The sequence below is a fragment of the Rhodococcus sp. RCBS9 genome (assembly GCF_029457415.1).
In the GTDB taxonomy this organism is placed as follows: domain Bacteria; phylum Actinomycetota; class Actinomycetes; order Mycobacteriales; family Mycobacteriaceae; genus Rhodococcus_F; species Rhodococcus_F qingshengii.
In genome coordinates this window covers 5,213,836-5,327,994 of the sequence record NZ_CP120422.1, presented here as the reverse complement: position 1 = coordinate 5,327,994, position 114,159 = coordinate 5,213,836, and the positions used below count along the sequence as shown (strand labels likewise).

Here is a 114,159-nt window from a genome sequence, read left to right as displayed (position 1 = left end):
GTCGAGCCGAAACCGGTTCACGAAAGAGCGCCCAGGCGAACAGCACACCCGAAATACTCTGGCCCACCAGATTCGCAACAGCTGATCCTTCGAGTTCCAGACGCGGAGCACCGAGCAAGCCGTGCACCAGAATCGGACACAACACCGCCGAAATACCCAGGCCGACAAGGACGAACCGCAGCGGTCGCACCGTGTTCTGAACCCCGCGCATCCAGCCGTTGCCGGCCAGGGCCACCAGGATGAGTGGAACACCCAACACCGCTATCCGGAGCCAACTTTCCGCAGCCGCGGCGATGTCGGGAGTCCCGGCCACCGCCGAAGTCAGCGGGCCGGCGATCACCTGCACGATCACGACCAAGGCCAGGCCGATCGCGGCCGCCAGCCAGGTCGCCTGAACACCCTCACCCACCGCGTCGCGCTCGCGGCCCGCCCCGTGAAGCCGTGCGGCCCGCGCCGTGGTGCCGTACGACAAGAAGGTCAGCTGCGTACTCACCAACGACAGGATCAGACCACCGACTGCCAATCCGGCCAGCGGAAGCGCCCCGAGTCGGCCGACCACGGCGATGTCGAACAACAGATAGAGGGGTTCGGCCGCCAGTACCCCGAGCGCCGGAAACGCCAGGGAAAAGATTCGACGCCCAGTGACGTCGAAATCAGCTGCCGAAGATCCCGCCGAGGTGGCGTCAGATTCGCTCAATGCCGCGGATTCAGCCGAGTGCCGCGACGAGCGCGGCAACAATCTCGTCGCTGGAAGTGGTCGACGTATATCCGGCCGACAGCCGGTGCCCGCCGCCACCAAGACTTTCAGCGACCGCCGACACGTCGATCGCCGACTTTGCACGCAACGAGATCGACCAGCTTCCGGAAACCGACTCTTTGAGTACGGCGGCAACTTCGGCTTCCGAAGTGGTCCGCACGATATCGACGACGCTCTCGATCTCCTCGGAGCGAAGATCGCCGATGTCACTGCGTCGGATCACCGCGTACACCAGCCCACGGCCGTCCGCAGCTTCCGGAACCAGCACCGCGGACCCGAGTACAGCGCCCAGCATCGGCAACCACCCGAACGGATGGGTGTCGAGCAGCTTTCGCGCAATCGCGTCGCCGTCGATGCCGGTCGCCAGCAAACGCGCGGCGAGCACGTGCGGAAGCGGACCTCCCCACCGGAAGGAGCCGGTGTCGGTGACCAGTCCGGCATAGAGACAGTGCGCGATATCGCGATCGATCGCGACTCCCCACGCATCGAAGAATCGTGCGATGAGTGCCGTCGTCGAGGCCGCGGTTTCGTCGACGACGTTGATGCTTCCGAATTCGGAATTGGAGCGATGGTGATCAAGGACGATCGTGCGATTCGCGCCGGCGAGTCGACTCGACAACTCACCGAGACGGCCCTCGCTGCCGACATCCACCGTCACCAGTACATCGACACTTTCCCGAACATCAGTGGGCGCCACGAGCAAGTGGAGACCGGGGAAATCGCGCATCGACTCGGGCAGCGCCGACGGCCGACTGAACGCGACCTGCACCGAAATGCCCCGACGCTCGAGAACGAGACCGAGCGCAAGTCCGCTGCCGATCGTGTCCGCATCCGGCTGCACATGGCAGAGAATTGTCACCGTGTGTGCCGATTCGAGAACCTCGGCCACCTGAGCGAACTTCGCCTCGCAGGGGTCGACGTCCGAAAGTGCGGTGATCGTCATTCTCGGTGCGCGTCAGTCGACTTCACGAACATCTGGCGACGCCTCGTCTTCGTCCGAAGCCACTCGCGGCTCCTTGTACGGATCTGCATCTCCGGCCGGCTGTGCATTCTCACGCGCCTTGGCGACCTCGTCGTCGGCGGCCTTGGCACGGGCCAGCAGTTCTTCCATATGACGCGCGGTGTCGGGAACGGTATCGGCGACAAACGTCAGAGTCGGTGTGAAGCGAACTCCGGTTCCGGCACCGACCTTCGAGCGCAGAACACCCTTGGCCTTCTCGAGACCTGCGGCGGCGGCTTCCACATCGGGTGCGGAATCGACCTTCTCGCCCATGACTGTGTAGTACACCGTCGCGTCGTGCAGATCGTTGGTGACCTTGGTGTCCGTGATGGTCACGAATGCGAGTCGCGGATCCTTGATCTCGTGATCGATCGCGGTCGCGACGATGGTTCCGATACGCTTTGCCAACTTGCGTGCCCGGGCTGGATCTACCATGACTGTCAGTCTCCTCTACCTGGCCACTCGAATCGAGGTGACTCGATCGATCAAAGTTCTGGTTAACAAGAATTATTACCGACAACAGTCTCGTCCATCGGCTACCCGGCAACCAAATCACCATCGGTAGAGGTCTTCGACCACGAGCCACCGCCGCCAGGGCCGTCGTCGAACTCCACAGTTGTCGCATGTGTCGAGCGTGAGCACAAACACCGCCACAGTTGGACCCGAAGCCACCGAATCCCTTGCCGACGAACTCGATTCGTTACGGCGTCTGGAAGAGTGGCTAAGCGACACAGATCGGTGACGCTCAGTCTTCCGGGCCGAAAATTCGCCTTCGCACAGCCAGCAACTGAATCTCCGGACGGTCGGCGACCGCCCGCTCACAATGATCGAGAACGTCGTGCAGGTGATCGACGGACGAACTGACCACACCGACGCCCACGAGCGCACGACGCAGGCGTCCCTGCTCCCCCGCCTCCGCTGCACTCACACCGAATCGACGGAGTTCCGCCAGGATCGGCGACAGCATCGAACGCTTTTCCTTGAGTGAGTGGACATCGCCGAAAAGGATGTCGAACTCCAGTGCCCCTACAAACATTTTCCCCCTATACAGAGCCGAATGGACTCTCTCGGACTTGTATGTTCAAGTCCGAGAGAGTCCATGTCAGCTAGTACTCACGTGCGTCCGCCCCAACGCCCGTGTCGACATAATCAGTCGCGCGGCTTCTCGCGAAGCTCGTAGCACTCGAGAACGTCACCGATCTTGATATCGGAATAGGTTACGGTCAAACCACATTCGTAGCCTTCGCGAACCTCGGTAGCGTCTTCCTTCTCCCGCTTGAGCGAGGAGATGGTGACCGTCTCGGCGATGACCTTGCTGTCGCGGATGAGACGTGCCTTGGCGTTGCGACGGATGCTGCCCGACGTGACCAAGCAACCGGCAATGTTGCCGATCTTGGACGAACGGAACATGGCGCGGATCTCTGCCTTGCCCAGCTCGACCTCTTCGTACACCGGCTTGAGCAGACCCTTGAGTGCCTTTTCGACCTCGTCGATGGCCTGGTAGATCACCGAGTAGTAGCGAATGTCGACGCCCTCGCGGTTCGCCAGCTCCGTTGCCTTGCCTTCGGCGCGGACGTTGAAGCCGATGATGATCGCGTTGGACGCAGCAGCCAGGTTGACGTTGGTCTCCGTGATGCCACCGACACCGCGGTCGATGACGCGCAACTGCACCTCGTCGTCGATCGGAATTCCGAGGAGAGCCTCTTCGAGGGCCTCCACGGTTCCCGAGTTGTCACCCTTGAGGATCAAGTTCAGCTGTGAATGTTCCTTCAGAGCTGCATCGAGATCGTCGAGGCTGATGCGCTTACGACTCTTCGCTGCAAGCGCGTTGCGCTTACGTGCGTTGCGACGGTCCGCGATCTGACGAGCGATACGGTCCTCGTCGACCACGAGCAGGTTGTCGCCTGCACCGGGGACCGACGTGAAGCCGATGACCTGGACCGGACGTGAAGGCAGTGCCTCGTGGACGTCCTGACCGTGCTCGTCCACCATGCGGCGGACGCGGCCGTAAGCATCGCCGGCAACGATCGAGTCGCCGACCCGCAGCGTTCCGCGCTGAATGAGCACGGTAGCGACGGGGCCGCGGCCACGGTCGAGGTGCGCCTCGATGGCAACACCCTGAGCGTCCATGTCCGGGTTGGCGCGCAGATCCAGGGAAGCGTCGGCCGTCAACAGCACTGCTTCGAGCAGTGCGTCGATGTTGAGACCCTGCTTCGCCGAGATGTCGACGAACATGGTGTCTCCGCCGTACTCCTCGGCCACCAGTCCGTACTCGGTGAGCTGCTGCCGGATCTTGTCCGGGTTCGCGCCTTCCTTGTCGATCTTGTTCACCGCGACCACGATCGGCACGTCGGCCGCCTGGGCGTGGTTGATCGCTTCCACCGTCTGCGGCATGACGCCGTCGTCGGCTGCGACAACAAGGATCGCGAGGTCGGTGGCCTTGGCACCACGAGCACGCATGGCCGTGAAGGCCTCGTGACCGGGGGTGTCGATGAACGTCACGAGACGCTCGTTGCCCTCGAGCTCGGTCAGCACCTGGTAGGCACCGATGTGCTGCGTGATGCCGCCGGCTTCGCCCTCACGGACATTCGCCTTACGGATCACGTCGAGCAGACGGGTCTTACCGTGGTCGACGTGGCCCATGACGGTGACCACAGGCGGACGGGACTCGAGGTCCTCTTCTCCGCCGGCGTCCTCGCCGTAGGTGAGGTCGAAGCTGTCGAGCAGCTCGCGATCCTCGTCCTCCGGGCTGACGACCTGCACGACGTAGTTCATTTCGCCGCCGAGCAGCTCCAGCGTCTCGTCGTTGACCGACTGAGTTGCCGTGACCATCTCACCGAGGTTGAACAACGCCTGCACGAGTGCTGCGGGGTTCGCGTCGATCTTGTCCGCGAAGTCCGACAGAGATGCGCCGCGAGCGAGACGGATGGTCTCGCCGTTGCCGCGTGGCAGCCTGACGCCGCCGACTGCGGGAGCCTGCATGCTTTCGTACTCGGCGCGCTTCGCCCGCTTCGACTTACGTCCACGGCGAACTGCTCCGCCGGGACGACCGAATGCACCTGCCGCTGCGCCGCGCTGACCGGGACGGCCACCGCCGCCGGGACGACCGCGGAATCCACCGGCCGGAGCTGCTCCACCGGGAGCACCTGCACCAGCACCGGCGCCGGGAGCGCCGCCACCGCGGTATCCACCGCCGCCGCCACCCGGACGACCACCGGGAGCGCCACCGGGACGACCCGGACGTCCGCCGCCACCGGGCGCGGGACGAGCGGAACGAGCAGGCATTGCACCCGGGTTCGGGCGAGGAGGCATGGAGCCGGGGCTGGGACGGGGTCCGCCCTGACCTGCAGGCGGACGGGGTCCACCCTGGCCGGGAGCCGGACGGGGACCGCCCTGACCCGGAGCCGGACGAGGTCCACCCTGACCGGGAGCCGGACGGGGACCGCCCTGACCCGGAGCCGGACGAGAACCGCCCTGACCTGCGCCCGGACGCGGTGCGCCGGGAGCCGGACGAGGTGCCGGACGCTCGGCGGGTGCCGAGGAGTACGGGTTGTTACCGACGCGAGGTGCCTTCGGTCCCGGACGCGGTCCGCCGGGCTTTGCGCCGGTGGACGGTGCGGCCGGAGCCGCGGGGGCTGCCGGTGCCGACGCTGCGGGAGCAGCCGGAGCCGGACGTGCCGGCTGTGCTGGTTTCGGAGCGTTGAACGTCGGTGTGGGGACCGGCGCTGACGGTGCTGCCGGAGCAGCGGCTGCGGGAGCCGCGGGGGCTGCCGGGGCCGGAGCTGCGGGAGCAGCCGGTGCGGGTGCGGCCGGCTTGGGGCCGGGACGCGGTGCGCCAGGCTTTGCAGCCGACGGCGACGGTGCGCCGGGCTTTGCCGCGGGGCGAGCCGCCGGAGCGGCTGCGCCGGTCTCGGACTTGGTTTCTGCTCCGCCTGCCGACGGGAATGACTCCCGCAGACGACGGGCGACGGGCGCCTCCACTGTGGATGACGCAGACTTCACGAACTCGCCTTGCTCCTTGAGCGTTGCGAGTAGTTCCTTGCTGGTGACACCGAGTTCTTTAGCCAACTCGTGCACGCGGGCCTTGCCTGCCACTGCTCTCCTCACTGATGAGGTCGAGCAGGAGGCATCCCACAGATGTGGGTCCCGCACGACCTCGGGTTATCGCCGATGGACGTTCATCGTTGGTGCTTCACGGTGTGCTCATGAGTGCTTGTGCCTGTTCTTCTCGAGAGGTACTGCTTTTGTGTGAACTGCGTCGACCAGCTGGTCGACAGCGGACGTGTCCAGATTTCCGGACACTCGCAGTGCTCTGCTGAATGCTCGGCGCCGCTCTGCCAGGCTCAGACAACTCGGATCCAGGTGCAGCCATGCACCTCGACCGGGGAGTCTTCGCGATACGTCGGGGACGAGCGGGGAACCCTCCGGCCCCTGCTCACCAACCACGACCCTCAACAGATCGACAGCCGACCCTTGTTCCCTGCATCCCACACACGTTCTGACCGGCGAACCGGGTTTCACGCGCGCAGAATCCGAGGACTCACGTCGAACCATTGTCCACTCTACCGCCGAACCGTCTCGATCACTGCATTCCACCGTTATCCGTTGGACGTGGCGGGCCGGTCGGACGCGTCGCCAACGGGTGCCGCATCGCTACGAATGTCGATACGCCAACCCGTCAACCGCGCAGCCAGGCGGGCATTTTGACCCTCTTTTCCGATGGCCAACGAAAGCTGGAAATCGGGCACGATGACACGGGCCGCACGAGCCTCGGGATCGACGACAGTGACGGAGACCACTTTCGACGGGGAAAGTGCGTTGCCCACAAACGTCGCGGGATCTTCGTCGAAGTCGATGATGTCGATCTTCTCCCCCGCGAGTTCGCTCATGACGTTGCGGACGCGCTGACCCATCGGGCCGATGCATGCACCCTTTGCGTTGAGCCCCTGCACACGTGAGGCGACGGCGATCTTGGAACGATGCCCCGCTTCGCGCGCGACGTTGATGATCTCGACGCTGCCGTCCGCAATCTCTGGAACCTCGAGTGCGAACAACTTGCGAACCAGGTTCGGGTGGGTCCGCGAGAGGGTGATCTGTGGGCCGCGGGCTCCGCGAGCAACTCCGACGACGTAGCACTTGATGCGCTCACCGTGCTCGTAGTTCTCGCCGGGAACCTGTTCTGCAGGCGGCAACAATCCTTCGGCGCCATTGGATTCGCTGCCGATTCGGACGACGACCATTCCGCGGGAATTCGCACGCGTGTCACGCTGAATGACACCGCCGACGATTTCACCCTCATGGGTCGAGAACTCACCGAAACTGCGCTCGTGCTCGGCGTCGCGCAGACGCTGCAGGATGACCTGGCGTGCGGTGGTCGCCGCGATGCGTCCGAATCCCTCGGGAGTGTCGTCCCACTCCTCCCCGATCATGTTGCCGTCGGCATCGGTGTCGTGCGCCATCACTCGCACCGAACCGGTCTTGATGTTGACATCGATCCGAGCGTTCTGCTTGTGCCCCTCGGTGTGGCGGTACGCCGTCAGCAGTGCGGTCTGGATCGTGGCGATCACAGTTTCGATCGAGACACCTTTTTCGGCTTCGATCGCTCGCAACGCTGCAATGTCGATATTCACTTGTCGAACCCTTCTTCGTTTTCTACGTCTTCTAATTCTGCTTCGTCGTCTTCGACACTGTCCACGCCCGAGTCCTCGGTGAGGTCAACCGCATCCGAAGGAACTGCGCGCCCCTCCGGGATGCCGCCCGCGAGTTCCAACTCCGCCTCACTGGGCTTCGAGAATTCCACCTGTACTACAGCCTTCTGAACGTCGCCCAGTGCAATCTCGCGCACGGTCAGTCCGCCACGGCCACCGATGACAACCGCCACGGAATCGTCGTTCATCGTTCCGATTCGGCCCACCACGGTCTCGCCGGCCAGATCGATTCGCGCTTTACGTCCGCGAGCCCGACGCCAGTGACGATCGAGCGTCAGTGGGCGGTCAATTCCCGGGGAGGTCACCTCGAGGGTGTACGGCGTTTCACCGATTTCCTCGAGGGTGTCGAAAAGTTCCGAAACGAGTCTGCTGATCTCCGCGGCGGCATCGAGCTCGATCCCGGCATCGCTGTCGACCATGATGCGCACCGCGCTGTGCTTGCCCGCACTGGTCACGACAACGTCTTCGACGTCATAACCCTGGGCGTGCACGAGTTCGGAGATCAGCTCGATCACCCTCTCCCTGGATGGCACCGGCATCTCGCGAACTCCTCATTTCAGTTGTCGTCGATTGTCCGACTTGTGTCGACTGTCGACGTGGGCGGCTGCGAGCATGAAAAGACACCAGGTGCCACATGCTGCAAGCATCCAAGAGTACCGCTCATTGCGCGTCTCCGTGACCAGAGTGCCCGACGCACGTCACACTTGAACACGTGCCGCGGATTCGAACGATCGGCCGACCACCTGGCACGATGGACTGGTGCTGACGCCCATGACTACTACCCCACTCTCCCGGCGGAGTGCGCTCAAGATGACGGGAACAGCAGCGTTGGGCGCTGCTGCCTTCTCGTTGTCCGCCTGCACCGACAACGGCACAGCGGAGGCGGCTGCAGAAGTCGACCAGCTGACGGCTCAGGCCGGTCGAGCCCGCTCCGACGCGGCAGCCGCAACCGCCGCCATCGCACTCGCACCGGACAAGTCGGCATCACTGACCACGATCAGCGCCGAACGCACAGCGCATGCACTCGAACTCGACGCCGAGATTGCGCGAGCAGCGGGCAGCGGCGCCTCTGCGACCACAGCGCCCCCGTCGACCTCGGTCGCAAACGCTCCTACGGGCGTCGAAACCTTGAGTACCTCGCTGGCCGATTCGGCGCGCAGTGCCGCGGATCTCGCTCGGACGATGTCCGGCTATCGCGCGGGCCTGCTCGGTTCGATCAGCGCGTCGTGCTCGACTCAGGTTGCGGTGTTGCTTCCGTGATCACTTCGCACACCCGTCGATCCGAGAGTTCTGCCTTGCTGACCGCAATCGAATCAGAGAATGCCGCGATCTTCGCTTACGGAGTGGTTGCCGCGTTTTCGAATCCTGCCCGTGTCAACGAGGTTGCCACGCACACAGCAGCGCACCGCGCACGACGTGATGCGCTGGTTGCCCTGTCGACCGACGCGGGCGTGACCCCGCCGACAGCCGCGGCAGCCTACGAAGTCCCGTTTCCGGTGACGGACGCCGTTTCCGCGGCACAGCTGGCAGCACAGATCGAATCCGACACCGCCGTGACCTACCGGGCATTCGTCGAACAGGTCGATACCGACCAACTCCGCACATTCGGAATCGACGGCCTGACCGATGCGGCTATCCGCGGTGCCGGATGGCGGTCCGCGCTGGGAACCGCTCCGGCCACCTCAGCGTTCCCGGGGGACCCGGCTTCGTAACTGCTGTGCGCCTTTATTAACCCCCGGCGGTTAATAAAGGCGCACAGCAGTGCTCAGGCCTTGCGATGCGAGGGCACGAACCACGCCGCGACAACCGCAACCAATACGAAGCAACCGCCGACGCGCAGTGCAGGTGTCAGCGCATCTCCGTAACCGAGTGGCGTGAGGGCACCGCCGGCGGCAAGGAAGACCGCAGTGAGAACCGCGATTCCCAGTGCAACACCGATCTCGCGAAGCGTCGAGTTGGTCGAACTGGCCGTTCCGTGATCAGGCTCGTCCATGTCGACGAGTACCGCCGTCGAGCTCGGCGCGAAGGTCAAGCCCATGCCGATTCCCGCCATCAGTAGAGCCGGAACCAGCGACTCGTACGTCACGTCGGGACCGATCAACGCTGCCAACCAGAACAATGCTCCGGCCTGGAGCAACAGACCGGTCAGCAGAAGCGAACGGAGCCCGACCTTCGGCGCCAGAAAACCGGCGAGAGGCGCGAAGATCATCGGCGCTGCCGTCCACGGAAGCGTCCGCAGGCCTGCTTGGAACGGGCTGTAGCCCATCACGATCTGGAGGTACTGCGAGAGCAGGAACACCGCCCCGAAGATTCCGATCGAGAAGGTCAAGCCGATGACGTTCGCCATCGAGAAGCTGCGTGAACGGAACAGACGTAGGGGCATCACCGGATGCGAGGTCTTCATCTCGCGAAGAACGAACAGTGCCAACGCGACTGCGGACCCGACCAACGACGCAACTACTCCAAGCGATCCCCAGCCGTCGTCGTTGCCGTGAACGATCCCCCACACCGCCAGGAACACACCGAGTCCGGCGAGTGCGACACCGGGAAGGTCGAGAGGCTGTGTGCGACCGGTCGATTCGCGCAGCGCGTACAACGCGAGAGGAACAGCGACGATCGCAACCGGCACGTTTATCCAGAAGATGCCCTGCCATGAGAACCCGTCGACTACTGCTCCACCGACAACCGGACCCATCGCGATTCCCAGCCCGGAGACTCCACCCCACACGCCGATTGCCATGGCGCGCTTGGCTTCCGGTACCGCTGCCACGAGGAGAGTGAGTGAGAGCGGCATGATCGCGGCAGCGCCGGCGCCCTGAAAAGCTCGGGCCGCGATCAGCAGGCTCGGTGTCGTCGACAACGCCGAAGCAATCGACGCCGCCGTGAACAGCCCGATCCCGAATACGAACATCTTGCGGCGCCCCCACCGATCGCCGAGCGTCGTCGCCGAAAGCATCAGCGTCGCAAAGCAGAGCGTGTACGCATTCATGAACCACTGAAGTTGCCCGACGGACGCATTCAGCTCCTTCTCGATCACCGGCAGCGCGCTCGTCATCACGAGGTTGTCGAGGGTGGCCATGAACATGGGCAGAGAGGCAGCAACCATCGCTATCGCGATCGGAACCTTACGTCCTCCACTGCTTTCCGACCCGGATGCGGCGTCCGATCCGGACTTCGTCAAAACGGTCATCGTGATTCCTCGAGTGAAGGTGCCTTAAGGCATCGAATGATTACTTAGGTCGAAACTAAGCTATCCGGTGATAACGTGTCAACATGTCGATCGGTGCAGCTGAACCACGTACCCGCAGGATGAGCGCACCGGAACGTCGCGCGTTGGTCCTTGCCGCGGCAACGCGAGCATTCGCAAAGGGTGGATACTCGGGGACCAGTACGGACGCCGTCGCCAAGGAAGCCGGTGTCTCGCAGCCCTACGTCGTGCGCATGTTCGGAACCAAGGCAGATTTGTTCCACGCAGTGTTCACGCGCGCGCTCGACGAAATCGTCCGCACCTTCAACGACAAATTGGATACGGTCACGATCGATCCGAGCAATCCGCAGTTCTGGGCCGAACTCGGATCCGCCTACGGCGAGCTGGTTCTCGACCGAGATCTACTGCTTGTCATGTTGCACGGCTTCGCCACCAGCACCGATGATGTCGCCGCCGTCTCCCGGAACGCCATGTCCGGCATCTACACCTTGCTGCGCGAGCGCACCGGTTGCACACCCGAGCAAGCGCGTTTGTTCATCGCGAACGGGATGCTGATCAACAATCTGCTCGCAATGATGGCGCCCGAACACGCCGAAGAAGATCCAGCCCTCGGCGAGCTCTGGGGCAGCGTCTTCAGCGACTCGACTGCGATCACGCTCACCGGCGACGAATCCTCGAGCGAAACCGACACCGATTCCTGACCGGTCACTGGGAAAAACTACACACATGTGACTGAGGACACCCTACAGTCGATCCGACATGTCTCCGGGAAACCCAGACGAAAAGGACCGACGTTGGATCTCGCACAACGCCTCGACGCGCTCGAACAGATCGAGGAAATCAAGAAGCTCAAGCACGGCTACTGGCGAGCATGTGATGCCAAGGATCCAGTTGGGTTCCGCAACAGCTTCATCCGTTCCGGAGCGTCGATCGACTACGGCCGCCTCGGCGCCTTCGACGACGCGGGGCCGATGGCGGACATCTTCGAGAAGATCGCTCTTCGCAAGGTCGACGGCCGGTACGCGGTCCTCGACATGCATCACGGATTGCATCCCGACATCACACTGACCTCGGAGACGTCGGCGGTGGGGCGATGGGCTCTGCAGTTCCGCCAGATCGACACCGTCGGGCGCACCGAGAAGTTGATGACCGGCGAATACGACGACAAGTACGTGATCGAGGACGGTATGTGGAAAATGAGTCAATGCCATTTCACGGAGACGTGGTCGATCACCACTCCCCTTTCCCCGGACGCTGACATCGCCGAGGGTTCGTTGGGTGGGCCGCGATGACGACGAACGGAAAAGTTGCGCTCGTAACCGGTGCCAGCCGGAGCGTCGGCAAGGGCATTGCCCTCGCGCTGGGAAGCGACGGATGGACGGTGTACGTGACGGCCCGAGGGACCGTCGGCGACGACGGCCCACTCGATCGCACCGCAGCCGAGATCACCGAGCGCGGTGGTCACGGCATTGCCGTGCAGTGCGATCACGCCGACGATCAACAGATCGTCGACCTGTTTGCACGCATCGCCGAGGAACAGTCAGGCCGCCTCGATCTTCTGGTCAACAACGTCTGGGCAAACCCGGCGGGTTATGCAGGCTTCGCCGATCCGTTCTGGAAGAGGCCGATCGACGATTGGGATTCGCTGATCGGAATCGGACTGCGCGCCCACTACGTTGCTTCGGTGGAAGCGGCGAAGTTGATGGTTCCCCGGGGCAGTGGAGTGATCGGCAACATCTCGTCGTTCGGCACCCGCGGGTACCTGCACTCTGTGCTGTACGGGATGTCGAAGGCAGGTTTGGACAAGATGGCCGCGGACATGGCTGTCGAATTGAAGGGGACCGGCGTCACCGCACTTTCCTTCTGGCTCGGGTTGATCCGCAACGAGCGGATGGAGGCGAGTGGGATCGAGAGCTTCGAAGGCTTCTCACTGGCCGAGGCCGAAACCCCGGAATTCGTCGGCCAAGTCATCACTGCATTGGCCAACGATCCAGAAGTGAACGCGCGCAGCGGTCACACACTGATCACCGCCGAGACGGCCGTCGAGTACGGAATCACCGACGCCAACGGGAAACAACCGGCGTCACACCGCAGTGCCTTCGGTGGCGGCCCGCTTTTCTGATTCATCAGTAGCAGTGGTCGCGTCGCGTGCCGGCACAGCACGCGGCGCTGCCACTCGCGCCTTCAGGGCAAGCCAGGCACACCCGATGACGACGACACCGCCGGCCACGATCGAGGGTGACAACGTCTCACCGAGTATCAGCGCCGACCAGGCAATGCTGAGCACCGGTTGAACCAACTGTGTTTGGCTCACAGTGGAAATGGGACCGATCGCCAGACCCCGGTACCAAGGAAAGAACCCGAGAAACATACTCACGCATCCCAGGTAGGCAAACGAAAGCCACGAATTCACATCGGCAGAGACCGGAGCCTGGGCCATGGACGCCACCGTCAACGCAATCGTGACCGGCAGTCCGAGAATCAATGCCCAGGCAATCGTCTGCCACGACCCGATCTCGCGGGCTAGCAACGCACCTTCCGAATATGCCAGCGCTGCACACACCACCGCGGCGAACAGAAGAAGATCAGCGAGATGAAACGAGCCGAGTCCGCCGTTTGCAATCGCCACGAACCCTACGACCGATACCGCGCCGGCGGCGCTTGCCCACCAGAATCCCTTACTGGGACGCTCTTTTCCTCGGACGACGGCAAATACCGCGGTCGCAGCGGGGAGTAGCCCGATCACGACTGCCGCGTGACTCGCCGGCGATGTCTGCAACGCAAACGTGGTGAACAGTGAAAACCCCAGTACCGCACCAACAGTCACGAGTGCGATGCGAAACCACTGCCGAAGCGTCGGAAGCGTCGCGCGAGTAACCGACAGCATCACAATCGCAAGGGCCCCGGCAACGACAGCGCGGCCCGCACCGACGAACAGGGGGTCGAGATCCGCGACGGCGACCCTCGTGAGCGGAACGGTGAACGAGAACGCCAGCACACCGAGCAAGCCCCACCACAAACCGGATCGAGACGATGGCATCGGTAGCGGTTCCTGCGGCGCGACGATAGCGCTACTCTTCATACTCATGTTTTACGATAGCAGTAGCACGCCAACCAGCGAAACTGGTATTTCAGATGCGCACCCGTGTGCAGGAGATCGAAATTGCTCCGAGCAGTCCGACGAGCGCGAAAGCGTAGAAGCCCCACGGCACGGCGTAACCCGCACCCAGGAGGACTCCGCCCAGGATCGGGCCACAGATCGCACCGACCCGGCCGACACCTGCCGACCATCCGAGCGCGGTCGCGCGAATCTGAGGTGGGTGATTGGCGCTCGTGAAGGCGTAGACCAGTACCTGCGCACTGAATACGAAGCATCCGGCGAGGAAGACCATCACGTAGATTCCGAACGACACCTTCACACTCAGAAGCGCCAGGAACAGTGCAGCTCCGGCGAACCACACGATGGCTGCAGTCCGCGGGCCGATCTTGTTCGCGACGCCCCCGGCGATCAACAGCCCGACGACGGCGCCGGCATTGAGGATCAGAAGGAACGTCAACGACGCCCCGAGGTTGTAACCGGCCTCACGCATGATCGTCGGAAGCCACGTGTTCAATCCGTAGACGAGCAGCAAGCCCATGAAACTGGTGATCCAGATGGCGATGCTGTTGCGCAGGAACTTCGAAGAGAACAGTGCGCGAACGGGATTGGCGGCTTCGGCGCGCTCAACTTCGGACGTGGGCGCAATCTCGAGTTCGACTCCGTAACGGGCAGCGATTTCCTCGGCTTCGGCACGCTTTCCGTGAGCGAGAAGGTACGACGGGGATTCCGGCAGATACCGCAACATGAGTGGAATCAGGGCGACGGCAGGAAGTGCGCCGACAACGAACATCGCTCGCCAACCGAAAGGTTCGATCACGACGAGCGCCAGCGCTGCGGTGGCAACGGCGCCGACGTGGTAGCCGGTCATCAGCATGGTCGACGCAGATCCACCGCCTTGTTTCTTCGAGAATTCGTTGACCAGAGCCAATGCCGTCGGTAGGGCGCCACCCAGCCCCACACCGGCAAAGAAGCGCAGCAGCCCGAAGATGAACGGATTGGGCGCAATTGCGCACAACAGAGTCAGAATCGAGAATGCGGCAACGGCGTACAGCAGCGCGCGGCGTCGACCGATGACGTCGGTGAGAGTGCCGATGACGAGGGCGCCGATGGTCATGCCGATGAGCCCGAAGGTCGAGATCATCGTAATCGTGCCGGTACTCAAACCCCACGCGTCGTAGTCGAGAAGCGAAGGAATGACCGCGCCGAGTACGACCAGGTCGAATCCGTCCAGAAGCACAGCGATCCAACACAACGGTGCTACCCACATTGCGGCACGCGCCCCAGGCGAACCGGTGATTGAACTCGACTGCGTATGTGCGGTCATCGGATCCTCGACATTCACTGCTTGTGGGCGTTCGCGACCGGTTGGGATCCAGTAGTTCGGATCGAAACGTGTTCGCATTGCGAACGCCTGTTCATAATGAGCACATCGATTGTGTACGGAGTCACAACGCCATGTCAAACGTCGCGGTAATCTCGAGGAATGGCACTCTCCGAAAATGAGCGTGAACAGTTCCTGGCCGAACCCCACATCGGGGCGCTGTCCGTGGCGGACGGCACCGAGCGCGGTCCGTTGACCGTCCCGATCTGGTACCTGTACTCACCCGGTGGCAAACCATGGATCCTCACGGGCAAGGATTCGCGAAAGGCACGACTCATCGAGTCGGCCGGGCATTTCTCGTTGATGGCCGAAAGGCTCGATCCGACAATCCGTTACGTCAGCGTCAGCGGATCCGTCGACAAGATCGTTCCGGGCACCGACGAGATGCTGGTCGAAGTCTCGCGGCGTTACCTGGCTCCGGACAAGGTCGACGGGTATCTCGAATTCGCGCGATCGCAGTTGGGCGAACAGGTAGCGATCTACATGAATCCGCAGCACTGGCTGTCTGCGGATCTCGGGGCGATCTGACAATTCTCAGAAAAGCGAAGGCTCGGCGCGCCGGAGTGGCGCGCCGAGCCTGACCTGCATGTGGAGGGCTCTATGTCAGCTCTCGGTGAAGAAACGCACCCGATTGAGTCGATGACCGCTCGCCTCGAAGCCGAACAATGCGATGGCCGGTTCCCCGCACACGATGACGCTCGCCGTCACGGTGCGACCGGCAACCAGCATCTTGCTCTTCGTCACGCCGGTGAGCAGAGCGTTGACATCAGCGTTGGACAACTGCGTCCCCGCCGGAAGCTCGACGGGTACCGGCGGCGTTCGGCCGACAGCGGCCGCATCGAGGAACCGCGACGCTGCCTTCTTGCCTTTGTCTCCGACGCCGAAGATGCCGCGCGAGAACCCGAGCGCCCCGCCGATCCCCTGGTTCGAGAGCAACTGCGGCGTCAACTTCGCGGCCGCCTTCACCCCCGCCACACCAGCAGTCGCGAGCTGGCTCAACATCGTCGCCAATTCCCAATGCGCGTAGAGGGTTCCGATCCGCAAGGAATCGGGCTCCCCCACCAAGTCGTAGCGCAAGTGCATCGGAACGTCGAGAACGACTCCGGTCGACATCTCGGTAGCGAGGCTCAGATCGCGCCACACCGTCCGGCCGCACACGATGTCGCGCTCGACATGGAAGGTGATCGAATTGGGGGCGATGAACGTGTCGTAGAAACTCTCGATCGCCGCCTGACCGTTGTGCGGACGTGAACCTACAGGGTCGTTGACCTGTCCGTCGCCGGCAAACAGGGCCACCCAGGTCGAGCGGTCATGCGCGCCGACGGCTTTCGGGGATCCCTCCACGACGGCCATCAACTGCTCGCGCGTCACCGGCGCGGTCATGCGCGCATCTCGTATGCACCGTCGTACGCCTTGACCTGCTGCCACACCCGGTCGAAGCGTTCACTGTCGACAACAGGCTTCCGCACCGCGGCCAGGGCCCACTTCTGCTGCTCGGGTGTCGACGACGGCTTTCCGTGCAGCGCGATCGCGTATCCCGAGAAGTCACGAATCTGGAAGTCGAAGATCTGATCGACAACGTCGGCGTCGAGCCCGCTGATCTCGGCCTGTTCGAGAATCAGATGACCGTAGACGACGAGAGAGAACAGGTGCCCGACGTTGAGCATGAAATCGAGATCCTTCTGCTGCTGCGCGTCCGGCGCTGCAGCAGTGAGCAATTCGGTGAGCGCGATCGCCTGCTCGTAAAAACGGGCGACGTTCGGAATCGAAGAGTGCTTCTCGTAGACGGGCTTCCACTCGTGGAACTGAATCTTCGCAGCCCCGCGGGTAGGCCCCTGGTTCCAGAAGAACTCGTCGTCGGCGGCGTCGTCGCGCGTGACGATCTCCGGGAACTGCGCCGAGTTGAACAGATAGTTCGGCAAGAACTTGAGAATCAGGCCGACGTTGACGTGGACGGTGCCCTCGAGCTTGGGCAGCGTGCCGATCATCTGCGCTGCCTCGCGGAAGTACGTTGACTTCTCGTATCCCTTGGCTGCGATCACATCGTGCAGCAACCCGACCACCTTCTCACCTTCGGAGGTGACCTTGGCCTTGGTCATGGGATTGAACAGCAGGTAGCGACGGTCCTCGAGGCTGGCGCTGCGGAAGTAGTCGACCGCCCGCGCACTGAACTGCTTCATCGCGATCAGACGTGAGTACGCGTCGACGAAGGCGGCGCGAACGTGGGCAAAATCCGTGACGGGATTGCCGTACAGAATTCGATTCTGCGCGTGAGTTATTGCCTCGAAGAACGCATGCTCGGTGATGCCGATGGAGCCGGTGCAGAGGTTGAACTTTCCGACGTTGACCGTGTTGAGCGCGGCCTCGAATGCGGCGACGCCGGTGTGCAGAATGTCTTCCTCGCGCACCGGGTAATCGTCGAGGCGGAAATTGCTGACATACATCTGCCCGCGCAGGACGTTGTCCACGAGCTGATAGTTCGGATGTGCACTGTCGGCGACAAAGAACACGTAGCCTTCGGGGCCCTCGACGTCGGTACGACGCCCGAACACAGACACCATTCCGGCTACGTTGCCGTTTCCGATGTAGTACTTCTCGCCGCTCGCGCGGAAGGCGACGTCGCCGTCGGTGGGAGTGAGGAGCATGTCGGTGGAGTACACGTCGGCGCCGTGGTCGCGCTCGGACAGCCCGAACGCCATGACACCACCGTCGGCAAGTTCCTGCGCTGCACGCTTCTTCGCAGCGTCGTTGTCACTCATCCAGATCGGTCCGAGTCCGAGGATCGTGACCTGCCAGGCGTACCAGTAAGCGAGTCCGTAAAAACCGAAGATCTCACTCAAGGCCGCGTTGCGGGCACCGTCCCAACGACGGTTCTCGTCACCGTCGGCGAATGCCGCCGGAGTCTGGAACGTCGCGAACAACTTCTCCTTGCCGACGAATTCGAGAAAGTCGGAGACCCACACGGCGTCGAGGTCGTCCTGAAGCAGTTGCTTCTTACCGCGGCTCTCGAACCATTCGATGGTGGCTCGCAGCAAACGGCGGGTCTCCGGATCGAACTGAGCGGGGTCGTAAGTATGGGGGTTGAAGAGCAATCCATCGGTGCCAGACACGTCATTACCTTTCGTCGATGACGCTAAACTACCAGCGGGTAACTTTCCGCGGTGCGATTCATGGAAGACCTGCGATTCTTCGCGAATGCCACAGGTCCATCGGATTCCACGTGCCCGCCCGAGCACGCGTGATCGGGTAGCACGCCAACCCGAGCAACAACGCAGACATGTGGCCGATGGCGGTGAAATTGGTGGCGAAAATCAGAGGTACACCATAGAAGAGCAGCAACCCCGCGAGATAGACGTATCGCCACGGATCGACGATGCGGTACACCAGAATCCCCATGATGCCGGCCAGACCGTAGCTCACACCCACGTCGAGAGTGTTGACCGCCGACTCCGCCACGTATCCGTGCCGAATACCTTCGTACAGAACACCTTCGCTGATGTACGTGGCTCCGACGTGGGCGATGACGACAACACACAGCCACCGCCACGTCCCGAGCCAACGCTCAGCCGTTGCATGAAAGATGGTGAAGAGAACCAGGTATCCCAACCAACCGCCACCTTCGAGCCAGAAGGCACTCGAGAACAGGACTCGCAGCGGGTCTTCGGCCAGGTGATGCAGATTGGTCGAGCGCTTGCCGAGAAAACGCTCCTCGACATTGTCGGGCAGATGCCGAAGGAAGAGCGTGGTGAACAGCAGGGCCAGCAACCAGACGTAGGTACCGGGAGCACTGCGCACCCATCGCCATGCCGCCTTTGCTGCCCCCAGCATCCTCACCGCTTCGAGTCTGCGCTCACTCGTTCACTACTGCAACGGCAAACCCGTCCCATCCCTTCGAACCCACGGTTTGAATGGCGGTGCCGTCGAGTTTCGGCTCGGCCGCGATCATCTCCAACACCGCTCGACTCGCTTTGACGCGCTCGTCGTCGATATCCGGGTTGGACACATGTCCCCCACGCACCACGTTGTCCACGATGATGACGGTTCCGGGATGCGAAAGGGCCAACGCCCACCGCACGTACTCGGTGTTGTTCTCCTTGTCGGCGTCGATGAAGACCAAGTCGAAAGGTCCCAACTCTTCCTTCGCGATCGACGGGAGGCTGTCGAGCGCGGCCCCGACGCGGATGTCGACACGGTCAGCCAGTTCGGCGCGATCGATATTTGCCCGAGCGACATCCGCATGGGTGGGATCGAATTCCAGCGTGATGACCTGGCCCGAGGGACCGACCGCGCGAGCGAGCCAGATCGTGCTGTATCCGCCGAGCGTTCCGATCTCGAGAACATTGCGCGCCAAGCACATTCGCGCCAGAAGGTTGAGGAGCTTGCCCTGGTTCGGCGCCACGTCGATGGGCGGGAGACCTGCCTCGGAATTGGCGGCGAGTGCCGCGTCGAGAACCGGATCTTCACCTACCAACGTGGAAACGAGATAGCCGTCGACTTCTGCCCAATCCGGTTCGCGTTCCATAGCCACGATTGTGGCAGAAAAGAAGGGCCGCCGCAGACACCTCGGAAGGTGACTGCGGCGGCCCGGACAGCTATTCGAATCAGCCGCGAACTGCGCTGATGATCTCCTCGATCGCCGAGTCGGCGTCGATCTCACGGCTCTCGCCAGTGAAGCGGTCGCGAATTTCGACCTTGCCGTCGGCCCAACCGCGTCCGACGACAACGATCAGCGGAACGCCGATCAGCTCGGAGTCCTTGAACTTCACGCCCGGCGATGCCTTGCGGTCGTCGAGGATTACTTCGAGTCCGGCACGGTCGAGTTGCGCGGCGAGGCCTTCGGCGCCTTCGCGCGCGGTCTCGTCCTTGTTCGCGATGACGAGGTAGACGTCGGCCGGTGAAACCTCGGCAGGCCAGCGCAGGCCCTTTTCGTCGTGATGCTGCTCGGCAATGACGGCCACCAGACGCGAGACGCCGACGCCGTACGACCCCATGGTCGGGCGGACGGGCTTGCCGTTCTCGGCGAGGACATCGACGGTGAAGACGTCGGTGTACTTACGGCCGAGCTGGAAGACGTGCCCGATCTCGATACCGCGAGCCGAGACCAGCGTGCCGGCTCCATCCGGAGAGGCGTCACCGTCACGAACCTCGGCGGCTTCGATGGTTCCGTCGGGGGTGAAGTCCCGACCGGCAACGAGGCCGACCACGTGCTTGCCGTCTTCGTCGGCGCCGGTGATCCAGCTGGTGCCGTCGACGACACGCGGGTCGACAAGGTAGCGAACGCCGTTGGCCTGCAGCGCCTTCGGGCCGATATAACCCTTGGCCAGGAACGGGTTGTTCTTGAAGTCGGTCTCGGTGATCATCACGAACTCGGCCGGCTCCAGCGAAGCCTCGAGGCGCTTTTCGTCGACCTCACGGTCGCCGGGGATGCCGATACCGAGCAGTTCCCACTCGCCGCCGGGCAGGCGGGTCTTGACCATGATGTTCTTGAGAGTGTCGGCGGCGGTGACGGTACGGCCGAGATCAGCGCGGTTCGCCCAGTCCACCAGGGTGTCGATGGTGGGTGTGTTCGCGGTGTCGTACACCTTGGCTTCGGGCAGCCCGTCGAACGGAATCGAATCGGGAACAACAGTCTTGACGGCCTCGACGTTGGCGGCGTAGCCGGATTCGAGGCAGCGGACGTAGGTGTCTTCGCCGATCTCGCTCTCGGCAAGGAACTCCTCGGACGCGCTGCCGCCCATCGCACCGGAGGTGGCCGAGACGATGACGTACTTGACGCCCAGACGCGTGAAGATCTTCTCGTAGGCGCCGCGATGCGCCTGGTACGACTCCGTCAGGCCTTCGTCGGTCAGGTCGAAGGAGTAGGAATCCTTCATGAGGAACTCGCGGCCACGCAGAATGCCGGCACGCGGACGCTCTTCGTCGCGGTACTTGGTCTGCACCTGGTACAGGGTGACCGGGAAGTCCTTGTAGGAGTTGTACTCACCCTTGACCGTCAGAGCAAAGAGCTCCTCGTGGGTCGGGCCGAGCATGTAGTCGTTGCCCTTGCGGTCCTTGAGGCGGAACAGGTTGGGGCCGTACTCGGTCCAGCGGTTCGACGCTTCGTAGGGATCGCGCGGGAGCAGCGCAGGCAGCAGGATTTCCTGTCCGCCAATTGCATTCATTTCTTCACGAACGACACGCTCTACCTCGCGCAGCACCCGCAATCCCAGCGGCAACCACGAGTAGACGCCTGGAGCGATACGACGCACGTAGCCGGCACGAACCAGCAGTTTGTGGCTGGCAACTTCGGCGTCCGAGGGATCGTCACGCAGGGTACGCAGGAACAGGTGGGACAGACGGGTAATCACGAGGTGTAAGGATAGTCGCCGCAGTCGGCCGAGCGGGCCTCGGTACGGTTACAGCGTGCTTGTACTGCTGCCTCCCTCAGAAACCAAGTCCGACGGCGGCAAGGATGCGCCCCTCGATCTGGCCGAACTGTCGATGCCCCAGTTGACCGAAACGCGCGAATTGCTGGTTCAGACGCTGGTCGATCTGGCCGCTGACGTCGAGGCGTCATGCGAAGCGCTCGGGCTCGGCCCGACGCAAGCAGACGAAGTGGAGCGCAATGCCAAGCTGTGGGTGTCCGCGACGCGGCCCGCACTGCAGCGCTACACCGGCGTGCTCTTCGACGCCCTCGACGCAAAGTCGTTCACCCGCGCCCAGAAGGCCAAGGCTCTCGATCGGATCGCGATCGGCTCCGCTCTGTTCGGTGCAGTCCGTGCGGGAGATCTGATCCCCGCCTACCGCCTTTCCGGCGGGTCCAAGCTGCCCGGGATGGGCACGCTCCGCTCACTGTGGAAGCCGGAGTTGCCGAAGGCCTTGGCGGCCGAAGCCGACGGCCTTGTCATCGATCTACGGTCCGGCACCTACCAAGACCTCGGACCGGTTCCAGACGCACTGATCGCAACGGTCCTCACCGAGAAGCCGGACGGCACCCGCACTGTCGTCAGTCACTTCAACAAGCACCACAAGGGTCTGCTCGCCCGTGCGCTGGTGGTCTCGCGTGCCGAACCGACCGACATCAAGGGTGTCGCGCGGGTGGCGTCGAAGGCCGGCCTGCGGGTGGAAATCGCGTCGGAGCGTGAACTGATCATCCTGACGGATTGATGGCTTCGTCTGTCAAGTGCCGCAGAAGGTTTGGAACGTCTCGCTGAAAGACCGCGGAGCCGCCTCGGTGTAGTCAGCCCACTCGTCGCGTCGGTCGAATGGATGCGTGACAACCTCCAGCAGCTTCTCGAATGGAGCGAGGTCGCCGTCGGTCGCGGCGCGCAGGGCAGCGTCGAGCCGATGATTACGCGGAATGTACAGCGGGTTGACGCGATCCATCGCGCTCGCGGTCTCCGCGGCCCCTTGTCCGTTTTCGGTCAGGGCTCCCTGCCACCGCTGCAACCAGGGCGCGATGTGCTCCCGTGGCACGAGTTGGTCGAGAGGCGCCGAATTTCCGCGCAATTCGTCTGCGAGTGCGCGGAAACTGCCTGTCCAATCAGCTCCGTGTTCCGCCAACAACGTCAGCAGATCGTCGACGAGCGCCCGATCGACAAACGGCTGGGCCAGACCGATCTTTGCCGCGAGACCGGCCGCATAGTGTCCCTCGTAGCGCTCGTCGAAGGTCTCGAGAACTGCCGACGCCGCGGAAATCGCATTGTCGGGTGCGGAATCGATCAGCGGCAACAGTGTTTCTGCCAAGCGCGCCAGATTCCACTTCAGTACAGCGGGCTGATTGCCGAACGCATAGCGGCCCCCGTGGTCGATCGAGCTGAACACTGCCGCCGGATCGAATGCGTCGAGGAAGGCGCACGGACCGTAATCGATGGTCTCTCCCGAAATTGTGGTGTTGTCGGTGTTCATGACCCCGTGCACGAAACCGATGAGCATCCACCTCGCCACCAGTGACGCCTGCGCCTCGACGACCGCCTCGAGGAACCTCAGATAGCGATTGTGTGTACCCGTTGACGGAAGTTCGGTCAGCTCCGGGTAGTGCCGGGCGATCGCGTAGTCGGTGAGCGGCTGCAAGACCTCGCCCTGCCGGGCCGCGAACTCGAAGGTCCCAACGCGTAGGTGACTCGACGCGATCCGTGCAAGCACGGCACCGGGTTCTGCGCCGTTGCGGCGAACGTCCCGTCCCGTCGCCACGACCGACAGCGCGCGTGTAGTGGGGACACCGAGGGCATACATCGCCTCACTGACCAGATATTCGCGCAGCATCGGCCCGACAACCGCATACCCGTCACCGCCCCGAGAGAACGGCGTGCGCCCCGAGCCTTTGAGATGCAGATCCACTCGCCGACCGTCACCGGTCAACAGTTCACCGAGTAGCAACGCCCGACCGTCCCCGAGAATTGGTGCATACCCACCGAACTGATGACCCGCATACGCCATCGCCACCGGTGTGGCCCCGACCGGCACCGTCGACCCGGACAGTACGCCGATCCCGTCCACACTTCGCAGCGCTGCTACGTCCAATCTCAACGACGCAGCCAACTGCTCGTTCAGCACGAGCAACTGCGGGTCGGGCGCGGCAGCACCTTGCCACGGCACCGTCAGAGCGCCGAGTTCGTCGGCGAACGTGCTCTCGAGGCCAGCCACGATGGTGACCGTGTCTGCTGTGGATTCCTGGAATGCGGCCATCACACGAGAGTAGTCACCGTGCGACAACCTATCGATCAGCCCTGATCGATGTACGACTCGAGCTGATCGCGTTCGCTCTTGAGCTCGTCGATGCGGCTCTTCACCACGTCACCGATACTGACGATGCCGAGGAGGTTGCCGTCCTCGATCACCGGCAGATGCCGGATTCGACGCTCGGTCATGATCGCGGCAATGCTGTCCACCGCGTCTGCCGGAACGCACGTGTACATCAGAGCGGTCATGACCTCGGAAACCTGGATCCCGAGAAGGTCCGGGCCACGCTCGTGCAGGCGTCGAACGACATCGCGTTCGGAGATGATGCCGACCACCGCGTCGTCGTCGACCACCACCATGGCTCCGATGTTGTGGCGGGCAAGATCGCACAGCAGCCCGTTGACCGTCGTGTGGGCGTCGATCGTGACGATGCTGTTGCCCTTGTTTCGCAATATGTCCGCGATCCGCATCACGGCACCCCGATCCGTCGAGACTCTCGGCACGTCCTGCAACGATCGTATCGGCTAGCGAAGCGGAAAAACAGGACTGATCAGGCGATTCCCTGAGCGGCCTTCTCCGCAGCCTGTGCCTGGGCTACCTGAGAAGGTGTGAACCTGATGCACAGCGCGGCGATACCGGCGAACACCGCGCAGACCGCGCAGCCCACGAGCGCGAAGGTGTATCCCTCTCCGAGTGCGATCAATTGCGCCGGATTCATGTCCGCTGCCTTGCCCGAAGTGCCGCCGAGAGAGAGTGTCTTCGACGTCGCCATCGCACCGATCACCGACAGTGCCAGTGGTCCACCGAGCGTCTGGGCAACCTGAGCGATGGCCGTCAGCGGGCCGATCTCGGTCTCCGGGACACCGGCGATCGCGCACAGTGGCAAGGGCACCATCGCGAGGCCGATACCGAATCCGATCCCGATCACGGGCACGAACAAGTTGGCCAGGTAGGTGGAGTCGGAATCGAGAGTAGAGCCGTATAACAGTCCGACGATCATGATCACGACGCCGGTGAGGACCAGCCAACGGGGTTGAACCTTCACGGCGAGCTTGGAAGCAACCGACGCGGCGGCGCCCAATCCGAACGCGAACGGAATGAACGCGATACCGGCACGCAACGGCGAATACTGCATGATGTCCTGCACGAACAGTGCGACGAAGGCCGTCATGCTGAACATCGCGCCACCGACGAAGAAGATGGCGAGGAACGTCGCGACACGGTTGCGATCGGCGAACAACGAGAAGGGCAAGAGCGGGTTGTCCGCAGTTCGCTCGACGAAGAGGAAGGCGGCGAGGGCGACCAATCCGGCCGCCAATGCACCGATGACGGCGATACTCCCCCATCCCATTTCCGGGCCTTCGGTGAGAGCAAAAACAACACCAGTACAACCGAGGGTCGCGAGGATCGCGCCGGGGACATCCAAAGCCAGACGCGTCTGATTCGTCTCGCGAAGGGCGCGGAACGCCATGCCGACGAGCGCGATGCCGATCGGGACGTTGATGAGGAAGATCAGTCGCCATGACACCTCGGTCAATGCGCCGCCGATGATCAGACCGGCGATCGATCCGACGCCCGTCATGGCGGCAAAAATCGCGATGGCCTGATTACGAGCCGGACCCGCGGCGAAAGTCGTGGCAACAAGGGCGAAGGCGGTGGGCGACGCCACGGCTGCGCCGACACCTTGAAGCGCCCGCGCTGCGATCAACATGCCCTCGTTCAGGGCGAGTCCACAGAGCAACGACGCCACCGTGAACAGCGAGACTCCCACGATGAACATCTTCTTGCGTCCGAAAGCGTCGCCGAGCCGACCACCGAGGAGCATGAGCCCACCAAACGCCAGCGCGTAGGAGGTCAACACCCAGTTGCGGCCGCTGTCGCTCAGCCCGAGGTCGGCCTGCAATGGCGCCAGCGCGAGGTTCGCGACGGTGCCGTCGAGCACCACCATCATCTGCAAACCACTCAGGACGATGATGGCAAGCCCGATGACTCGAGTCGCTACCGGGGCATTCGCCGAAGCGGTTTCAGATGTTGGGGAATCAGACACAAGACTTCACGTTACCCAGCGTCGACGGAAAAGCCCGCGACCGGCCCGATCACGATGATCGCCGGAGGCTTGATCTCCTCGTCCTTGACGCGCTGAGCAACGGTCGCCAGATCGGCCCGAAGTTCACGCTGGGTGCGCAGAGTGCCCTCTTGGATCACGGTGACCGGCGTGGTTGACGGGCGTCCACCGTCGACGAGTGCCTTCGCGAACTGATCGATGCGCTCGACCGCCATGAGCAGCACGATCGTGCCGCGCAACTTGGCCAGTGCCGACCAGTCGACCAGCGAATCCGGATGATCCGGAGCCACGTGCCCACTGACGACGACGAACTCGTGGGTGACGCCGCGGTGGGTGACCGGGATGCCTGCGGCCGACGGGACCGAGATCGCGCTCGTGATTCCGGGCACTACGGTCACCGGAACGCCGGCAGCGGCACACGCTTCGAGTTCTTCGTATCCCCGTCCGAAGACGTACGGGTCCCCGCCCTTGAGGCGGACCACGAACTTGCCTGCCTTCGCGTTGTCGATCAGCGCGGCGTTGATGGCCTCCTGAGCCATGGCACGGCCGTACGGGATCTTCGCGGCGTCGATCACCTCTACGTCCGGACCCAGTTCGGCGAGCAACTCCGGCGGAGCCAATCGGTCGGCCACGACGACGTCGGCGCGGGCGAGCAAACGGCGTCCGCGCACGGTGATCAGATCGGGATCACCGGGGCCACCACCGACGAGAGCAACACCCGCAGCGGCAGGCTCGGCCGTATCGGCGAGCACGCCCGACTGAAGACCTTCGACGACGGCGGTGCGGACTGCTGCCGAACGACGGTGATCGCCGCCCGCCAGAATTCCGATGCTCATACCGTCGTACTCGGCGCTGGCGGGAGTGACGGCGGTGCCGTGCTTCGCGTTGTCGGCGCGCACGCAGAAGATGTGGCGACGCTCCGCTTCGGCGACGATCGCCGCATTGGTTTCCGGCTCGTCGGTCGAGGCGATGGCGTACCACGCACCTTCGAGGTCGCCGTCGGCGTACGGGCGCTCTTCGACCGTGATCTGACCGGCAGTGGCCATACCTTCGACGGCTGGAGTGAACGCGCGACTGATGACGTGAACGCGGGCACCAGAGGCGACCAGCAGTCCGAGTCGGCGCTGAGCCACAGTGCCGCCACCGAACACGACCACGCGTCGATCGGTCAGGTTGAGGCCGACCAGGTAGTTGGTCTCGTCTGCGGTGGACTCGCTCACTCGCACTCCGTTTCGTTGTCAGAATTGGTCAAGCTGGAGGGAACTTTACGGGCCGCGGCCACGGTCACTCCATCCCTGGCAGTCTTGGCCAGCACAAGTCGGCCGCCCCCGGACGCGAGGATCGCAGCCGCTTCCGCGACGCTTGCCGTTCCGACGGCGTTCTCGACGCGAGGCGATGGTGACGGAACTTGAACTCGCGCAAGTACGTCCGGGGCGAAACTCACAATCGGGACGTTCAGTTCATGGGCCGCTGTCAGAAGAGCCGAAGACTCAGCTTTTGCCGCCACAGTGGCGAGTACCACGATCTTCCCTTGCGCCGCGGGCACAGCCTTCACCGCAGCGACGATGTTCTTCGCGGTGACACTCGTCGTGAATCCCACGCCGATACAGAGGTCATCCCCGTGCGGCATCGACGAACTTCGCGATCGATTCGGGCTGCCCTACCGGATGAGTGTGGAGATACGACGCGTGGACGCCGCCGCGAACAAATCCTTCGCGGACACTGCCGCCGTCCCAGGGCCGCCACCCCCACGCACTTCCGCAACCGTCCGCGTCTGCCGAGACGAGAGACGTTCGGTGGAACTCGTGACCGGTGACGCGGGAGCCTGCTTCGAAGAGGCTGGAGTCGCTGATCGCCACTGCTTCGCGGTACCCGAGGGTCAGGCGTTTCCCGAACGTCGCATCCACTCCGACCACACCGGCCATGCTGTGACCGTCCAAGCTGCGAGCGAGGTAGAGCAGACCGGCACACTCGGCGTGGATCGGTGCGCCGCCGTCCGCCAGGTCACGAACCTGCTGCAGCAGAACGGTATTGGCCGCGAGGTCTACCGCGTGTTCTTCCGGGAAGCCACCGGGAAGGACCAGAGCGGCAGTTCCCGCAGGAAGCTCGTCCCGCAACGGGTCGAACACCTGCACGTCCGCGCCGGCGGCAGTCAACAGCTCCCGGTGCTCGGCATAGCCGAAGGTGAAGGCCGGGCCACCCGCCATGGCAACCACAGGCCGAGACTCTGCGTGTGCGCCGACCTCGGCAACCGGATCCCATGCAGCTGCACTCACGTTCGAGGCGGCCAGTGCGCGAACAGCACCCAGATCGACGTGCGAGGCAATCAAGTCGGACATCGCGTCCACTGCGGCCACAGCGGCGGCGCCGTGCTCGGCCGCCGGAATCAGGCCGAGGTGCCGGGAGGGAACTTCGAGTTCGGTCAACCGTGGCACAACTCCGAGCACTGCGACGCCGACCTTGTCGCACGCATGACGCAACACCTGCTCGTGACGAGCGCTCCCGACGCGATTGAGAATGACGCCGCCGATGCGCACACCTGCGTCGTAGGTCGCGAAGCCGTGGAGTACGGCGGCCAGACTCTGACTGTGCCCACGGGCGTCGATCACGAGGACTACCGGCGAACCGAGGATCGACGCGACCTGCGCCGTCGATCCCTCCGCCGACGGCTGCGAGTTTGCCTCGTCGATCTTCCCGTCGAACAGACCCATGACGCCTTCGACCACGGCGATGTCGCAACCAGCGGTTCCATGCCGGTAGAGCGGTCCGATGCGATCCGGGCCCACCAGAACAGTGTCGAGGTTGCGTCCGGGCCGCCCTGCCGCGAGTCCGTGATAACCCGGGTCGATGTAGTCCGGCCCCACCTTGAAGGGTGCAACGCTGCTACCGGACCGTCGCAGCGCGCCGATCAATCCCGTTGCCACCGTGGTCTTTCCGCTACCCGAGGCAGGAGCAGCGATCACCACGGCCGGAGTGGAAGGACTTACCATTCGATGCCCCGTTGGCCCTTTCGGCCGGCATCCATCGGGTGCTTGATCTTGGTCATCTCGGTCACGAGGTCGGCGGCGTCGATCAACGCCTGCGGGGCGTCGCGTCCCGTGATGACAACGTGCTGGTTGCCCGGACGATCGCGCAGTGTCTGCACGACCTCGTCGACGTCGACCCAGCCCCACTTGAGCGGATAGGTGAACTCGTCGAGGACATAGAATCGATGTTCCTCGCTCGCAAGCCTTCTCGCGATCTCCTGCCAACCCTCCGCAGCGGCAGCAGCATGATCTTCCTCGCTACCGGCCTTGCGTGTCCATGACCAACCTTCGCCCATCTTGTGCCACTGCACCGGCCCACCGACGCCGGTTTCGTCGTGCAGGTTTCCGAGCGCGCGGAACGCGGCTTCCTCTCCGACCTTCCACTTGGCACTCTTCACGAACTGGAACACGCCGATGTCGAACCCCTGATTCCAGGCACGCAGCGCCATGCCGAAAGCGGCGGTGGACTTACCCTTTCCCGGGCCGGTGTGCACGGCAAGTACCGGCGCGTTACGACGCTGACGCGTGGTCAGACCGTCGTCGGGAACTGTCTCGGGAACACCCTTGGGCATCGTGAACTCCTGAGCTGGGATCTAGGCTGCGGCGCGGACGACACCCGCGACCTGCTGCGCTGACAATTCGGCGAGGCGGACGTATCCGCCACGTAGTTCTCGCGCCAACTCGGCCGCCAGCCCCAGACGCACGAGGCCGGTCTCGCAGTCGACGACGATGGACGCGACGGACGCGTCGGCGAGAAGATGCGCGGCGACGCGGGCGCGGTGCAGCGCGTCCTTGCCGCCGGTTGCCCGGCCGTCGGTGAGTGTGACGACGAGGGCGCGACGCTGCGGGTCACGAAGTCGTTCACGCAGAACCACTTCGCGAGCACGCAGGAATCCCTCTGCGAGTGGGGATTTGCCGCCGGTACGCATCGACTGCAAGCGACGGACAGCGATGTCCACCGAAGATGTCGGCGGCAGTACGAGCTCCGCTTCACGACCACGGACGGTGATGACGGCGACCTTGTCGCGGCGCTGATAGGCGTCGCGGAGCAACGAGACAACCGCACCGGTGACCGCGGAGAGGCGGTCGCGTGCTGCCATCGACCCCGACGCGTCGACAACGAAGACGATCAGATTGCCTTCTCGCCCTTCACGTATCGCGCCGCGGAGATCAGCGGGTGCCAGCCGCAACCGTCCAGCAGTGCGACCACGGGCAACTTGAGACTCGGCTGCGGCAAAGACCGTGCTCGTCAGATGCAATCCGTGCCCACGCTCCCGCGTGGACCGCACAACTCGTCCACGGGACGACATGGACCGCGAGCGTCGTCCCGGTGCACCTTCACCGACTCCCGGAACTTCGAGGAGCTTGGCCTTGAATTCGCCGGCCGGTGGAGCCGAGGGGCGATCGGTGGCGCGTACTCCCCCACCAGGTCCGTCAGGGTCGTCCGGGCCGTCGTCGTCAGGCCCGTCGTCGTCCGGCCCTTCGTGTCCGGGACCGCCGTCATCGGAGCCGCCATCTTCCGGGCCACGGTCTTCGTGATTTTCGGGAGGTTCGGGCTCTCCGTCGCGCGCGTCGTCCTCTACCTGCGACTGAGCATCCTGGTCGGCCTGCTCGAGCGCATCGTCCAACTGCTGCTGATCCAAGCCGGGCTCGTCGAACGGATCGCGGCGGCGGCGATGCGGCAGCGTCAGTTCCGCCGCTACTCGTACGTCCTCCGCAGTGACTTCACTGTCGCCGCGCCAGGCAGCGTGGGCCGTCGCGGTGCGCGCCAGCACCAAGTCCGCGCGCATACCGTCGACGTCGAACGACGCACACAGCGAGGCGATACGACGCAGTTCGCGGTTGTTCAGCTCGACCGAGTCCAATTTCTCACGCGCCGTGAGGATTTCGGACGCCAACTCCTCATCGGCGGATACGTACCGAGCGACAAATGCCTCGGGGTCACGCTCGTAGTCGAGTCGGCGACGCACCACTTCCATGCGAATGTCGACGTCGCGGGAAGCGGCGACGTCGACAGCCAGACCGAAACGGTCCAGAAGTTGCGGACGCAGTTCTCCCTCTTCGGGATTCATCGTGCCGACGAGTACGAACTTGGCCGGATGCGAATGGGAGATGCCGTCACGCTCGATGTGAACCCGGCCCATCGCCGCGGCGTCGAGAAGCACGTCGACCAGGTGGTCGTGAAGCAGATTCACCTCGTCGACGTACAGAACACCCTGGTGAGCGGTGGCGAGCAGTCCAGGTTGGAATGCGCGCTCACCGTCACGCAGAACCTTCTCCAAGTCGATCGAACCGATCACCCGGTCTTCGGTCGCGCCCACGGGCAGTTCGACCAAGCGGGCCGGTCGTGTCGTTCCGGCGTCGTCGACCGCGGGCAGCAGCGCAGTCAGCGCGCGCACGACCGTCGACTTGGCAGTTCCCTTCTCACCGCGGACCAGGACCCCGCCGATCCCTGGATGCACCGCACACAGGATCAGCGCCAATCGCAATTGATCCTGGCCGACCACAGCACTGAACGGGAAGCCCGCCACTGGTCGATCTTCTTCACTTCGCACGTCGATATCCCTCCACCTCTCGGTTTCCTCGCCGAGAATTTGGCTGCACTCGAATGTCGCGGCAACCTGGCTGAGATCTCCCGGTTTATCGGTAGAGGAGAGATCTTTCACAGTGGCGGGACCGCGCCTGGATCGAACAGGACTTCCCCGCGAACATTCGGTATCGAAAAAACCCTAGTCGGCTCGCTTTCCCACGAGCCGACCAGGGTCAATTCTCCGACAAACTAGCTGACGGCCACGAAAGGCTCTCCCCCACCACGACGCATCGGGGTGTGCGGGATGCCGTCTTCGATGAACTCTTCGCCGTCAGCCTTGAATCCGTGCTTGGCGTACATCTCGACCAAGTAGGTCTGGGCGTTGATCCGACACGGCGCTTCGCCGACCTCGGCCAGTGCGGCCTGCAGGAGGCGGGTCGTGTGGCCCTGGCCGCGAGCCTGACGCGACGTGCACAGGCGTCCGATTCGGAAGCTCTTGTTTCCGTCGTCGTGCTCTTCGAGCAGCCGGAGCGTGCACACCACCTGGCCGTCCTGCTCGAGCCAGAAGTGGCGTGTTTCCGTCAGCAGGTCCCGCCCGTCCAACTCGGGATACGGGCAAGCCTGCTCGACGACAAAGACCTCCACTCGAAGCTTCAACAACTCGTAGAACGTCTTGTTGTCGAGATCGAGTGCCCATGAACGCTTCAAAGCTGCTGTTGCCGTCATGGGTTGGACTATCACACAGTCGCGGCGGTATCCGCGACCGGAGCCGATTCGGAAGCACCGGCGGAATCGAGCTCGAGAACCTTCGAGGACCAATCCCAGACCTGGTTGAACAGGCCTTCGTTGTCGGTGAGCTTGACGCCGATGGACGGAACCATCTCGCGGAGCTTGCCCTTCCAACCCTGGAACTCGGTCGGGAAGCAGCGCTCGAGTACGTCCAGCATCGCCGGGACGGCCGTGGACGCACCGGGCGAAGCACCGAGCAGGCCGGCGATGGAACCGTCCTCAGCGGCGACCACAGCGGTACCGAATTCGAGGACACCACCCTTGCCCTTGGCACGGCGGATCACCTGGACGCGCTGGCCCGCGGTGATGAGTTCCCAGTCCTGGGCCTGCGCCTTGGGCGCGAACTCACGCAGATCCCAGATGCGACCGGCTTCGTTCTTGGCAAGCTCGCTGACCAGGTACTTGACCAGGCCGAGCTCGCTGACACCGACACCGAGCATCGAGAGGATGTTGTTCGGCTTGACCGAGCCGGGCAGGTCGGTGACGCGACCCTGCTTGAGGAACTTCGGCGACCAACCAGCGTAGGGACCGAACAGCAGACCCGGCTTGTTGCCGATGACACGGGTGTCCAGGTGAGGCACCGACATGGGCGGGGCGCCGACGGCAGCCTTGCCGTAGACCTTGGCGCTGTGCTGGTCGATGAGTTCGGGGTTGGTGCATCGCAGGAAGGCACCGCTGACCGGGAAGCCTCCGAAGCCCTTGGCTTCCTTGATGCCCGACTTCTGCAGCAGGTGCAGGGCGCCGCCACCGGCACCGACGAACACGAAGCGCGAGCGAACGGTGCGCTTTTCACCGGTGCGACGGTTGGTGACCTTGACGGTCCAGGACTTGTCCGAGTTCTGGGTCAGGTTGGTGACCTCGTGGCCGAAGTACATCTTGCCGCCGGTCTTGCCGATGTAGCCGATGAGCTGCTTGGTGAGCGCTCCGAAATCGACGTCGGTGCCGTCCTGGCTCCAGTTCAGGGCGATGGGATCGGAGAAGTCGCGTCCCTTGGCCATGAGCGGCAAACGCTTGCTGAACTCGGCCGGATCGTCGATGTACTCCATACCGCGGAAGAGCGTGTGGCCGGCAAGTGCGTCGTAACGAGCACGGAGGTACTTGGCGTTGGCCTCACCGTGAACGAAGCTCACGTGCGCGATGGGGTTGATGAATTCCTTGGGCTGCGTCAGGACGCCCTGCTCTACCGCGTGTGCCCAGAACTGGCGTGACACCTGGAACTGTTCGTTGACGTTGACGGCCTTCTTGATGTCGACCGTGCCGTCCGAGTTCTCAGGTGTGTAATTGAGCTCACACAGGGCTGAGTGACCGGTTCCCGCGTTGTTCCAGGGGTCGCTGCTCTCGGCTGCGACGGCATCGAGCCGCTCGAAGGTCGAGATCGACCAATCGGGCTGCAGCTGGCGCAGCAATGCACCCAGCGTGGCGCTCATGATGCCTGCGCCCACGAGCACTACATCCGTCTTCGTCTCTACCGCGTTCTGATTCGACACTGGAGAATCGACTTCCTTGTCATTAGCCGTGCGCGCATCCGCCTGCTGTGTTACGCCGAATAGGTTACCCGTGCGTACACGCGCGGTTCACCACCCCCAATTGTGCTCTACAACGCGCACTCGAAACGACGATTAGATTGTGATTTGTGACTACTTGGGTTCCAGACGTCCTCGGTGACGGATATCAGCAGCTGACGATCCCGCTCGGAACGGATCCGGACGGCGAAGGCGAGGTGGACGCAACACTGGTCCGCTACCAACCGCAGAAGGAGGCGGTGAAGACACACCGTGCCGTTTTGTACGTGCACGGCTTCACCGATTACTTCTTCCAGAAGCACCTCGCCGAGCACTTTGCCGAGCAGGGTTACGCCTTCTTCGCACTCGACCTGCGTAAGTGCGGCCGCTCCCTCAAACCGGGGCACACAGCTCATTACGTCTCCGACCTTGCGCTCTACGACGCCGAACTGAACGAAGCGCTGCGCATCGTCCGCAGCGAGACCGAGGGCAGCGAGGTGCTGCTCATGGCGCACTCCACCGGCGGTCTGATCGTTCCGCTCTGGCTGAACCGTTTGCAGCGCAAGCCCGGTGGCAGCGACGGCGCCGGAATCTGCGGGCTGGTACTCAACAGCCCCTGGTTCGACCTTCAGGGTCCCTCAGTGGTGCGCAACGTCGGTACTACGGCGATCGATGCGCTCGGACGGGTATCGGCGAAGACGGTGATCCCGGGAACTGGATTACCGACTTACGGTTCCAGTCTTCATGTTTCGGCCAACGGCGTCTGGGATTACAACCTCGACTGGAAGCCACTGGCCGGCTGCCCCGTTACCTTCGGCTGGATGCGGGCCGTCCGAGCGGGTCACGCAAAACTTCACCGCGGCCTAGACATCGGAGTGCCCGCGCTGATTCTGCGCTCGAAGAAGTCGCAGTTCGCGAAGGCGTACAACCCGAGCGTCGACCTCGCCGATTCCGTGCTCGACGTCAAGCAGATCGCACGTTGGGCCGGTTGCCTCGGCGATCGCACCACCATCGTCCCGATCGACGGCGCCCGTCACGACGTGTTCCTTTCGACCGAGAAGCCCTTGGCCACAGCCTTTTCCGAACTCGACCTGTGGTTGGAGTGGCTCGACGGCCACCTCACCCCGGCCGCAGAAAGTTCGGCAAGCACAGCAAGCAACACACAGGAGATCGCGCAGTGACGCACTACGACCTTGCAATCATCGGCAGCGGATCCGGAAACTCGCTGCCCGACGAGCGGTTCGACGGCAAGAAGATCGCAATCCTCGAAGAGGGCACCTTCGGCGGAACGTGCCTCAATGTCGGGTGTATCCCGACCAAGATGTTCGTCTACGCCGCCGAGGTGGCACGCACCGTCACCACTGCCGAGAAGTACGGCGTCGACGCCACGCTCGACGGCGTTCGTTGGTCCGACATCGTCAAGCGCGTCTTCGGCCGCATCGATCCCATTTCTGCAGGTGGTGAGCGGTACCGCAGCGAAGACAGTCCCAACACCACCGTCTACCGCGGCCACGCCACGTTCACCGGCGACAAGACGATCGACACCGGAACCGGCGAGACGATCACCGCTGACCAGGTGGTCATCGCAGCCGGTTCGCGTCCGATCATCCCGAACGAGATCGCGTCGAGTGGTGTGAAGTACTACACCAACGAAGACATCATGCGACTGCCCGAACTTCCCGAGCACCTCGTGATCGTCGGCTCTGGATTCATCGCCACCGAGTTCGCACACGTGTTCTCCGCGTTGGGTTCTCGCGTGTCGATCATCGGTCGCAGCCAGCGACTGCTGCGGCACCTCGACGACGAGATCTCCGAGCGCTTCACCGAGTTGGCCGAACAGAAGTGGGACGTCCATCTGGGCTCCCCCCTCACGTCGGTAGGCGGCGACGGCGACAACATCGCCGTCGAACTGGCAAACGGCACAGTCGTTTCCGGTGACGTTCTCCTCGTCGCGGTCGGTCGTCAGCCGAACGGTGACCTACTCGGTCTCGACAAGGCCGGCGTCGAACTCGACGACAAGGGCTCGATCGTGGTCGACGAATACCAACGCACCACCGCCGAGGGCGTCTTCGCACTCGGTGACGTCTCCTCGCCGTACCAGCTCAAGCACGTCGCCAACCATGAAGCGCGCGTTGTTCAACACAACCTGCTCCAGGACGCGTGGAAGGACACGTCCGGGCTTCGCAGCACCGATCACCGCTTCGTGCCGGCAGCCGTGTTCACCGACCCGCAGATCGCCGACGTCGGAATGACGGAGAAGCAGGCTCGCGACGCCGGACTCGACATCACGGTCAAGGTGCAGGCTTACGGCGACGTCGCGTACGGCTGGGCGATGGAGGATCAGGAGGGCATCTGCAAGGTGATCGCCGAGCGCGGCACCGGACGCATCCTCGGTGCCCACGTCATGGGCACTCAGGCTCCGACCGTCATCCAGCCGCTCATTCAGGCGATGAGCTTCGGTTTGTCGGCTCAGGACATGGCGCGTGGCCAGTACTGGATCCACCCGGCCCTGGCCGAAGTGGTCGAGAACGCGTTGCTCGGCCTCGACATCTGAGCCCCGCCGCCCCAACGACGCCGAAAAGGCGGGCACTCCTCGCAATGGGAATGCCCGCCTTTTCGTAGGTCAGAGTTTCACCAGGGGCTGGTACGCAGCACGATCTCGGTTGCGAGTTCGGCCGGTGCCGACTTGACGACGTCGTCGACACCCGGAAGTTCCGTCACGCGGAAGTCGGAGTACACGAAACGACCGCTGGCGTCGGCGATGGCCCGACCTCCACTGCCCACGACTACGGTGGTCGGAACCTCGACCGGCGGAACGCCGGCAATATCGCTGGCCGACGGATGTCCACGGTCCACGGCGATCAAACTCGCGAAGCGGCCGAACTGACGTGCAGCCAACAGCCACGCGAGATCGGCGCCCTCCCGGTGACCGACCAGATTCACCCAGGCGATGTTCAACTCGTCCAGCAGTACCACTGCCGAGGTCTCGTCGAGATTCTCGATCGATTCCACCGCGACGGTCCGCAGGTCCGAATGATGCAGTCGCTCACACACATCGTCGTACAAGTCGACGGGGTCGCCCTTGCCGGGAAGCAGGAGTACCGCATGCTTGCTGACCGGCCCGTCGATCCGAACGGTGCACGAACCACTGCCCACCGCTACTCGAGTCAATTCCATGTCTGGAAACGGTACGCGATCCACACAGTGGAGGACCCTGGAGTCGACAGAAGTATGACCACTCATACATTCACGCGCCGCTACGAGCCCGAATTGTTCGCTCTGTACCGCCTCCACTCGGAGCGAAAGTGGCTTTCGGCGCATCTGAGGCGACGGGCGTACCGTTCGCTCGAAAGTGGGGGTGGGCCGAACTCCAGTGGGGCGCGGCTCTAGGTACCGGACGGCTTGGGGAGCCTCGTCATTCCGTAGACGTGATCAGCGCGCACCGTGACGATCTGTCGACGCTCCGCAACCATCGCTTCGCGGTACTCCTCCCAATCGGGATGCTCCTGACCGCTGATGTCCCGGTACAGCTCGACCAGTGCGTCAGACACTTCGTCGTGAGGATCGGCCGCGACGGGTGTCACCTCGGCAAGTCCTTCGATCACGGCGTAGCTCCAGAAGTCGGGCGCGCTGACGTGGAGGGAAACCCGCGGATCACGGATCGCATTTTTACTCTTGGCGCGATCGGCTGTGATGGACACGGAAGCCGTCTTCGACTCGTCATCCCAGCGGTAAATGATGTTGGACAACTGTGGGCGGCCGTCACGCTTGACGGTTGCCAGCACACCTTGTTTTCCCTCGGCCACGAGTGCGAACAACGCTTCGTCGGTGTCTGTGTCATTGCTCATGTCTGCAGCAACGACGCCGTGCGGCCGGTTTGTTCCGGAGGCAGTCCAGTTCGAAGATCGCGGACCGCAATCGCGCGATGTCTCTTCCCCCGATGGACGACAGCGGACAAAGATGGTCGACATGGCAACTTCTCACGACATCCTCCGGCTGACTGCGTTCAGTTCGGATCCGGCCGGCGGTAATCCGGCCGGCGTAGTGCTCGACGCGCGCGGACTCGACGACTCCGAATTACAATCTGTTGCAGCCGATGTCGGGTATGCCGAGACGGCGTTCCTCATCGAACCGGTACTCGGAGGCAACCCGCGCCACAGCCGGATCCGGTACTTCTCCCCTATCGCCGAAGTACCGTTCTGCGGTCATGCCACTATTGCGACGGCCATCGCTCTCACCGAGCGAGACGGCGACGGAACCTTCACATTCGAAACACCGATCGGACCGGTATCCATCGACACGACGACCGACGAGGACGGAACGTCCACCGCGACCTTCACCAGCGTCGAACCATCGGTCTCGCCGATCGATCACGCCGTGCTGACAGCGCTGCTCGGGCTCATCGGCGTCGATTCGTCTGCGCTCGACGCGCGGTATCCGGCAATGCTTTCGTACGCCGGCAACACTCACCCGATCGTCGTACTTCGTGATCAGTCGACATTCGACGAGTTCACCTTCGATCCATCCGCAATGCGAACTCTGATGGACGCGCAGGGATGGGCCGGCACGGTGACGATCCTGCATCCCCTCGACGACAACACCTTTGAAGCCCGAAATCTGTTTCCGGTGGGAAACATCGTCGAGGATCCCGCAACCGGGTCCGCAGCGGCATCGACCGGCGGTTACCTGCGCAAACTCGAACCCGCGGCCACTCCGCGGCGGATCACCATCCACCAGGGCCGACACGTCGGGCGTCCCAGTGTGCTCGAAGTCGACATCCCAGTCGACGGCGGTATCTCGGTCACCGGCACCGCAGTGCCCGTCGTCGACGGGCAATAGTCAACCTCAGCGATGAGTTCCTCCCCGCCGGCGGGTCTATTCACCAGAGCGACGTCACAAGAGCATCGCATCGAGCCGGGAGAACATCATGTCTGCAATCGCTTCAACCGCACACAACCTCCACCTCACCAAGCCGCGTGCCGTACTCGGCGCCACGGTCATGGCCCTCGTCGCCAACCTGATCCTGTGGTTGATCGGCCTGGCATCGGGCGGATCGTTCGAGATGACAGATCAGGGAAAGGTGGCGAGCGTAGCTCCCGGCGGGGTCATCACACTTACGGTAGTGCCGTTGCTGGTCGGTTTGTCGCTCGCAATGTTGATCTCACTGAAGTGGGAGCCGATCATCCGCATCGCTCAGGTCGTGGGTGCAGTGTTTGCGCTCGGCACCATCGCCCTGACGATCGCCGCGGACTTCGACGCCGCCAGCACGGTCACGCTCGCGCTGATGCACGTGGTTGTCGCCGCGAGCGTGGTCGTCGCGCTCGAGGCCGTACGTCGGTCTCCGTCGAACTAGACCGCGGTAGGCGGCGCGGAATACGTCTCGACGATCTCGGCTGCCACGTCACGCAACTTGGTGTTCGTGGTCTGAGACTGCTTGCGCAGCATGCGAAATGCGGTGTCGGCGTCGATTCGATGGATGGCCATCAGCATGCCTTTGGCCTGTTCGATCGGCGCCCGAGTCTCGAGCGCGCGTTGCAGGGCGTCAGCTACGGCCTTGGCAGATTTGAAACGGGAGAAGTCTCCGATCGCGCGTGAGACTGTTGTCGTGAGAATCTCCATGACTTCCGCGTCGACGCTGTCGAAGGCCGCTGGGGCACGTCCGTACAGGTTGAACGAACCGAGTCGCTGATCCGGCGTGAAGAGCGGCGCCGCGAGAAAGGACTTGATCCCTTCGTCCTTCGCGGCCGCCGCGAACCGCGGCCAGCGTTCTGCGCTGGTCTCGGCATCGACGACTACGGTTTCACCGGTTCGAGCCGCGTGCAGACATGGTCCGTCGCCGGCGTCGTATTGCTCGATGTCGACGCGCAGGGTCCGCGAATCGGTGTGAACGGCGGTGTAGGTCTGCCCGGCAAGATCGATGGTGACGCCGATGCTGTCGGCGCCGTCGATGGCGTCGTTCGCGATTTCGACGGCGCGCTGGAGTAGAACCACGAGTTCGTCCTCGTCGCCGATACTTCCCCCGAGCGCTGCCAGCAACTCTCTGACCGCACGTGCCGTCAGCCGAGTTTCCGCAGCCTCGACGGCGACGTCAGCACCAGTTGCCGTCGCATCGTCCGGCAGTACCGACGGCACCGAATCCTCGGTTCTCGGGTCGAAGCCTCTGGGGTCGAAAGCGGTATCCACGACGAAGCATTCTTCCAGCTACCCGGGCCGTCAGTAGAGTGAGTTCGGTGACAGAACCCGGCAAACCGCCGAGTCGTCATCGCCATCGATCGAGCGCGAGACCCAGATTCCGCCTCGCCCGAGTGTGTTGGCCACGAACCGCGTCCGGACTCAGTTCCAGGACAACTGCGATCTGTGGATACGTCATGCCCTCGACTTCCCGCAAGACCCAGGCGGCGCGCTGACGCAGCGGTAGACGATCGAGTTCGGCTTCAAGAGCGTCGAGAAATGCTGTGCCGCATACTTCCTCGCTCGGATCGCGCAATCGAGTATCGACTTCGTCCCGAAGTCCGTCCACATCGGCGGCGCAGGAGCCGACTTTTCGATGGACATCCGAGATCTTGCGAGAACAGATCGCGAACAACCAGGTCTTGATGCTCGAGCGCCGCTGAAACCTCGGAAGTTGGCGCCAGGCGGCAACGCAGGTTTCCTGGACGATGTCGTCGACGTCACTCTCACTGGTGACGAGTCGACGGGCAAATCGATACAAGTGCGGGCCGTATCGGCGAACGATGACGTCGAAGGCCGCATGATCGCCGAGCATTGCCGAGTCGACCAGCACCTCGTCACTGAAGTCGGTCAGCAAGCCGTCGAATTGATCTGTCACCGCGCACACTCCTACTAGGGAGCCGTCGCGGGAGTGAGGCCTGGCTATTCTACCGCGTCCACGTCGACACCCGCGGGAGCGCTCTCAGGCTTCGAGTGCGGAAGCAATGACGGGGAGCCCGATAGGCGCCCCACCGTTGATCAGTTTCTCGAGTAGATCCTGATCGAGGTGCTGCTCGACGAGATCAGCGAGAAGGTCGAGTTGTTGTTCTCGCACCGCGGCAACCGCGGTGTCGGGTGCAGCAACAAAACCGGGAACCGCGAGCTCACGCAGCAGGCTGCGCCGAAAGTCGTCACTTTCCAGGAGACCGTGCCAGTGTGTCCCTCGAACAGGCCCTCGCACACTGCCTTCCGGCATACCGCTCGAGTCCGCCAGCAATGGGTGGTCCCCGTTGCGCACGACGCGTCCGTGATGAATCTCGTACCCGGACACCGAGATACCGTCTGCCGTACCGGTCATCTGCGCCAGCACCTTGTCCGGAGCGAACTCGACATCGAGGTCCAGCAGACCCAGTCCCGCGGTGGTCCCTGATCCTGATTCGACGTCGTCGACGATGGAATTACCCAGCATCTGGTAACCGCCGCAGATTCCCAGGACTGCTTGCCCGCGACCTGCTCGCGCGACGATCTCGTCGGCCAGGCCGGTACTTCGCAACCACTCGAGGTCACTCACGGTGGACTTACTACCGGGGATCACCACGAGGTCCGCTTCGCGAATCCGCGACGGATCGGTCACCCACGAAACTGCCACGCCCGGTTCACATGCCAGTGCCTCGACGTCCGTGGAGTTGGAGATGCGCGGGAGCCGAACCGCAGCAACGGTGAGCCAGGCCGAACCGACGGGTGGGCCCGGGCGCCCTACCGGGGCATTGCCGGTGACGCCAAGCGAATCCTCGGCGTCGAGCCAAAGATCGTCGGCAAACGGGATCACTCCGAGAGTGGGTCGACCGGTGAGGCTGCGCAGTTGTTCCAGTCCGGGTTCCAACAGTGCAACGTCACCGCGGAATTTGTTGATCACAAATCCCGCGATCAATGCCTGGTCGCTCGGCGAGAGCACAGCAACGGTCCCGAACAGATGGGCCAGGACGCCGCCGCGATCGATGTCACCGACGACGACGACCGGAATCCGCGCAGCCTCAGCCAATCCCATGTTGGCAAGATCCGTTGCGCGCAAGTTGATTTCGGCCGGTGAACCGGCGCCTTCACAGATCACGACGTCGAACTCGGATCGAAGCGATTCGAGATCTTCGGCCACGACGGCGCGAAGCCACTGCCGATGCTGCATGTAGTCGCGAGCACCCACTGTGGTCATCGCCTTGCCCCGAACAACCAATTGCGACGTGCGGTCACTTCCAGGCTTGAGCAGCACCGGATTGAATCGAACACTCGGCTCCAGACCGCATGCACGCGCCTGAAGTGCCTGCGCACGGCCGATCTCTCCGCCGTCCAGCGTGACCACGGAGTTGTTCGACATGTTCTGCGCCTTGAACGGCGCCACTCGGACGCCTCGACGCGCCAACATGCGACACAATCCGGCCACAAGAACGCTCTTGCCTGCGTCGGAAGTAGTGCCGGCTACCAGCAGAGCGCCGCGCATCTCCGAACTCAAGGCAGGGTGAGAATCTCTGCACCGGTCTCGGTGACCACCAAGGTGTGCTCGAACTGCGCCGTCCACTTACGGTCCTTGGTGACGACGGTCCAACCGTCCTCCCAGATCTCGTAGTCGATACCACCGAGGTTGATCATCGGTTCGATCGTGAAGACCATGCCCGGTTCGATGATCGTCTCGACCGCGGGCTCGTCGTAGTGCAGGATCACGAGGCCGTTGTGGAAGGTCTCGCCGATTCCGTGTCCGGTGAAGTCCCGGACGACGCCGTACCCGAACCGATGGGCGTAGGACTCGATGACACGTCCGATCACGTTGAGCGCGCGGCCGGGCTTGACGGCTTTGATGGCCCGCATCGTTGCCTCGTGTGTGCGCTCGACGAGCAAGCGGTTCTCTTCGGACACGTCACCGGCGAGGAATGTCGCATTGGTGTCGCCGTGTACCCCGTTGATGTACGCGGTGACGTCGATATTGACGATGTCGCCGTCCTGGATCACAGTCGAGTCGGGGATTCCGTGGCAGATCACCTCGTTGAGAGACGTGCAGCACGACTTGGGAAAGCTCTTGTAGCCCAACGTCGACGGGTATGCACCGTGGTCGAGCATGAACTCGTGTGCGATGCGGTCGAGTTCGTCGGTCGTGACACCGGGAGCGACAGCCTTGCCGGCTTCCTGCAGCGCGCCTGCAGCGATCTTGCTGGCGATGCGCATCGCCTCGATCGTTTCCGGCGTCTGAACCCAGGGCTCGTTGCCCTCTTTGGCGGTCGGCTTCCACGCGTACTCGGGCCGCTCGATCTTCGAGGGCACAGCGAGGACGGGAGAGACGGTTCCAGGGACCAATGGGGTACGCACAGACATGCAGAACAGCCTAGACCTCGCGTCGCGCGTCAGCCGGATGCACTCCAGTTCCGGAAAACCGGGTCGACGAGAATTCTGACGGGGGTCGACATCGTCTGTCCGAATTCCTCGAAGAGCACGTCGCGAGATTCGAAGGTGCCCAGATCGCGGTCGACGAATTCGGAGAAGTCCAAGCAATCACACGAAACAGACTTGCCCCAACTGATCGGAGCGCGTCCGATCGCGTCGAACAGTGTCTCCTCGCCGGTGTTCGTGAACGGTTCGAGCGCTGAGACCACCGCAGGTGAAACGATCTCGGAGATGTCCTGCCAGCGTCCGTCGACCAGAAATTCCGGCCACGCCAGCAGCACTGACTTCGGAATCACCGCATGTAGACGCCGAAATCTCGGGTACCAGAATTCCCCGCGTAGTACGAGACCGCGTACTCGGGTGGCGATTCCTCGGCGGCGAGCCAACGCTTCGACGATAGCCAGTCTCTGACTGCAGGATCCGCGCTCTCGACTCAATGTCACCGAGACGGGTTGCCGGTCGTCGAGGCCGTACACCGGCCAAATATTTGCAGCGACGCTGCGATGCGCCGACACCAGGAACTCCTGCGCCGACTGGATCGCACCTTCTGCAATGTCCTCGTAGAGGCGGGCCACGTCGTCGTGGCCCCAGTCGAGGATCGGAGTTGCGGCCACATCGCCAACCGACGCGTCGTGGCGGATGTCACCTTTGCGGATTCCACCGAGCAGTACGCACGTCATGTCTCAACCGTAGTGCGCGACCGGAATCGGTGGAGCCTGACAGAATCCCAACCGTGAAGAAATGGCTGTTGTTGATCACCGCGATCCTCACCGAGGTGTCTGCGACGCTGTCGTTGCGCGCCGCCCTCGATCACCCGGCTTGGTACGTCGTGGTCGTCGGCGGATATCTCGCAGCATTCACCGCCTTGTCGTTCGTCCTGCGGGAGGGCATGGGACTCGGTGTTGCATACGGAATCTGGGGCGCAACCGGAGTTGTCCTGACCGCAGTATTCGCAACTTTCCTTTTCGGAGATCCTCTGACGGCCACCATGGGCGTCGGGATTGCACTGGTCATCGGCGGAGTGCTGTGCGTCGAACTCGGTTCCCAGGTTGGTGCCGACAGCGGGCCGGTGGACCCGGCATGACCTTCGTATTTCTGATCGCTGCAATTATTTCCGAGGTCACCGCGACGTTGTCACTACGGATGGCGTCGCAGGACGGCAGCGACAAACGATGGCTCGCGGTTGTCACCGTGGGGTATCTCGCCGCTTTCGCCTTCCTGACCCTTGCGCTCGACGCGGGCCTCACCATCGGCGTCGCCTACGGAATCTGGACCGCATGCGGAGTGGCGTTGACGGCAATCGCATCCCGTATTCTCTTTCGCGAACCGCTGACCAGGCTCATGATGGTCGGGATCGGCCTCATCGCGGCAGGCGTGCTTCTCATCGAACTCGGTGCGAGTCACTGATCGCTGCCCACATCAGTGTAAGGTTTACCTAACTTTGCTCTGGAGGTAGTCCACGGTGCTGATCCCTGCCCTTCGTGAAATCGACGACGGTCCACAGCTGGACGACGATTCCCACTTACGGGAATCCGACCGCCACACTCCGATGGCGCGCGCCGTCCCGGCGCCGTTCCAACTCACGACGTACATCGTCGAGACCGACCACATCACCCGGTGGCCAGAGCACGCTCACATCGAGCACGAACTGATCTGGTCCGACCGCGGTGTCGTCAACATGATCATCGACAATCAACTCTGGACCGTCACGCCCGGCGTCGGCCTGTGGATCCCCCGCGGGGTCCTCCACGAAGGTCAGGCAAATCCCCACGTCGCATTCCGCGCCACGCTCTTCACCCCCGAGCTGTGGACCCCCGCCTGGAACGAACCGTGCATCGTGACACTGAGTGAGGCAGCCCGGGCACTGCTGATACACCTCGCCCACACCGGAATGCCTGCAGAACAACGCCTTCGGGCACAGCAGGTTTGTGTCGATCTCCTCACGCCGGCATCAGCACCTCACTTCGACGTACCGATCCCCCGAGATCCGCGGCTACGGATGCTCGTCGACAAAGTGCTGTCGGATCCCGCCGACGATCGATCACTCGATCAGTGGGCTCACGTTCTCAATCTCAGCCGACGTACGGTCACCCGGATTTTTGCCGCGGAACTCGCCTTGAGCTTTGCGCAGTGGCGCACTCTGGTTCGTATGAGCACGGCCCTCGGCATGCTCGGGACCGGAATGAGTGTGAACGCCGTCAGCCGCCGTGTCGGTTACGGGACGTCGAGTTCCTTCATCGCCGCTTTTCGCAAGACGGTCGGCTACACCCCCGGCAATGCGCTCGCCGCTGTCAACTGACTCGAGCCTGACCTGTTGTCGACATCGGCTGGCCCCTTCGCTACACGCACGCGCCCTACATTCACTTAGGTAAGCCTGCTCTCATGCGCGTACTGCGCTGAGTCGTGCAAGCACTTCCCTGATCAATCCCGAGGAGTTTCGCGTGTTCAGATCTGCCCGTCAGAGAATTCGTCCCCAGCGGAGGCGACGAATCGTTGTTGCGCTCATGCTGGCGGCGGCACTGCCTCTGACCGCCTGCACACAGTCGTCATCGGACGCCCAGGAAAACAATTCATCGGCATCCGCCGTCGAGGACGGCGCCTATCCCGTGACGATCAAGCACGCTTTCGGCGGGACCACCATCGACAAGGAGCCGACACGGATCCTCACCCTCGATTCCGCAGCGGCAGACACGGTCATCGCCCTGGGTGTCACTCCGATCGCGATGCAGAAGGACTCTTGGGCCGGCGACGCCGACGGGTTCCTGCCGTGGACCCGCGCCGAACTCGAAAAGTCGGGCCAGACGCTGCCCACGCCTGCGCCGTACTACTCCGACAGCGGCGAGCTACTGTTCGAGCAGATTCTCAATGCCGCGCCTGATCTGATTCTTGCCCCGTACTCGGGCTTCTCCGAGCAGGATTACCAGCGCCTGAGCTCGATCGCCCCGACCCTCCCGTACGACACCAAGCCGTATCAGCCCAGCTCGTGGCAAAACCTCGCCACCGATGTCGGCAAGGCACTCGGGCGTCCCGCTCAAACCGCGGCGCTGATCAAGTCGGTTGAGGAATCGGTCCAGGAATCGAAGGCGAGTCATCCCGAATTCAACGGAGTCACTTTCGCCTTCGGTTCCTACATCCGTGAAGGAGAAACCGAAACCGCCATCTACGGTCCGGACGATCCGCGCGTCAAGTTTGTCGAAAACCTCGGGCTCACAGTCGCTCCCGACGTGGTGAACGGCGCCAAGAACTTCGCCGGCGACTCGTTCCTTTTCGGCATCAGTATGGAAAAGCTCGACACGATCAACACCGACGTGTATCTCGGTTGGGCAAGCGATCAGTCGGAAGTCGACAGCACATTGGCCAACACTCTGTTCTCGCGGTGGCCGGTCATCGCCAACGGCAAGGACCTGTGGATCACCGACAATCGCCTGACTGCGGCGACAATGTACGTCAGCCTTCTGAGTGTTCCGTGGGCGACCGACGAACTCGTGCCACAGTTGACCGAACTGGTCGCGAAATAGCAGCCCGCTCGGTCTGATCAAGCAACTGAAGGCCACTCACCGCGAAGTGTCGCGAAAACCACGGTGTCGGTCCACTCGTTCTTGATCCACGCGTTCTGCCGAAAATGTCCCTCTCGCCTCATACCGATCCGCTGCGCGAGTCGCGCCGAGGATTCGTTTCTCGAATCCATTCGCGCGACCACGCGGCGCAATCGGGGTGTCGCGAACGCGAGGTCGATCAGAGCGGTCACTGCTTCCGTCGCGAATCCTCGGCCGCCGAACTCGGGCGAAAATGCCCACCCGAGTTCGGCGGTGTGCTCGACTTCGGCTGTGCAATCAGATTCTTCGACTCGCCAAGCACTCACGCTTCCGACAACCCGGCCCCCGTACTCGACAACAAGTGCCACCGCGCCCGATGCCAGGTCGCGGCGAGACATTCTGGTCTGCACGGCCTCCCGAGCCTCCGCGAGACTCCAGGGTTCGTTGAGCAAATATCGGCATACGTCGCTGCGCCCGTAGAAGGTGAGAAGATCCCGGTGATCGCCTGGGCGGTAGGTACGGAGCACCAGCCGGTCCGTCCGGATCACACCCGGTGCAGGCCTCATCGCCACACCTACGTCCGCCATATCCATGCCGTCACGGTAGGTTCTTTCGAATTCGTAGGCGAATGAATATCGCAATGCTGTGCAGCGCTCAATGTTTGATTTGCCCTCCGACGGGCTACTTCACCACCGTAAAAGGTCGGGACAGGGAAATATGCCAGGCTATTTCGCGCTTCAAATCTAGGGGCGGTCATGTCCGAGGATTCACTGGTAAAGCAGGGTGTGGCAAAAGGAAGCGCGCTGGGCGGAGCCGTTCTCCTCATCACAGTCGGCGTGCTCGAAATCCTCCAAGGCATCTCGGCGATATCGGAGGACGACGTGACAGTCGTCGGCCCGGAATACACGTACCAATTCGACCTCACTTCGTGGGGATGGATCCACCTCGTACTCGGTGTGCTCGTCACCGCTGTCGGAATCATGCTCTTCACCGGCGCGACGTGGGCACGGGTAGGCGCGATAGTCATCTGTTCTCTGTCGATCCTCGCGAATTTCCTGTGGCTACCCCACTCGCCGTGGTGGTCGATCATCATCATCGCGCTCGACGTATTCGTCATCTGGGCCGTCGCGACCTGGAATCCCGAGGTCATCTGAGGTCACCCGCCGAATCATCTTCGCAGTTCAGCATTTCAACTGTGCGCCAGTAGTTTCCGTCCCGGGAGGACCATCATGGCAAACGGCACGAGCGACGGACCACTCCAGGAGGACGAACGTGCCGAACTAGCCCGGTTGCGCGAAGAGGTAGCAACACTTCGCGAGCAGACTCCCAGCGCCCGCGAAACGACCGTCGAGAAAGTCTCCCGACCACCTCGACATGGGCTGCGGTGGACCGCGGTGACAATCCTGCTGGTGCTGGTCGCACTGCTCGCAGTCTTGTCGGTAACCACCCGCTTCGTACGTAGTCAGATCCTCGACACGGACCGCTACGTCAGCACGGTAGCGCCACTGGGTGAGAATCCAGCCGTGCAAGCGGAGATCACGAATCAAGTCACGGACGAGATCTTCGATCGCGTCGACGTCGAAGGGCTCACCACCGAGGCACTCACAGCATTGACGGACGTGTCGAATCTCGAAGCCAACGCCCCTCGCGTGGACCAGGCGTTGGTGGGTTTGGCACCGGTGATCGCCGGCCAGGCGAAGAGTTTCGTCCACGACACAGTGGCCTCGCTCGTTCGGACGCAGCAGTTCGAAGACCTTTGGATTCAGGCGAACCGAGCGGCGCACAACTCCCTCGTCGCCATCATGACCGGAAACTACGGACCCGACTCGGTCGAGGTCGACCAGAGCGGAACGGTCAGCATTTCACTGAGCACGATCATCGACCGGGTGAAAACGGCGCTGACCGACCGCGGCTTCGCTTTCGCAGACAAAATCCCGTCCGTGGACAAGGAGTTTGTTCTCTTCCAGTCCCCCGAGCTGGTGAAGGCGCAGCGAGCCGTCTCGGCACTCGACAAGGTCTCGACGGTGCTGCCGTGGTTGGGAATCGCTTGCGCAGCAGCCGCTGTCGCCGTTGCGCCAACCGGTCGCAGGCTTCGTACGCTGTCCCTGGTCGGTCTGTCGATTGCGTTGGGAATGCTTGTTCTTGCGATCGGAATTCTGATCGGACGTGCAATCTACCTCGACAGTGTCCCTACCGATATCCTCTCGCCAGACGCCGCCACCGCTGTCATCGACACAGTTCTGGTTCCGCTTCGGACGAGCCTTCGCGCGGTTGCGCTCCTCGGTGTGGTGGTGGGGCTCGGCGCCTACCTGATCGGTGGGTCGTCGTCGGCGATCGCCGTTCGTCGAGGCTACGGGCAGGCGTTGGACTTCGTCCGGCATTCTGCAAGCGGCCGAACGCCGAATCAGGTGGAGCGGTGGGCCAATCAGCTTCGTGTCCCACTGCGCTGTGCCATCATCGGCATCGCCGCCCTGTTGCTGCTCTTCTGGCGCTACCCCACCGGATTGGTCGTTGGTTGGATCGTCGTCATTGCGCTCGTTGCTCTCGTCGCACTGGAAGTATTGGTTCGTCCCGCACGCGCCGCCGCGCAGGACGCCGGGCCTGGCGACGGCGGAACCGACGACGCCAGGCCCGGGGCAGAAGATACGAAAACTACGCCAGCGCCTTTGCCTTGATGGCCTGGAATTCCTCTTCGTTGATCGCGCCTGAGTCGAGAAGCTCTCTGGCGTCGGCGATCTGCTGAGTCGGCGATTTCCCGGCGACCTTTCGAATGTAATCACTCTGCGCGTGTATGTGCTCTTGAGCGGCTTCCATCGACCGCCTCGTCATTCCGTCATTCTTGACGACCACGTAGATCATCGCGGACAGGAATGGAATGACGAAGAGGAATATCATCCACAACGCCTTGGCCCAGCCCGAAGTCTCGTGATCACGGAACAAGTCGGTGATGATCGAGAACAACACGCTCAAGTACGCCACAAAGGCAAAGCAGACGAAGATGAACCAGAAGAATTCCCAGAAGCCTTCCATGTCAACGCTCCCTGTACTCGGTTTTACACATCAGGAGTTCGGGAGGCTGACGTTCCGCGCCTGAGCTCCTGCATTCGGCCAGAACTCCCTGGTCCAAGGTCATTTCAGTATGCGCCGACGATCCCCGTTCCGGCTACAGCTCGAGAGAGTTCAGACTCGCCGACCGCTCATCCATTATCGGAATCACGATTCTCCGATCCGAGATCTCTTGTCTGGCCGCTTTTTCGACCAGAAGAGGCACGAAGTCGCGGATCCGACATCCCGCAAAACGCTGGTGAATTGTTCGCACTCTGTTTTCGATCTCCGGTGGAGGAACGGCGGGATAGCGGGAAATGAGGCGAGTGATCACCCGCTCGACGTGGAGCAACTCTTCGTCGCCAGTCATCCATTAATGGTCGTCCGTCCAGCCGAGCACGTCAAGACTCGGAAAGGGTTCGAAAACAACACGATTCGGGTCTCGATTGCGAAGAGAATAGGTTCACCGAATATGGGGCATACACATAAGGGCGGACGGTTCCCCGCGCGCTCGCGTTGCGCTCATGATGCCAGGGAGTGGAAGTGGGAAAGAACGCTCGGATTCTTCACGACGACACCCCGTCGACCCTTACCGACGACGCGCCGCCCGTGGCAGAAAAGCCGATGAAGAACAAGGTGTACCGCCGCAAACTCAAGCCGTTGCACGGCGAACTCGTGGCTTTGCAGGAGTGGGTCAAATCGTCTGGAGCCAAGGTCTGCATCGTATTCGAAGGTCGAGATACCGCGGGGAAGGGCGGTGTCATCAAAGCCATCACCGAGCGAGTGAGTCCGCGAGTGTTCCGGGTCGTTGCGTTACCCGCCCCGACCGAGCGAGAGCATTCGCAGATGTATGTCCAGCGCTACGTCCCGCATCTTCCGGCTGGCGGTGAGATCGTCATCTTCGACCGAAGTTGGTACAACCGTGCCGGTGTAGAACGAGTAATGGGCTTTTGCACCGAAGAACAAGCACATCAATTTCTCCAGCTCATTCCGACCGTCGAACGCGCGATCGTCGAATCGGGAGTCATTCTGCTCAAGTACTGGCTCGAGGTCAGCGAAGAACAGCAGCTCTTACGTCTGCAGAGCCGGATCGACGACCCTCGAAAGATCTGGAAGCTGTCGAATCTCGATCTGAAGTCGTTCAGTCATTGGTACGACTACTCGCGTGCCCGCGACGAGATGTTTCGCTTCACCGACACCGGCTGGGCGCCATGGTATGTCGCAAACAACAATGACAAGAAACGCGGACGACTCAACATCATCAGCCACATTCTGAGTCAGATCCCCTACGAGCCCGTGCAATCCACGGACATCACCCTGCCGAAACGGCAGAAGGCTCACGGCTACCAGACGCCCAAACAACCGCTGCACTGGATTCCGACCCGGTATTGACGATCGCCAAGGAAAGGATGTGCGGTCATGAGCCCCACGCCGTGGCATGCGCAGAGTGGCGAATCAGTCGTGTCCGTACTGCAGTCGGACCCGGAGCGCGGACTGCAGTCGGATGAGGCCGACCAACGGCGACGACGCTACGGGTCGAACGAAATCACCTCGACGCCACCGCCGTCGACGTGGTCGATCGCGCTGTTGCAGCTGAAAGATCCGATGAACTTGATGCTCGTCGCCGTGGCCGCGGTCAGCATCGCCATCGGTGAAGTGCCGACAGCAATCGTGGTGGCGGTGCTCGTCGTGCTCAACATCGTCCTCGGAACTCGACAGGAGTTGAAGGCACGGGCCAGCGTCGACGCCCTCGCCAAGATGCAGACGCCCCAAGCACGGGTCATTCGTGACGGGAACCTGATTCAACTCGACGCTACCGAACTGGTGCCGGGTGACATCGTCCAAGTCGAGGCAGGAGACATCATCGCTGCCGACGGACGGTTGCTCGCCACCACCACCCTGGAGACGCAGGAAGCCGCATTGACCGGGGAAAGCGCGCCGATACCGAAGGACCCGAATACGCTGAACAACGAGGATATTCCGCTCGGAGACCGCAGCAATCTGGTCTTCCAGAACACCTCGGTCACCCGCGGCACGGCGACCATGGTGGTCACCGAGACCGGGATGCAGACGCAGATAGGCCGGATCGCGTCGATGTTGTCGGCGGTCGCCCCTGGCAAGTCGCCACTTCAACGTGAATTGGACTCTCTCACCAAACTTCTCGGAATCATCGCGTGGACGGCAGTGATCGTCATCGTCGTCATCGGGCTCCTTCGTGGGCAGGACCTGACTACGCTTCTGCTCCTTGGTATCGCAATGGGAGTGTCCGCGATTCCGACCGGCCTGCCAACATTCGTCCAGGCGATGCTGGCCTACGGTGCCCGTCAACTGGCCGACGCCAAGGCCGTCGTGAAGAACCTGACCGACGTCGAAACACTCGGCGCGACCAGTGCAATCAACTCGGACAAGACCGGCACGCTGACCATGAACCAGATGACCGTCCGATCGCTGTACGTCCACGGCCGTTGGTACACGGTCGAGGGCGAAGGCTATGCCAAAGCGGGAAGGATAACGCAGGTTGCCGGCGAGGCGCCGCCCGACTTCACCCTTCTCGCATACGGACTGTGTCTCGACAGCGATGCAACGGTTTCCGATTCCGGGGAAGTTGTCGGCGACCCGACCGAGGCCGCGCTCGTGGTGCTCGCGGCAAAGATCGGTGCCGACGCCCCACTCACCAGACGGACCTACCCGCGGGTGGCGACGGTTCCGTTCGATTCCGCGTACAAGTTCATGGCCACGTACCACCATCTCGAAGTCGACGGCGTAAGTCAGTTCGTCGGATTGGTCAAGGGCGGACCCGATGTCGTCCTCGCTCGGTGTTCTTCGGCCTTTCTCCCCGGCCGTCGGCAGGTCCCGATCGAGGAAGTCCGAGACGAACTCACGGCAGCAAATCAGTCCATGTCCGAAAAGGGTCTTCGGGTGCTGGCATTCGCGGTCAGACGCCTCGACGGACGGGAAGACGCTGTCGTGGCCGACCCCATGTCCTTTGTCGAGGACCTGACGTTTGTCGGTATGGCAGGCATCATCGACCCGCTGCGTCCGGAGGCGGTCGATTCGGTGCGAACCGCACACCGGGCCGGCATCGAGGTCCGCATGATCACCGGCGACCATGCCATCACCGCCGCAGCGATCGGTGCCGAACTCGGACTCGGCCCGGGCTCGGTGGGCGGAGGCGAGTTGCAAGCGATGACCGATGAAGAACTGTCGACCGCGTTGCCGAACCTGCACGTGTTCGGCCGCGTCACTCCGCAGGACAAACTTCGCTTGGTCGATGTCATGCAGAGCGGTGGCGCCGTCGTCGCGATGACCGGAGACGCGGTCAACGACGCCGCCGCGTTGAAGAAGGCAGACATCGGCGTCGCCATGGGCTCGGGCAGTGAGGTGACCAAACAGGCGGGCAAGATGGTGCTCACCGACGACAACTTCGGCACCCTCATCACCGCGATCACTTTGGGCCGCAACATCTACGGAAAAATCGTCTCGTACATCCGCTACCAGATGTCGAAACTCTTCTCCTTGGTTCTCCTCTTCCTCGCTGCGAGCATCTTCAACATCAACGAGGGTGTGGCACTGACGCCACTGATGGTGCTGTTCCAGCACTTCTTCATCACACTGTTCCCCGTCGCCGTGATCATGCTCGACCCGCCGCCACCGGATCTGATGAACAAGCCTCCGCGCGATCCCAAGATGCCGATCGCACATCGAAGCGCAGTCGCTCAGTGGCTCGCGTACGGTGTCCTGCAATTTGCCGTGACACTCGCGGCGATGCTTCTCGCACCCGGTGAAATGAGTACTTCCGATGCGAATGTTCCCATGACCACAGCATTCGTAGTGCTCTCTCTCGGTTCGATTCTCGCGGGGCTTACCATGCGGCGTGATCCCGAGTCCGGCGTGGTTCCACCGGTTCTCGGTGCCATCAAGATCTTGACGATCCCCACGGTCGTGACCGTATTCGCCGTCGAGGCGGGCGTCCTCCAGGACCTCCTCATGACAACCTCACTGACCGGCGCCCAGTGGCTCGCCTGCCTGGGTTGGTCGCTGATCATCCCGGTTGTCGTCGAGTTGGACAAGGCAATTCGACGCCGCCGCCTCGCACAGGCACCTGCGCCCCTCCCTGCGACCACCGCGGTTGCCCCCGAGCGCGCCCGTTCGCTCCACTGAGGGAGGACAATCAAACGATGATGTGGGCGGAGAGTCTAGGTCGGCTACCGGGCGTCGCGACTGCCCGTGGGTATCGCCGCGAGTGGTTGCGAACAGACGTCACTGCCGGACTCGTCTTGACTGCCCTGCTCATCCCGGCAGGCATGGGCTACGCCGAGGCCGCCGGGTTGCCTGCGTACGCCGGGCTGTACGCCACCATCGTGCCTTTGCTCGCCTACGCGGTAGTCGGGCCCTCGAAAATCCTTGTACTCGGACCTGATTCGTCACTGGCGCCGCTGATTGCCGCCGCGGTCATACCGCTGGCAGTGGTCGGCGATTCGGAGAATGCGCTTGCACTGGCCGGTGTTCTCGCCATTCTTGTCGGACTCATCCTCGTGATCGGCGGATTCCTTCGTCTCGGCTTCGTGACCGAACTCCTCTCGAAACCGATCCGCCTCGGCTACCTCAATGCCATTGCACTCGTCGTCGTAGTTGGTCAGATTCCCAAGCTGCTCGGATTCTCCGTCGACGCGTCCGGTCTACTCGGTGAAATCGGCGGGATCTCAAAGGCCCTGGTGGGTGGCGACGTCGACCCCCTCGCTGCCGCCATCGGTGTCGGTTCGCTAGTCGTCATAGTCGCCTTCCGGCTCTGGGTACCTGTTGTTCCCGGCGTTCTGGTGGCCGTTGTCGCGGCCATAGTCTTGTCCGCTGCCGCCGGTCTCACCGATGACATCGGCATGGTCGGCGCACTACCGGAAGGACTCCCCCTCCCTTCCGTCGGTGGAGTCACCTGGCAGGACGTCGGCCATCTGATCGGGCCCGCCGCCGGTATCGCATTGATTGCCTTCGCCGACACCGGCGTTCTCTCGCGCACCTTCGCCGCCCGCCACGGCGAGGACGTGAACGGCAGTACCGAAATGAAGGCGATCGGTGTCGCGAACGTGGCCGGCGGGCTGTTCGGCGGGTTTCCGATCTCGGCGAGCGGGTCACGAACTCCGGTAGCCGAACAGAGTGGGGCGCACACACAATTGGCCGGCGTCGTCGGGGCGCTCGCGGTCCTGGTGTTCGTCCTCGTCGCTCCCGGACTCACGGCATATCTGCCCGATGCAACACTGGCCGCCGTCGTCATCGTCGCCGCGTGTGCACTGATCGACGTGGGCGGCATGGTCCGCATGTGGCGCATGAGCACCGTGGAATTCGGCCTCGCCGTCGCGGCGTTTCTGGGCGTCGCCCTGGTCGGTGTGCTACAAGGCATCCTTGTAGCGATCGGACTGTCCTTCGCAGCGGTCATCGCGCAGGTATGGCAGCCACATCGAACCGAACTCGTCGAGACGGGCGAACCCGCCGGATTCCACGACATCGAACGCCATCCAGATGGGCATCGCATCCCCGGCCTGGTGTTGGTGAGGTTTGACGCGCCACTGTTTTTCGCGAACGGCGAGATCTTCGACGAGTACGTTCGCTCCGTCGTCGCCAAGGCGCCAGATCCGGTCGACTGGGTGGTTATAGCCGCCGAACCGATCACCGGACTCGATACAACGGCAGTCGACGAACTCGTCGATCTGGATACATTCCTCGAAGGCAAAGGAATTCGGTTGGCATTCGCAGAGATGAAAGGTCCGATCAAGGATCGACTCATCCGATTCGGAGTCGGGGATCGATTCGATTCGACGCACTTCTACCCGACCGTCGAAGCCGCCGTGAACGCATTCCGCACCCGAACCGACGACTGACAAACGCCAGGCAGTCGGGAGCCGTGGCTGCATTGGGTACCGTTTGGTATGGGATTCACGACGGACAATGTTCCGGCACGCCGTATCGCTCAGGTCGCCGGCGTGGGCGGTATCGCCGTCGGCGTTGTCTCGCTGATCGCGTTGTACTCCACCAAGCCGATCAACCCGTTGATCGCCGTGGCCTCCTTCGTCCCGATACTGCTTGCGGTCACACTCGCAGCGTCCCTGATATGCCTGGTCTTTCGCCGCTGGATCCTACTGGCGATCTCGGTGGTACTGATTGCGGTGGGCGCGTCGGTGATCAGTCCACTGTATGTGGCAAACAGTTCCGAAATCGACGGGCCGACTCTGCGCGTAATGCAAGCAAACCTTCTCTTCGGGCAGGCAGATCCCGCCAGTTTGACTGCGACGGTGCGCGAGAAGGCAGTCGACGTCCTGACGGTTCAGGAACTGACCACATCACTCGAAGGCTCTCTCAGAGATCAAGGACTCGAGCAACTGCTGCCGCATCACTACTTGGTACCGGACGAGGCCGGCGGGGGTGGCGCCGGTATTTACAGCCGTTATCCGCTGACGGACACTCGGGAATTGAACGGATTCGGACCGACCAATCTTGTTGCCGAAGTGGGCTTCTCGACTCCGTTCACCCTTCTGGCGGTTCACCCCGGACCGGCGTACGTGACCCCGCCCGACGTGTGGACTGCCGAGCTGAGCACTTTGCGAAACGCGCTCGACGCTGCTGCCGCCGAGGAAACCGTCATCGTCAGTGGCGACTTCAACACCACATTCACGCACAAGCAATTCCGTGACCTCCTCGATGTCGGCTACTCCGATGCCGCAGACCAATTGGGAGTAGGCATCGTGCGCACCTATCCGGCGGACAAGAAATTTCCCGCGATCGTCGGCATCGACCATGTACTTCTGCGGGGCGGACAGGCGAAGTCACTCGAGCGGATCGACATCGAAGGTTCCGATCACTTCGGCTTGATCGTCGACGTGGCGATCCCCAACTAGTCGGAGAGCACCCGACCCGCGCGAACGCGTTGCGGATCACCCGTGCTTCGGCATGCTTCGACCCGACACATCGATCGTCCGATGCAGGTGATGCGGCGTACGCAGGACGATCGACCGGTCCACCACGGATACGCCCGGAAACTGGTCGGCGAGATAACCTTCCAGACGCTGCACGTCGTCGATCGAGCGCAGCCACACCGCCAATGCGATGTCGTAGCTGCCGATCGTAGAAGCAACAAGCCTCGCCTCACGCAGGTGCGAAAGGCGCTGAGCAATTGCCTCCTTTCGCCCGTCGAGACGTAAGAAGTACCAGGCGTAGACCGGCCAGCCGGAGTAGGGCCGAGCAATCTCCGTGCGGACGACCAGTCGCCCCGTCGACAGCTCGTGAGAAAGGAGCGCCCCAGCGCGAGCCGGCGTGACTCCGAGGGCCGCAGCGAGTGCCGAGACGGTGACACGTGGTTCGCGAGAAAGAATGTCGAACAGCTGCGACTGTTCCTCTTCGCCGGCGCGTACACCACGAATCTTTCCCGCCGGGGCCGACTCGAGCGCGGCGATTTCTTCCGCATCGAGAGCACGTAGACGCCAGTTCCTCGCGTCGGAGTTCGCCGAGGACACGATCTGAGTTCGCATCGCGGTGATCATCGGCAGGGATTGTGTTCGCTCCAACACGTACCTGGACAATTGATCGAGGTCAGTGCAGGTGAGCGTGACGAGCAGATCCCGATTGCCGGTTGTGAGATCGACTGTGAGAACTTCGGGATCGTGCGCGACCTGTTCGGCAACGCTCATGGTCTGTGCCGGTGCGCATTCGATCTCGAGAAGTGCGGTCGCCGACACGATGGGTCCACCACGGTACGCAGCGATCCACGCTATTCCTTGCGAGTGCAGACGCTCCCAACGCCTGGTCAGGGTGACCGGGTCGGAACCGATCGCGCGTGAAAGCTCGGACCACGACGCTCGCGGCCTGATCTGCAGTGCGTTCAACAGCCGAAGATCGTCGTCCTTGAGCACCTGATCCTGCACCGAGGACCTCACTTTCAAAAGAATGCTGCACCGAAACAGGATCGAAACGCGTCGATCCTAACTTCATCACATCAATAGTCCACCAAATCCTGAGCCTCGAGAACGCTTACATCTTGCGTTCGTTCGCCCCCTCGAGAAAGACACCGACATGACCGAAGCATTCCCTGTCTCGCATGACGATTCTCCGGTCAGCGATCAAACCACGACGCAAAAAGTCGTTTTCGCCATGCGGTCGCCACGCCTGTGGATCGTGGTGACTCTGCTCCTCGTGCTTGCGGCAGGCGCGCAACTGATCGGCCCCGCAGTGATTCCCGTCGGCGCTGCCGCCATCACGATCCTGCCCATGGTGTGGGGACTGATTGCCGGCGGTGTCGTCTCGAGCCAGAAGTGGCAACCACTCGGCCTCGACCTTCAGGCTGCAGCCTCGGCAATCATGGGCCTGGCTGTTCTCTTGCTTTGTGCAAGGTTGTCTTTCACCATCGGCCCGAACATCCAATTGTTGTTCGAGGCGGGCCCCGCACTGCTACTGCAGGAATTGGGGCACTTGTTCGGCACTATCGCTCTCGCACTCCCGCTGGCGGTACTCCTTCGGATGGGGCCGGCCACCGTCGGAGCAACCTTCTCCATCGACCGCGAGGGTTCCTTCGCGATGGTCAGCGAACGCTACGGCCCCGATTCCGACCAGTACCGTGGAGTCCTGTCGATGTACGTCTTCGGCACTCTGTTCGGTGCCGTGCTGATCAGCCTGATTGCGTCACTGGCTACATCCTTCAACATCTTCGACCCCCTCGCATTGGCGATGGGTGCCGGCGTCGGATCCGGCTCGATGATGGCTGCCGCTGCCGCCAGCGTCGTTTCGGCGCACCCCGAGATGGCCGACCAGGTACTCGCCGTGGCGGCCACATCCAACATCATCACCGGCCTCCTCGGCGTGTATGTCGGCATGTATGTCGCACTCCCCCTTGCTGATCGAATCTACGGCGCACTCACCAAGCGCTCGAAGACGACCAGCGAACGGAAAGCCGACACTGCCCCACGAGCGGTTGCGCCGAGCGTCACCGTGCCGCTGACCACGATCGTTCCGATTCTGTTCGTCGGTGGGGTCATCGTCTCCTCGATCGCAGCGGGTGGCGTATCTCGATCGATCATCGTCGGTTACTTGATCCTCACCGGATTGTTGCTCCTGGGCGTCGGCGTGGCCCGCCTGACCCGCGGCAAGATCGCGGCGATGATCGCAATCATCACCATCGGCGCCTTGGCGACAACACCGTGGTCCCCCATCGGTGATTTCGTCTCGAGCACCGTCGGGACTGTCGACTTTCTCTCGATCTGCACCCTCACCTTGACTGTCGCAGGTCTCAGCCTCGGCAAGGACCTTCCCTTGCTCAAGACGATCGGCTGGAAGATCGTGCCCGTCGGAATCGTCGCGATCCTCGCCTCTTACCTACTTTCCGTGGTCGTCGCGGAGTTCGCGCTGGGCCTCTGGCACTAGAACTGCACCCGAAAACGCTGAGAACCAAAGATGTTGAAAGGAACCAATACCCATGTCCATCGCTGACACCCGCACCCGCACAGACTCGGTTTCGAGCACGATCGAGAAGTGGGCATCACGCCTCATCGACGTCAGCCACACCATCCATGCTCACCCAGAATTGGCATTCGAAGAGCATCATGCGTCGGCCCTCTTGGCGGACGCCGCGCAGGAAGCCGGCTTCACGGTTACTCGCGCCGCCTACGGCCTCGAGACGGCATTCGAAGCGGTGCGGGGCTCCGGCCCCTTCCGCGTCGTCGTCTGCGCCGAGTACGACGCCCTTCCCGACATCGGTCATGCGTGTGGACACAATGTCATCGCCGCTGCCGGACTGGGAGCAGCGATCGCGCTCGGAGAGGTCGCGGAGGAACACGGTCTGACCGTCGTCCTTCTCGGTACGCCGGCCGAAGAACATGGCGGCGGGAAAGTCTTGCTGCTCGAACGTGGCGCATGGGAGGGCGCGGCGATGTCGATCATGGTCCACGGCGCTGCAGGTGAAGACGTCAGCTGCACCGTCACCGGAACGCAGGCAGTCGACCGGTTCGACGTGACCTACACCGGAAGAGCCGCACACGCGGCCGCTGCGCCACACAAGGGCATCAACGCAGGCGACGCCGCCACGATCGCCTTGGTCGCCATCGGACTCCTCCGTCAACAACTTCCCTCCGACGTCAGGCTGAACGCCTACGTCGAGCACGGCGGCGAAGCAACAAACATCATTCCGGCCTCGACATTGGTGCGAGCGGAAGTTCGGGCCGCAGAACTCGAGGTGCTGTTGGACGCCAAGCGTCGTATGCTCGCCTGCTTCGAGGGCGCAGCTGTGGCCAGCGACTGCTCCTGGTCGACCGAACGCGCCGAACCGCGCTACGAGGAGCTTGTTCAACATCGCGTGCTGGCGACGATCTGGGACGAGGAGATCGCGAGCCTGGGCCGCACCGCGGCCGCCCGAACTCCCCTGACCGGCGGCTCGACAGACATGGGCAACGTGTCGAAGGTGGTTCCCTCGATCCACCCGATGATCGCGTTACGCGGCGTTACCGGAGTTCCTCACACGATCGAGTTTGCCGCTGATGCCCGCTCCGCAGCGGGCGACGAAGCTGTTCTGCACGGAGCAATTGCAATGGCACGCACTGTGATCCGAGCCGCCACCGGGGACTCGCGCTCCAACCTCCTGACGATTGCGGCCCAGCGCGAGTCAGGAGCGACTACCGTCACGAGCGCCGAATGAGCACCACCGGCGTCTATGTTTCCGCGCTCGAATTCTTCTCCATCGGCATCGGGCCCTCCAGTTCACACACGGTCGGTCCGATGCGAGCCGCCCGCACTTTTGTCGGCGAGCTCTCCGACGCCGGCTTGACCGCGTCGGTCGACCGAATTCGCTGCAATCTGCACGGCTCTCTCGCCGCCACCGGAATAGGGCACTGCACTCCCGACGCGGTGATCGCGGGACTTCGTGGGTTGGATCCTGAAACGTGCGAGCCGAACGACGTTCACGGGCGTTGGGCCGAGCTCTCGGACGGCGGATCGGTGAAGCTCGTCGGCGGCTCACTCGGGCACGTTGTGTTCACTCACGAGGACATGGTGTTCGAGCCGCTCGTTCGCCGTCACGGGCACCCCAACTCGATGACACTGACCGCCTTCATCGGTCGCGAAATCGTCTGTACGAGTATATATCTGTCGATCGGTGGCGGATTCGTACTGCGCGCCGGAACGGAGACGCAAGCAAGCGCGCATTCGATCAACTCACGCTATCGAACCGCGAAAGAGCTACTGGCGGAATGCGGCTCCGTAACTATCGCCGAGTTGGTACTGTCGGACGAAATCGCGATACACGGCCAGGATCGGGCATTCACCGGCATCGACGCGATCTGGTCCGCGATGCGCACATGCATCGAACGCGGCACCCAGACCGAAGGTGTATTGCCCGGGCGTCTCGGAGTTCGCCGAAGAGCACGGTCTGCGAACATTCAACTGGAACAACGTAACTGCGCACCCTCCTCACGCGAGTGGCTGACCGTCTACGCCATGGCGGTCAACGAAGAAAATGCAGCAGGTGGCCGCGTGGTAACGGCTCCGACGAACGGCGCTGCGGGCATCGTGCCGGCGGTGCTCTATCACCACATACGCGCTACGGGCGCCGGCGTTCACGACGTTCGAACCTTTCTCCTCACCGCTGCCGCAATCGGATCGATCATCAAGGCGAATGCCTCGATCTCGGGCGCGGAGGCGGGGTGCCAAGGCGAGGTCGGAGCTGCCTGCGCGATGGCGGCAGCCGGCTTGTGCGCTGTCATGGGCGGATCACCACGACAAATCGAGAATGCAGCTGAGATTGCCATGGAACACCATCTGGGGCTGACCTGCGATCCGGTTGGTGGCCTGGTCCAAATCCCCTGCATCGAACGAAATGCCGTAGCCGCCTCGACTGCAGTCACCGCAGCTCAGCTCGCATACCTCGGTGACGGGACGCATGTGGTGAGCCTCGATACCGTCATCGAAACCATGCGCCAAACCGGAAACGACATGTCCGTGCGTTACAAGGAAACAAGTGAAGGCGGGCTCGCCGTCAATGTCGTCGAGTGCTGAGGAGGATGTCGACGGCAGCGGCGAGGGCGGGCGGACGCCGTCGCCGTCGCCGGAAATATCATCCTCTCGAACGATGAAGTCCGGTGTACCGATTTCTACACTCGGTGACATGACTTTGTGGACGGTGACCAGATGATCGCTCATCACGCTGGAGGAATCCCACTGCACAATTCTTCACGGCACAACACTGCGGGGCCGTCGCGCTCGACGCAGTCCTCAGGTCGCAAGATCGCCGCGTTGATCGCGTTGGTCGCCGGTTTCTCCGCTGCCTTCGTTCTCGCCCCGGGCATGCTGACGAGTAGGCCGGGTGATGGGTACGCAGACCAGGGAGAACTCGTCGAGACGGTCCGCGCCGCGTTCGTCGAATACTGGAGTTCCGGTGTCCAAGCCTTCTCGCCGAGCTTGGAGTCCGCTGTCGACTACTGGCTGCGGTACCACGTGGCCAAGGCCGTGATCGCGGTAATCCTGCTGACGGTTCTGCTCGCACTCGGCCGGATGCTCAAGGCGTCGTTCGTGAACGCCGGCCCTCTGACGGCTGGAAAGAAACTCGCATTCGTCTCGGCGGGAGGGCTGGTCACGCTCCTCGCGATGTTTTCCTCGGTACTCGTGATGGCAAATATCCAAGGTGTCGTTGCACCCTTCTCTTCGCTGATCTCGATGTTGCCCGTGGCCCAGACGGATGGGGCACTCTCCGAAACTGTCGGGCAGGTCCGACAACAGCTCGCTCAGTCGACGGGCACCGGAAATCAGCAAAGTCCCGCCCTCGAACTGATGATCAGCGACTTCGCGCGGTATCACTTGGCCATGGCGGTGATCGCGCTGATCGCGGCAGCAATATCACTGGCCGTGACTGTGGTCGTGTGGGCACGCTTCGCGAGAACGGCACGATCCGAGCGACGGACGAGATTCATGTCGGGGTCGATAGGTCTTCTCACTGCACTGTTCACGCTGGGATTGATCGTTGTCGGCGTAGCAAATATGGGCACCGCGGCAGACCCCGCGCTGGCCCTGGCGGCGTTCTTCAACGGCGGGCTCTGACCCAAGTCAAGGGTTCAGACCAGGGTTCCGTAGTCCCCCGGTACCGGTTGAGGAGGTACCTGGGGACTGCGTCTGCCGTACCCGGGGTCGATGTGTGAGTGCCCTCGGACAGGCAGAGTTCGACTCATGAAAACCGGAGCAAGACGCATCATGCTTGTCGGCCTGTGCAGCGCCATGGTTGCCGGCGCTGTAATCAGCTGCAGCACGGACAAATCCGCAGACAATCCCACATCCACCACTGACAAGGTCATGGACTCTGCCATCACCGGCCAGCTCGATTCGATCATCGACGCTGCGGTGAATTCGACGGGGATTCCCGGTGCGATGGTGGGCATTTGGGGACCAGACGGCAACTATGTGAAGGTTGCAGGAGTCGCCGACACTGCAACCAAGGCACCGATGGAGACCGACTTCTACCACCGGATCGGTAGCGTCACCAAGACATTTACCGTGACCGCCCTGCTGCAATTGGTCGACGAGGGAAAGATCGGTCTCGATGATCCGATCTCCAAGTACGTCGACGGCGTCATGGAAGGCGATGCGATCAGCCTGCGCCAGCTGGCGGGGATGCGCAGCGGCCTCGTGGCCTACACGACGTCCGAACAGTTTGTCATGGATGTTCTTTCCGACCCTCGCCGATCATTCACATCCGAAGAGCTCTTCGGATACGTCAAGGACCTCCCACTCCAAATTCGACCAGGAACCACTGTCGACTACTCGAATACCAACACCCTTCTGCTCGGCATGGTCATCGAGAAGGTCACCGGCTCAACACTGTCGGACGTCATCGACACCAAGATCACCACACCACTCGGAATGGAGCACACCAGCTTTCCCACCACCAGCGCGTTCCCGAACCCCCACGCACAGGGATACACCAACCAAACACTCGACGAATCCGTGACCGCAGCAACGGACTGGAACCCGTCGTGGGGAGGCGCCGCGGGCGCAATGATCTCGTCGTTGGACGACATGCGCATCTGGGTTCCGGCCTTGGCCAAGGGCGATCTCCTCGCCGACGACACTCAGAAGCAGCGCCTGCACACCGAGCCCCTGGGCGAAGGGGACGACAACTCCGGGTACGGACTCGGATTGTTCAACAGCGGCGGCTGGATCGGTCACAACGGAAGCCTGCCCGGCTACAAAACAGTCTCGGTCTACCTGCCCGAGAAGGACACCACCCTGGTCGTCTTCATCAACACCGACATCGACGGAGAGACCGACCTGACCAGCGCTTTGATGGTGCCGATCACCAAGTTGATCAGCCCGGGCAACGTCTACGGCTGATCACCTCGGGTCCGATCGACAATTCGGACGAAAGTGACATCTCGGGTTTCGATCTGTCGATAGGCTCGACCGTCGACAGATCGAAACCCGAAAGAGGCACTCATGGGATCGTTGAACGACTGGCTTCTCGACAGCGACAGCCCGCTCGTGGGGATTGTGGGTGGCATCCTACTGACGATCGCAATGCTCTCCGGCGGTACAGGCATGTAACCCACCGCTCCCGATATGGCTCCGCACAGCGGTGGACGTTCAGTGCGTGATCCAACGAACATGTTCGTTACGAACATGTTCGTGTACGGTGAAATCATGCCCACTCAGCCAACAAGTCCGTCGAGCCGTCGCAATCGTCCGGCCAAACCCGCTCTGACACGCGAGGGCATCGTCAGTACCGCGGTGGAAATCTTGCGGTCGGAGGGCTTGCAGAAATTGACGATGCGTCGACTCGCCCTCGAACTCGACACCGGGCCGGCATCTCTATACGTGTACGTGCGCAATACCGCCGAATTGCACGCCGCCGTTCTGGACACACTTCTCGGAGTGGTCGACCTCGCCGAAAATTCCTCCGGCACTTGGCAAGCTCGCCTTGAACGGGTGTTGACCTCGTACACGGCCGTGCTGTTCGATCATCCCGGTCTCGCCCAGTCGGCACTCGTTTCCCGACCCAGCGGAGTTCACTACGTACGCCTGCTCGAGCGCCTGCTGGCATTGCTCGACGAAGGCGAAGCCCCTCCAGGTCAAGCCGCGTGGGGCGTGGACTTGCTACTGCAGTACGCGACGTCCACTGCTGCCGAACACTCGGCGCCGAACAATTCCGCCGACGCGGATGCCCGATGGAGCGCGTTGACCGACGCAATCCAGAACGCAAACCCGCAGACGCACCCACTCGTCGCAAGACATGCAACAGCTCTACTTGCCGGTGAACCCTCGGCGCGCCTCTCTTGGGGATTCCGCACGCTCATCACCGGCATCGAGAACACCCCACTCACTTCTTAGGAACCCACCATGAACCACTACCCCATCGCAATCATCGGCGCCGGCCTCGGCGGCCTCACCCTCGCCCGAGTCCTCCATCTCCGCGGAATCGATTCGGCGGTATTCGATCTCGAATCCGGACCGACAGACAGAACTCAAGGCGGGATGCTCGACATCCACGAAGACTCGGGTCAGATCGCGCTTCATGCCGCCGGCCTCTATGAGGAGTTCCGCGGCCTCGTTCATCAAGGCGGGGAAGAGACACGCGTCCTCGATCGAAATGCCGTCGTGCACCTGAGCGAGCAGGACACCGGAGACGGCGACCGCCCGGAAATCGACCGCGGCCAGCTCCGTGACCTACTGCTCAGCTCAATTCCGAAGGAAACAATCCACTGGGGAGCCAAGGTCCGCAGTGCTCATCCGTTGCCGGATGGTCGACACGAAGTTCACCTCGCGGATGGAACCCACTTCACCACCGATCTCCTGGTCGGCGCCGACGGTGCGTGGTCGAAAATCCGTCCATTGGTTTCAAACGACACTCCTGCGTACACCGGAATATCTTTCGTGGAGTTCGACCTTCACGACGCCGACAACCAGCACGTGGATGCCACTGAAACCGTCGGCGGCGGAATGATGTTCGCACTCAGTGCCGACAAGGGCTTCCTTGCCCACCGTGAGACCGACAACAGTCTGCACATCTATGCCGCCCTGCGAGTTCCCGAGAGCTGGGCAGCGAGTGTCGACTTCTCCGACGATCACATCGCGAAGAAGGTTCTGCTGGAACACTTCTCGGACTGGGACGAGTCACTGCGTTCACTGATCGTCGAAGCCGACAGCTCGCTGACCCCTCGCCCCATCCATGCCCTTCCCATCGGCCACAGTTGGAGCCGTACTCCCGGGGTCACTCTGCTCGGGGACGCGGCCCACGTCATGTCGCCGTTTGCCGGAGAGGGCGCGAACCTGGCAATGCTCGACGGCGCGGAACTCGGCCAGGCGATCGCGTCGCACAGCAGCACGGAGGAAGGGCTAGCTGTCTACGAAGAGCGCCTATTCCCACGCAGCGCCGCATCGGCACAACAGTCCGCTGATGGACTGGACATGTGCTTCGGCGAGAACGCACCCCAGGGGCTCGTGGACATGTTCACCTCACTCCCGTGACCTGACAAACTCGGATCAGGTCGTCACGTCCACGTGGGCAAGCGACGAGGACAAACCGCGATGGGCTTCAACTTGATCGAGTAGTTGGTGGGCTTTCTGCTCAACCACGGACACTGCATCGGCACCGGCGACCCAACGACGTGGGGGTAGCGGCGAATCGACAAGTGCCACAAGTGCCGCGGCAAGTTTCACCGGATCCCCGCCCTGGGCACCGTTCATACTCTTCCACGCTTCGACGGTCTCGCCAGTCCGAGCGTCGTAATCGTCTATCGACAATTCCGGCCAGACCGACGACGCACCCTCGACAAGCAGTTCGGTCCGGAAGAATCCCGGCTCCACGATCATCGTCCCGATTCCGTACGGTTCGACATCGAATTGCAATGATTCCATCCAACCCTCCAGCGCAAACTTCGACGCCGCGTAGGCTGCGCAAAACTCCTGACCAACCAGGCCCGCAAGCGAGCTGACAGTCACGACACGTCCACTCCGTTGCCTACGCATTACCGGCAACACCGCCCGTGTCACATTGATCGGCCCGAAAAAGTTGGTCTCCATCTGAGCGCGAAGTTGCGCCGGACTGACAACCTCGAAGAACCCGGCGTAGAAGTTTCCGGCGTTGTTCACCAGTACATCGATTCCACCAAATCGTGCAACTGCCGTGTCCACCGCAGCATATGCGGCTTGTTCGTCGGTGATGTCCAAGGCAATCACCAACAGGTCGTCATGCGCACCGATCGCTGCAGAAACACGGTCCGCATCACGCCCCGTTGCCACCACCGCGTGCCCGGCGGCAAGAGCAGCCTGAGCAATATCGACTCCCATCCCCCGGCCTGCGCCGGTTACGAACCAGACCTTCTTGTCACCCATGTTCACTGTCCTCCCGTTTGATGGAGTCCAGTACAGAACAAATTCCACGGGCCTGGGAGTGCCTATCGTTCCCGGTAACAGCAGACCCCCTCGACGCCCCTCCTACTCGCGAAGAGTCGTCAAGAAGGCAATACGGTCACCACGGTAGAGCGAACGAACGCGCTCGATCGGCACACCATCCGGGTCGACAGACGTCCGGTGTAATAGAAGCATCGGCATCGAGGTGGTGGACTCGACGAGGGTTGCCTCCCGCGGTGAAGCGAGCACCGTCTCGATCCGTTCGGTTGCGGAGGCAAAGACCACGCCGATGGAACGGATAGCCGCGTACAGCGACGTCGTCGCATCGAAAGCGTCGAGCATCTCACCGAACCTGCTGTCCGGCAGGAACGTTGATTCGAGTCCGATCTTCTCTCCGTCGGCGAAGAGGACACGCTCGAGGTGAACGACGCTGTCACCTGGTTCGATACCCAATTCCGTGGCGAGACCGTCGTCGGCCGACATTCGTTCGAAGGTCACAACCTTACGACTGGGTACTCGCCCAGCGCTCAGAGCACCTTCGGTATAGGAACGAATCGATAGCGGCTGAACCAACTTCGGACTCGCGACGACAGTGCCCCGCCCCCGCCGCTCGATTCGCCCTTCGACAAGAAGATCACGAAGCGCTTGACGGACCGTCTCGCGTGCGACTGTGAACCGCGCCGCCAATTCCCGCTCGGACGGGACTGCGTCGCCCTCCTCGAGCCCACTGAGAATGGTCTCGATCTCGGTGCGCACCCGGTAGTACTTCAACTCCGGTTCGATCACGACGCTCGAGGTCCCCGGCCCGGTGGACGTCTGCTGATTCATGGCGCAAGCGTACAAGAATTCGGTCTATACCAATTGTTAACCTGGAGTTCGTCTCGATTCCCCCTATTGGTCTAGACCAAACGTCACTATTTCTACATGCGAATTTTGATTGTGGGCGGAGGGATCCTCGGAACGGCGCACGCCGACGAGGCAATCCGTCGGGGACACGACGTCATCCATCTCGAACGTGAGCCCGAAGCCCGCGGTGCCACGGTACGGAACTTCGGCCTCGTCTGGGTATCCGGGCGAGCCCCGCACGAACTCGAAGCTGCGCTGCGCTCGCGCGAACTGTGGGCAGACCTTGCCGCCCGTGTCCCCGGCGTCGGATACCGCCCAGCCGGCTCCATCACCCTCATGCGCACCGAGGAGGAGGTCGCGGTCGCGCAGGAAGCGTTCTCTCGGCCGGACGCCGACAACCGAGGGTTCGCGCTTCTGGATCCCGACGCCGTTCGCGTCGTCAACCCCGCGCTCCGGGGCAAGTTTCTCGGCGGACTGCACTGCACGCTGGACGCCGCTGTCGAGTCACGGCAAGCGCTCCCCGCCATCCGTTCTTACCTCGAATCCTCCGGCCGTTACACCTTCCACGCCGGAACGGAAGCCCGCGAGATCACGACGACCACCTCCGGCGCACACATCCGCGACGACCACGGTCGCAGCTTCGACGCCGATCTCGTGATCGTCTGCCCCGGAGCAACACTCGGCGGATTTGCTCGCGATCTCGCCGGCGATCTCCCATTGCGCCGTGTGCGCCTGCAGATGATGCAGAGCGCCCCACTCGGCGAAAAGCTCACCACCGCAATCGCTGACGGTGACAGCTTCCGCTACTACCCGGGTTTCGCCGGATCTGCCCTCGATCACCTCCGTACAGTACAGCCGCAGGAACCGACTGCCGAGGAGCACCGCATGCAACTCCTGTGCGTGCAGCGCTTGCACGGCGGGCTGACCATCGGCGACACCCACGAATACAAGGAACCCTTCGACTTCGATGTCGACGAGGCGCCCTATCGCCATCTGTCCGGAGTCGTGGAAACACTTCTGGGACGCGATCTTCCGCCAATCGTCAAGCGTTGGGCGGGCGTCTACAGCCAGTGCATCGACCCCTCACAACTTGTTCACCGCGCACAAGCCGCCGACAACGTCTGGGTGGTTGCCGGCCCCGGTGGCCGCGGTATGACGCTCGGCCCGGCACTGGCGGAACAAACCGCCGACCAGCTCGGTCTCTGAATCCTTCCGACAAGAAAGACTTCTCATGTCTCCGATCACCCTTGCCGTTCTCGACATGGCCGGCACCACCGTCGCCGACGACGGACTGGTTCTTCGCGCCTTCGCAGCCGCCGCTGAAGCCGGCGGACTGCCCGCCGAAGGCCCGGAAGCCGACGCCGCTCGCCAGTACGTCCTCGACACGATGGGCCAGTCGAAGATCGTCGTGTTCCGGGCGATCTTCGGTGACGAAGACCGCGCCCAGGCCGCGAACGCCGCCTTCGAAACCACGTACGACTCCCTCATCGACCAGGGCCTGGCCGAGCCGATCCCCGGCGCCGAGAAAGCCATCACCACTTTGCGCGAGGCCGGCATCAAAGTTGCCTTGACCACCGGGTTCAGCCGATCGACCCAGGACAAACTTCTCGTCGCGCTCGGCTGGAAAACCCTCGCCGATCTCACCCTCTCCCCCGCCGAGGCCGGTCGCGGTCGACCGTACCCCGACCTGATTCTGACTGCCCTGCTCAAACTTTCGATCGACGACGTCCACCAGATCGCCGTACTCGGCGACACGTCCAACGACGTGCTCAGCGGCATTCGTTCCGGCGCATCCGTCGTCGCCGGAACTCTGACCGGCGCACACGACGAGCAACAGCTTCGCGACGCCGGAGCCACCCACATCGTCCCGTCCGTGACGGAGTTCGCCGAACTCCTCACCCACTCCTGATCTCACCTCCGAAAAAGGAATCGTCATGCGTCTACGCCCGAGCATCGCTGCGGCCGCTCTCGCCGTGTCCGTCCTTTCGTTCACCACTGCCTGCGGTGGCACCGGCACTGCTGCCGGATCAGACACCGAGACCGTCACCGTCTACAGCGCCGACGGTCTGTCCGGTTGGTACAAGGGAAGATTCGACGCCTTCACCGCGCAGACCGGTATCGCCGTCAACCTCGTGGAAGCCGGATCCGGCGAGGTCGTCTCCCGCGTCGAAAAGGAGCAGTCCAACCCACAGGCAGACGTGATCATCACGCTGCCCCCGTTCATCCAGAAGGCCGACGCCCAAGGTCTGCTCGAGCCCAGCGGAATCGACACCTCCGCCGTTCCTGCCGACGAGAAGGACGACGCCGGCAAGTACGTGCCCGTCGTCGAGAATTACCTCTCGTTCATCGCCAATCCGACTGCATCACCCGCCCCACAATCTTGGGACGATCTGCTCACTGACCAGTTCAAGGGCAAGTTGCAGTACTCCACGCCCGGCCAGGCCGGCGACGGCACCGCGGTGCTCTTGCTGCTCCAGCACCTGATGGGTAAGGAAGGAGCACTCGACTACCTCGGAAAGCTCCAGGCCAACAACGTCGGACCCTCGTCTTCCACCGGAAAGCTCCAGCCCAAGGTCAGTAACGGAGAGCTGCTGGTCGCCAACGGTGACGTCCAGATGAACCTCGCCTCCATCGCCGACGACGGATCGAAGTTCGACATCTTCTTCCCCGCTGGAGCCGACGGCACTCGCACCACCATTGCACTGCCCTACGTGATGGGCCTCGCCAAGAGCGCACCGAGCAGCGAACAAGCCAAGAAGTTGATGGAGTTCCTGCTCTCCGAAGAATCCCAGAAGACCGTCGCCACCGATGCACTCGGCGTATCGGTCCGCGAGGACGTCCGAAGCGCTGCCGGTGAATCCACCGACAAGAACACGCCTTCCGGAGTTCTGCAGGGCGTCAACGTGTGGACCCCGAACTGGAACGACGTCCTCAGCTCGCTCGACGCCGACATCGCCGCTTACCAGAAAGCCACCGGGAGCTGATCATGGCAAGAACCAGACTGGGGCGGACGCTCCCCGAGACCGTCGGTGTTCACGGAGCGATCGAACATTCTGCTCCGGCCATCACCTTCGATCGCGTCAACGTCGCCTACGGCCGCGGGAAGACCGCAACCCATGCACTCGTCGATTTCAATCTACGAGTGGCGCCGGGTGAAACTGTGGCACTGCTGGGGCCCAGTGGATCCGGCAAGTCGACCGCCCTGAAGGCCCTCGCGGGATTTGTCCGCCCCACGTCCGGTTCCGTCAAGCTCGGCACCCGAGACATCACCAATCTGCCTCCCGCACAACGCGGTATCGGCGTCGTCGTCCAGTCGTACGCTCTCTTCCCGCACATGCGTGTATCCGAAAACGTAGCCTTCGGACTCCGAGCCCATCGCGTGCCGCGGTCGGAGATCGGCACTCGCGTGGCCGAAGCCCTCGACATGGTCGGGATGTCGGCGTACGGAAAGCGGCTTCCCCGTGAACTTTCCGGCGGTCAACAGCAGCGAATCGCCATTGCCCGAGCGTTGGCAATTCGCCCTGGAGTACTCCTCCTCGACGAACCACTGGCCGCCCTGGATGCTCAACTTCGCGAGAGCATGCTCGGCGAACTGGCGAGACTGCGCGCAGCACTACCTGACACAGCCATGCTCTACGTGACGCACGATCAGAGTGAAGCCCTGGCGCTCGCAGACCGAATCGCAGTGATGCGCAACGCCAGACTCGCGGACATCGACACCGCTGAGTCCTTGTGGAAACGTCCGCCGTCCAGTTTCACCGCGGCGTTCCTCGGAGGTGCCAACCTGCTGCCCTGCACCGTCACACGCGTCATCGGCACCTCCGCGCTGGTCTCGATCGGTGGCACGCCGTTCACTGCTCACGCCCCGCAGCCCGAGATCGGGCACATCGAATGGGAGTCCGACATGGACGCCTACCTGTGTGTTCGTCCACATGCGGTAGGCGTAAGCGGCGTCGGCACACGAGGATCATTCCCGGCGCGCATCGTCTCGAGCGTCTGGCGCGGTTCCACGACGCGTCTGACGCTGGCTGTACGTGGCCTCGACGATGTCCGCGTCGACGCGGATGTTCCAGGGCACGACGAACGACCGGTCGACACCGAAGTGGGCGTCGTCCTGCCCACGGACGGCAGTGTCCTGGTTCCGGCGGATCGCCACCCATGACGACAACCCTGGAACGCCCCGAAACCGCTGCGCCCCAGCACAAAGACCCGATCCCGTGGCGCCGGATCGGCTGGACGCTGCCACCACTGCTTCTTGTCCTCGTGTTTGCTGTCTATCCCACCGCACGTGTCCTCACGGAATCTCTGAGCACCGCAGATGGCACCGGGTTGTCCACGTGGTCTTCGGTGCTCGGTTCGGAACTGTTCAGAACCGCGCTCTGGCGGACCATCCAAATCGCCGTGGCGTCGACCCTGGGTTGCCTGATCCTGGGAACCTTCCTCGCCTTGGTGCTTGCCTTCGTTCCGTTCGCCGGATCCAAGGTGGTGGGGCGATTGATCGACACGGTGCTCGCCCTGCCGTCTTTCCTGATCACGCTGGCGTTCACGTTCCTGTACGGGACAGCCGGCGCCGTCAACGCCTTGATCGTCCGCATCACCGGCGATGCGAGCGGCCCACTGAATTTCCTCAACACTCCGTTCGGTGTGATCGCGGCCGAAATCACTTTCTTCACACCCTTTGTCGTGCGTCCGCTATTGGCAGCGTTCACCCAGATTCCGCGTGAACAACTCGACGTGGCAGCCAGTCTCGGCGCGTCACCCGTCCGAGTTCTGCGGCAGGTGGTGATGCCGGAAGCGTGGCCGGCCCTCCTGGCCGGTGGATCGCTCGTGCTTCTGATGACGCTGAATGAATTCGGCATCGTGCTCTTCACCGGGGCTAAAGACGTCGTAACTCTGCCGGTCCTCATCTACACCCGCGGCATTGTCACCTTCGACTTGCCCGGCGCGGCAGTGATCGCGACGGTCCAGGTCGCACTCTCACTCGGCCTGTACTGCCTCTACCGATTCACCTTCAACAGATTGATGGGAGGCAGCCGTGCTGCTGTGGACACGAAGCTCTAGGGCCCTCGTACTCGGATTCTTCACCCTGGTCGTCGCGGTGGTTTTCGTCGCGCCCATCGCCACCGTCGTCGCGGCTGCCTTGGCCGGATCGTGGACCGGTCCACTCCCGTCGAATCTCGGCGGCAAGAACTTCTCCACGGCGCTGTCCGACGAGAACTTCGCCAGCCTGATCGTCAGTTTGCAGACTGCATTCATCGCGGGGGCATTGGCATTGATCGTCGGAACGTGGGCCGCGCTGGCCTCGCGTGAGGCACCGATGTGGCTGCGGCGCATCACCGATGCCGTATTCCATTTACCGATTGCGGTTCCGTCGGTCGCGATCGGCTTGGGTCTGCTCATCACTTTCAACGAGCGCCCGCTACTGCTCGGCGGCACCAAGTGGATCGTGATTCTCGCTCACACGGTTTTGGTGCTTGCCTTTGCCTTCAGTTCCGTATCGGCCGCGCTCGAACGGCTCGATCCCGCCTACCGTCAAGCTGCCGAATCACTCGGCGCCGGCCCGGTGCGGGTGCTGACACGGGTAACGCTACCGCTGCTGCTCCCAGCGTTGGGTGCGGCCGCCGGGCTTTCCATCGCACTGTCGATGGGTGAGCTGGGCGCAACGGTCATGGTCTACCCGGCGACATGGAAGACCTTGCCGGTCAGCATCTTCGGACTCACCGACCGTGGCCAGGTATTTCTTGCCGCAGCAAATACGACACTGCTGCTTGCAGTCACCCTGGTCGCCCTCATGGTGGTCGGCAGAATTCGTCGGCGCTGACCTTGCTGTGCGCCTTTATTAACCGCCGGGGGTTAATAAAGGCGCACAGCAGGGTTTATCCCTTCCTCAAGATGTACCGCTGAACCTTGCCACTCGGGGTCTTGGGCAGGTTCGGAACAAAGTGCACCGTGCGTGGGTACGCGTGCGCGGCGAACTTCTTCTTCACCAACGTCTGCAGTTCCTTCTCGAGTTCGTCGTCGCCGTCGACGCCTTCGCGAAGAACGACGAACGCCTCGAGAACCTCACCGCGCAACTCGTCGGGCATGCCCACCACGGCGGCCTCGATGACGTGCTCGTGCATGACCAGCACGCTCTCGACGTCGAAGGGACCGATGCGGTAGCCCGCCATGATGATGACGTCGTCGTCGCGCGAGGAGAAGAAGAAGAATCCGTCCTCGTCCGTCATTCCCGCATCACCGGTGATGTACCAGCGGCCGTCTTCGCTGAATCGCTGCTTCGTCTTCTCCGGCGCATCGACGTACCCGGTGAACCACATCAACGGGCTGTTGTGAGTATCGATCGCCACGCGGCCCTGAGTGCGGGCCGGTGCAATGTCATCCGAATTGTCTTCCAGCACAGCGGCAGACCAACCCGGCAACGGACGACCCATGGATCCGGGACGGACATCGTCGCGAAGTCCGTCGGCCCAGGCGTTGACGATGAACATGCCGTGCTCGGTCTGGCCGTAGTGATCACGGACCTCGACGCCCAACGAGTTCTTCGACCACGCAACAACATCCGGAGTCAAGGGCTCACCGGCCGAGGAAGCGCGGCGCAGCGAGATGCCTTCCGGAACGGGAGCCTTGTCGGCACGCAGACTGCGGTAGACGGTCGGAGCGGCGGCAAAATTGGTGACACCGAACTTCTCGATGATCTGCCACGTCAGCGGCGCGGAGAATCCGGCGTGCAGCAGAAGGCTTCGCGTGCCGGCGGCAAGCGGGCCGAGCAACGCGTAGTACAGCCCGTACGCCCAGCCCGGGTCTGCGGCGTTCCAGAACACGTCGTCCTCTCGGACGTCGAGGCCGAACTCCTGGTAGGCGTGGAACGAGGCGAGCGCGCGCACCGGAACCGGCACGCCCTTGGGTGTTCCCGTGGTGCCACTGGTGAACAACTGCACCATCGGTGCGTTGCCGCCGACTGCCTGAGCAGCGCCCTTCGCGTCTTCGGCATCCTGAGCTGCGACAAGTGCGTCGAAGTCCAACTCGTCACCGGCCGCGCCGCCCGCGACGATGACCTGCCATGCTGCGTCGGCGGGGATGTCCTCTCCCGGCGCGAGCTTCTCGAGCTGATTGGCGTCGGAAATGACCACCTTCGCGCCGCTGGCGGTCAAGCGGAAAGCGATGGCCGGCGAAGCGAACGCCGTGAACAAGGGCACGTGGACTGCTCCGCGGCGCCAGATTCCGAGGAGCGCGACCACCAGGTCCGCAGACTTACCCATCAAGGTCGCGACGTTGTCACCCGGCTCGACTCCGAGGTCGGCCAGAGCTGCCGCGAAACGCGCCGACTGCTCACGTAGATGACCGTAAGTGAGGTCCACCGAGCTAAGGTCTGCCTCGACGACGGTGAATGCAACGCCATCCGCGGGATGCCGATCGCAGAGCAATTCTGCGGCGCTGGCATGCGGGGTGTCGTACTGGTCCAGCAGCTCGCGCACCCGTGCGGTGGGATCGGTGCTCATCAACTTGCTCCTTATCGATCGTCGTATGGTTGGCCCGACCGGTTACGTTTGGCGGCTCGTCATACGTACTGTTCACCCCCTATGATCTAGCTCACAAGAGAACTTCACTACCCCCAGAAAGGGGTACCTGCGTGAACCGACATGCTTCGTCACTTCTGCGCCCCCGCGACGGGGACGCAATGCGAGGTGAACTCCGCACAATCGCAGCTCAGGGCGTTGTTCCCGTGCTGTTCGGAGGCGAGGTCCAGGACGGAACCCTGCACCTGAGCGAATTCGTCGGCACCCGCACCAACAACCTCAAGGGCTTGGCCATCCCGCCGCGCTCGGGCATGGGCGGACGCGTCGTAGCCCAGGGTTCACCGATCACCGTCAACGATTACGGCAATTCGCAGTCCATCACTCATCACTTCGACCGTCCTGTTCTCAGCGAGGGCCTGCATTCGATCATCGCCGTTCCGGTCATGGTTTCGGGAAAATCGCGCGCTGTGCTCTACGCCGCGATCCGAGATTCCGCTCCGTTGGGTGACCGCACAGCAGACGTCATGGTCGGCGCATCCCGGCGTCTCGGGATGGAGTTCGCCATCCGCGACGAAGTCGATCGTCGCCTGCAACTACTGCAGGCCGCCGCCGCGACTACCGCCGACGGTATGTCTTCGGAAGAGATCCGCGGAGTCCACGCCGAACTACGCAGTGTCGCCCAGACCGTCACCGACACCGACTTGCAGACCAAACTCCGCGGACTCTCCCAGCGTTTGGCCAACCTGCTCCGTCCCACCGCCGACGCCGAATCCGACGTCACGCTCACCCCGCGTGAAGTGGATGTTCTCTCTCAGGTCGCACTCGGCTGCACCAACATCGAAGCCGGCCAACGGCTTTCCCTTCGCCCTGAAACAGTCAAGAGCTATCTGCGAAGCGCGATGGGAAAGCTGGACGCGAGCTCACGCCACGAAGCCGTGGTGACCGCCCGGAGGTTGGGACTGCTCCCCTGACGGGTCAGTAGCCTTCAGGCAGGGCGGTGAGCATGTCGCGGGTGACTGCGACGGCGTTGTCCGAACTTCCGCCCCGCACAACCAGAGTCGCGAAGGCCAGGTTCCCGCGATAGCCGACGAACCACGCGTGCGATCCCCCTTCGACCTCGGCTTCCCCGGTCTTGCCGTACACCTCACCCTGATCTTCGACGCGTTCTGCAGTACCGCTGGTGACCACGAGTCGCATCATGCCGCGCAGGCCGTCGACCATGGCGGGCGAGATCGCCGGGCGCTCACCGTCGATGGTGGTTTCGCGCCCTGAAATCAGTTGCGGCACCGGAGTCGAACCGTTCGCGACCGTCGCCGCTGCCATCGCCATTCCGAACGGACTGACCACGACCTTTCCCTGACCGAACCCGTCTTCGGTCCGCTGCACCAGGTCCGACGCCGGCGGCACCGAACCGGAATCGATCGGCAATCCCACCACGTTGTAGTCCTGGCCGATGCCGAACTGCGCTGCGGCAGTGGTCAACGTGTCTGGTTGCATCTCGCTGGCCAGCTTGGCGAAGGACGTGTTGCACGAACGCGCGAAGGCCGTTGCCATCGGCACCGTGCCGAGTGAGAACTCGTTGTAGTTGGGGACGCTGCGCTCACCGATCTCGATCCGGCCCGGGCAGGGCACCATCGTGTCGGGGGTCGCCTGACCGGTCGAAATTGCGGCGCCTGCCGTGATGATCTTGAACGTCGAACCGGGCGGGTACTGACCCATCGTCGCGACCGGTCCGTCGCGGTCTGCTGCCTTGTTCTGTGCGACAGCCAGGATCGCCCCACTCGACGGTTCGATGACTACCATCATCGCCTGATCCTTGTTCACGTTCACGGCACGCTGAGCAGCGATCTGAATGTTGCGATCCAAACTGATACTGAACGACGGAACAGGTTGCGGCGCAGTCTCGGTCAGCACATCGGTGTCGACGCCGTTCTGGTTGACCGTGACGACACTCCAGCCGGCTTTGCCGTCGACCTCGTCGATGATCGTCTTCTTGATCTGCCCGAGAAGGTCGGGCGCGAACTCCGGGTCCGTCGAGACGAGATCCGATTCGTCCGAGACAGAGACTCCCGAGATGGCTCCCAGTTGCGCCGATACCTGGTCGTAGTCGTCACTGCGCAGGCGGGTCACCAGATAGTCGCCCTTGACGGCCGTCGAGGATTCGGCGATCGATTGACCCGTCAGCGAAGAATCGAACCGACCGAGAACACTTGCGAGATTGTTTGCGGAACCAATGATGTCGTTGCTCTTGGAGCGATCGAACTTCACTCGGTAGACAATTCCCGGCACCAGGACATCCGTGCCCGAATGCTCGTTGACCCGCGCTCGCGGCGCCGCGGTTGCCCGCAACGACATCGTCTGCTTGTCACCGAGGCGCGGGTGAACGTCCGTCGAACTCCACCGGACGGACCAGTCGCCGTCCTTGCGTCCCATCTGCAGCTCGCCGTCGTACGTCCACACACGGTCTTTCGGAAGGTGCCACTCGTAGGTGTAGCCGACCGTCGCAGTGTCACCGTTCATCTTCACCGACGTGGTCTCGGCAGTCATCGACTCGGCCTGGAGCGCATCCCAGGTGTCACTCAATACAGGACCCGCGGAATCAGGCCGGTCCGTCAGTTTTGCTGCCTCGTCGATATCCCTGTCACCGAACGCACTCAGGAACTGCTGCGCGACGGGCTCGGGGCCGGCGGGTTTCGGAGTACACGAACTGATCCCCACCGCCAAGAAAATCACGGTGCAGGAGGCCAACAGTTGGGCCGAGCGACTACGAGAGAAATGCCGAGTGTTCATCGAGCCCCATAGTAGGGCGACAAATGCTCCACCCAGCGTAGGCGCGACCATTGCACGCAGCTTGTACGGTCAGTCGAGCAGCACCGTCGAGAAGGTCGCGACCTGTCGGAACCCCACCCGCGAATAGGTCGACCGCGCAATCGTATTGAAGCTGTTGACGTACAGGCTCGCAATGCGACCGGTCGCCATGATCGACTCCGCTACAGCCGCTGTACCGGTCACGCCGAAGCCCTGCCCACGAAATTCCGGGTTGACCCACACACCCTGGATCTGGCCACAGCGAGCAGACATCGAACCGACCTCCGCCTTGAAAACGACCTGGCCGTCCTCGATGCGCGCCCACGCTCGACCAGCGGCGATCAGGCTAGCGACACGGTGCCGGTATCCGCGCCCACCGTCGTTGGCACGCGGGTCGACTCCGACCTCTTCGATGAACATCGCGATCGCGGCAGGCAGATAGATCTCGAGTTCGTCCGAGCGAACCTGCCGGACCAGTGGATCCGACGGGCACGCCAGCGGCTCGGAAACCGCGAGCAACGGCTGTTCGGGGCGCACCTCCCGCGCAGTTCCCCAGTCGAGCTCGAGCATCTCCCACAACGGCAACGCCAATTCGGCGCGGCCGACCACCGACGAGCACATGCGCGGAATCCGACAGGCACGGTCGGCGAATGCCCGAATGTCATCCGGATCGCCTCGAAGCGGAACCAGGTTCGCCCCGGCAAAGCACAGTGAGGACAACGGCCCGCCTCGACTCCACAGCTCGCCGTGAATCATTCGTGGGTCGACGCCGCATTCTTCGACGCGCGCGGCAATCATGCAGGCCGCCACCGGATCGGCGTCGAGTACCCGTCGGACGTCTTCGAGATCTCGACTTCCGACCTGCTTGGCTCCGAGGAGTTTGAGCATCCGTCAACCCCCTCGACTCGACTGCGCGTCCACGAATATCACTACCCGATCATGATGCACTCAGATTGCCACGAACCTGACACCGACGGGGAAGATTCATCCGGCAATCACTCAACTCACGGTGACGACCGGCGCACCCTCCGAGGCGTCACCCTCCATGCTTTCGGCAATTTTCATCGCCTCTTCGATCAACGTCTCGACGATCTGCGCCTCGGGCACCGTCTTGATGACCTTGCCCTTGACGAAGATCTGGCCCTTGCCGTTGCCGGACGCCACACCGAGGTCGGCCTCACGCGCTTCACCCGGTCCGTTCACGACGCAACCCATGACTGCCACGCGCAGCGGGATCTCCATGCCTTCGAGGCCGGCGGAGACCTCGTCGGCAAGTGTGTAGACATCGACCTGTGCACGGCCACACGAGGGGCAAGAGACGATCTCGAGCTTGCGGGGACGCAGGTTCAGAGACTGCAGAATCTGGTTACCGACCTTGATTTCCTCGGCCGGCGGGGCCGAGAGCGAAACCCGGATCGTGTCGCCGATACCCTCCGCGAGCAGCGCACCGAAGGCGACCGCGGACTTGATCGTGCCCTGAAACGCCGGCCCTGCCTCCGTGACGCCGAGGTGCAACGGGTAATCGCATTTGGCGGCGAGTTGGCGGTAAGCCTCGACCATGATCACCGGATCGTTGTGCTTGACGGAGATCTTGATGTCACCGAAGCCGTGCTCTTCGAACAACCCGGCCTCCCACAGCGCGGACTCGACCAACGCTTCGGGCGTCGCCTTGCCGTACTTCTCCATCAACCGAGGATCGAGCGATCCCGCGTTGACACCGATACGGATCGGAATGCCTGCGTCACCGGCAGCCTTGGCCACCTCTTTGACACGGCCGTCGAATTCCTTGATGTTGCCCGGATTGACGCGCACCGCAGCGCATCCCGCATCGATTGCCGCGAAGATGTAGCGCGGCTGGAAGTGAATGTCGGCGATAACCGGGATCTGGCTCTTCTTCGCAATGATCGACAACGCGTCCGCGTCTTCCTGACGCGGGCAGGCGACACGAACGATGTCGCAACCGGACGCGGTCAGTTCCGCGATCTGCTGCAGCGTTGCATTGACGTCGTGCGTCTTCGTGGTGCACATGGACTGCACCGAGATGGGGAAATCGCTGCCCACACCTACCGTGCCGACCTGCAGCTGCCGTGTCTTGCGTCGAGGAGCAAGAATCGCTGCGGGTGCCGAGGGCATTCCCAGTCCGATAGGGATGGTCACGTCTGTGCCTTCTTTCATAGCTTCACTGCAAGTTTAGCCGGGCGATCGCCGCACTACCGCGCGGCAACCGTCACCCTTCTCACACGGTCAGAAGATCTTGATCGGATTGACGATGTCAGCCGTGAGTGTCAGCAACATGAACGCGCCACCGATCACGATGAATACGTAAGTAATCGGAAGGAGTCTGGTGTAGTCGACCGGGCCGCCGGGAATCAAGCCTCGGCGGGCGCGGAACCAATCACGGATCTTCTCGTAGAAGACCACCGCGATGTGACCGCCGTCGAGCGGCAACAGCGGCAGGATGTTGAAAACACCGAGGAAGAAGTTGATCGATGCGAGCAGTCCGACGAACGTCGCCCACTGTGCACGGTCCGCCGCTTCACCGCCGATCACGCTGGCACCAACCACGCTGATCGGTGTGTCCTGGGCGCGTTCGCCGCCCGTGATCGACTCCCACAGAGCCCCCACCTTCGACGGAATGTCAGCCAACGCCTTTACCGAGTCGACCATGATCTGGCCGGTGAAGTCGAAGGCCGCCGGAACAGCAGTGAGCGCGTTGTACTCGATCAGATTGCTGACACCCTCAATTCCGACAGCGCCTACCTTTGCCAGTTCCGGCGTTGTGCTGCCGTCTTTGGCTACGTAACGCTCAACCGGCGATACGTCGACCGGAACTTGAACAGTCTCGTCGCCGCGCTCGACTGTGAGCGTGACTGTCCCGGACTTGTCGCGGATCGCCGCGGAAACCTTGGCGAAAGTGTCCGTCGGTTGACCGTCCACCGCGACGATCCGATCGCCGGCAGCAATTCCGGCTGCCTCCGCCGGGCCGGTACCGGTGCAATCCGCGAGTTTCCACCCCTGATCCTGTCCGAGCTGCGTCGGAGCAACACACGTCACGCCCTTGACAACAGGCGGTGCCGGCTCCGTACTGGTTCGACCCCAACCGAGGAGCAATGCGTAGATCAGGAGGAACCCGAGAATGAAGTTCATCGCGATACCGCCGGACATGACGACGACGCGCTTCCACGCCGCCTTCTTGTACATCGCGTGCGGCTCTTCTTCAGGCGTCATCTCGTCGAGGGCCGTCATGCCCGCGATGTCGCAGAATCCGCCCAGCGGCAGCGCCTTGAGGCCGTACTCGGTCTCACCTCGACGGAACGAGAAGATTTTCGGTCCGAAGCCGATGTAGTAGCGGCGAACCTTCATTCCCAGAGCCTTGGCCGTCCACATGTGACCGGCTTCGTGCAGGGCGATGGACACGCCGATGCCGAGGGCAAACAGCACTACGCCCAGTGCAAAAACCATGAAAGCTCTAGCCCTCCTGCTTCACGAGCTGACGCGCTCGTGTGCGTGCCCAGCCGTCTGCGGCCAGAACGTCGTCCACGGTAACCGGTTCTGCGGACCATTGACCTGCATCGTCGAGAACAGCAGCCACCGTGCGGACGATCGCCGGGAAGGAAATGACACCGTCGAGGAATGCCTGAGCCGCCACTTCGTTGGCCGCGTTGTAGATCGCGGTGAAGCAACCTCCGGATTTGCCTGCGCTTCGCGCCAGATCGACGGCGGGGAACACCGACGAATCGAGCGGCTCGAATTCCCAGGTGGAGGCGGTGGTGAAGTCGCATGCCGACGCCGCACCTTCGATGCGGTCCGGCCAGCCGAGAGCGAGAGCAATCGGGAGCTTCATGTCCGGTGGACTCGCCTGTGCCAGCGTCGATCCGTCGAAGAAGGTCACCATGGAATGCACGATCGACTGCGGATGCACGGTGACGTCGATGCGGTCGTAGTCGATCCCGAACAGCAGGTTCGTCTCGATCAACTCGAGGCCCTTGTTGACCAGAGTTGCCGAATTGAGGGTGTTCATGGGCCCCATCGACCAGGTGGGGTGCGCTTTTGCCTGAGCTGGATTCACACTTTCGAGATCCTCGGCGCTCCAGCCACGGAACGGCCCACCCGAAGCGGTGAGAACCAACCGGGCCACCTCGTCGCCTGTTCCACCACGTAGGCACTGGGCAAGCGCCGAATGCTCCGAGTCGACCGGCACGATCTGACCGGGGGCGGCGGCTTTCGTCACCAGCGCTCCGCCGGCGACAAGCGATTCCTTGTTCGCCAGCGCCAGGCGCGCTCCCGAGTTCAAAGCCGCCAGTGTCGGTTCGAGTCCCAAAGAACCGACGAGCGCATTGAGGACAACATCGGCACCGCTGTCCCGAACCAGTTCCGTCACGGCGCTCGGTCCCGAACGGGCGGTTACCGATTCCAGCGCCGATGCCGCTGCAGGATCGGCGACGGCGACGTCCGTGACGCCGGTTGCACGAATCTGTTCGGCCAACAACTCGACGTTGTTGCCGCCCGCTGCAAGACCGACTACTTCGAAACGGTCGGGGTTGGCAGCGATGACCTCCAGCGCTTGGGTACCGATCGAACCGGTACTGCCGAGGAGGAGGACGCGGGTACGTGTGGTTTCCTGCACTCGCCCATTGTTCCTGATAACACCTGAGAACAACCTTATCGACGCCCAACTACGTACGACAGGCAGTCGTATGTCACCATATTGGGCAGTAGTGCAACCGAATGAGCAGGAGGATCGACCGTGGCCGATACCCAGTTGGACGTCAAGTCCAGCGCCCCCGTCGTGGTCTCGCACGTCGATGAGGCCGAGGTTCCCTCTGCCGCATGGGGGTGGAGTGGTGAAGGACTCAAGTTTTTCCGTTTCCTCGGATGGTTCTTCGCAATATTCCTGCTTCTGATGATGATCGGAAACCATCACGGCAAGGTCGAGGATCTGTGGCTCATCGGCACCGCCGGATTGATGATCTTCATTCTGGTCCGCGACATCGTCATCCGTCGCCGCCCGCGCTAGAAACCTGACAAAGAGAAGGCCTCCACGAACGAAAGTTCGTGGAGGCCTTCTCTTTACGTGTTTCAGGCCTGGAACGTTTCAGTTCTCGGCTGCCAGCTGGCCACAGGCTGCGGCGATTTCCTGACCGCGCGTATCGCGCACCGTGCACGAGACGCCCTGGGCGATGACCCGACGCACGAACTCGCGCTCGACGTCCTTGGGGCTCGCGTCCCACTCGCTGCCCGGAGTCGGGTTGAGCGGGATCAGGTTGACGTGCACCAACCCGCCGAGTGCTTTCTTCAGCTTCTTGCCCAGCATGTCCGCACGCCACGGCTGATCGTTGACGTTCTTGATCATCGCGTACTCGATTGACACACGACGACCGGTCTTGTCTGCGTAGTACCGGGCAGCCTGAAGTACCTCCGACACTGACCAGCGATTGTTGACCGGGACAAGAGTGTCGCGCAGTTCGTCGTCCGGTGTGTGCAGCGACACCGCCAGCGTGACGCTCAGTCCTTCGTCAGCGAGCTTGCGGATAGCGGGAGCTAGGCCGACGGTCGAGACCGTGACGGACCGCTGAGACAGGCCGAGGCCGTCGGGTGCAGGCGAGGTGATCCGTCGCACCGCTGCCACCACGCGCTTGTAGTTCGCCAAAGGCTCGCCCATACCCATGAACACGACGTTCGAGAGGCGTCCGGGGCCGCCGGCAACTTCACCGTCGCGCATGGCAGCCGCTGCCTCGCGAACCTGATCGACGATCTCGGCGGTCGAGAGGTTGCGGTCGAGGCCGCCCTGACCCGTCGCACAGAACGGGCAGGCCATTCCGCAGCCTGCCTGACTCGAGATGCAAAGTGTTGCCCGGTCGGGATAGCGCATCAAGACGCTTTCGAGCAGCGTTCCGTCATGTGCCTTCCACAGGGTCTTGCGAGTGTCGCCCGAATCGCACGCGAGGTGCTTGATCGGGGTCAACAAGGTCGGGAACAGCGACTCCCCAACCTTCTCGCGCACCGATGCGGGGAGATCGGTCATCTTCTCCGGATCGGCTTCCAGCCGCGCGTAGTACTGACGCGCCAGCTGATCGGCCCGGAAAGCCGGAAGGCCGAGCTCTTTCACCGCTTCTTTGCGCTCGGCGGAATCGAGATCGGCGAGGTGCCGTGGAGGCATTCCGCGCTTGGGTGCAGTGAAAACGAGGGGAAGAGAGGCAGCCATAGTTACACCATTGTCCCATTGTTTTGGGGTGCTACCCCACTGCCACCCGATTGTGGCCGGATTACCCGTGCAACTTCGCGCAGGTTGAGTGATGATCATGTCATGTCAACCACACCAGAGGATCCGTCGAATTCCCCCGTGTACGGCCCAGCCGACGGTTTCGGCCCCGATCCGGAACTTCCGAAGGTGGACGAGAACAAGGCAGTGGAAAAACACGATCCGGAACCGACACCGACGCCTGAACCGGTGCCGACCGGAACGTCGGTCACCGACCGAACCAGGGCTGCGACGACCTGGGTTGGCCTGGTCATAGGCGCAATTGTGCTGATCTTACTGCTGGTGTTCATCCTGCAGAACCTCGAGAGCGTCTCCGTCAAGATCCTCGCCTGGCAGATCGACTTTCCGCTCGGAATCACGATCCTGCTTTCCGCCATCGCGGGCGCGTTGATCATGGCGTTGGCAGGTGGCGTTCGCATCATTCAGATCCGGCGCGCAGCGAAGCGGCAGATGTGACTGAAATCTAGTTACGCAATTGGGTCGATCGATGGGCCAGCAGGCATCATTGATGTCGTGGAAATCACCGGAAAGGCCCTGATGTGACTACTCACATGGAGAGACCTGTGACCTCGCGAATTGCCCCGCAGCAGGCAAGATCCTGGCTCCTCGTCCCCGCGTCCAAACCGGACACCTTCGACGCCGCACTCGCGAGTGCGGCCGACGCCGTCATTCTCGACCTCGAGGATGCCGTCACCGCACCCAACAAACCAGCTGCCCGCCGCGATGTCGCCGCATTCCTGAGCGAACACAATCACGCCTGGGTTCGGATCAACGACGCCACGACACCGTTCTGGGAAGAGGATCTGGCCGTACTCGCGGGCCTCCCCGGACTCGAGGGTGTCATGCTCGCAAAGACCGAAAGCGGTCAGCAGGCCGACGCCACGGCCGAGCGACTTCCCGACGGCACCAAGATTCTTGCTCTCGTCGAATCCGCGGTGGGACTCGAGGCTGCGCCCGAGATCGCACGCACTGACGGCATCTTCCGTCTCGCATTCGGCAGCGGCGACTTCCGGCGCGACACTGGGATGGACGACTCCCCCACGTCGATGTCGTACCCGCGTTCGCGGCTCACCATCGCCAGCCGCGCGGCACGCATCGCTCCGCCGATCGACGGTCCCACGCTCGGCCCCGATCTGGATCTGCTCGCCCGAGACTGTGCGATCACCTTGTCACTCGGTATGGCCGGCAAACTCTGCATGACCACCGCGCAGACTGCCCCCGTCAACGCGGGACTGAGTCCCTCCGTGGCCGACGCGATCTGGGCTCAGAATGTCATCGACGATCTCGGCGAAGACGGCTCACGCGTGCGCGACGGCAGCGACCTGCCCAAGCTTGCCAAGGCCAAGAAGATTCACAAGCTGGCCACCCTGTTCCACATCCCCACCGATCACTGATTTTTTTACTACTGAATCGGTGCAGAAAACGTCAGGCGCTCAAGTCGGAGCGCCTGACGTTCGTCTTTTGGGCCCGCCCTCACGCAAGTTCGAGCGATCGTGGTTTGGATCGAACATGGATCCGGTATCGCACCGAGAAGGCAAGCCCTGTTACTTGCGAGAACGCACGCTCGGCAGTCTTCTCGGTGAATTCGATTCCGAGCACCCGCCGCATATCGTCTCGATTCTCGAACTCCCACCGGGTGTCGACGCGCGTGAGCGAGAATCCTTGAGCCTCGAAGAACGCTTCGACTGCCGCGGGATCGTATTTGGGCAGATCCGCCCTCATCCACTCCCCGTACGGGCCGGCGCTCACATCGAGATCCACGATCAGCAGGGCTCCCCCGGGCCTCAGGATGCGCATTGCTTCACGAATTCCCGGGCCGCAGCCTTTTCCGAAGAAGTACGCCGTACGGGCATGGACGAGATCGACTGAAGCATCCACCAGACCCGTGGACTCTGCTGAACCCTGGACTACGTCGATCGACGCCGAATCGCGGGTTCGTTCCCGCGCGGCCTTCACCAGCGGTGCGTGCGGCTCCACTCCGACAACACGACGGGCAGTACGAGCGAACTCCGGTAGATGGAACCCCGCCCCACAGCCGACATCGACGACATCGCGTCCAGTCCAGTCGACCCGGGCTCGCATCGCCGCCCAGAGGGAACCGTCGACGTCCTGCGCGCGGTTCTCGATTTCGTACACGTCCGGCCAATGCCAGATGTTCGGGCTGGGGATCGGCTTGGAACGGCCGGAGAAGAAATCACGCACGCGAAATCAGACGAGTGCGTACAGAATCAGCCAGGTGACAAATGCCGACGGCAGGAGTGAATCCAGGCGATCCATGATTCCGCCGTGGCCGGGAAGCAAGGTTCCCATGTCCTTGATGCCGAGTTCGCGCTTGATCTGCGATTCGATCAGGTCGCCGACCGTCGCGACTACCACCAGGACGACACCGAGCAGGACGCCGATCATCGAATTCGCGTCGAGTATCAACGTCACCGAAAGCAAACTGCCGATGACGCAGAAAATGAGGGAGCCGACGAATCCCTCCCAGGACTTCTTCGGGCTCACAGCCGGCACCATCGGGTGCTTCCCGAACAGCACTCCAGCCGCGTAGCCGCCGATGTCGGAGCACACGACACCGATCATCAAGACGAAGACGCGACCGGGGCCGTCGTCTTCGAGCACCATCAACGCACCGAATGACGCCAACAGCGGGATCCACGCCAGAACGAACACCGTGATGGAGGTGTCTCGCAGGAAGTTCTTCGGTGTCGCTTTGAGCCCGTGGTCGAACAACCGCCACACCATGCACATCAGAACGGTCGCGGTGAATCCGCTGAGCACCCCGACCGGTCCCCACGGCCAGCCGAGCCAGATCGTGGCTTGCCCGCCGACGAGAAGCGGAATTCGCGGCACCTCGATGTCGGCTTCACGAAGCCGCGTGGTGACCTCCCACGTCGCGATGAACATCGCAATCGCGACGACAGCGATCCATCCCGGGGGCAGGAAGATCAAAGTGCCGATGACCAAGGCGCCGAGACCAGCTCCGACGCCGATGGCGGCAGGTAGGTTCCTGCCCGCCTTCGACTTCGGCGGTTGCGCGCCCTCAGCGCCGCCCGTAGGCCCGTCCGTGACGGGACCACCGGCGGTTCCCTCTTGTGCGTGCACCCAAACTCCCTGATCTACTCCCGACGACAAACACTGCAAATGAGGAGGCTAAACCTCCATCAACTCTGCTTCCTTGTGCTTGACGAGTTCCTCGACCGTGTGCACGTACTTCGCCGTGGTCTTGTCGAGTTCTTTCTCTGCGCGACCGACCTCGTCCTCGCCGGCTTCACCGTCCTTCTGGATCCGGCTGAGTTCGTCCATCGCCTTGCGGCGGATGTTGCGCAGCGTGACCTTCGAATCCTCGCCCTTGGACTTGGCCTGCTTCACCAGTTCACGTCGACGCTCTTCCGTGAGCTGCGGAACCGAAATGCGGATGATGCTGCCGTCGTTGGACGGGTTCACACCGAGATCCGAGTTGCGGATCGCCGTCTCGATCGCGTTGAGCTGCGAAGCCTCGTACGGCTTGACGATGACCATGCGGGCCTCGGGGACGTTGATGCTCGCGAGCTGCGTGATCGGCGTGATCGAACCGTAGTAGTCGATCACGATGCGCGAGAACATACCGGGGTTCGCGCGTCCGGTGCGAACCGAGCCGAGATCGTCCTTGGCTACCGTGACAGCCTTTTCCATCTTCTCTTCTGCCTCGAAGAGCGCTTCATCGATCACGGCTGTTCCTCCATGTTGTTCTGCATCATTTTTTGGGTGTCACTCACGACTTGATCAGGGTGCCGATCTTCTCACCGGACACCGCGCGAGCGATGTTTCCTTCGGTGAGGAGGTTGAACACCATCATCGGCATCGAGTTGTCCATGCACAGGCTGAATGCCGTCGCGTCCGCGACCTTGAGCTCACGTTCGATGACCTCACGGTGCGTGATCTGTTCGTACATCGTCGCGTCCGGATCGAGACGCGGGTCGGCCGAGTAGACGCCGTCGACAGCCTTGGCCATCAGCACTACCTCGGCACCGATCTCCAGCGCGCGCTGCGCAGCAGTGGTGTCAGTCGAGAAGTAGGGCATACCCATCCCGGCACCGAAGATGACTACGCGCCCCTTCTCGAGGTGCCTGCGTGCGCGAAGGGGGAGGTACGGCTCGGCGACCTGGCCCATGGTGATGGCCGTCTGCACGCGAGAATCGACGCCCGCCTTCTCCAGGAAATCCTGCAGAGCGAGGCAGTTCATGACGGTGCCTAGCATGCCCATGTAGTCGGAGCGCGCGCGATCGAGGCCACGCTGCTGCAGTTCCGCTCCGCGGAAGAAGTTTCCGCCGCCGATGACCACTGCAACCTGTACGCCTGATCGAACGACCTCTGCGATCTGCTCAGCCACCTTGGTGACCACGTCGGGATCGAGACCGACTTTGCCGCCTCCGAACATTTCGCCGCCGAGTTTGAGCAGGACCCGCTTGAATCCTGGACGTTCGTTGGCTGGTTCGGACATTGTTCTCCTCAGTTCGATACAAGACCTTGTAGGTCCTTCATTCTTCTTCTGCCGCCGAATCGGACACCGCGGCATAGGAAAGCCCCCGGGACTCGTCCCGAGGCACTCTCATCCTGCCTCATCGGAGGCCCCAGGTACACGTAGACCCCGCCGGTAGAGCAAATGCTCTTCAGGCGGGGTCCATGTGTGCGGGCTCCGAATTAAGCGGAGGCGCCGACCTCGAAACGCACGAAGCGCTTGATGGTCACGCCTGCCTCGTCGAGGATCGCCTTGACGGTCTTCTTGGAGTCCGTGACCGAAGACTGCTCGGTCAGAACGACGTCCTTGAAGTAACCGTTGACGCGGCCTTCGATGATCTTCGGCAGTGCCTGCTCGGGCTTGCCTTCTGCGCGGGCGGTCTCTTCGGCTATGTGACGCTCGGAAGCGACGATCTCCTCGGGAACCTCGTCACGCGTGACGTACTTCGCCTTGAGTGCTGCGACCTGCATTGCAGCGCCGCGAGCGGCCTCAGCAGCAGCATCGCCTTCACCGGTGTACTCGACGAGAACGCCGACAGCGGGCGGCAAGTCGGAGCTGCGCTTGTGCAGGTAAACGGCAACGGGGCCGTCGAAGGAAGCGACGCGGCTCAGTTCGAGCTTCTCACCGATCTTCGCGGACTGCTCCGCAATGACGGTGTCGATGGTCTTGCCGTCGAGCTCGAGCGCCTTGAGAGCGTCGAGGTCAGCAGGCTTACCAGCAGCAGCGACGGTCACGATCTCGTCGGCCAGCTTGATGAACTCGTCGTTCTTGGCGACGAAGTCGGTCTCGCAGTTGATCTCGATCATGACGCCGTCCTTGGCGACGACGAGACCCTCAGCGGTGGTGCGCTCTGCGCGCTTTCCGACATCCTTCGCGCCCTTGATGCGCAGCTGCTCGACGGCCTTGTCGAAATCGCCGTCTGCATCTGCGAGTGCGTTCTTACATGCCATCATTCCGGAGCCGGTGAGCTCACGGAGCCGCTTGACGTCAGCGGCGGTGTAGTTCGCCATGATTAGCGAGCCTCCTCATGTGTCTGTTTCGGACCTAGGACTAACGGTGAAGCACGGCCTAACGGTGAAGCACGGCCTGACGGTGGTGCTCGGGCCTAACGGTGAAACGGCCCTGACCAAAAGAACTCTTGGTCAGGGCCGGTTTCAACGAATCAGGCCTCGGTGGCCGGTGCCTCTGCGGCGGGGGCTGCCTCAGCCTCTGCGGCCGGAGCTGCCTGCGAGAGCAGTTCCTGCTCCCACTCGGCGAGGGGCTCGCCTGCGCCGGCTTCGGGCTTCGCGTCCTTGTCGGCGCTCAGTCCTGCACGTGCCTGCACACCTTCGGCAACCGCGGAAGCGACAACCTTGGTCAGCAGTGCTGCGGAACGGATGGCGTCGTCGTTGCCCGGGATCGGGTAGTCGACGAGGTCGGGGTCGCAGTTGGTGTCCAGGATCGCGATGACCGGGATGTTCAGCTTGCGAGCCTCGGCAACTGCCAGGTGCTCCTTGTTGGTGTCGACGATCCACACCGCGGAAGGAACCTTGGCCATGTCGCGGATACCACCGAGGGTGCGATCCAGCTTGGTCATCTCACGCGTGAGCATGAGGATTTCCTTCTTGGTGCGACCTTCGAATCCACCGGTCTGCTCCATTGCCTCGAGCTCCTTGAGGCGAAGCAGACGCTTGTGAACGGTGGTGAAGTTGGTGAGCATGCCGCCGAGCCAACGCTGGTTGACGTAGGGCATTCCGACGCGAGTCGCTTCGGAAGCGATGGACTCCTGCGCCTGCTTCTTGGTACCGACGAAGAGAACGGTGCCGCCGTGGGCAACGGTCTCCTTGACGAACTCGTACGCCTTGTCGATGTACGTCAGCGTCTGCTGGAGGTCGATGATGTAGATGCCGTTGCGGTCGGTCAAGATGAATCGCTTCATCTTCGGGTTCCAGCGACGGGTCTGATGTCCGAAGTGGGTTCCACTATCGAGCATCTGCTTCATGGTTACGACAGCCATGGCTGTGTACCTCAAACTTTCAATCCGGTTGATGCAGGCGATCGGGTGATCCCTGCCCTGGCACCCGCACGGCCGTCGGACCTGTTTCGTGAGAACCAGGACCAGCCGAGGCCGGAAAACGTGCGCGGGCGCGCGAAGTCGGACTGTGCGAGCACAGACCGCTCGACAAGTGTACGTCCTCGTCCCCCGATGCCATAACCACCCCGGTAGCAACAGACCGAACCGGCGGTTGTGGATCGGCGGCTACCCTGTGGATTACCCGTCTGATCTGCATTGAAGCGTGCGCTACTCCGCGCAAGATCAAGGAATGACGATCTTGCGCGGAGCTCGAGGCGTGGTATTTGCCGTGATCTCCTGCTGTGTCGCCGTAGGCACGGCGTCAGCAGACACGCGATTCGACTGGCCGCTCGCTCCTCGGCCGCACGTGGAACGCGCTTTCGACAAACCGGCCGAGAACTGGCTGCCGGGTCATCGCGGGGTCGATCTCGGCGGCAGCGCCGGCCAATCCGTCCTCGCGGCCGGCGACGGCATCGTGGTGTTCGCGGGAGTGGTCGCCGGAAAGCCGACGGTGTCGATAGATCATTCCGGCGGCCTACGCACGACCTACGAACCCGTCACCGCAGTCGTTCGCACAGGTGAACGCGTCGCAGCCAGGTCAGTGATCGGAACCCTCGAAACCGGGCACGAAGGGTGCGCTGTCGAAGCATGTTTGCACTGGGGCTTGCGCAGAGGACGCGAGTATCTCGATCCACTCGGACTGGTTCGGTCGCAACCGCTCAGGCTCAAGCCATTGAAAGGAGGCTGATCGGTCGCAGAAATCGGTCGCAGAATCAGTGCCATTCGGAAACGGCGTGCCGACCCACAGCGTCCGCGAAGTCGTCGGCCACCATCGCTGCCAGTTCCATGAACGCTCGTCTGGTGGCCGGTCGCATCAATTCGAGGTCCATCACCGACCCCTCCGCGAGATGCTCGTCGAAAGGAATGACCTCGACGGCGCGGCATCGACGCATGAAATAGTCCACCAACGCGTCCATGTCGATGACGCTCGACCCTGGTCTGGCGGCGCTGATGACGACGACGGTCCGCTCGACCAGATGGCCGTATCCGTGCAACTGAAGCCAGTCGAGCGTTGCCGCTGCACTGCGCGCTCCGTCGATTGCCGGCGAACTGACCAGAACCAACGAATTGGCAAGATCCAGAACGCCGTTCATCGCCGAGTGCATGATCCCGGTACCGCAATCAGTGAGGATGATGTTGTAGTAGACCTGCAAGATGTCGATGACCTGGCGATAGTCGGCCTCGCTGAATGCCTCCGAAATCGCCAGATCCTGCTCACTCGCCAGCACCTCGAGACGACTCGACGACTGGGATGTGTGCACTCGAACGTCCGAATAGCTCTTTATGTCCGGTCTAGCAGCAATCAGATCGCGCACTGTCGAATTGGTCTGCAGCGGAACACGTTGTGCCAAAGTCCCGAAATCGGGATTGGCGTCAACCGCCACGACGCAGTCACCACGCAGCGAAGCAAACGTCGCACCGAGTCCGACCGTGACCGTCGTCTTGCCCACTCCCCCTTTGAGCGAGAGCAGAGCGACTCGGTAGTCGTTGCGGATCGGCTGCTCGATTCGGGCGGCCAGTGCACGGTTGCGCTGTTCGTTGGTCGAATCCCCCAGATTGACCACACCTCCGGTCGCACGATGCAATCCCCTACGCCAGCCGCCACGCGGCGTCCGTTTCGGGCGTTTCAGTAAAGCTTCGGCAACCAGATCCTGGTTTGTCACCTGCTGTTGGCTCGACGGTGGCGGTGGCGTGGACCAGACCTCTTGCAGTCGCGCCACAGGCTCCGGCGTCGGCGCCGGCTCGGGAGCCGGTTGCGGCGATTCGGACAGCCAGGCTGGTTGGCCGCTGTTCGGCAGGTGCTTCACATCTTGGCGGTTCACGAATCCCCCGGATATCGCATGTAATCGAGTGTCTCGATACGACGATCGAACTTTGCCGATTGTTCACTCTTCTGAGCTGCGACGCTACCAAATACCAGCCGAGAACTCGCGTCGCTCCACAAATCAGGCGCGCGGATGGGCCTGATCGTGGACGGATCGAAGCCGTTCGACCGACACGTGCGTGTACAGCTGAGTGGTCGCCAAACTCGCATGACCGAGGAGTTCTTGGACCACACGAAGGTCCGCACCACCCTCCAGCAAATGTGTCGCAGCCGAGTGCCGAAGCCCGTGCGGACCCATGTCGGGAGCCCCTGGAATTGCAGCCATGGTTTCGTGGACCACCGAACGCGCCTGACGCTGATCGAGCCGGCCGCCTCGAACTCCGAGGAGCAACGCTCGCCCGGACCGATCCGAACACAGCGCGGGTCGTCCGTGCTCCAGCCAGCCGTTCAGTGCCGATTCTGCGGGCAGGCCGTATGGCACCGACCGCTCCTTGTTCCCCTTGCCGAGAACACGAAGCAAACGTCGATCGACATCGACCGACTCGACGTCCAGTCCACACAACTCGCCGACGCGAATTCCGGTGGAGTACAACAATTCCACGATGAGTCGGTCTCGCAGGGCGAGCGGCTCTTGTTGCTGCGCACCGCTTTCCGCCGCATCCATTGCGTCGAGGGCCTGGCTCTGACGCAGCACCGTCGGTAGCGTCCGGCGAGCTGGTGGAGCCGCCAGACGTGTGCCCGGGTCGACGGAAATGCGTCCGGTCTGCGCGAGCCACGCAGTGAACCCACGCGCCGAAGAAGCCCGTCGAGCTACCGTCGTACGGGCTGTTCCTACGGCATTCTGGGCGGCCAACCACGAACGCATGACACTTAGGTCGAGGCGGTCGAGATCTGCATTCTCCGAACCCGCGGAGAAATGGGTCAGCAATGCCCGCGCGTCACCGACGTAGGCGCGGATCGTGTGTTCCGACCGGCCTCGGCTCAGTCGGAGGTGCTCGGCATACGCATCGAGGTGAACGCTCAAGCTCGCCGGCAATGCGTCAGTCATGAACACACGCTCGCTCGCCGCGATTGAAACTGCAAGCTCCCTCGCCGATAGGGTTGATCGGTGAATCGAGCAATTCCTCTGAAGATGTTGTGCGTACTGGCACTGATTTCCGCAATCGCTCCACTGTCCATCGACATGTACCTGCCCGGCCTACCGTTGATGGCGGATGCACTCGACACTACTGCGGCCAGCGTTCAGCTCACGCTGACCACCTTCATGGCAGGCCTCGGAATCGGCCAGCTGATCATCGGTCCGATCTCCGACGGACTTGGCAGGCGACGAATACTGCTGGCCGCGACAATCATCACGGCACTGAGCGGCGCGGCATGCGCGGTGGCGCCGAACATCGAGTTTCTCATCGGTGCACGACTCGTCCAGGGCTTGAGTGGAGGCGCTGCCATCGTTCTTGCCCGCGCTTGTATTGCCGACCGAGCGCGCGGCGACGACGCAGCGAAGCTCTTCAGCATCATGATGATCATCGGCGGTATCGCTCCCGTGTTCGCGCCACTGATCGGCGGCGCACTTCTCGGCCCCGTCGGGTGGCGCGGGATCTTCTGGGTCCTGGCGGTCGCGGGCGCTGTAATGGTGGCTGGTGTCGTTTTGCTCGTTCCCGAGACACTTCCGCCCGAGCGACGCCACGGCGGCGGATTGAAGGCCCTGATCTCGAATCTGAGATACGTCGTCCGAAATCAGCATTACCTCGGATATGCGCTCGCATTCGTCTTCGGATTCGGCGCCCTGTTCGCCTACATCTCCGCGTCACCGTTCGTCGTTCAGAACGTTCTCGGGCTGAGTCCGTCACAATTCTCGATCGTGTTCGCAGTGAACGCCACCGGAATGGTCACGGCAGCGATGATCACCACTCGCCTGCTCGGTCGCGTCGGAGCACGCACGCTGCTGCGTTTCGGGGTGTGCCTACTCCTCATGGGCGGCGCCGTATTGTTCTGCACCAGCGTGGTTTTCAGTTCCACGAATACCTGGTTGATCTTGGTCCCACTGTTCGTGGCAATTTCGAGCATCGGGTTCATCATGGGCAATGCGACCGCTCTCGCCCAAGGAGAGGTCACCAACGCGGCCGGGACCGGTTCAGCGCTGATGGGAGCGGGCCAGTTCGGCTTGGCGGCGCTGGTTTCGCCGTTGGTGGGAATTGCGGGAGAAGACACGGCAGTTCCGATGGCAATCGCAATTCCCACCTTCGGAGTTCTCGCGGCCGTTGCGCTCGTGTTGCTGACTCGCGGCACGGCCGCCGCGAGTTAGTTTTCGGCCGCAGCGAGTTCGGACTTCCAGACCCGGAAGCCCTCTTCGGTGCGACCACGACGCCAATAGCCAGAAATGGAAGCGGCCGACGCCGGGACATTTCGTTCCTTGCGAATGTACGGCCGGAGGTTGTGCATGACGGCTTGTGCTTCACCGTGAATGAACACGTGCGGTTCGCCCGGCAACCATTCGAGTGCCTTGACCGCGGCGACAACCGGAGCGTTGTCGCCAGCTAATTCTTCGCCGACCGCATCGGACGATGCCCCGCGATGTAGCCAGGTCACGGCAATACCTTCTGGGGCATCGAGCGCGATTTCGTCGTCCGGTCCCCCGACTTCGACAACGGCGTAGCCGACCGCATTCGGCGCCAATCGCGCTATCGACGCGGAAATAGCGGGTATTGCGGTCTCGTCTCCGACGAAGAGATACCAATCAGCGGTTGGTGACGGCGAAAACGCGCCACCGGGTCCCCGCAGAGTAATCTCAGCGCCCGGCTGAACTGACGCGGCCCACGGACCTGCGACACCCATGTCGCCGTGGACGACAAAATCGATTGCAATCTCTTTGGCATCAAGATCGTACGAACGAATCGTGTAGGTGCGCAGTGTCGGCTGATCAGGAGTGCCGAATTCGATCTTTACATAGGAATCGCTGTATTCGCTGGGAGTGTACGACTCGAAGCCTGGTCCCCCGAGAAACACTCGTACCATATGGGGGGTCAATTGTTCGGTCCGCAGAACCGTCAATGCAGTTGTCGGCTTGGCCACAGAAAGATCCTTCCGAAAGTTAGTGTTACCTAACTAATGTACACGACAATTGCAGCACGAGGGCGAAATACCTCGCCGGCGACTCCACATAGCGCTCTGTCGACCTTTGCACAGAGCGAAAGAAACCGACCAATCTGCTGGGTAAATTCGGTGCTGTTTAGACGAATTATCTGATCAGCTTCACACGGACGACCTGTCGGACAAAGCTGTCCGAGAACTCGGCAAAGCAACAGTAAAATACACCTCTGGCTCCCGGCGAGTTCGCCGAGAGCCAGAGGTGTATTTAATTCGATCTAGTGTGCAGCGTCGAAAGCGTCGATGATTTCCGCTTTGATACGCCCACGCGGAGCAACTTCGTAACCGTTCTTACCTGCCCAGTCACGGATGGCCTGGAGCGTCTCCTTGGAGCGTCCGGAACCTGATGTGGCCTGCGGAGATGCAGCCTGAGCCTTCTTGCCGCGCTTCCCGCTCACCTTCGCAGCAGCCTCCACGAACGGCTTCACCGCAGCGTCGAACTTCTCTGCATTGGTGGCGCGCAGATCGATCACGTAATCCGTTCCCTGGTAAGAGAACTCAATTCGATCACCGAATCCATCGTCAATCGGCTTACCATCAAGGTCGTCGATGAGTTGCCGAATCAGCTTCTCAGCCATTGCACTCCTCTTTCAATGATCGATTCAATTCTCCTTCACAATACACAGATAGAGCGTTGATGAACAAAAGAAGTTCGAAAGCCTTCACCGTTTCCGAACAGACTCAATGGTCCGAATTAGCAGCGGGTTAGCGGCATTGCCTCGACCGAACACGACCCTGAAAATTCTGCACATTCATCCCTCGGATGCCGGGTGTCAATCAATGCCCGCCGTCATCGTGATCCAGACTAATCGGACTTCCATGCACATTGACCTGAGGCTTTCCTGAGACCCGTCGAACTTGCAGGTCGGGTCGGCGAAACGCATCGAGAATTACATTGCACACAGTCGAGCAAATTCGTGAAAAATAGCCCTGACGTGCCATTTCCGATGCGCTGCGGGTATTGACGATTCACGGTCTTCGCAAACGATTAGTGAGCATCGCCACGCATGGTCTGACGGGCGCAGAAGTAGTTTACGTACTACCGCGTCCGAAACCAACCACTGGAATCAGAACTTGCAAATCCCTCCAGTTCGAGCAGAGGAAGAGTGGCACGAACTTGGGCTATGAGCAATCCCGATTCCTCGGACAACTCACGCGTACTGCGAGACCCCGTTCCCGGCAATGCTTCGTATACCAATCGAGAATTGCCTCGCAATGCGTCGATGTCCCGCGTCGCGGCTGCATCCTCCGCGGAATCACCCACGCCGAACGGACCCGAGGCTTCGACTACGTCCACGGCATTGGAAACGAGTTGCGCTTCACCTTCGCGGATCATCCGGTGACATCCGGTCGACGATGCCGAGGTAACCGGTCCGGGCACCGCCATCACGGGACGGCCTAACTTCCGAGCCCAATTGGCGGTATTGCGTGCCCCACTGCGCCAGCCCGCCTCGACCACCACCACGCCGTCCGACAATGCAGCAACCAGTCGATTCCTTGCCAGAAACCGGAACTTTGCAGGTGTTGTGCCCGGCGGATATTCACTTATCACTGCACCCGAACTCGCTATCTGTTTGAGTAGTCGCGCATGCCCTGACGGATACGCTCGATCCACGCCACAGGCCAAGACAGCCAGTGTGGTTCCACCTACGCCCAATGCAGCGCGGTGCGCGGCCCCGTCGATACCGAAGGCCGCCCCGGAAATCACGGTCCACCCGTCGACAGCCAGGTCACCGGCAATCTCTGCCGTCACGTGTTCGCCGTACGCAGTAGATGCCCGCGTGCCCACAATTCCAACCGATCTCTCGGTCAGATCAACCAAATCCCCGGACCCCAACACCCACAACACAAATGGTGCCGTCTCACCCCCGGAGGGATCGAGTCCGTCAAAGGAAAGCATTCGCCACGCCGGCCAATCGGCGCAGTTCGGTGTTACGAGTCTGCCACCCATCGCCTCCATCAGGTCGAGGTCTCGTTGGGCTGTGTCGATGTGAGCGCGGGCTCGCGTCTTCTCCTCGATCGCGGGTGGCAGATCGCCGTCGCGAACCGCCCTCGCAGTTTCATCGACCCCGAGCTCGTCGATCAACATGGACATATACGCGCTTGGGCCCTGCACGACGCGGGACAGATATGCCCAAGCGAGTAGTCGTGGATCGTGTGCAGTCATTGGAATCCCCTGTCTCGGAAGTCGAGTGCGGTGACAACTTGGTCTGGTCCGGGCATCGCCTCACCTGCCAGATCGGCGACACTCCAGGCAACCCGCAACGCTCGGTCCGCCCCACGAGCAGTGATGACACCTTTACGCAGCGCCCGTTCCACCGGCGCCAGCGCTGCACGCGAGAGTCTGAACTTCTGTCTCAACGCCGGCCCTGGTACCTCCGCGTTGGTCCGCCACCCGTACTCACTCCACCGCTGGGCTGCAGTGTCTCGAGCCGCCGCCACGCGCGCACGAACATCGCTGGTGCTTTCCCCCACTTCGTCGATCAGCGCTCCGGTTGCTACCGCCTGCATCCGGACCCTGATGTCGACTCGGTCCAACAACGGGCCAGACAATTTCCCCAGGTAACGGCGACGCGCCGCGGGTGCGCAGACGCAGTCCGCGTCTCGCGGCGGCGCGCATGGGCACGGATTCGCGGCCAGGATCAGCTGGAACCGCGCCGGGTACCGAGCAACTCCGTCCCGCCGGGCGATTCGCACTTCCCCGTCTTCGAGTGGTGTGCGTAGCGCTTCGAGCACCTTCACCCCGATCTCGGCACATTCGTCGAGAAACAGCACGCCGCGATGGGCGCGGCTGACCGCGCCAGGACGAGCCATCCCACTACCACCGCCCACCAGTGAGCTGACCGACGAACTGTGATGCGGCGCAATGAAAGGCGGCATATCGATCAACGGCCGATCCTCCGGCAACACCCCCGCCACCGAATGAATCGCCGTCACCTCCAACGACTCCCCCTCCGTCAACGGTGGAAGAATCCCCGGAAGCCTCTGCGCCAACATCGTTTTCCCGATCCCCGGCGGACCCGTCAACATCAAATGATGCGCACCCGCCGCAGCAACCTCGATCGCCCACCGAGCATCCGTCTGCCCGACAACCTCACTCAGATCCCGCGCCGTCACCACATCAGCGCGCTCGAAGACATCAGGAACGGCCAGCGCCAACTCACCACGCAACCACCCGATCACCGCGGACAGATCGTCAGCACCCAGCACTTCGATCCCCTTCACCAAGCCCGCCTCAGCCAACGCCCGAGCAGGAACCACCACAGTCCCCCATCCCGCCCGCTTCGCCGCAAGCACCGCAGGCAACACACCACGCACCGTCCGCAAACGCCCGTCGAGTGCCAACTCCCCCAAAAACACAGTCTCCCGCAACAACTTCCGCGGCAACTTCTTCGCCGCATCGAGAACCGACAACGACAAAGCCAAATCGTAAACACTGCCCACCTTCGGCAACGTCGCCGGCGACAACGCCAAAATCACCTTGCTGTCCGGCCACTCCTCACCAGAATTGGTCACCGCCGCTCGAATCCGATCACGCGACTCGTGCAACGCAGTATCAGGCAGCCCTACCAAATGCACCGCAGGCAACCCGCGCCCGATATCCGCCTCGATCTCCACTATCTGCCCGTCCACGCCACTGACCGCAACAGAATGCGCCCGCCCCAACGCCATCAGAACGCATCCACAAAATGCTCGACCGAAGGCACGCCGTCGCGGCCGATCAACACGGCCACCACATCAAAACGCACCCTCGACCACGACCGACCCGAATCAGTGAGCCAGTGCATCGCCAACACCCGAATCCGACGCTGCTTCGCGAACGTCACCGACTCCGCCGGACTCCCGTACCCGACACCCGACCGAGTCTTCACCTCCACGAACACAATCCGATCACCGGAAGTCGCAACAACATCCAACTCGCCGTACCGACAACGCCAATTCCGCTCGACAATCTCCAAACCCGCATCAATCAGGAACTCGACAGCCACATCCTCGCCCCGAGCCCCCAACGCCATATTCCTCGCCATCACAGCCCCCACCACTCACACCCCGCGCCCGCCCATACGAAACGCGTCCCAACCACCACCCTCGACCCACCACCACAAAACCAAGCCACCCAAAACCAACCTGTTCACAACTCAGAACCTGTGGACAAACTCCCCTGACACTGACACTGAGCACTGGCCTGCCTCGCGGCCACTTAACGAAGCCTGGTTCTCTTCGACGCAGGTTGTCCGCTCGGTTCCGTCAGACTTTGATCCACGCGTGTGCTTCTCTCAGCTTGATGCCGGCCTGCGAGGATCGCTCGCCACAAGTCGTTTGAAGCAGCATCCCCGCTACAGGCTTGTTCGTCAGAGTGCGGAATGATTTCAGGGACGGGCTTGAATGGAACCGTGCTAACAGAACCGAGTACGGTGTTGATCTCGCTCGGCGCCGATTGTCGATACTGGAAGATAAGGCTGTCGTTCAGGTTGAAAGCACTCGTGAATCCTGCCTCGGCCCGGATTTCGTCGAGCGAGCAGTTTGCCCCATTCCTGGCCGCGCCGAGCGTCACAGTCAGCGTGCGTTGTTTCCTCGTACGTCGTCGCGTTGAAATACATGCTTCGATACCAGTACTCGAAACCACCGGACGTGTCAGTCATATACGTCGACGGTTGGTCAGCATCGATGTCACGTGTGGCGAGAACGGTGAACTGGTCATCGGCCGGCGCTTTCCCGTCCACGTTGGCCGCTCGGTAGAGGTGAACCAGGTCGCGAAGTACGCCTGTGACATCAGCAAAGGCCGCGTGCGGGTACTTGAGCGGAGATACCAGTGTGACAGTCCTGTCGTCGGCAAGAGACTCAACCACGGCCTTCTCACACTGCTCGCGAGCCAGCTCACCTATGTAGATGATCGATCCAGCCGCATACCCTTGAGTACTCGCCACCTTGATCGCAGTTGCGCCCTCAGGAACGCCCTCGACCAGTGAGGTCCGTTCACGGATGTTGTTGCGGCTGAATGAATCTACTTGAAGTGTCGTACTCATATTCTCTTCTGAATGTACGTCAGAGTGTGAAAATGAATATCAACAAGACGATCGTACCGAAGATCAGCGCAGCGATAAGCCAGAGATCCAGCCCTGGAGCCGTCACCGCCACCTTGGGTTGCTTCAACACCGTCGCCGCGAGTGCGTTTACTGCTGTCATCTCGCCAACCGGGTCATACTTGAACAGCCCGATCCCCACTTCATCGGCATACGCGACCGCAGCTTTGCTGTAACTCGACGCCGCAAAGAAGAACAGCGCCTTCCTGGTATCAGTCCCCCGCGCCCCGTAGAGCTGCTGCATCTCAGGCCTACCCGCAGCGCCGCCCTTCCACTTCACCTGCGCCAGAGCGCGTGATGATCGAACGTCGATCCCACTATCCGCGCCCCGGTAGTTGCCACCGCATCAGGAAAGCCCCAGGACTTCATCTTGTCCGCTGCGTTCAGTTCAGCCTGGTGAGGGGTGGTGATGTACTACATCTAGTTCCATGTTCGCACACACGTTCGATTGATGCTATCCTCGCCACCGCGGCGGGACGTAGTTGAAGGGAAGCCTCTACGTCCCGCTGCCATAGTTATGTCGGAGCACACTGTTACTGTCTCGCTTTATGAGCGGATTGTCTGACTTCTTGACTGAAGGTCCTTTCTGGTGGGGTGCAGGTGCGGGCACGATCATCGCCGGAACTGTCGGCCCACTGATCACGATGAAGTCCTTGAGAAAGAGTGACGATCGCAAGGCGAAACTTGATACTTCGATCCAGACGCGCAAAGAGGAACACGAACGCGAACAGGATCAGAAGAAAGCCGATCGCGAACAGGACGACCGCAACAAGGCCATCGTCTTCGAGGCCGCGACCGACTACGCATCAACGGTTGCTGATCTACTCGTGAGCGCAATCGATGAGAAGGGCATCTTCAACATGTTCCGCGACCAGTTCTTGACCGAGGAGGGAATCATCGACCCGAACGCGATGGAGAAGTTCGCGTTCGCGGAGACGCAGCTAACGGAGATGAAACGGCTCGCATTGTCACTCACTAACATCAAGATGTTCGCCTCAAAAGAACTCATGGACGCGGCAGTACGTGTCTACTCAGCTATGCAGGCGGTTGCACAGTCCACGACGAACGCCCTCGCCAAGAAGGCGGCGATGAATGCTGCCGGTGTTGAGCTAGATAAGTTCGTCAACACCTTTCGGACGGAACGTGGTCTTCCGACGTATGACCTGCCAGATTCGGAACGAGCGCAAGGTGAGTACCTGAAGACACTCAAGGAGCAGGTCGATGTCTTCCGGGCTGAGTCGCGGAGTATGTCTTGGCAGTCGGGGCTTCGCACGGACCGATAAAGAGACCGCCCTCATCAGGCGGTCTCGCTTGTTTTGCTGCGTCGTAGCTTCTACTTCGCAGATGTGTTGGTCTTTGTGTCTGGAGCCTTCTTAGCGGCGTCCTGAGCCTCTTTGACGAGCTTCTCAGCTTCGGCCTTGGCGCCAGTGAGGGCCTTCTCGGCTTCCTTGATCTACAGGCCGGCCACCTCCTCCGCTTTCCCGATGATGGTTTTCGCTTCATCTTCGGCGTCAGACTTGATCTTGCCCGCGGCTTTCTGAGCTTCTGCCACAATGGTTTCGCTTCATCTTCGGCTGTTTCGACTGCCGAAGTCTGCTCGATTACTGTGCTTGGATCTTGTGCTGCGCCAGCTCGGATCAGTTCGTCGACGATCTTCTTGTCGCCTTCGAACGTGTCTGGTTTGTAGTCTTTGCCGTCGTGCTTGACGGCGCTGATGAGTGTTACTTTTGCCATTCCTGATTTACTCCTTTCGCCTCCAATTGGGCGTGTGTTTGTCGTTCTAAGCTGAGACCGTGCCAGTTGCCACTGATACCCAAAGGTTCCCAGCGCCAGCGACGTCACCTGCGTAGAGAGTTACCTCTTTACCTGCAGCGATAGACGTGAGGTTCGAAACTCCTGTCACTGCGATCGCAGCTGATGTGTTGCTGTTGACTAGTTTCACTACAGCGTTGTCCGCAGGTGAGGCAGGCAACCGATACCGGCATCCTGCTCATCCACGAAGAGAACAACTGAAGCGGCGGTCGGGACGTTGTACTTCGCAGCGTTCGCTCCGACAACGTAAGTCTTGGCGTTGCTACCAAGACCTGGGTTGGCAGCGGTGTCTACCACCGCGCCAACGAGTTTCTCTCCCTTGAATCCTGGTTCAATTCGCGTCATATAGACCCCTAGCTCGCAAATGCGTTCTTGATTAGGTAGTAAGCCTCAGGAAGCAAGAGCTGGTAGTTGTAGTAGTCACGAACGACGATCTCAGTCTTCGGAGGGTTGTTGATGTACTCCTTCGTGACTTCACGGCTGTTCTCGAGTTGGAACTTGTAACCACGGTTGATCTGTTTGCGGCCTGGACGATCTGTGACGTAAGCGAGCAGAACGTCACCGCTCCATGTCGCTGAATGTCGTCAGCAAGACCGTCCTTGCCGAGGTTGGCTTTCGCCTTGCCGATGAGGATCTGTTTGAAGCCGAACGGTGCGAAGACTCCGAGTAGATCCTGGTACCCAACTGGGCCTGATTTGGTCCATTTGAGGTAGTCGCGAATCTCAGGGTGGTTGATCAGCACGTTGTAGTCGTTGCGACCGAGTACGAGGGTGTTGAAGTCTACGAACAGTGCTGAGTTGACCGCTGCCGTGATGTCCTTAGCTGGGTTCGAGTGTTCGAGGTCGCTCCACTGAGACTGACCGCTGAGGGTCGTGTTGTTCGTGACGATGCTCGTGTTGGTCACCATGTCAGTCATGGCCTTCTCATCGATCAACTCCATCACCGAGAGAATGTTTTCTGTTGTGTCGCTTTCTGGTTCGAACGGATCGTCCGTCTGGTCGCAGTCGTCTTTGTAGACCGAATCAGACAGAGAGTGCTCGTTGAGCGGTTGACCTGGAACGAACTTGCGACTGAAGTTCACGCTCTTTGACTTTGAGTCACCAGTTCGGAGCGAGTTGTCCGGCATCTGAAGGTTCACTTTGCCGTACTCACCGACGAGGAAGGTTGGTTTCTTCACTTGCACTGTCGGGAACAGCTTGTTCGCTACGAAGTCTTCCTGCTGGTTGAACCATGCGTTGGCGACGCCTGTGAGCTGCGTATCGATGTAGGTTGGTTGGTTTGCCATATTAAGTTGTCAGCCTTTCTTAGATCGTTTCGTCAAATTTGAAGTACTCGGCCACCTCTCCAGATGTCGTTGTACGTACTGCTCGGCCGATCACTCGGTTGCCAGTGGTTGTTGTTGAAATCGCGAGTCCAGCACCGTTTGTAGTGATGAGCGCGTCTTTGGTGATGTTCGCGCCTGTCTTGACTTTGAACGAACCTGATCCGTTGACGAGAACGACGTCAGCTGTGCGTCCTGCCTTCGGATCGTTGTCGATCACACCGAGGATCGCGTCTGTAGCTGCTGTCGCCTGAACGACTTTGCCGTCGGCGTCAAGCTTGACCACCGTGTAGCGCTTGCCTGTGAAATCTGCTGCGGCCTCAGCACTGTAGTTCTGGCCGGGTTGGATAGCTGTCATCTATGTGTCCTCCTCTTCGTCTTTGATTCGTTGTTTCAGCTCTGCGTCTGCAGCCAGGATGTCCTTGCGCGCTTGTGAATACGGCAGAACAGATCCCTTGTCAGCAGATGCTTTGATCGCCGCTGTTGCCTGTGCGTGTAGCTCAGCAGATGCCGAGGCGGTCACCGCTTTTCCCCGATCCCCGATCTCCTTGCCGTCGATCTCGTTCTTAGGGAGGCCGGCTAGAAGTGCTTCGAGTTCCTTGCGGTCATCTCCACGTGATGCGAGTAGCTGATTCGTCCAGCAAGTCTTGTCGCCGCTCTTGATCTGACCAGCTTTGATGCTGCGATCGACGATCTCTTCAGCGTCACGCTGATCGAGTTGCTGTCGTGCTTCACGGCCAGCTTGAGCGTCAGCTTCAAGTTTCGCCAAGCGGTCGGCAGTGATTGAGACACCACCGTTGCGGCTTGCTTCGATCTTGTCCTTCTCTGCTTGTTCTGCAGCAGCCTTCGCGTCCGCTTCCGCTTGCTCAGCGGCTTCCGTGTCGGCGTCGGCGTTTGCCGCTTCGTCATCAGCCTCTTCGAGTCCGAAGTTCTTCAGCTCTTCTGCTGTGAGGTCTGCTTTGTTCTCGCTCAGGAATGTCTTCTCTTCCTCAGTAAGGTCAGCGACTTGTTTTGCTCGAATCTCCTTTAGATCCATAGGTTCTCCTTGATTATGTTTATCACCGTCACCGGCAGCGCTCGCTCTGATTGCCTTCTCAGGCTTGATGCGCGAGGCTGTGATCGGTTTCAGTTTCTTGAAAAGTGGGATGTTGGTGAGGGCAGCACCCGTCAGTACGTTGTTGACGAAGCGGTACTCCTCTTCAGGGTCTTCCCACGGCCAATCGCGTGGGTTGAACTCTGGCGAGATGTACTTCCATTCGCCACCCTTGATCGCTTCTACTGCTGCGGGCGTCCACTCGGGATCTCCGAGCAATGCCTCGCCGTCATCACTGACGTAGACATGCGAAATCCAGCCCGCAGCTTTGTCATACGATGCGTGGCCGTAGTTGAGAGGAACTTTTGGATCGTCTGCAACCAGTCCGACGCCCGCCTGTACGTTGGCTGCGAACTGTTGAAGATCCTGCTTGGTGATCTCGAAGTCACCGTGCCATGGGGTGTGCCACTCGCCCGTGCGAAGTAGCTCGATCGTCTTTGGTGCCTGACCTGTTGAATCAGCTTTGATTTTTACTAAGTTGTGGAAACCTTTTGCCATACGTCGTTAATATCAGGCAGCATGCGAAAAATGTCAAGAAAAGAGTCGACTACCGATTGTTTTGGCCGGAAGTTATTATCCAATTGCCTGTTTCAACACCATGAATATCAGTGAAAGGTTGCCACTTTGCTGATATCGTTGAAGAACTGTATCCGTCCTCAGTTACAACTTTGTCGCAACTGTATGTAACGATACCGGGGGTAGTTACATTTTCTGTGGTTACTTCACACGGAGAAACAGTTAATCCTATCTTGCTGGGATTTTCTAGTAGCTGATCGTGATTACCTATAAGCTCAGATCCATGAAAGTATCCTAGTGACATGAATTTTTTTGACTCAAGAACATTGTAGGCTTGTCGATCATCAGACCAGTCTGTTAAGTATGAATTGATCGCAAGATCTTCTGCCCTTTGATCGTCGATTTGCTGTGCTGTATTGTCTATTGACGGCTGAATGGTCTGATTGAGTAATGGTCGGCCTCCAACTTCATGTTGTTTGAGCACCTGTAGAAGGACACGCTCTGCGTTATTTTCTCGTATCCATGCACCATAAAGCATGCGAGTTTCCAGCGGTCGTGCTGAGAACTCCTCGAAGCTCAGATCGTGGAGTTCCCTAATTGATTCCTGCTGAGACGGCGACAACGTACTGAAATTCTGCGTCAGCACCACAGAGTCCGGGAAGCTCCTCGTATCGACCTCTTGAGTGACAGCGCTGCCGTTGACCGGTTCACTTCCACCCGAGTCAGAGCACCCTCCGACAAGCAAAGCCAGAGAGATTGTGACGACACCAAAGCACGATCGCTTCATCGAGCTACCTCCAGATTTTTGAAACATCCGACCCGGTATGTTATCGCGTTCTCGACGTTTTCTCTGTAGTACGTTCAATTGACATTTCAGTACTGGTAATAGACACCGCAGCGGCATCGTGGATGAGCAGCAGGCCGATCACTCCCGTTGCTGAACTTCTCCCCGATCTCGACTACTTCGCCATCCAACGGCTTGCATGCAGTGCATGCACCCTCTAGAGATTCCCACGTCTTCGTCTTCGCGCCAGTCTCCACAGCGAAGTTCTTCAGCCCCGTTTGATACGCATTCACACTCTCTGTCTGCGCGATCATCTCGGCTCGCACAGGGTTGTTCACGACAGTCTTGATGCGTTCGATGGTCCCAGCGACATCTTCTCCCCTAGCGATCGACTGCTTGATCGCTTCACGGATGAGCTTGCGATTTGTCTCTGTGACCTGACTGACGAGTGTCGCTACCTGCTCACGAGCAGCTACGAGCACTGTTTGAGACAACGACGAAACGCCGATGTAGATCCCCGAAGCCAGTTCGCCGGCCTGCGCTCCCGTAGTGGTGAGCATAATGATCGCATCGATAACGGCCTTCGTCAGATCGAACTCTTCGGCCCTCCACAAGTCGTCGTCTTTGTTGGCGAGTGGGCTGGCAGCAGCCTTGACGGGTTCAGGAACGAGGGACCAATCAACGTACTGTGGCGCTCTCTGAGCTAGGCCAGCGAGATATTCGGCCACGGCTTGCTCCAGCTCCGCTTCGTGCAATAGAAGCGCTTTGAACGTCTCAGGATGAGCCTTGTAGCTGGGTTGCCAGTCTTCACTTGCTCGGATCGATTGCGTCAGCTCACGGCGAGCACTAAGCAGCGCTGTTCTGTTCGTATCCTGTTGTGCCATATAAGTTCTCAGTTAGAAATTGCTTCACGTCCCGAGCATGGGCAAGAACAGCAGAGGCTTCGAGCTTCTTGGGCTCTGCATCGTCATCCTTGATGGCTGTCTTATCGGGCTGCTCTGGCTCGACCTTGGACTCCGGCTTTACCTGTTCCCGCGGCTGATCTTTGATGTCTTCCGGCATGTCAGGGAAGCGCAGCACCTTGCGGACGTGCTCCTCATCCTGATCGGTTGGAGTGAGTAGCTTCGAGCTGGTCATCTTCGCCACTGCCTCGGTAAGTTCCTGTACGTTCTCTTGACCGATCTGGCCGACCTTCCACTTCGGGTAGTCGGTGACGTTGAAGTTCATGTCGACGATGGCCTTGACCACCTTGTCGTTGATTCGAGCAGCTATCTGTGAAGCGATGGCCTGGTCTTGAAGCTCAAGTAGCCGGCGTTGATCAGTCGATGCAGAGTACGAGCCGCTTGATCCAGCTGAACCAATGTCGATGTATTGCACCGCCATGTTCTTGAGTATCTGGCGATCGTGGTGGGAGATTGATTCCTTCGGATCAGCAGTTGTGTTTGCCTTCATATCAAGGAATGTGATCTTCCAGTCGGATGGATGCTCGATGTATGACTGCTCGTTGGCACGGATGTTCTGTGCAGCTCGTACCGCGTTTGCACGGTCTTCCTTGGATGCAGTAGCTGGATACTCAATGTCCACAACACCAAGAGCTTGACGCTCATGTTTGACCGCATCGATTTGGTAGAAGGTCTTCTTGTAGTACCAGTTCTGGTAGGCCGAACGCAGGATCGAGACACCCTGCCAGTTGTCGCCCTCTTGTTGGTGAGTGAGGACTAGGAGCTTGTCGTCGGGGATTGAAACCGCAGTGCCATCGGCTTTTCGCTGCACGATCCCTGGAGTGCCGTCCTCTTGCGTCCACTTCTCGATCGTCGTCTGCTTGCGGTAGGCGATCTTCACCAACACCACGCGATCCACGCCGTTGACGTTCGCCCAGTCAAAGACGAGTTCGAACACCGAGAAACCGAAGTCGAGCATGGTCAGAGCCTCAGTAAGGATCGCTTTCCAGTTGAGCATCTGATTGAAGTTGTAGTCGATGAGTTCAGCGGCGGCAGTATCCTGCTCGTCCTCTCCCCCAGATTCAACGCTCCACTCAGCAGCAACGATCGGCATCTTCACCGCCATCAACCCCGCATGAACAGTGGCGTCACCACGGCGCATCTCTTCGATCGTTCGCATCAAAGCACGGCCACGAAGCTCCGGTCGATACTCGTCACCAGTAATGATGCCGTTCAAGATCTGAACGCCAGAGTCCCCGAGTTCTAGTGGATTCTTCTTGGAAGTGCCTTTTGCCATCTACCTTCAATGTAAATCAGAACGATGAGCCGAACAAGCCCGAAGTGATTGGGACACTTACGTTTCCGTCACCATCTCCATGGCTTGGGAACGCTTGGACCGGACGCAACGCAACGTAAAGTGCCATGATCACGGCGTCGAGAAGATCCGGGCTTGATCCCAGTCGTTTCTTGATCTTGTCCTTGCTCTCGACCTTCAAAACCTTGTCGGTGATCTCGAAGTTGTGGATCATCGCTTCCTTCTGCAGCTCCCTGACGTATGGGCACCCGCTGTAGTGCTTGATGATTCCCAACTCCACGCCACGGGCGTAGAGGTAGATCATCTGAGAGCGGAGGTTGTCGAAGTTGACGGGCATGGAATCTAGAGCACTGAGCCTCACGTTTGGATCTGACTTAGCACCGCTCATGTACTCATAGACGTGATAGCCCTGCTTAGCGAGCGCATCCACCACGCCAACACCTAGACCCACCGCATCGACTGCCATGTTGTTGAGTCCGTACTCGAACTCAACCGTGTCTTCCACCAGCATGTCTGCCTGGACTGAGGTGTCGATCTGTTCTGTCTTGTCCTTGGTAATCAAGATGTCGGCGATCGTCGTACCGTAGACGAGCGCCCTCACCGATCGATCAGTTCCGCTGCGGGCAACGTCGTAGCCGGCCACGCGTAGATCCGTCGCTTCAAGCTTGTCAGTGAGTGATGCAGCCCAATGTCGGGACTTGAACAGCGAGGTCGATTCATCGCTGAAATTCCAGTTGTTCATCATGTAGCGCTGAACCCACCAGTCGGGGTTTGTCATCAGGGCTGCGATGTCACGCGCTGACAACCAGCTGTCGGAAAGGTCGAACTCGATCACCCGGATGTTCGCCGGGAGCGTCCCGGCCTTCCAGCGGTCGTAGTACCGCTCCTTCGCCCATCCGTCGTTCGGGTTCATCGTCACAATGGAGATCGAGGGCTGACCAGCCTCGTTGCGACGCCCTTTACGTGAGGTCGCCTGGATGAACATCTCGTACTCAAGTTCGTCGGCCTCATCGATGTGGTTGCCGCTGGCGTTGATTCCCTTGATCTTCTTGCCGCCGCGGTCCTTGGTTGGATCAGCTTCGACAAACACGATCACCGACTTGTTCGGAAAGGTGATGGTCTTCGCCTGCTGGTTGTAGGTGAAGTCTTCGTTCTCGACCAGACCCATCTTGTCAGCCATCTCTAGATACGACGGGATGATGGTTTTGATTGCAGTGCTTATGTTTTGACGGAAGACAGGCCAGTAGGTCTTGGGGAACTGGAGCGCGATCGAGATGTCGATGTGTGCTGCTACGTCTGTCTTGCCAGATCCCACTACGCCGAGAAGAACCAACGTGTCGACCGTTGGATCATTGACCGCTTGGACGGCCTCAATCTGTTTCGGTTTGAGCTGGAGCATCCTCAGGATCTCGTGGAGCGATAGTGCTCATGTAGACAGCAGGTGCTTCGAAGCGCTTTCCGCCAGAGGTGTGGTCGTAATCATGCCTGTCTCGCCAACCATCGTTGTTCTTCAACCAGAAGATCCCCGCCGCAGCAGGGGTCTCACCCTTCATCAAGCGACGCTCGACATCAGCCGCGATTCGACGCTTCGCCCCTTTTACAGTGGAGGAAAACGTCGCGCCAGACTCGTCAACATCCTCAGCTTTGAGGTCGTGCATCCCGGACTCGTAGTCGTTCAGGACATCTCGTGTCGTTTCGAGGGCATAGGCCAGCCCGTTCACCGTGTACGGCTCGCGATCAGTGAAGTACTGCTCTTGCTCGACGTACTGAGTGCCGTCAACGCGTTTGACGAAGATCGATCGGGTCGAGAGGTGCGAGTCACAGTTACCGAAATAAGCCTCGATCTTCTGAGACAATTCTTCTACCGACTTGAACTTGAGTGGTCGTCCACCCTTGTTCTTTTCTTCTTGAGGGGTTTGTTCTTCCATATGAGACTAGTTTATGACAAATGGTGAATTAAGTCACGACTTCTCAATAGGTGTCTCTAGTGCGCGACCCATCTTCTCAATCTCTTTTATATGCGCGCCCATGCGCCTTCGATAGCGCCATTCCTGTGCGGTTTCCTTGGGATACCGAATCTCAGACCATAGCCACGCAGAGCGCGGCCACTCCCGCACCCTGACAGGTCTATCGCTGCCGAGAGCAAGCTCCCACTTCACGGCGAGCGCATCACGAAATGTCACAGAATACTCGTTTGCCCCACTGTACGGCCGGTTGAAATTGAGATCTTTATACTCACCTGCACGAACACGCCCATTTTCGAAATCATCCTGGGAACGCCCTGACATTGAAAGGTCAAGCCAGACATTGTAGGCCTTGTTCACTTTTTCCTTAGATACCGGGCCTACACCCGGCCCTAGTACCCAGTCTTTAAACTTCTTGCGTTTCAGGTGAAAAGACACGTCAAATATTGATTCATCGGAATCGTTGTACACAACAAGCCAGCACTTGTCTTTATCGCTCGTGTTTCGGTCCAGACGAATATGACGCGCCTGAGCGTGATCTTCGCGAACCTTGTTAGCGATGAAGAAGATCACGGCTCCGGAAAATGAGAAGCTCGTGACGATCGCACCGAACCATGCTGCGACCGTGCCCCAGATTTCTACCGGAAAGATAACCATTCCAACCAATCAGATCAAACGTGCAGTAGTGATGCATCAGGAGTATTGAGGACAGAGAAGCTTTATGGTTGACTCGTAGAATTCGGAGTTTGACAAGGAAGTTTCGCCCGCATCCTTCGCTGCCTGTCTTTGCGTCTCAATCATCTGGGACGCCGTCATCCCAGCCTTCTCAAGTGCCGTGCAGTTAGCTACTCCACCGATCGCCGACAACGCAGGATATTCATTAGTCAGCCTCTCCTCGGCTGCTAGGTAACCGATATAGTCGACCCCCTCCAAGCCTGGTGAGTTCTGTCTAGACGTCGCAGCCTGTGCGCTCTTCTCGTCACGGACGTCCTTGGAGTCCTCGTATACCAGATCTTGGTTCTCGCACGAGTACTTGGAAAACGCCGCCAGGCCGCCACCAGGCATGGCTTGCAACATGACATCGACTGATACGTCGGACGGTGGCTGTTGAACCATCCGTCCATAGCTCGGCGGTATACCGTAATCATTTGCAAGCGCTTCGGACCGACTCGACAACTCAGCTGCCTGCGCCTGCCACTCCGCGAGTGAAAGATTCTGACCGGTATAAACGGCGCAGTCTTCGCTTGACTTTGCAGAATCACCGGAACCCGATTCGCCGCTCTCCACATCGGAGCAACCACCTACGATTGAAGCTCCAATTACGCACGCCAGCACCACTCCGCTTAACCGATTACCCACAGATCTCTCCATCACTAGACCGAAGAAAGATGGTCTCACATTTGGATGAGGGTGTCTGTCGTTCGATCGTATGACACTAGTAGTACAACTTAACCCGACTAATCCCTCGCGCAAGTCGAGGTGCTGGGTTAGGGTTCTAGATCACTTCCCTCAACCTCTGGAGTGCACCATGGTCGATTACACGCAGAAAGCCGCTGACGCTGTTTCTAGTCAGACTCAGAAGCAGAACAACGATCTCGGACAAGGCGAGAAGCAGCGGCAACGAGTTCTCAAGCAAGAAGCCGAAGATGCTCTTAAGGCCAGGCTTCGCCAGGTCAAGGACAGCAACCAACGCTAGTCGGGTGAATCGTGGCTGATGAGGCAAAGTACGGAGCGAGCCGCCTTGACGCGGCTCGTCTCCGTTCATATGCACGGAAAGTTGCGTCAGGGCTTCGAGGCAGAAGGGAAATGGTCGAGCATCAGCAATTCCGAGTCGTGACAACCAAGGGCGGCTGGTTCAAAGCTGACACTCATGAGCGCGTACCTGTCGGCCCCCTAACACGAGGCTGGCTAGTCAGTAATTTGCGTGAGGAGGGTGCGCGGGACTCGACGTATGGCAGCTGGGAAGATGGTCAGTTAATTCTCCTGCGTGAAGACGGCGAGCTAATGACTGCGGACTATCACGTCCCGATGGAAAGATACGATGAATGCGCCGCCCCACTGAGCCATCCAAACCTCTACGAGTTCGTGCATATTTCGGACCACGCGATGACTGCGCTCGATCGGCCACCCTCACAACTCCATTACCGAAAGGTTCGATCGAAGCTGAGCAACGATCGTGAGGAGATGCGAGCCAAGTACTACCTCACTGCGCATGCAAAAGGTGTCGGGCTGTCGCTAGCGTTGAAGCGCTTGTCGGAGGCTTGATCGGCCAGGTCAGGAAGTGACCTGATCCGTCAGCCTGCCAGCCTGCCAGCCTGCCAGCCTGCCAGCCTGCCAGCCTGCCAGCCTTGATGATCTTCTCAGCTACTCGTATGACTCGGCCGGCAGATTCGGGTGATGGTTTCTGATCTTTCATCCAGGTCTGCACATAGTGGCGACTCTCGGCTGCGTTGAAAAGTGCAAGCGCCCCAAGACGATTCAGGACAATGTATGCGCTGCCTTCGGCCTCAAACTCACGCTCGCCACGGTGCTGCAGATAGTCGGCATGAGCCTCGGGAACAGTGTGTCCCGCTTCGATGTGGCTCCACTCGTGGATCTTTGTCTTGAACGGGTACCGAGCGACTGGGTTAATCGCATAGTTGCGGTTGATAGACCGCCCTTGGACGTTTCCGTCGTGGCCTTCGAACGGAACCTCATTCACCTTGAGATTCTGCATGGCGAGAGTCTCGCTCCACCCAGGTAGCTCAATCGCTGGCAGTGGTTCACCCTCCGTGTCAGATGCACGGATCATGCTCTTGGACAGTACGAATCCCGTGAGTCGCTGTTCTTCCTTGCCCTGATCGTTCTCTTCCTTCCTGAAGACTGGACGGCGGATGTAGGCGGCCTTTGAGCCTTTTTTCACGGTGCGCCCATAGTCCTCGCCCCAGCGTTTCAGAGTGTTCACCGGCTCATCGACACCCTGCATCATGAGCAACGCTTGATTGCCGAAACTTAGGTTCACATAGCGGGTGTAGGTGTCGCCCTGTTCTCCTGGCATGTTGAGGATCTGGTCAAGTAAGTCGAGATTGGTAGCTTCCAACAGTTCAGGTGGAACTTCAGCTCGCTTGTATGTTCTTTTGGATTTGGTTCGTTCCATATAGGGCTAGTTAGCTACCTCCCGCTTAGTTTTGAGCGCGGTGAGGTATGCGATGTGCTTATCGATATGATCGTTCATTTCAGACCACCAACTTGGATAAGGATTTCTAGCTGATGTATCGATCTTAAGATTGTTGAGTGCC

At 61.5% G+C, this 114,159-nt stretch carries 115 protein-coding genes and 1 pseudogene (2 of these 116 cut by a window edge); 42 read left to right on the top strand and 74 right to left on the bottom strand.

The genetic code is table 11. The features are described 5' to 3' along the window. The 8 genes from P0M12_RS25080 to rimP all read right to left on the bottom strand — a co-directional run. A protein-coding gene (locus tag P0M12_RS25080; RefSeq protein WP_269465956.1) for an MATE family efflux transporter crosses the window boundary here: on the bottom strand, positions 1–631 show its 5' end (the start). 707 nt of this gene lie to the left of the window's left edge; the window shows 631 of its 1,338 coding nt (coding positions 1–631); its start codon is at positions 629–631; its stop codon lies off the left edge, out of view. A gap of 76 nt (positions 632–707) precedes the next feature. Continuing rightward, positions 708–1,700 (bottom strand): bifunctional oligoribonuclease/PAP phosphatase NrnA, encoded by a 993-nt coding sequence (locus tag P0M12_RS25075; RefSeq protein ID WP_030535612.1) that lies wholly within the window; start codon positions 1,698–1,700, stop codon positions 708–710. Between the two features lie 12 nt (positions 1,701–1,712). Next, the gene (rbfA, locus tag P0M12_RS25070) at positions 1,713–2,192 is read right to left on the bottom strand and encodes a 30S ribosome-binding factor RbfA (protein WP_277377018.1); all 480 of its coding nucleotides are present in this window, start codon (positions 2,190–2,192) and stop codon (positions 1,713–1,715) included. A gap of 310 nt (positions 2,193–2,502) precedes the next feature. After that, positions 2,503–2,793: a DUF503 domain-containing protein gene (locus tag P0M12_RS25065; protein WP_030535613.1), complete on the bottom strand. Its 291-nt coding sequence runs from the start codon at positions 2,791–2,793 to the stop codon at positions 2,503–2,505. A gap of 113 nt (positions 2,794–2,906) precedes the next feature. Then, complete coding sequence (gene infB / locus P0M12_RS25060) at positions 2,907–5,852, bottom strand: translation initiation factor IF-2 (protein ID WP_030535614.1); 2,946 nt, start codon at positions 5,850–5,852, stop codon at positions 2,907–2,909. Positions 5,853–5,960: 108 nt separating this feature from the next. Further along, positions 5,961–6,311, bottom strand: a complete 351-nt coding sequence (locus P0M12_RS25055; RefSeq protein ID WP_019748063.1) for a YlxR family protein — start codon at positions 6,309–6,311, stop codon at positions 5,961–5,963. Between the two features lie 44 nt (positions 6,312–6,355). Continuing rightward, positions 6,356–7,387 carry a transcription termination factor NusA gene (gene nusA / locus P0M12_RS25050; protein WP_003942738.1) on the bottom strand — a complete coding sequence of 344 codons (1,032 nt, stop codon included), beginning with the start codon at positions 7,385–7,387 and terminating at the stop codon, positions 6,356–6,358. After that, positions 7,384–8,004, bottom strand: coding sequence for a ribosome maturation factor RimP (rimP, locus tag P0M12_RS25045; protein WP_030535615.1), 621 nt, complete (start codon positions 8,002–8,004; stop codon positions 7,384–7,386). Before rimP ends, nusA begins: the two co-directional genes overlap by 4 nt. Before the next feature lie 271 nt (positions 8,005–8,275). On the opposite strand from rimP, the gene P0M12_RS25040 reads away from it, so the two are divergent. Next, entirely contained in the window at positions 8,276–8,725 is a 450-nt protein-coding gene (locus P0M12_RS25040) for a hypothetical protein (protein ID WP_030535616.1), read from the top strand. After that, positions 8,722–9,177, top strand: coding sequence for a ferritin-like domain-containing protein (locus P0M12_RS25035; protein WP_080712695.1), 456 nt, complete (start codon positions 8,722–8,724; stop codon positions 9,175–9,177). The genes P0M12_RS25040 and P0M12_RS25035 overlap by 4 nt, the downstream gene beginning before the upstream one ends. 53 nt (positions 9,178–9,230) lie before the next feature. Here the strand turns inward: P0M12_RS25035 and P0M12_RS25030 are convergent, their stop codons facing one another. Further along, positions 9,231–10,655: an MFS transporter gene (locus P0M12_RS25030; RefSeq protein ID WP_030535618.1), complete on the bottom strand. Its 1,425-nt coding sequence runs from the start codon at positions 10,653–10,655 to the stop codon at positions 9,231–9,233. An 83-nt stretch (positions 10,656–10,738) separates the two neighbouring features. Between P0M12_RS25030 and P0M12_RS25025 the strand changes: the two genes are divergently transcribed. The 3 genes from P0M12_RS25025 (at position 10,739) to P0M12_RS25015 (ending at position 12,795) form a co-directional block, all read left to right on the top strand. Continuing rightward, the gene (locus tag P0M12_RS25025) at positions 10,739–11,374 is read left to right on the top strand and encodes a helix-turn-helix domain-containing protein (protein WP_003942694.1); all 636 of its coding nucleotides are present in this window, start codon (positions 10,739–10,741) and stop codon (positions 11,372–11,374) included. A gap of 93 nt (positions 11,375–11,467) precedes the next feature. Continuing rightward, entirely contained in the window at positions 11,468–11,965 is a 498-nt protein-coding gene (locus P0M12_RS25020) for a nuclear transport factor 2 family protein (RefSeq protein WP_007735030.1), read from the top strand. Further along, positions 11,962–12,795 (top strand): SDR family NAD(P)-dependent oxidoreductase, encoded by an 834-nt coding sequence (locus P0M12_RS25015; RefSeq protein WP_003942723.1) that lies wholly within the window; start codon positions 11,962–11,964, stop codon positions 12,793–12,795. Before P0M12_RS25020 ends, P0M12_RS25015 begins: the two co-directional genes overlap by 4 nt. On the opposite strand, the gene P0M12_RS25010 is transcribed toward P0M12_RS25015, so the two are convergent. Further along, entirely contained in the window at positions 12,757–13,713 is a 957-nt protein-coding gene (locus tag P0M12_RS25010) for a DMT family transporter (RefSeq protein ID WP_030535619.1), read from the bottom strand. The two genes, P0M12_RS25015 and P0M12_RS25010, sit on opposite strands and share 39 nt — an antisense overlap. 91 nt (positions 13,714–13,804) lie before the next feature. Next, on the bottom strand, positions 13,805–15,040 hold the full coding sequence (locus P0M12_RS25005; protein ID WP_199267518.1) for an aromatic acid/H+ symport family MFS transporter: 1,236 nt from the start codon (positions 15,038–15,040) through the stop codon (positions 13,805–13,807). 216 nt (positions 15,041–15,256) lie between these two features. Here P0M12_RS25005 and P0M12_RS25000 point away from each other — a divergent pair, with 216 nt between their 5' ends. Further along, positions 15,257–15,682: a pyridoxamine 5'-phosphate oxidase family protein gene (locus tag P0M12_RS25000; RefSeq protein ID WP_003942732.1), complete on the top strand. Its 426-nt coding sequence runs from the start codon at positions 15,257–15,259 to the stop codon at positions 15,680–15,682. A 75-nt stretch (positions 15,683–15,757) separates the two neighbouring features. Here P0M12_RS25000 and P0M12_RS24995 read toward each other — a convergent pair whose 3' ends face one another. From P0M12_RS24995 to P0M12_RS24975, 5 genes are all read right to left on the bottom strand, one after another. After that, positions 15,758–16,537 carry a ketosteroid isomerase family protein gene (locus P0M12_RS24995; RefSeq protein ID WP_030535621.1) on the bottom strand — a complete coding sequence of 260 codons (780 nt, stop codon included), beginning with the start codon at positions 16,535–16,537 and terminating at the stop codon, positions 15,758–15,760. Next, a complete protein-coding gene (locus tag P0M12_RS24990) occupies positions 16,534–18,264 on the bottom strand; it encodes an acyl-CoA dehydrogenase family protein (RefSeq protein WP_007735018.1) in 1,731 nt (576 codons plus the stop codon). Before P0M12_RS24990 ends, P0M12_RS24995 begins: the two co-directional genes overlap by 4 nt. Before the next feature lie 58 nt (positions 18,265–18,322). Next, entirely contained in the window at positions 18,323–18,982 is a 660-nt protein-coding gene (locus tag P0M12_RS24985; protein ID WP_021343988.1) for a rhomboid-like protein, read from the bottom strand. Positions 18,983–19,004: 22 nt separating this feature from the next. Continuing rightward, positions 19,005–19,676, bottom strand: a complete 672-nt coding sequence (locus tag P0M12_RS24980) for an O-methyltransferase (RefSeq protein ID WP_030535622.1) — start codon at positions 19,674–19,676, stop codon at positions 19,005–19,007. A gap of 79 nt (positions 19,677–19,755) precedes the next feature. Continuing rightward, the gene (locus P0M12_RS24975) at positions 19,756–21,501 is read right to left on the bottom strand and encodes a proline--tRNA ligase (protein ID WP_030535623.1); all 1,746 of its coding nucleotides are present in this window, start codon (positions 21,499–21,501) and stop codon (positions 19,756–19,758) included. A gap of 55 nt (positions 21,502–21,556) precedes the next feature. On the opposite strand from P0M12_RS24975, the gene yaaA reads away from it, so the two are divergent. Next, complete coding sequence (yaaA, locus tag P0M12_RS24970) at positions 21,557–22,300, top strand: peroxide stress protein YaaA (RefSeq protein WP_007735009.1); 744 nt, start codon at positions 21,557–21,559, stop codon at positions 22,298–22,300. A 12-nt stretch (positions 22,301–22,312) separates the two neighbouring features. Here the strand turns inward: yaaA and P0M12_RS24965 are convergent, their stop codons facing one another. The 10 genes from P0M12_RS24965 to mqo all read right to left on the bottom strand — a co-directional run bounded on the left by P0M12_RS24965 (position 22,313) and on the right by mqo (position 33,712). Beyond that, the gene (locus P0M12_RS24965; protein ID WP_277377017.1) at positions 22,313–23,821 is read right to left on the bottom strand and encodes a protein adenylyltransferase SelO; all 1,509 of its coding nucleotides are present in this window, start codon (positions 23,819–23,821) and stop codon (positions 22,313–22,315) included. Between the two features lie 35 nt (positions 23,822–23,856). Then, entirely contained in the window at positions 23,857–24,285 is a 429-nt protein-coding gene (locus P0M12_RS24960) for a CBS domain-containing protein (protein WP_007735005.1), read from the bottom strand. A gap of 80 nt (positions 24,286–24,365) precedes the next feature. After that, positions 24,366–25,766: an MFS transporter gene (locus P0M12_RS24955; RefSeq protein ID WP_277377933.1), complete on the bottom strand. Its 1,401-nt coding sequence runs from the start codon at positions 25,764–25,766 to the stop codon at positions 24,366–24,368. A 107-nt stretch (positions 25,767–25,873) separates the two neighbouring features. Then, complete coding sequence (cobA, locus tag P0M12_RS24950) at positions 25,874–27,100, bottom strand: uroporphyrinogen-III C-methyltransferase (protein ID WP_047271356.1); 1,227 nt, start codon at positions 27,098–27,100, stop codon at positions 25,874–25,876. Then, a complete protein-coding gene (locus P0M12_RS24945) occupies positions 27,097–27,510 on the bottom strand; it encodes a cobalamin biosynthesis protein (protein ID WP_030535625.1) in 414 nt (137 codons plus the stop codon). The genes cobA and P0M12_RS24945 overlap by 4 nt, the downstream gene beginning before the upstream one ends. Continuing rightward, the gene (locus P0M12_RS24940; protein ID WP_030535626.1) at positions 27,494–28,870 is read right to left on the bottom strand and encodes a cobyrinate a,c-diamide synthase; all 1,377 of its coding nucleotides are present in this window, start codon (positions 28,868–28,870) and stop codon (positions 27,494–27,496) included. The genes P0M12_RS24945 and P0M12_RS24940 overlap by 17 nt, the downstream gene beginning before the upstream one ends. Next, a complete protein-coding gene (cobO, locus tag P0M12_RS24935; protein WP_003942784.1) occupies positions 28,864–29,478 on the bottom strand; it encodes a cob(I)yrinic acid a,c-diamide adenosyltransferase in 615 nt (204 codons plus the stop codon). Before cobO ends, P0M12_RS24940 begins: the two co-directional genes overlap by 7 nt. Positions 29,479–29,499: 21 nt before the next feature. Continuing rightward, positions 29,500–31,461, bottom strand: a complete 1,962-nt coding sequence (locus P0M12_RS24930) for a magnesium chelatase subunit D family protein (RefSeq protein WP_234551355.1) — start codon at positions 31,459–31,461, stop codon at positions 29,500–29,502. A gap of 224 nt (positions 31,462–31,685) precedes the next feature. Continuing rightward, positions 31,686–32,162: a GNAT family N-acetyltransferase gene (locus P0M12_RS24925; protein ID WP_003942808.1), complete on the bottom strand. Its 477-nt coding sequence runs from the start codon at positions 32,160–32,162 to the stop codon at positions 31,686–31,688. A gap of 11 nt (positions 32,163–32,173) precedes the next feature. Further along, positions 32,174–33,712: a malate dehydrogenase (quinone) gene (gene mqo, locus P0M12_RS24920; RefSeq protein WP_003942820.1), complete on the bottom strand. Its 1,539-nt coding sequence runs from the start codon at positions 33,710–33,712 to the stop codon at positions 32,174–32,176. A gap of 146 nt (positions 33,713–33,858) precedes the next feature. Between mqo and P0M12_RS24915 the strand changes: the two genes are divergently transcribed. Further along, complete coding sequence (locus P0M12_RS24915) at positions 33,859–34,908, top strand: alpha/beta hydrolase (RefSeq protein ID WP_003942674.1); 1,050 nt, start codon at positions 33,859–33,861, stop codon at positions 34,906–34,908. After that, positions 34,905–36,281, top strand: a complete 1,377-nt coding sequence (gene mtr, locus P0M12_RS24910; protein WP_042450758.1) for a mycothione reductase — start codon at positions 34,905–34,907, stop codon at positions 36,279–36,281. The genes P0M12_RS24915 and mtr overlap by 4 nt, the downstream gene beginning before the upstream one ends. A 77-nt stretch (positions 36,282–36,358) precedes the next feature. Here the strand turns inward: mtr and P0M12_RS24905 are convergent, their stop codons facing one another. After that, a complete protein-coding gene (locus P0M12_RS24905; protein ID WP_003942671.1) occupies positions 36,359–36,904 on the bottom strand; it encodes a hypothetical protein in 546 nt (181 codons plus the stop codon). 209 nt (positions 36,905–37,113) lie between these two features. After that, on the bottom strand, positions 37,114–37,575 hold the full coding sequence (locus P0M12_RS24900) for a PPOX class F420-dependent oxidoreductase (protein WP_277377016.1): 462 nt from the start codon (positions 37,573–37,575) through the stop codon (positions 37,114–37,116). A 121-nt stretch (positions 37,576–37,696) separates the two neighbouring features. Here P0M12_RS24900 and P0M12_RS24895 point away from each other — a divergent pair, with 121 nt between their 5' ends. After that, positions 37,697–38,566: a PhzF family phenazine biosynthesis protein gene (locus tag P0M12_RS24895; RefSeq protein ID WP_277377015.1), complete on the top strand. Its 870-nt coding sequence runs from the start codon at positions 37,697–37,699 to the stop codon at positions 38,564–38,566. 88 nt (positions 38,567–38,654) lie between these two features. After that, positions 38,655–39,080, top strand: coding sequence for a DUF6069 family protein (locus P0M12_RS24890; protein WP_007734977.1), 426 nt, complete (start codon positions 38,655–38,657; stop codon positions 39,078–39,080). Here the strand turns inward: P0M12_RS24890 and P0M12_RS24885 are convergent. The 5 genes from P0M12_RS24885 to P0M12_RS24865 all read right to left on the bottom strand — a co-directional run bounded on the left by P0M12_RS24885 (position 39,077) and on the right by P0M12_RS24865 (position 43,767). After that, positions 39,077–39,910 (bottom strand): GAF and ANTAR domain-containing protein, encoded by an 834-nt coding sequence (locus tag P0M12_RS24885; protein ID WP_277377014.1) that lies wholly within the window; start codon positions 39,908–39,910, stop codon positions 39,077–39,079. The genes P0M12_RS24890 and P0M12_RS24885 overlap by 4 nt on opposite strands. Before the next feature lie 76 nt (positions 39,911–39,986). Beyond that, positions 39,987–40,556: a sigma-70 family RNA polymerase sigma factor gene (locus P0M12_RS24880; protein WP_019748032.1), complete on the bottom strand. Its 570-nt coding sequence runs from the start codon at positions 40,554–40,556 to the stop codon at positions 39,987–39,989. Between the two features lie 84 nt (positions 40,557–40,640). Further along, positions 40,641–42,152, bottom strand: a complete 1,512-nt coding sequence (locus tag P0M12_RS24875; RefSeq protein WP_211920597.1) for a cobyric acid synthase — start codon at positions 42,150–42,152, stop codon at positions 40,641–40,643. Between the two features lie 8 nt (positions 42,153–42,160). Further along, on the bottom strand, positions 42,161–43,018 hold the full coding sequence (gene map / locus P0M12_RS24870) for a type I methionyl aminopeptidase (protein ID WP_007734970.1): 858 nt from the start codon (positions 43,016–43,018) through the stop codon (positions 42,161–42,163). Positions 43,019–43,047: 29 nt separating this feature from the next. Then, positions 43,048–43,767 (bottom strand): transglutaminase domain-containing protein, encoded by a 720-nt coding sequence (locus P0M12_RS24865; protein WP_277377013.1) that lies wholly within the window; start codon positions 43,765–43,767, stop codon positions 43,048–43,050. A gap of 53 nt (positions 43,768–43,820) precedes the next feature. Between P0M12_RS24865 and P0M12_RS24860 the strand changes: the two genes are divergently transcribed. The 4 genes from P0M12_RS24860 to P0M12_RS24845 all read left to right on the top strand — a co-directional run bounded on the left by P0M12_RS24860 (position 43,821) and on the right by P0M12_RS24845 (position 46,605). Continuing rightward, on the top strand, positions 43,821–44,171 hold the full coding sequence (locus tag P0M12_RS24860) for an SMR family transporter (protein WP_277377012.1): 351 nt from the start codon (positions 43,821–43,823) through the stop codon (positions 44,169–44,171). Next, positions 44,168–44,494 (top strand): SMR family transporter, encoded by a 327-nt coding sequence (locus P0M12_RS24855; RefSeq protein WP_003942819.1) that lies wholly within the window; start codon positions 44,168–44,170, stop codon positions 44,492–44,494. The genes P0M12_RS24860 and P0M12_RS24855 overlap by 4 nt, the downstream gene beginning before the upstream one ends. Before the next feature lie 55 nt (positions 44,495–44,549). Then, positions 44,550–45,386 (top strand): AraC family transcriptional regulator, encoded by an 837-nt coding sequence (locus tag P0M12_RS24850; RefSeq protein ID WP_007734963.1) that lies wholly within the window; start codon positions 44,550–44,552, stop codon positions 45,384–45,386. A 142-nt stretch (positions 45,387–45,528) separates the two neighbouring features. Further along, positions 45,529–46,605, top strand: a complete 1,077-nt coding sequence (locus tag P0M12_RS24845) for an ABC transporter substrate-binding protein (RefSeq protein WP_232508949.1) — start codon at positions 45,529–45,531, stop codon at positions 46,603–46,605. A 17-nt stretch (positions 46,606–46,622) separates the two neighbouring features. Here P0M12_RS24845 and P0M12_RS24840 read toward each other — a convergent pair whose 3' ends face one another. Further along, the gene (locus P0M12_RS24840) at positions 46,623–47,216 is read right to left on the bottom strand and encodes a GNAT family protein (RefSeq protein WP_050656477.1); all 594 of its coding nucleotides are present in this window, start codon (positions 47,214–47,216) and stop codon (positions 46,623–46,625) included. A gap of 162 nt (positions 47,217–47,378) precedes the next feature. Here P0M12_RS24840 and P0M12_RS24835 point away from each other — a divergent pair, with 162 nt between their 5' ends. Next, complete coding sequence (locus P0M12_RS24835; protein WP_007734954.1) at positions 47,379–47,777, top strand: hypothetical protein; 399 nt, start codon at positions 47,379–47,381, stop codon at positions 47,775–47,777. Between the two features lie 75 nt (positions 47,778–47,852). Beyond that, positions 47,853–49,298, top strand: a complete 1,446-nt coding sequence (locus P0M12_RS24830; protein WP_277377011.1) for a hypothetical protein — start codon at positions 47,853–47,855, stop codon at positions 49,296–49,298. Here the strand turns inward: P0M12_RS24830 and P0M12_RS24825 are convergent. Both P0M12_RS24825 and P0M12_RS24820 read right to left on the bottom strand, forming a co-directional pair. Beyond that, positions 49,276–49,653 (bottom strand): SHOCT domain-containing protein, encoded by a 378-nt coding sequence (locus P0M12_RS24825; RefSeq protein WP_007734948.1) that lies wholly within the window; start codon positions 49,651–49,653, stop codon positions 49,276–49,278. The genes P0M12_RS24830 and P0M12_RS24825 overlap by 23 nt on opposite strands. A 133-nt stretch (positions 49,654–49,786) precedes the next feature. After that, positions 49,787–50,038 (bottom strand): hypothetical protein, encoded by a 252-nt coding sequence (locus P0M12_RS24820; RefSeq protein ID WP_007734945.1) that lies wholly within the window; start codon positions 50,036–50,038, stop codon positions 49,787–49,789. A gap of 191 nt (positions 50,039–50,229) precedes the next feature. Here P0M12_RS24820 and ppk2 point away from each other — a divergent pair, with 191 nt between their 5' ends. From ppk2 to P0M12_RS24800, 4 genes are read left to right on the top strand one after another with little or no spacing between them, the layout of a single operon-like run. Next, positions 50,230–51,060, top strand: a complete 831-nt coding sequence (gene ppk2, locus P0M12_RS24815; protein ID WP_085989950.1) for a polyphosphate kinase 2 — start codon at positions 50,230–50,232, stop codon at positions 51,058–51,060. A 27-nt stretch (positions 51,061–51,087) separates the two neighbouring features. After that, positions 51,088–53,829 carry a cation-translocating P-type ATPase gene (locus P0M12_RS24810; protein ID WP_054187745.1) on the top strand — a complete coding sequence of 914 codons (2,742 nt, stop codon included), beginning with the start codon at positions 51,088–51,090 and terminating at the stop codon, positions 53,827–53,829. A 17-nt stretch (positions 53,830–53,846) separates the two neighbouring features. Further along, complete coding sequence (locus P0M12_RS24805) at positions 53,847–55,541, top strand: SulP family inorganic anion transporter (protein WP_050656482.1); 1,695 nt, start codon at positions 53,847–53,849, stop codon at positions 55,539–55,541. A 48-nt stretch (positions 55,542–55,589) separates the two neighbouring features. Next, on the top strand, positions 55,590–56,555 hold the full coding sequence (locus tag P0M12_RS24800; protein WP_054187746.1) for an endonuclease/exonuclease/phosphatase family protein: 966 nt from the start codon (positions 55,590–55,592) through the stop codon (positions 56,553–56,555). Between the two features lie 36 nt (positions 56,556–56,591). On the opposite strand, the gene P0M12_RS24795 is transcribed toward P0M12_RS24800, so the two are convergent. Next, on the bottom strand, positions 56,592–57,590 hold the full coding sequence (locus P0M12_RS24795) for an Lrp/AsnC family transcriptional regulator (protein WP_232319036.1): 999 nt from the start codon (positions 57,588–57,590) through the stop codon (positions 56,592–56,594). Between the two features lie 136 nt (positions 57,591–57,726). Between P0M12_RS24795 and P0M12_RS24790 the strand changes: the two genes are divergently transcribed. From P0M12_RS24790 to P0M12_RS24760, 7 genes are all read left to right on the top strand, one after another. Beyond that, the gene (locus tag P0M12_RS24790; RefSeq protein ID WP_277377010.1) at positions 57,727–59,070 is read left to right on the top strand and encodes a DUF3100 domain-containing protein; all 1,344 of its coding nucleotides are present in this window, start codon (positions 57,727–57,729) and stop codon (positions 59,068–59,070) included. A 52-nt stretch (positions 59,071–59,122) separates the two neighbouring features. Then, on the top strand, positions 59,123–60,337 hold the full coding sequence (locus tag P0M12_RS24785) for an amidohydrolase (protein ID WP_030535644.1): 1,215 nt from the start codon (positions 59,123–59,125) through the stop codon (positions 60,335–60,337). Further along, on the top strand, positions 60,334–61,692 hold the full coding sequence (locus tag P0M12_RS24780; RefSeq protein WP_277377009.1) for an L-serine ammonia-lyase: 1,359 nt from the start codon (positions 60,334–60,336) through the stop codon (positions 61,690–61,692). Before P0M12_RS24785 ends, P0M12_RS24780 begins: the two co-directional genes overlap by 4 nt. Positions 61,693–61,824: 132 nt before the next feature. Continuing rightward, positions 61,825–62,730 (top strand): hypothetical protein, encoded by a 906-nt coding sequence (locus tag P0M12_RS24775; RefSeq protein ID WP_228402201.1) that lies wholly within the window; start codon positions 61,825–61,827, stop codon positions 62,728–62,730. Positions 62,731–62,856: 126 nt separating this feature from the next. After that, positions 62,857–64,017, top strand: coding sequence for a serine hydrolase domain-containing protein (locus tag P0M12_RS24770; protein WP_277377008.1), 1,161 nt, complete (start codon positions 62,857–62,859; stop codon positions 64,015–64,017). A gap of 306 nt (positions 64,018–64,323) precedes the next feature. Continuing rightward, positions 64,324–65,010 carry a TetR/AcrR family transcriptional regulator C-terminal domain-containing protein gene (locus tag P0M12_RS24765; protein ID WP_277377007.1) on the top strand — a complete coding sequence of 229 codons (687 nt, stop codon included), beginning with the start codon at positions 64,324–64,326 and terminating at the stop codon, positions 65,008–65,010. A gap of 9 nt (positions 65,011–65,019) precedes the next feature. Beyond that, on the top strand, positions 65,020–66,147 hold the full coding sequence (locus P0M12_RS24760) for an NAD(P)/FAD-dependent oxidoreductase (protein ID WP_277377006.1): 1,128 nt from the start codon (positions 65,020–65,022) through the stop codon (positions 66,145–66,147). Between the two features lie 15 nt (positions 66,148–66,162). Here the strand turns inward: P0M12_RS24760 and P0M12_RS24755 are convergent, their stop codons facing one another. Together P0M12_RS24755 and P0M12_RS24750 are read right to left on the bottom strand one after the other, a co-directional pair. After that, entirely contained in the window at positions 66,163–67,014 is an 852-nt protein-coding gene (locus P0M12_RS24755) for an SDR family oxidoreductase (protein ID WP_058226315.1), read from the bottom strand. 102 nt (positions 67,015–67,116) lie between these two features. Continuing rightward, positions 67,117–67,860 (bottom strand): GntR family transcriptional regulator, encoded by a 744-nt coding sequence (locus tag P0M12_RS24750; RefSeq protein ID WP_007734901.1) that lies wholly within the window; start codon positions 67,858–67,860, stop codon positions 67,117–67,119. Positions 67,861–67,956: 96 nt separating this feature from the next. Between P0M12_RS24750 and P0M12_RS24745 the strand changes: the two genes are divergently transcribed. From P0M12_RS24745 to P0M12_RS24720, 6 genes are read left to right on the top strand one after another with little or no spacing between them, the layout of a single operon-like run. Next, positions 67,957–69,084, top strand: coding sequence for a TIGR03364 family FAD-dependent oxidoreductase (locus P0M12_RS24745; RefSeq protein ID WP_277377005.1), 1,128 nt, complete (start codon positions 67,957–67,959; stop codon positions 69,082–69,084). A 25-nt stretch (positions 69,085–69,109) separates the two neighbouring features. Further along, positions 69,110–69,787 carry a phosphonatase-like hydrolase gene (locus tag P0M12_RS24740; protein ID WP_042450793.1) on the top strand — a complete coding sequence of 226 codons (678 nt, stop codon included), beginning with the start codon at positions 69,110–69,112 and terminating at the stop codon, positions 69,785–69,787. Between the two features lie 25 nt (positions 69,788–69,812). Next, positions 69,813–70,862 carry a 2-aminoethylphosphonate ABC transporter substrate-binding protein gene (locus tag P0M12_RS24735; protein WP_003942754.1) on the top strand — a complete coding sequence of 350 codons (1,050 nt, stop codon included), beginning with the start codon at positions 69,813–69,815 and terminating at the stop codon, positions 70,860–70,862. A 2-nt stretch (positions 70,863–70,864) separates the two neighbouring features. Continuing rightward, positions 70,865–72,040: an ABC transporter ATP-binding protein gene (locus P0M12_RS24730; RefSeq protein ID WP_277377004.1), complete on the top strand. Its 1,176-nt coding sequence runs from the start codon at positions 70,865–70,867 to the stop codon at positions 72,038–72,040. Further along, the gene (locus tag P0M12_RS24725) at positions 72,037–72,939 is read left to right on the top strand and encodes a 2-aminoethylphosphonate ABC transporter permease subunit (protein ID WP_042924412.1); all 903 of its coding nucleotides are present in this window, start codon (positions 72,037–72,039) and stop codon (positions 72,937–72,939) included. The genes P0M12_RS24730 and P0M12_RS24725 overlap by 4 nt, the downstream gene beginning before the upstream one ends. After that, positions 72,914–73,699: an ABC transporter permease subunit gene (locus tag P0M12_RS24720; protein WP_003942733.1), complete on the top strand. Its 786-nt coding sequence runs from the start codon at positions 72,914–72,916 to the stop codon at positions 73,697–73,699. The genes P0M12_RS24725 and P0M12_RS24720 overlap by 26 nt, the downstream gene beginning before the upstream one ends. 55 nt (positions 73,700–73,754) lie before the next feature. On the opposite strand, the gene P0M12_RS24715 is transcribed toward P0M12_RS24720, so the two are convergent. Next, entirely contained in the window at positions 73,755–75,377 is a 1,623-nt protein-coding gene (locus P0M12_RS24715; RefSeq protein WP_042450797.1) for an AMP-binding protein, read from the bottom strand. Between the two features lie 179 nt (positions 75,378–75,556). On the opposite strand from P0M12_RS24715, the gene P0M12_RS24710 reads away from it, so the two are divergent. Continuing rightward, positions 75,557–76,366 (top strand): LuxR C-terminal-related transcriptional regulator, encoded by an 810-nt coding sequence (locus P0M12_RS24710; protein ID WP_042450799.1) that lies wholly within the window; start codon positions 75,557–75,559, stop codon positions 76,364–76,366. Between the two features lie 4 nt (positions 76,367–76,370). Here the strand turns inward: P0M12_RS24710 and P0M12_RS24705 are convergent, their stop codons facing one another. The 5 genes from P0M12_RS24705 to dxr all read right to left on the bottom strand — a co-directional run bounded on the left by P0M12_RS24705 (position 76,371) and on the right by dxr (position 82,830). After that, positions 76,371–78,185: a penicillin-binding transpeptidase domain-containing protein gene (locus P0M12_RS24705; RefSeq protein ID WP_042450801.1), complete on the bottom strand. Its 1,815-nt coding sequence runs from the start codon at positions 78,183–78,185 to the stop codon at positions 76,371–76,373. A gap of 69 nt (positions 78,186–78,254) precedes the next feature. Next, on the bottom strand, positions 78,255–79,091 hold the full coding sequence (locus tag P0M12_RS24700) for a GNAT family N-acetyltransferase (RefSeq protein WP_058226322.1): 837 nt from the start codon (positions 79,089–79,091) through the stop codon (positions 78,255–78,257). 111 nt (positions 79,092–79,202) lie between these two features. After that, a complete protein-coding gene (gene ispG, locus P0M12_RS24695; protein WP_007734888.1) occupies positions 79,203–80,360 on the bottom strand; it encodes a flavodoxin-dependent (E)-4-hydroxy-3-methylbut-2-enyl-diphosphate synthase in 1,158 nt (385 codons plus the stop codon). Positions 80,361–80,447: 87 nt separating this feature from the next. Next, complete coding sequence (locus tag P0M12_RS24690; RefSeq protein ID WP_007734886.1) at positions 80,448–81,665, bottom strand: site-2 protease family protein; 1,218 nt, start codon at positions 81,663–81,665, stop codon at positions 80,448–80,450. A 7-nt stretch (positions 81,666–81,672) separates the two neighbouring features. Next, positions 81,673–82,830, bottom strand: a complete 1,158-nt coding sequence (dxr, locus tag P0M12_RS24685; protein WP_054187754.1) for a 1-deoxy-D-xylulose-5-phosphate reductoisomerase — start codon at positions 82,828–82,830, stop codon at positions 81,673–81,675. Positions 82,831–82,950: 120 nt separating this feature from the next. Here dxr and P0M12_RS24680 point away from each other — a divergent pair, with 120 nt between their 5' ends. Next, positions 82,951–83,220, top strand: coding sequence for a DUF2631 domain-containing protein (locus tag P0M12_RS24680; RefSeq protein WP_003942762.1), 270 nt, complete (start codon positions 82,951–82,953; stop codon positions 83,218–83,220). A 78-nt stretch (positions 83,221–83,298) separates the two neighbouring features. Here P0M12_RS24680 and rlmN read toward each other — a convergent pair whose 3' ends face one another. Continuing rightward, complete coding sequence (gene rlmN / locus P0M12_RS24675; protein WP_003942816.1) at positions 83,299–84,408, bottom strand: 23S rRNA (adenine(2503)-C(2))-methyltransferase RlmN; 1,110 nt, start codon at positions 84,406–84,408, stop codon at positions 83,299–83,301. A gap of 102 nt (positions 84,409–84,510) precedes the next feature. Between rlmN and P0M12_RS24670 the strand changes: the two genes are divergently transcribed. Together P0M12_RS24670 and P0M12_RS24665 are read left to right on the top strand one after the other, a co-directional pair. Further along, entirely contained in the window at positions 84,511–84,921 is a 411-nt protein-coding gene (locus P0M12_RS24670; RefSeq protein WP_073512295.1) for a lipopolysaccharide assembly protein LapA domain-containing protein, read from the top strand. A gap of 95 nt (positions 84,922–85,016) precedes the next feature. Next, a complete protein-coding gene (locus tag P0M12_RS24665) occupies positions 85,017–85,859 on the top strand; it encodes a CoA ester lyase (protein ID WP_030535660.1) in 843 nt (280 codons plus the stop codon). 79 nt (positions 85,860–85,938) lie between these two features. On the opposite strand, the gene P0M12_RS24660 is transcribed toward P0M12_RS24665, so the two are convergent. From P0M12_RS24660 to rpsB, 6 genes are all read right to left on the bottom strand, one after another. Continuing rightward, a complete protein-coding gene (locus P0M12_RS24660) occupies positions 85,939–86,667 on the bottom strand; it encodes a class I SAM-dependent methyltransferase (RefSeq protein WP_030535661.1) in 729 nt (242 codons plus the stop codon). 6 nt (positions 86,668–86,673) lie between these two features. Beyond that, positions 86,674–87,570, bottom strand: coding sequence for a phosphatidate cytidylyltransferase (locus tag P0M12_RS24655; RefSeq protein WP_277377002.1), 897 nt, complete (start codon positions 87,568–87,570; stop codon positions 86,674–86,676). Between the two features lie 48 nt (positions 87,571–87,618). Further along, the gene (gene frr, locus P0M12_RS24650; RefSeq protein ID WP_042924420.1) at positions 87,619–88,176 is read right to left on the bottom strand and encodes a ribosome recycling factor; all 558 of its coding nucleotides are present in this window, start codon (positions 88,174–88,176) and stop codon (positions 87,619–87,621) included. A 43-nt stretch (positions 88,177–88,219) separates the two neighbouring features. Next, a complete protein-coding gene (pyrH, locus tag P0M12_RS24645; RefSeq protein ID WP_003942722.1) occupies positions 88,220–88,948 on the bottom strand; it encodes a UMP kinase in 729 nt (242 codons plus the stop codon). Positions 88,949–89,148: 200 nt separating this feature from the next. Next, positions 89,149–89,976 (bottom strand): translation elongation factor Ts, encoded by an 828-nt coding sequence (gene tsf / locus P0M12_RS24640; protein WP_007734877.1) that lies wholly within the window; start codon positions 89,974–89,976, stop codon positions 89,149–89,151. A gap of 152 nt (positions 89,977–90,128) precedes the next feature. Beyond that, positions 90,129–90,962, bottom strand: a complete 834-nt coding sequence (rpsB, locus tag P0M12_RS24635) for a 30S ribosomal protein S2 (RefSeq protein ID WP_277377001.1) — start codon at positions 90,960–90,962, stop codon at positions 90,129–90,131. A 307-nt stretch (positions 90,963–91,269) separates the two neighbouring features. Here rpsB and P0M12_RS24630 point away from each other — a divergent pair, with 307 nt between their 5' ends. Beyond that, positions 91,270–91,767 (top strand): M23 family metallopeptidase, encoded by a 498-nt coding sequence (locus tag P0M12_RS24630; protein WP_277377000.1) that lies wholly within the window; start codon positions 91,270–91,272, stop codon positions 91,765–91,767. A 25-nt stretch (positions 91,768–91,792) separates the two neighbouring features. On the opposite strand, the gene P0M12_RS24625 is transcribed toward P0M12_RS24630, so the two are convergent. Next, positions 91,793–92,902 carry a MinD/ParA family protein gene (locus P0M12_RS24625; protein WP_277376999.1) on the bottom strand — a complete coding sequence of 370 codons (1,110 nt, stop codon included), beginning with the start codon at positions 92,900–92,902 and terminating at the stop codon, positions 91,793–91,795. A gap of 123 nt (positions 92,903–93,025) precedes the next feature. Then, a complete protein-coding gene (locus P0M12_RS24620; protein WP_277376998.1) occupies positions 93,026–93,952 on the bottom strand; it encodes a tyrosine recombinase XerC in 927 nt (308 codons plus the stop codon). Positions 93,953–94,036: 84 nt separating this feature from the next. Between P0M12_RS24620 and P0M12_RS24615 the strand changes: the two genes are divergently transcribed. After that, on the top strand, positions 94,037–95,209 hold the full coding sequence (locus P0M12_RS24615) for a multidrug effflux MFS transporter (RefSeq protein ID WP_277377932.1): 1,173 nt from the start codon (positions 94,037–94,039) through the stop codon (positions 95,207–95,209). Here P0M12_RS24615 and P0M12_RS24610 read toward each other — a convergent pair. From P0M12_RS24610 to P0M12_RS24580, 7 genes and pseudogenes are all read right to left on the bottom strand, one after another. Then, positions 95,206–95,976 (bottom strand): siderophore-interacting protein, encoded by a 771-nt coding sequence (locus tag P0M12_RS24610; protein ID WP_054825505.1) that lies wholly within the window; start codon positions 95,974–95,976, stop codon positions 95,206–95,208. The genes P0M12_RS24615 and P0M12_RS24610 overlap by 4 nt on opposite strands. Positions 95,977–96,269: 293 nt before the next feature. Continuing rightward, positions 96,270–96,629 (bottom strand): Lsr2 family protein, encoded by a 360-nt coding sequence (locus tag P0M12_RS24605; protein WP_003942721.1) that lies wholly within the window; start codon positions 96,627–96,629, stop codon positions 96,270–96,272. A gap of 461 nt (positions 96,630–97,090) precedes the next feature. Then, positions 97,091–98,218 carry a DNA-processing protein DprA gene (dprA, locus tag P0M12_RS24600; protein ID WP_277376997.1) on the bottom strand — a complete coding sequence of 376 codons (1,128 nt, stop codon included), beginning with the start codon at positions 98,216–98,218 and terminating at the stop codon, positions 97,091–97,093. Beyond that, complete coding sequence (locus P0M12_RS24595) at positions 98,215–99,723, bottom strand: YifB family Mg chelatase-like AAA ATPase (RefSeq protein WP_063316580.1); 1,509 nt, start codon at positions 99,721–99,723, stop codon at positions 98,215–98,217. Before P0M12_RS24595 ends, dprA begins: the two co-directional genes overlap by 4 nt. Next, positions 99,723–100,079: a YraN family protein gene (locus tag P0M12_RS24590; protein WP_054825518.1), complete on the bottom strand. Its 357-nt coding sequence runs from the start codon at positions 100,077–100,079 to the stop codon at positions 99,723–99,725. The genes P0M12_RS24595 and P0M12_RS24590 overlap by 1 nt, the downstream gene beginning before the upstream one ends. 369 nt (positions 100,080–100,448) lie before the next feature. Then, on the bottom strand, positions 100,449–101,078 hold the full coding sequence (locus tag P0M12_RS24585) for a hypothetical protein (RefSeq protein WP_277376995.1): 630 nt from the start codon (positions 101,076–101,078) through the stop codon (positions 100,449–100,451). Positions 101,079–101,097: 19 nt separating this feature from the next. Next, positions 101,098–101,454: pseudogene (locus P0M12_RS24580) on the bottom strand (restriction endonuclease); the annotation flags it as partial. A gap of 229 nt (positions 101,455–101,683) precedes the next feature. Here P0M12_RS24580 and P0M12_RS24575 point away from each other — a divergent pair. Beyond that, positions 101,684–102,418 carry a hypothetical protein gene (locus P0M12_RS24575; RefSeq protein WP_277376994.1) on the top strand — a complete coding sequence of 245 codons (735 nt, stop codon included), beginning with the start codon at positions 101,684–101,686 and terminating at the stop codon, positions 102,416–102,418. 658 nt (positions 102,419–103,076) lie between these two features. Here P0M12_RS24575 and P0M12_RS24570 read toward each other — a convergent pair. The 11 genes from P0M12_RS24570 to P0M12_RS24520 form a co-directional block, all read right to left on the bottom strand. Beyond that, the gene (locus P0M12_RS24570; protein WP_277376993.1) at positions 103,077–103,292 is read right to left on the bottom strand and encodes a hypothetical protein; all 216 of its coding nucleotides are present in this window, start codon (positions 103,290–103,292) and stop codon (positions 103,077–103,079) included. A gap of 31 nt (positions 103,293–103,323) precedes the next feature. Then, complete coding sequence (locus P0M12_RS24565; RefSeq protein WP_277376992.1) at positions 103,324–104,073, bottom strand: hypothetical protein; 750 nt, start codon at positions 104,071–104,073, stop codon at positions 103,324–103,326. Between the two features lie 178 nt (positions 104,074–104,251). After that, positions 104,252–104,626: a hypothetical protein gene (locus tag P0M12_RS24560; protein ID WP_277376990.1), complete on the bottom strand. Its 375-nt coding sequence runs from the start codon at positions 104,624–104,626 to the stop codon at positions 104,252–104,254. Continuing rightward, entirely contained in the window at positions 104,627–105,859 is a 1,233-nt protein-coding gene (locus P0M12_RS24555; protein WP_277376989.1) for a phage protease, read from the bottom strand. A gap of 49 nt (positions 105,860–105,908) precedes the next feature. Beyond that, complete coding sequence (locus P0M12_RS24550; protein ID WP_277376988.1) at positions 105,909–106,664, bottom strand: hypothetical protein; 756 nt, start codon at positions 106,662–106,664, stop codon at positions 105,909–105,911. An 86-nt stretch (positions 106,665–106,750) separates the two neighbouring features. Next, entirely contained in the window at positions 106,751–107,545 is a 795-nt protein-coding gene (locus P0M12_RS24545; protein WP_277376987.1) for a phage minor head protein, read from the bottom strand. Next, positions 107,508–108,899, bottom strand: coding sequence for a DUF935 family protein (locus P0M12_RS24540; protein ID WP_277376986.1), 1,392 nt, complete (start codon positions 108,897–108,899; stop codon positions 107,508–107,510). The genes P0M12_RS24545 and P0M12_RS24540 overlap by 38 nt, the downstream gene beginning before the upstream one ends. 16 nt (positions 108,900–108,915) lie before the next feature. Further along, positions 108,916–110,316 carry a hypothetical protein gene (locus P0M12_RS24535; RefSeq protein WP_277376985.1) on the bottom strand — a complete coding sequence of 467 codons (1,401 nt, stop codon included), beginning with the start codon at positions 110,314–110,316 and terminating at the stop codon, positions 108,916–108,918. Continuing rightward, positions 110,288–110,845, bottom strand: coding sequence for a terminase small subunit (locus P0M12_RS24530; RefSeq protein ID WP_277376984.1), 558 nt, complete (start codon positions 110,843–110,845; stop codon positions 110,288–110,290). Before P0M12_RS24530 ends, P0M12_RS24535 begins: the two co-directional genes overlap by 29 nt. Before the next feature lie 33 nt (positions 110,846–110,878). Beyond that, positions 110,879–111,538, bottom strand: a complete 660-nt coding sequence (locus P0M12_RS24525; protein ID WP_277376983.1) for a hypothetical protein — start codon at positions 111,536–111,538, stop codon at positions 110,879–110,881. A 36-nt stretch (positions 111,539–111,574) separates the two neighbouring features. Then, the gene (locus P0M12_RS24520) at positions 111,575–112,168 is read right to left on the bottom strand and encodes a hypothetical protein (protein ID WP_277376982.1); all 594 of its coding nucleotides are present in this window, start codon (positions 112,166–112,168) and stop codon (positions 111,575–111,577) included. Positions 112,169–112,409: 241 nt separating this feature from the next. Between P0M12_RS24520 and P0M12_RS24515 the strand changes: the two genes are divergently transcribed. After that, positions 112,410–112,577: a hypothetical protein gene (locus P0M12_RS24515; protein WP_277376981.1), complete on the top strand. Its 168-nt coding sequence runs from the start codon at positions 112,410–112,412 to the stop codon at positions 112,575–112,577. A 507-nt stretch (positions 112,578–113,084) separates the two neighbouring features. Here P0M12_RS24515 and P0M12_RS24510 read toward each other — a convergent pair. Together P0M12_RS24510 and P0M12_RS24505 are read right to left on the bottom strand one after the other, a co-directional pair. Continuing rightward, entirely contained in the window at positions 113,085–114,017 is a 933-nt protein-coding gene (locus P0M12_RS24510) for a hypothetical protein (protein WP_277376980.1), read from the bottom strand. A gap of 6 nt (positions 114,018–114,023) precedes the next feature. Further along, a protein-coding gene (locus P0M12_RS24505) for a hypothetical protein (RefSeq protein WP_277376979.1) crosses the window boundary here: on the bottom strand, positions 114,024–114,159 show its 3' portion. Its footprint extends 200 nt past the window's final position; the window shows 136 of its 336 coding nt (coding positions 201–336); the start codon falls outside the window, past its right edge — the gene reads right to left on this strand; it ends in the stop codon at positions 114,024–114,026.

Bases quoted from the DNA above. Each gene is read 5' to 3' on its own strand.
- P0M12_RS25075 (WP_030535612.1), bottom strand. From the start codon at position 1,700: ATGACGATCACCGCACTTTCGGACGTCGACCCCTGCGAGGCGAAGTTC.
- rbfA (WP_277377018.1), bottom strand. From the start codon at position 2,192: ATGGTAGATCCAGCCCGGGCACGCAAGTTGGCAAAGCGTATCGGAACC.
- P0M12_RS25065 (WP_030535613.1), bottom strand. From the start codon at position 2,793: ATGTTTGTAGGGGCACTGGAGTTCGACATCCTTTTCGGCGATGTCCAC.
- P0M12_RS25055 (WP_019748063.1), bottom strand. From the start codon at position 6,311: ATGGTTCGACGTGAGTCCTCGGATTCTGCGCGCGTGAAACCCGGTTCG.
- rimP (WP_030535615.1), bottom strand. From the start codon at position 8,004: ATGCCGGTGCCATCCAGGGAGAGGGTGATCGAGCTGATCTCCGAACTC.
- P0M12_RS25040 (WP_030535616.1), top strand. From the start codon at position 8,276: ATGACGGGAACAGCAGCGTTGGGCGCTGCTGCCTTCTCGTTGTCCGCC.
- P0M12_RS25030 (WP_030535618.1), bottom strand. From the start codon at position 10,655: ATGACCGTTTTGACGAAGTCCGGATCGGACGCCGCATCCGGGTCGGAA.
- P0M12_RS25025 (WP_003942694.1), top strand. From the start codon at position 10,739: ATGTCGATCGGTGCAGCTGAACCACGTACCCGCAGGATGAGCGCACCG.
- P0M12_RS25015 (WP_003942723.1), top strand. From the start codon at position 11,962: ATGACGACGAACGGAAAAGTTGCGCTCGTAACCGGTGCCAGCCGGAGC.
- P0M12_RS25010 (WP_030535619.1), bottom strand. From the start codon at position 13,713: ATGCCATCGTCTCGATCCGGTTTGTGGTGGGGCTTGCTCGGTGTGCTG.
- P0M12_RS25005 (WP_199267518.1), bottom strand. From the start codon at position 15,040: ATGTGGGTAGCACCGTTGTGTTGGATCGCTGTGCTTCTGGACGGATTC.
- P0M12_RS25000 (WP_003942732.1), top strand. From the start codon at position 15,257: ATGGCACTCTCCGAAAATGAGCGTGAACAGTTCCTGGCCGAACCCCAC.
- P0M12_RS24995 (WP_030535621.1), bottom strand. From the start codon at position 16,537: ATGACCGCGCCGGTGACGCGCGAGCAGTTGATGGCCGTCGTGGAGGGA.
- P0M12_RS24985 (WP_021343988.1), bottom strand. From the start codon at position 18,982: ATGCTGGGGGCAGCAAAGGCGGCATGGCGATGGGTGCGCAGTGCTCCC.
- P0M12_RS24980 (WP_030535622.1), bottom strand. From the start codon at position 19,676: ATGGAACGCGAACCGGATTGGGCAGAAGTCGACGGCTATCTCGTTTCC.
- P0M12_RS24965 (WP_277377017.1), bottom strand. From the start codon at position 23,821: ATGGCCGCATTCCAGGAATCCACAGCAGACACGGTCACCATCGTGGCT.
- P0M12_RS24960 (WP_007735005.1), bottom strand. From the start codon at position 24,285: ATGCGGATCGCGGACATATTGCGAAACAAGGGCAACAGCATCGTCACG.
- P0M12_RS24955 (WP_277377933.1), bottom strand. From the start codon at position 25,766: ATGATGGTGGTGCTCGACGGCACCGTCGCGAACCTCGCGCTGGCGCCA.
- P0M12_RS24945 (WP_030535625.1), bottom strand. From the start codon at position 27,510: ATGCCGCACGGGGATGACCTCTGTATCGGCGTGGGATTCACGACGAGT.
- P0M12_RS24940 (WP_030535626.1), bottom strand. From the start codon at position 28,870: ATGGTAAGTCCTTCCACTCCGGCCGTGGTGATCGCTGCTCCTGCCTCG.
- cobO (WP_003942784.1), bottom strand. From the start codon at position 29,478: ATGCCCAAGGGTGTTCCCGAGACAGTTCCCGACGACGGTCTGACCACG.
- P0M12_RS24925 (WP_003942808.1), bottom strand. From the start codon at position 32,162: ATGACGGCAACAGCAGCTTTGAAGCGTTCATGGGCACTCGATCTCGAC.
- P0M12_RS24905 (WP_003942671.1), bottom strand. From the start codon at position 36,904: ATGGAATTGACTCGAGTAGCGGTGGGCAGTGGTTCGTGCACCGTTCGG.
- P0M12_RS24900 (WP_277377016.1), bottom strand. From the start codon at position 37,575: ATGAGCAATGACACAGACACCGACGAAGCGTTGTTCGCACTCGTGGCC.
- P0M12_RS24895 (WP_277377015.1), top strand. From the start codon at position 37,697: ATGGCAACTTCTCACGACATCCTCCGGCTGACTGCGTTCAGTTCGGAT.
- P0M12_RS24890 (WP_007734977.1), top strand. From the start codon at position 38,655: ATGTCTGCAATCGCTTCAACCGCACACAACCTCCACCTCACCAAGCCG.
- P0M12_RS24875 (WP_211920597.1), bottom strand. From the start codon at position 42,152: ATGCGCGGCGCTCTGCTGGTAGCCGGCACTACTTCCGACGCAGGCAAG.
- map (WP_007734970.1), bottom strand. From the start codon at position 43,018: ATGTCTGTGCGTACCCCATTGGTCCCTGGAACCGTCTCTCCCGTCCTC.
- P0M12_RS24865 (WP_277377013.1), bottom strand. From the start codon at position 43,767: ATGACGTGCGTACTGCTCGGTGGAATCCGCAAAGGTGACATCCGCCAC.
- P0M12_RS24855 (WP_003942819.1), top strand. From the start codon at position 44,168: ATGACCTTCGTATTTCTGATCGCTGCAATTATTTCCGAGGTCACCGCG.
- P0M12_RS24840 (WP_050656477.1), bottom strand. From the start codon at position 47,216: ATGGATATGGCGGACGTAGGTGTGGCGATGAGGCCTGCACCGGGTGTG.
- P0M12_RS24835 (WP_007734954.1), top strand. From the start codon at position 47,379: ATGTCCGAGGATTCACTGGTAAAGCAGGGTGTGGCAAAAGGAAGCGCG.
- P0M12_RS24830 (WP_277377011.1), top strand. From the start codon at position 47,853: ATGGCAAACGGCACGAGCGACGGACCACTCCAGGAGGACGAACGTGCC.
- P0M12_RS24825 (WP_007734948.1), bottom strand. From the start codon at position 49,653: ATGGAAGGCTTCTGGGAATTCTTCTGGTTCATCTTCGTCTGCTTTGCC.
- P0M12_RS24820 (WP_007734945.1), bottom strand. From the start codon at position 50,038: ATGACTGGCGACGAAGAGTTGCTCCACGTCGAGCGGGTGATCACTCGC.
- P0M12_RS24810 (WP_054187745.1), top strand. From the start codon at position 51,088: ATGAGCCCCACGCCGTGGCATGCGCAGAGTGGCGAATCAGTCGTGTCC.
- P0M12_RS24805 (WP_050656482.1), top strand. From the start codon at position 53,847: ATGATGTGGGCGGAGAGTCTAGGTCGGCTACCGGGCGTCGCGACTGCC.
- P0M12_RS24800 (WP_054187746.1), top strand. From the start codon at position 55,590: ATGGGATTCACGACGGACAATGTTCCGGCACGCCGTATCGCTCAGGTC.
- P0M12_RS24790 (WP_277377010.1), top strand. From the start codon at position 57,727: ATGACCGAAGCATTCCCTGTCTCGCATGACGATTCTCCGGTCAGCGAT.
- P0M12_RS24785 (WP_030535644.1), top strand. From the start codon at position 59,123: ATGTCCATCGCTGACACCCGCACCCGCACAGACTCGGTTTCGAGCACG.
- P0M12_RS24780 (WP_277377009.1), top strand. From the start codon at position 60,334: ATGAGCACCACCGGCGTCTATGTTTCCGCGCTCGAATTCTTCTCCATC.
- P0M12_RS24775 (WP_228402201.1), top strand. From the start codon at position 61,825: ATGATCGCTCATCACGCTGGAGGAATCCCACTGCACAATTCTTCACGG.
- P0M12_RS24770 (WP_277377008.1), top strand. From the start codon at position 62,857: ATGAAAACCGGAGCAAGACGCATCATGCTTGTCGGCCTGTGCAGCGCC.
- P0M12_RS24765 (WP_277377007.1), top strand. From the start codon at position 64,324: ATGCCCACTCAGCCAACAAGTCCGTCGAGCCGTCGCAATCGTCCGGCC.
- P0M12_RS24760 (WP_277377006.1), top strand. From the start codon at position 65,020: ATGAACCACTACCCCATCGCAATCATCGGCGCCGGCCTCGGCGGCCTC.
- P0M12_RS24755 (WP_058226315.1), bottom strand. From the start codon at position 67,014: ATGGGTGACAAGAAGGTCTGGTTCGTAACCGGCGCAGGCCGGGGGATG.
- P0M12_RS24750 (WP_007734901.1), bottom strand. From the start codon at position 67,860: ATGAATCAGCAGACGTCCACCGGGCCGGGGACCTCGAGCGTCGTGATC.
- P0M12_RS24745 (WP_277377005.1), top strand. From the start codon at position 67,957: ATGCGAATTTTGATTGTGGGCGGAGGGATCCTCGGAACGGCGCACGCC.
- P0M12_RS24740 (WP_042450793.1), top strand. From the start codon at position 69,110: ATGTCTCCGATCACCCTTGCCGTTCTCGACATGGCCGGCACCACCGTC.
- P0M12_RS24735 (WP_003942754.1), top strand. From the start codon at position 69,813: ATGCGTCTACGCCCGAGCATCGCTGCGGCCGCTCTCGCCGTGTCCGTC.
- P0M12_RS24730 (WP_277377004.1), top strand. From the start codon at position 70,865: ATGGCAAGAACCAGACTGGGGCGGACGCTCCCCGAGACCGTCGGTGTT.
- P0M12_RS24725 (WP_042924412.1), top strand. From the start codon at position 72,037: ATGACGACAACCCTGGAACGCCCCGAAACCGCTGCGCCCCAGCACAAA.
- P0M12_RS24715 (WP_042450797.1), bottom strand. From the start codon at position 75,377: ATGAGCACCGATCCCACCGCACGGGTGCGCGAGCTGCTGGACCAGTAC.
- P0M12_RS24710 (WP_042450799.1), top strand. From the start codon at position 75,557: ATGCGAGGTGAACTCCGCACAATCGCAGCTCAGGGCGTTGTTCCCGTG.
- P0M12_RS24705 (WP_042450801.1), bottom strand. From the start codon at position 78,185: ATGAACACTCGGCATTTCTCTCGTAGTCGCTCGGCCCAACTGTTGGCC.
- P0M12_RS24700 (WP_058226322.1), bottom strand. From the start codon at position 79,091: ATGCTCAAACTCCTCGGAGCCAAGCAGGTCGGAAGTCGAGATCTCGAA.
- P0M12_RS24690 (WP_007734886.1), bottom strand. From the start codon at position 81,665: ATGGTTTTTGCACTGGGCGTAGTGCTGTTTGCCCTCGGCATCGGCGTG.
- rlmN (WP_003942816.1), bottom strand. From the start codon at position 84,408: ATGGCTGCCTCTCTTCCCCTCGTTTTCACTGCACCCAAGCGCGGAATG.
- P0M12_RS24670 (WP_073512295.1), top strand. From the start codon at position 84,511: ATGTCAACCACACCAGAGGATCCGTCGAATTCCCCCGTGTACGGCCCA.
- P0M12_RS24665 (WP_030535660.1), top strand. From the start codon at position 85,017: ATGGAGAGACCTGTGACCTCGCGAATTGCCCCGCAGCAGGCAAGATCC.
- pyrH (WP_003942722.1), bottom strand. From the start codon at position 88,948: ATGTCCGAACCAGCCAACGAACGTCCAGGATTCAAGCGGGTCCTGCTC.
- tsf (WP_007734877.1), bottom strand. From the start codon at position 89,976: ATGGCGAACTACACCGCCGCTGACGTCAAGCGGCTCCGTGAGCTCACC.
- rpsB (WP_277377001.1), bottom strand. From the start codon at position 90,962: ATGGCTGTCGTAACCATGAAGCAGATGCTCGATAGTGGAACCCACTTC.
- P0M12_RS24630 (WP_277377000.1), top strand. From the start codon at position 91,270: ATGACGATCTTGCGCGGAGCTCGAGGCGTGGTATTTGCCGTGATCTCC.
- P0M12_RS24620 (WP_277376998.1), bottom strand. From the start codon at position 93,952: ATGACTGACGCATTGCCGGCGAGCTTGAGCGTTCACCTCGATGCGTAT.
- P0M12_RS24615 (WP_277377932.1), top strand. From the start codon at position 94,037: ATGTTGTGCGTACTGGCACTGATTTCCGCAATCGCTCCACTGTCCATC.
- P0M12_RS24605 (WP_003942721.1), bottom strand. From the start codon at position 96,629: ATGGCTGAGAAGCTGATTCGGCAACTCATCGACGACCTTGATGGTAAG.
- dprA (WP_277376997.1), bottom strand. From the start codon at position 98,218: ATGACTGCACACGATCCACGACTACTCGCTTGGGCATATCTGTCCCGC.
- P0M12_RS24595 (WP_063316580.1), bottom strand. From the start codon at position 99,723: ATGGCGTTGGGGCGGGCGCATTCTGTTGCGGTCAGTGGCGTGGACGGG.
- P0M12_RS24590 (WP_054825518.1), bottom strand. From the start codon at position 100,079: ATGGCGAGGAATATGGCGTTGGGGGCTCGGGGCGAGGATGTGGCTGTC.
- P0M12_RS24585 (WP_277376995.1), bottom strand. From the start codon at position 101,078: ATGAGTACGACACTTCAAGTAGATTCATTCAGCCGCAACAACATCCGT.
- P0M12_RS24575 (WP_277376994.1), top strand. From the start codon at position 101,684: ATGAGCGGATTGTCTGACTTCTTGACTGAAGGTCCTTTCTGGTGGGGT.
- P0M12_RS24570 (WP_277376993.1), bottom strand. From the start codon at position 103,292: ATGACGCGAATTGAACCAGGATTCAAGGGAGAGAAACTCGTTGGCGCG.
- P0M12_RS24565 (WP_277376992.1), bottom strand. From the start codon at position 104,073: ATGCCGGACAACTCGCTCCGAACTGGTGACTCAAAGTCAAAGAGCGTG.
- P0M12_RS24560 (WP_277376990.1), bottom strand. From the start codon at position 104,626: ATGACAGCTATCCAACCCGGCCAGAACTACAGTGCTGAGGCCGCAGCA.
- P0M12_RS24555 (WP_277376989.1), bottom strand. From the start codon at position 105,859: ATGGCAAAAGGTTTCCACAACTTAGTAAAAATCAAAGCTGATTCAACA.
- P0M12_RS24550 (WP_277376988.1), bottom strand. From the start codon at position 106,664: ATGAAGCGATCGTGCTTTGGTGTCGTCACAATCTCTCTGGCTTTGCTT.
- P0M12_RS24545 (WP_277376987.1), bottom strand. From the start codon at position 107,545: ATGGCACAACAGGATACGAACAGAACAGCGCTGCTTAGTGCTCGCCGT.
- P0M12_RS24540 (WP_277376986.1), bottom strand. From the start codon at position 108,899: ATGGCAAAAGGCACTTCCAAGAAGAATCCACTAGAACTCGGGGACTCT.
- P0M12_RS24535 (WP_277376985.1), bottom strand. From the start codon at position 110,316: ATGCTCCAGCTCAAACCGAAACAGATTGAGGCCGTCCAAGCGGTCAAT.
- P0M12_RS24530 (WP_277376984.1), bottom strand. From the start codon at position 110,845: ATGGAAGAACAAACCCCTCAAGAAGAAAAGAACAAGGGTGGACGACCA.
- P0M12_RS24525 (WP_277376983.1), bottom strand. From the start codon at position 111,538: ATGGTTATCTTTCCGGTAGAAATCTGGGGCACGGTCGCAGCATGGTTC.
- P0M12_RS24515 (WP_277376981.1), top strand. From the start codon at position 112,410: ATGGTCGATTACACGCAGAAAGCCGCTGACGCTGTTTCTAGTCAGACT.
- P0M12_RS24510 (WP_277376980.1), bottom strand. From the start codon at position 114,017: ATGGAACGAACCAAATCCAAAAGAACATACAAGCGAGCTGAAGTTCCA.